Raw genomic sequence first — 115,343 nt, forward strand, 5'->3', positions numbered from 1 at the left:
CTTAAACCGTAGCTATCCCAAAGCTTAAATTGGTGTTTTCCATACTGGACATATCCATTGGCATATTTGATAGCCAACTTTTTAAAGGGAACCCATCCCAAAGAGCGCCTTGCTGATTTTTTATTGCTGACACGCCATTTCAGCTTTGCCTTTTTAAATTGCTTTCTTCGGGTGACTAATTCTTCAGTTACAGCCTGAATGGTTTGACTATGTAAATTACATTCTTTGGATGTGCCTTTCGTATATTTGGCAATATCAAAAGCAGAGAGAAATTCACCTTTCCGCTTCAAATGCCTAAACCCTAAATCATTGACATAATTCCAGACGAAGTTCACTTCTGATGCTAGTTGGTCTAACACCTTGCAATGTTTGTCTTTTATACGTAATTTAAGGGTTTTCATGTACTTATATTAACAATCAAAACTCAAGGAAAATAGTCCTTAGTTAAATCAAACGACACTTTATGTCGTGTCGCTTATATCTCTGACCTGAAGGACTGAGTTTTACGCTCCATTTGATAAATGATTACACATTGAATAATTCAACCCCACTCGCCACCATCCTCTGAGCAAAAATCCTTTTCCCTGTTTCTCTCTCACTTTCTAATACCAATTCAGGTAAATTCAATTCACGCTGAATCTTTAAAATCATTTCATGCAAAGGCTGAGCTTGGTTATTGCTGCAAATATATGATGGTTCTGGATGTTCCACGTGAAGTAAATGTGCCAAAAAACCTGCCAAATCATCAATATGAATCCGATTTGACCAATGTATATTCGGGTAACTTTGTGTGCTTTCCGCAAGTTTGAGCATGCGTGCAGTCGAAGTGCCATAAATACCCGAAGGACGTACGATCACACATTGTTCAGGATAAGCCTGTTGCCACAAGTGTTCCATCTGCAACAACAACTGCCCTTGTACATCATTCGGCTTAGGCACAGTATCATCATCAATACATTCACCTGCGTTTTCGCCATAAACCCGTGTAGATGACACCACAATAATTCGCTTTACAGGATGATCTTTTAATGCAGCGACAATCGGCTGCACAGAATCTACATAAGTCTGTTGATACGCTTCTACAGAACTCAAAACCGTATTCCGAGATGGTGCAAGTAATACATAAACGGCATCAACAGGTTGAGTCTGTGATAAATCGAGCTGTTGAATATCTTGAAGCAGATGCGTCATATCAGGATCTGTTTTCGGACTGCGGCTAATTGTGGTAATTTGATGACCGAGCGTAAATAGTTGTTTTGCAACACGCTGCGATGTTTTACCATAACCAATAAATAGAATATGCATTCAGCACCTAATCATAGCATTTGAAGTTGAGGGGACATGGCTGCAGTCCATCAGTTGCAAGGGGTAGGCTCTGCCTCTGCTGCATTACTCGAAAAACTAAATATTTTCACCACAGATGACTTGCTGTTTCATCTACCGCGTGACTATGAAGATCGTAGCACGATCATTCCCATGAACCAATTAAACGTGGGGCGCAGCTATTTACTCGAAGGTGTGGTTAAAGGGGTCGATTTTCCACCGGGTAAACGCAAGTCGATGGCGGTCAATTTAGAAGATGAATTTGGAAAAATCACCTTACGTTTTTATCATATTTATAAAGGTATTACAGATCGTGCCAAACTCGGCAATCGTTTAAGAGTATTTGGCGAAGTACGGGTTGGGGCGCGTGGTCTGGAAATGTATCACCCCGAATTACAACTGATTACTGAACATACCCCACTGCCTAAAACCCAACTGACTGCCATTTACCCAAGCACCGATGGGCTGACCCAAGCCAAATTACGTGAATACGTCAAACAGGCCTTGACACAGCATAGTGATGATTTGCCTGAACTCCTGCCTGAAAAAATGACCAATGGCTATGCACTCAAACAGGCGTTGGATTATATTCATCATCCACCTTTAAATGCCAATATGCTGCAATTGGCACAAGGCTCTCACCCTGCACAGCAACGCCTGATTTTTGAAGAATTGGTGGCGCATCAAGTCAGTTTACTGACCCGACGGGCTTATATTCAGCAAATTGCCTCACCTGCCTTTTCCCCAAGTCAAAAACTAGCGCCTGCGTTACTCGGCAACATGCCATTTCAAATGACAGGTGCACAGCAACGGGTTTCGCAAGAAATCATGCAGGATTTGCAGCGTAATAAACCCATGCTGCGCTTGGTACAAGGTGATGTAGGTGCAGGTAAAACGCTGGTCGCTGCAATCGCAGCGTGTCATGCGCTAGAAGAAGGTTGGCAAGTAGCGCTGATGGCACCCACTGAAATTTTGGCAGAACAACATTATCTGAACTTTCAAAAATGGTTTGAGCCGTTGGGCTTAACGGTGGCATGGTTGTCTGGCAAACAAAAAGGTAAAGCACGCGCAGCAGCCGAACTAAGTATTCAAGATGGCAGCGCCAATTTGGTGGTTGGGACACATGCGTTATTTCAGGACAATGTGCAATTTGCAAAATTGGGTTTGGTGATTATTGATGAACAACACCGTTTTGGGGTCGATCAACGTCTGGCTTTGCGCAATAAAGGTGCCAATCACACCACACCACATCAATTGGTGATGACTGCAACGCCTATTCCACGTACCTTAGCCATGTCCGCCTATGGCGATTTGGATACTTCGGTGATTGATGAACTACCGCCAGGACGTACGCCTATTCAAACGGTAACCATTCCGCTAGATCGGCGTGAAGAAGTATTACAACGCATTGCCAGCAATTGTGCCGAAGGCAAACAAGCCTATTGGGTCTGTACCTTGGTGGAACAATCGGAAACCTTAGATGCACAAGCTGCCGAAGCGACTTTTGCTGAAATTAAAGAACGCTTTCCTGAACTAAATATTGGGCTGGTACACGGCAAAATGAAAGCTGATGAAAAACAAGCCGTCATGCAGCAATTCAAAGACAATCAACTACAATTGCTGATTGCCACCACGGTCATTGAAGTTGGGGTCGATGTACCGAATGCTTCAATTATGGTGATCGAAAATGCCGAGCGTTTAGGACTTTCACAGCTGCATCAGTTACGTGGACGAGTCGGACGGGGTGCCAAAGCCAGTTTTTGTGCCTTGTTGTATAAAAATCCACTTTCGCAAAATGGACAAGAACGCTTGCGGATTATGCGCGAAACCAACGATGGTTTTGTGATTGCAGAAAAAGATTTAGAACTGCGTGGCCCTGGGGAACTTTTAGGAACCAAACAAACGGGAGATATGGGCTTTCGGGTGGCTAAATTAGAACGGGATGATCATTTGCTGGCACAGGCGCATCATGTGGCACAGCAAATTTTAAACGATTATCCTACACATGCCGAAGCTTTGCTAAAACGCTGGCTGCCTGAGGCACCACGTTATGCCTATGTTTAAACGGATTGCAGTCCTAAGATGACTCAGCCGATCAATCTACTACAATGCGGCATACAATGGCTGCGCCAACTGCAACCGTGTCAGCTCTGCCATAGCGACACGCAATGGCAACATTCGGTCTGTCAAACCTGTTGGCAACAATTGCCGTGGCGTAGCCAAGCGGTACAACGACAAGAAATGCAGATTCAAGTCACTTTTGATTATCACTATCCAATTAATCGCATCATTCAACAATTTAAATATGAACAGCAGTTACATTACCAACTGCTTTTAGTAGGCGCGCTAAAACAACTGTCTTATCCTAAAATCCAAGCCATTGTACCGATGCCAATTTCCACTGCCCGCTTGACTGAACGCGGCTACAATCAATCTTTATTGTTAGCAAAAGGACTAGCGCGGCATTTAAATGTCCCGATTTGGCAACCTGTGACCCGCTTACAACAGCACGCGCAAAAAGGCTTAAGTCGCTTAGAACGATTGGAAGACATCCAACAGCAATTTCAAATTCAGAATGCGCCTAAAATCCGTTTTCGTCGGGTTTTAATTGTGGATGATGTGGTCACGACGGGCAGTTCAATTCATGCACTCAAACAGCAGTTGCTCAAGCTCGGCTGTCAAAAAGTCGAGGCGGTTTGTCTGGCCAGTGCTGAATAAAAAAACTATTCGGTTGAATATGCTCAACGCATTAAACAGTTGAACTTAAAATATAGAAGAATGATCAACTGCTCTTAATTTTGTTGTAAATATTGTTTTAACCACGGCATCACCACTTCACGGGTCAGCGGTGCCAACAAAGTATCTTGATCATCCAAATCTACCCACTTCATTTCGGCAATTTCAGCAGCAATTTTTGGTGCCTGATCAAGCTGAACCCAATACACATAACTGACCAAACGGCAGTCGGGCTCATTGGCCGTTGCTGTTTCATAGCGTCCAATAAATTGTTGAATTTGCGCCTGACAGCCAATTTCTTCGGCAATTTCTCGCAACATGGTCGTTTCAGGCGCTTCATTGGGTTCTAATTTGCCACCGACCTGCATAAAACACGCGGTATGCTGTTTACGCACCACCAATAACTGCTGTTTGACATTTAAAATAATTGCAGCTGCAACGGTAATGATGTTGTTGATCTCAGCCATTTTATTTCGCCAGTTCCTGCTGCACCCACTCTAGCTCAGGCACTTCCCATTTCATTTCAGGAACACGGTATTGTTCAAATTGCTGCAAAATATTGTCAATACAATTCGATACAATCAATGCCTCACAAAAACGTGGCTGAGTAAAACCTTTTTCAGAGGTCTGTCTTAAAAACTTCAGCAAATCATCATAAAAGCCAGCTACATTAAAAAAGGCACAGGGTTTTGAGTGAATTCCTAATTGTGCCCACGTCCATTGCTCAAAAATTTCTTCTAAAGTTCCAGAACCACCCGGCAAAGCAATAAAGCCCTCGGCCAATTCTGACATTTTTATTTTGCGGGCATGCATGTTTTCTACGATGTGTAATTCGGTCAAATGCGGATGCGCCAATTCATGCTCTGCCAAACTTTCAGGCATGACACCAATTGCACGCCCACCTGCGGCCAAAGTACTATCTGCCACCACACCCATTAAGCCTGAGCGTCCACCGCCATAAATTAAAGTTTTGCCTTGTGCAGCCAATGTTTCACCCACTTTTCGTGCATTTTCAACAAAAACTGAATCTTTTCCTGGGGCAGAACCACAGAAAATAGCAATTGACGACATCATTTTTTCACCATGTTATCTGGCTGTCATGCCATAAAATTAAACTTCAGGGAGATTTTTAAATAAAATAGCATTCTGAGCAGTGTATTTAGTAAGATCCTTGTCTAAAATACACCCATCCACAAAACCCATACTGCGCAAGGAGAAAAGACGAATGCTTGAAGCCTTTTATGCCACAGAGCGCGGTAGTCTGGAAGATGCCACCATTAACGGTGGTTTTGATTTGCATCCAGATCTGGTCTGGATTGACCTAATTGCCCCTTCACAAGAAGAACAGCAATGGGTACTAGACGCATACTCACAAAATTTACCGACCTTAAAATCTTTGGAAGATATTTCATCTTCAGCGCGATTCTACCGCGATGATGACGGTATTTTACACATTAGTACCTATTTTTTAACTAAAAATAAAAACTATCAAGTCGATGGCGAAACTGAAGACAATTCCAGTATTTTAGCCACTGTGCAAACCGTCGCCTTTATTTTACATAAAGAACACTTGTTTACCCTACGTGGTGAAAAATTAGTGGCGTTTCGGGCATTTCGGGCGCGTGCACGACGTAACGACTACGAAATTGACTATAAAGACCCGACTTGGGTGCTTTTAGGCTTGCTTGAAGCCAAACTGGACGAACTTGCGGATATCTTAGAAGATATCCACAAGGACTTGGAAAAGTATTCCACAGAAGTTCTGAATAACCGTCATCGTGAGCAAATTTTAGACCTCGATGACATGATTACCCGACTGGCACAATTAGAAGACATGCTTGGAAAAGCGCAATTGTGTTTGATTGATTTACGTCGTGTCCTGACCTTTTTGGCACGTCCGCGTGCGTTGGGTAGTCATATTTACGATGCCGACATTCGAGAACTCAGTGAAGATGTACGCTCACTGGTCGAACACGATGCCTTCTTATTCCAAAAAGTGCGCTTCTTGCTCGATACCACTTCAGGCTTCATTAACACCGAACAGAACGACACGATTCGTCGATTCTCGATTTTGCCGAGTATGTTAGCGCCACCGATGTTAGTTGCCAGTGTTTATGGTATGAACACCGACGTGTTACCTTTTGCCAAAGGCACCACCAGTTTTATAGTGGTCAGTATTATTTTAATTGGCTTCTTTATTGGCCCATTAATTTACTTTAGATGGAAAAAATGGATTTGATGCCTTTTATTCCCTCTCTTTTTAGGCATAGGTATCTACACATCTTTAGGTACCTAGTGCAATGGTTGCGATTTCATTCCGTTCATCTATTGAATATTCTGAGAGCAGTTGAAGAGTATTTAGTAAAATCGAGAGTCCTGCCAATATGGCAGGCGCACTCTCTATCTTGCCTCTTTTCTGCTGTCTACCTGAAAGCCTAGTCAGAAATGCACGGACTTTCTGATTTTGTTCATCTGTACAACGCTGCACTCTCCACGTCAACACACAAGCCATGCAACTGATCAGCAAACGCCTTAAAATCGCTTCTGGCGTAGTCTGAAGCCATGACTCAATATCATGGCCTGCTTGCTTGAGAAGTTTGAAATAACATTCGATTGACCAACGCCAGTAATACCAAGTCGTCAATTCCACTGCGGTAATCTCGGTTGGTACATTGCTGATCAATGACCATCTTGCAACTGTCTTTTCATTAATATCTTTAACCACCGCAATAATCAGTCTAGCCTCAATTGCAGCACCTTAATCCAGTCAGCAAAACTGAATGGACTGGACCCTTATGCCTATTTAAGTGATGTGTTGAAAAGACTGCCGACACAGAAAATAATCCAGGTTGAAGAATTACTACCGCATAAGTGGAAGCCTGCCTGACTCAAATAAGCTTCACCGGATGCTTACGAATAAAGCGGGAAACTAAACGCAATAAAAAAGCACCTTACAAGAAGGTGCTTTTTTGATGGTTTTTTCAGTTTTAGACGATTAGCTGCAAATCATCTTGCAAATGACAGGCTTGAATGATCTTCATCATTTTTTCAGGAACCGCTTTAAACTGTAAGCCCTTGGCTTCAGGCGTCTGACGCAACCATTGCACCAAAACGGCCAAAGCCAAAGTGCTTCCGTGTTCCAGCTGCGCCAAATTGACCACCAGAGGCAACTGCTGCTGACGAATCAACTGCAGACCTTTTTGGTAATATTGCTCTGCATTACTGAAATCTATTTTTCCAGAAACACATAATTCCTGATTTGATAATTCAATCACGCCACACCTAACCTATTTTTTCTTTTCAACCGCAGCTTCTGCATCTGGCTTAAAGGTTGCAATGGCTTTATCAATATTGCCGCCATTACGCTTCACGTTCGCTGCAAACTGGTTACGGAATTGCAAACCTAAATCAATACCCGACACGTTAATGTTACGGATTTTCCATTGGCTGCCTTTGTCTGCCAACTGGAATGACACAGGAATTTTTTCACCATTATGCAAGAAGTCAATGGTCACCACTGGGTTCTTGCTGTTGGTCGCCTTATAAGGACGCATGGTGTAGCTTTGGTTGCTAAATTTCGCAAACGCTGTGCCATAATTCTCAATTAAGGTTTCACGGAAGTTTTTCTCAAACTGCGCGCGCTGTGCTGCTGAACTGTATTGGTTCGTCGCATAAGTACCCATCACAATACGGGTAAATGCTTGCGCATCTACATACGGATCAAGGTTTTGACGCACAATCGTTTTGACTAATGCTGGATTGTTCTGCAATTTAGCATGATCTGCTTTTAAACGTGCAATCAAGCTATCGGCAACTTTTTTCACAAAAGCTGGTGGCGCTTCTGCAGGTGCAGCAAATGCAGTTCCTGCCAACATGGTTGAAAGTACACTTACCGCCAGAGTTTGCTTTAAAAGTGTTTTCACGGACAATCTCCTTCATTACTCAACAAATGACACTTCTGCATCTGTTGTTTCAGCTGTCGCTGTGTCTTTATCTGCGTCTGACGCTGCGTTGGATGTTTTCGCTGCACCGCCAGTAATAAACTTACTGATTAAATCTTCTAAATCCATGGTGCCTTGCGTGTTGGCAATACTTTCGCCACGCTTCACAAAGTTCAAACCACCACCTGGAACCACTTTGAGATATTTCTCACCCAATAAACCATTGGTTGCTACCATTATGTAAGCATCTTCATCAATACTGGTGATGGATTTCATGTTACCCAACAGTTGTTGTTCCATTTCTTTTTGTTGCTGAGGATTTGCTTCTTGGTATTCTGCACTGTAGCGCAATTCTTCAAGCGCATAATTTTGCACTGTTTTTAGTTGTTCAGGATTAAAACTGGTCAACTTGCCATCTAGTTCAAATTCAACTGTAGCCAAACGCGATACAGGGTCTAAAGTAATATCATTGACACGACCAATGGTGACACCGCTCATAGTAACTTTGGCGCGTGGTTTTAAACCATTCACGTTGTCAAATGTTGCTGTCATATTGTAACTGTCGCGCAAATTGGTACCCACCAATCCACTGACTTTCATGGCCAAGAAAAACAATGCAATGCCTGTCAAAATGACAAATACACCTACGGCCAGCTCACTTGTACGTGATTTCATTAAACACCTCCGAACATGACCGCAGTCAACACAAAATCAAAACCTAAAACACATAATGAAGAATACACCACGGTTCGTGTGGTCGACGTCGCAATGCCTTCCGATGTTGGGACACAGGCATAGCCTTGATATACTGCAATCCAAGTACAAATTAATGCAAAAACAAAACTTTTAATAATTGTGCCGTTAAAAATATCTTTATAGAACTGCACGCTGCTTTGCATACCGCCCCAGAAAGAACCTTCATCGACCCCTAGAAAATCGACCCCAACCATTTTGCCGCCCATAATGCCAATTGCAGCAAAAATAATGGAGAGCATTGGCAGGCTGACTATTCCCGCCCATAAACGTGGTGACACAATACGCTTGAGTGGGTCTACCCCAATCATTTCCATGCTGGCCAATTGCTCTGTGGCTTTCATCAGACCAATTTCTGCAGTTAAGGCAGAACCTGCACGACCTGCAAATAACAGCGCAGCGACCACAGGTGCCAACTCACGTAATAAAGTCAAAGACACCATCGTGCCCAACATGGCTTCTGAACCAATATTGACCAAAATGGAGTAGCCTTGTAAGCCCAATACCAAACCAATAAATAAACCTGATACCGCAATAATCAATAATGACATCACGCCAACACGGTACATTTGGTACAGGAACAGCTTCACCCCAAGCAGGGTTGGCATGGAAAATAGAATTTGCAACAACATTTGGGTGGCGACACCAATGCCACGAACACGCTCAATGACGCGTTGACCTAATGCGGCAATAGCATTCATGAACGCACCTCATCACTTAAATAAGCCCGATGGCTAAATTGATAATCGACTGGCCCTTCGGCAGCGCCTGTTAAGAACTGACGCACAAATGCCGATTCATGCTGTTTTAATTCTGCAGGTGTACCTTCGCCCTGAATCACGCCTTCCGCGATAATATAAATGTAGTCGGCAATTGATAAAGTTTCACCAACATCATGCGAGACGATAATAGTGGTTAAATCCAACGCTTCACGCAACGAGCGGATTAAACGAGTCAACACACCTTTTACAATCGGGTCTTGCCCTGCAAATGGTTCATCATACATGATCAATTCAGGGTCTAACGCAATCGCACGCGCCAATGCCACACGACGGTTCATCCCGCCTGAGAGTTCTGCAGGCATAAGTTGTTCTGTACCACGCAAACCGACTGCTTCAAGTTTTAAAGCCACCAATTCTGCAATTAAATGTTCAGGCAACTGGGTATGTGCACGCAATGGAAACGCGACGTTTTCATATACGCTCATATCGGTAAATAACGCACCGCTTTGGAATAACATGCCCATACGTGCGCGCGCAGCAAATAACTCCTGACGCGACATTTGCGCAAGATTTTTTCCATCCAGAAAAATATCACCATGATCGGGAGTCAACTGACCACCAATCAAACGTAATAACGTGGTTTTACCAGTACCTGAAGGTCCCATAATGGCAGTAATTTGACCACGGCGAATCTTTAAACTGACATTTTCGAAAATGACACGTTTCCCTCGTTTAAAGCTCAGTTCATTGACTTCAATCAATGACGGCTCATGTTGAGGCATTGGATTATTCATAGCTGAGGGTCTTCCTGCATTTTTTCAGCACGCATACTATAAAGGATTGAAGCGCAAAATGTTATCTAGCAAATTTTTAAAAACTGTGCACGTATTGTTCAAGCAGTCTTATTATTGTTATTTAAATCACTTTTAGGACAGCAACAATTTAAAAGTAAGAAGAAATAATATAATACATTAAATTGCATAAGATGAGTGCTAAACCAATATACGGCATCATTCCCTCTCTCGTCTGCATGAGCAATCGTAAGCTATTGATGTTCATAATTAGCAAATAGAGTTAAAAACGTGACCTATTATACATTTTATTTATCTAAAGCAAAAATATTTAACATAAAAAAACCAGTGCTGAGCACTGGTTTTTCTTTATACAAATGACTATCGCGGTTTTAGTCGTTAAATTTACGACGTGGGCGATCAAAACCACCTTCACGGCGTGGACGATCTGAATTGAACTCGCGACGTGGACGATCTTCGCCACCAAAAGAACGCTTAGGACGATCATCAAACGAACGTGGTTGACGGTCACCAAAACCACCTTCACGACGTGCAGGACGATCACCAAAATCACGTTTTGGACGATCACCGAAGCTACCTTCACGACGTGGTTTGTAGTCTACGCGGTTGCCACGGTTGTCATCATTCGCATCAAAACGCGGCTTATCGTTGAAGCCACCTTCGCGACGCGGACGGTCTGAATTAAATTCACGACGTGGACGGTCATCAAATGAACGCTGTGGACGATCACCGAAACCACCTTCACGACGCGGACGGTCTGAGTTGAACTCGCGACGCGGACGATCTTCAAATGAACGTTGTGGACGGTCACCGAAACCACCTTCACGGCGTGGACGGTCTGAGTTGAACTCACGACGCGGACGATCTTCACCAAATGCAGGACGTTCACCACGTGGTTTGTCATCAAAGCTGCGACGTGGACGTTCATCACCGCCTTCACGACGTTTAAAGTTGCTTTCGCCTTCAAAACGACGACCGCCACCAAAACCGCCACGACCACCGCGACCGCCATCACGACGACCACGACCACCGTCACGACCAGAACGTGCTGGAGGTGGAGATGGCTCTAAGCCTTCAATTTCTGAAACGCTTAAACGAGCATCTAAGAAATCTTCCAACGCACGGATTTTGCCACGCTCACGGTAAGTTGCCAAAGTAATCGCGTTACCAGTACGGCCCGCACGACCTGTACGACCAATACGGTGTACATAGTCTTCATTTTTCATTGGTAAACCGAAGTTAATCACGTGAGAAATAGTTGGTACGTCTAAACCACGTGCTGCAACGTCTGTTGCAACCAAGATTTTTGCACGGCCTTCGCGAATGCTGCGTAAACGACGGTTACGAACGGTTTGTGGCATTGCACCGTGTAGTGCAACAACCGAGTGACCCGCTTCAGCCAATTCTTCAGCCAACATATCGGTATCTTCTTGAGTAGATGCGAATACAACCGCTTGATCTACACCTTCATCAGATAACCAGTGTGACAATAATTTTTTCTTGTGCTCGAAACCATCAGTCCAGTGTAAAGTCTGGGTGATGTCCATGTTCGTTGAGTGACCTGTTTCAATCGCAATACGTACAGGCTCATTCATCATGCGTTCTGCAAGTGTGATAATACGGCTGGCAAAAGTTGCAGAGAACATCAAGGTTTGCTTACGGTTAGCAGCTAAATCGCTAATCGCTTCTAGGTCTTCAGAGAAGCCTAAATCGAGCATACGGTCAGCTTCGTCTACAATTAAGGCATCAACTTTATCAAGTTTGATTTGACGACGGTTCACCAAGTCAAGTAAACGACCTGGAGTCGCTACAACCACTTGCGCACCTTTTAATTGTTGGATTTGCTTACCAAAAGGCATACCACCCATGATTGCTGCAATACGTACACCTTTCATGTGACGTACAAATGCAATCGCGTCTTGGCTAACTTGTTGAGCCAATTCACGTGTTGGGCAAAGCACTAAAATTGACGGCTGAGTAATAGCTTTCATACGCTCTTTAAATGGTACGAAAGTATCTTGATTAGCAAGCGCGTTTAAAGTTGGGAGTAAAAATGCAGCAGTTTTACCAGAACCTGTTTGGCTAGATACCAATAAGTCTTTACCTTCAAGTGCCGCTGGGATCGATTGTTCTTGAACAGGAGTCGGCGTAGTAAAGTTCAAGCCTTCTAAAGCTTGTTGTAAAGATTCATGTAAAGAAAAATCAGCAAAAGTTTTGCTCATAGAGATTTTCACCCTGAAAATGGGTGCTCCATTAAATAAAGTCAGATGGACATCGGCAAAAAGCGGTACAGCAATTATCGCTGACAATTTAAGATTCAGCGGCGATCCGAGTAACGACGATGTGATATAACGCACGCATGATTACGGCTTAACCTGAAGGAATCGCTTTAGCGATTGGGGCGCGAGATATCGTCCTCTCTTTGGACCGCACGCGCATACACAATGATTAGAAGAGAAATGTTCAGGTAATGAACAGAAATTAAGTGCGTGCGCGAATTATAGCAGGATTATTTTAAAAGTCACCTTATTTAATCGACTTTTGCAGTTTTTTGTGTAAACAGTGATAGATTCTGCTTTTATGGCTAGTATATGGACGATAACAACAGATTTAAAACCAGCAGTTTTAGACCGTTAGGTAAAAGAAAAGCCCTCAGGATGAGAGCTTTGCTAAGTGTCTTATTTAAGTATAAATATGATCAGCTGATTATTTCGCTGCTTCGCCCCAAGCAGGCACAACCGCTTTCATAAGTGGTTTTAACATTTTCATTGAACATGCCAAAACTTGCCCATTTTCCATAGAGTCGCTGCCACCACGTGCATCGACCACAGTACCGCCCGCTTCTTTCACAATTAACTCACCCGCAGCAATATCCCACGGTTTTAAGCCAAGTTCAAAATAACCATCTAAACGACCTGCAGCCACATAAGCCAAGTCTAATGCAGCAGAACCTGCACGGCGGTATTGAGCGCCTGCTTCTGTCACATTCAATAAACTTTCAAAATGGTTTTTGGCATAAGAAACAATTTCGCCATCGCGCTTAGCACGATAAGCATGACCCACTGCCAAGAAGGTGTTGTCTAAACTGTCTTTTACATTTACACGAATACGACGTTGATTCATCATCGCACCACGGCCACGGCTCGCAGAGAACAACTCATCTTTTACAGGATCGTAAATAACACCGTGCTGTGTCACACCTTTGTGTTGCACTGCAATCGAAATACAGAAATGAGGGAAACCGTGAACAAAGTTTAGCGTGCCATCTAAAGGATCAATCACCCAACACCAGTCGGCATCGTGACCTTTGCCTTCCTGCATGCCAAATTCTTCGCCCAGGAAGCTGTGATTTTTATAACTTTTGCGTAATGTATCAATGGTCAATTGCTCGAGGTAACGATCTACGCGCGTTACAGGACCATCAATGCCTTTTTCTTCGACTTGTAGATCGAGTTTATGACGATTCTGATGCGCTTTTAAAAGCTCTTGACCAACTGTTTGAGCCGCACGCGCAGCCATCACCACCATAGGTTCCATTGAACACCCACTACAAATTTGAAGAGTTTGATAAAGAATAATGCATGAAAGCCCCAATATTTTAGCAAATATTGAGGCTTTTGGGGAAGAAGTGTTGCTAAAAATTAATTCAATATAGATTGATGCAGTTTTTGCCAAGCATTTTGCATTGATTTTTCAATGCCTTGTGCATCTAAACCTGCCTGTTGCAGCATTTGACCATGTGTCGCTTGTTGCATAAAGCTATCTTCTAAACCTAAATGAATAATCGGTTTGACAATCTGGGCCTTCGCCAAGTATTCACTCACGGCACTGCCTGCACCACCCATAATCGCATGCTCTTCTACAGTGACGAATAATACAGTGCTGTCTGCAATCTCAGCTAACAGCTTTTCATCCAATGGCTTCACAAAACGCATATTCACCACACGTACTGCGACATCGTGCTGCTGAGCAAACGCTTCAGCCGCTTCAACTGCCGCTTGCACACGGCTACCAAAAGCCAGCACTGAAATATAGTCATCATATTGTGGATTGAACTGCGCCACAATTTCAGCTTGTCCTAATGGAATTGCAGTCATCTGCTGCTGAATTTCGACACCCAAACCATGCCCGCGTGGATAACGCACTGCTGCAGGGCCGTTATATAAATAAGCCGTGTGCAGCATTTGACGACATTCATTTTCGTCTTTTGGTGCCATAATGACGATATTCGGTACGGTACGCATATAGGCATAGTCGTAAGCACCTGCATGGGTCGGGCCATCTTCACCCACCAAACCTGCACGGTCGATACCAAAAGTAACATCCAGATTTTGCAAAGCGACATCATGAATCAGTTGGTCATAACCACGCTGCAAGAAGGTAGAGTAAATCGCCACCACAGGCTTCAAACCTTCACAGGCCATACCCGCAGCCAAAGTCACCGCATGCTGTTCGGCAATCGCGACATCAAAATAGCGTTCTGGGAATTGTTTGGCAAATTGCACCATGCCTGAACCTTCGCACATGGCTGGCGTAATTGCCAATAATCGTGAATCTTGTTCTGCCTGATCACATAACCACTGCCCAAATACATCAGAATATTTAGGTGCGCTAACTGGTGCAGCTTTGGCATGAATTTTACCAATGGCATGATATTTAATTTGATCAGCTTCTGCAGGCGCAAAGCCTTTGCCTTTTTTAGTGTAAACGTGAATTAAACGTGGGCCTTTACGTTTTTTCAGCGCATTAAACACGTGTGTGAGTTGTTCAACATCATGTCCATCGAAAGGGCCGAAATAATCAAACCCAATCGCTTTAAATAAGTTGTCTGCAGCTTCAGTGGCAGCACAGTGCAAACGTGAGTTGTATGTCCATTTTGGATGCGGCTGCACGTAAGCCTCACCTGTTTCACTGACATAAACCGATTCACCACGCTCCCAAATGGCAGCAAGATGTTTGGCAAAGCCGCCTGTGCTACATGAAATTGACATATCGTTGTCATTCAGCACCACCATCATATCGGCTTGATGGGCGACTGCATCATTCATGGCTTCAAAAGCCATACCTGCCGTCATGGCACCATCGCCAATAATGGCAACAACTTCACACGGGTTTTGTTGATAACGTCGTGCCAACGCCATCCCCAATCCTGCAGAAATTGCTGTTGAGGAGTGACCAACGCCAAAGGTATCAAAAATAGATTCTTCACGCGCAGGGAATGCAGCCAAACCATCTTTGGCGCGAATGGTGGTGAGTTGCTCGCGGCGTCCTGTTAGGGCTTTATGCGGATAAGCCTGATGACCGACATCCCAAATTAAGCGATCGTGTGGGGTATTAAAGCAATAATGCAGCGCAACGGTCAGTTCGATCACGCCTAAGTTTGCGCCAAAGTGTCCTCCACTTTGACCTGCGGCATACAAAATGAATTGACGTAACTCATCTGCCACCTGTGGAAGCTGGCTTTGCGCGAGTAAACGTAATTGCTGCGGATGGTCAATCTCATCGAGCAATGGTGTTACAGGGCGTTGAGTTGGAATTTCTGTATACAGCATATGTGGCAAAGCCTTCTAAAGCCTGGCAAATCCTAAGCGAGGTCAATGGGAATTACTCGATCATATAACCGAATGGTATTACCTTCAATCAGCCACATTTCTAGCGATGTAGTTTTGAGCAGTGATTTCAGTTGGGCACACGTTGGGTGGGTAGATTATCCTGAATAATCTAACTATTTATCAACCATTATCGTGCGCTTTATACAAAAAAGAAAATCTTCTATATAAATTCGTGTTCGCTATTCTACTAATGTCTGAGCATTACGCTATACTTTAAACAATTTATCGACTATTTCACGAGTTAAACAGTGCCGATTAAGTTTGTCGCAACCTCACGATTACCGACCGCATTTGGTGAATTCAACATTACGGTATTTCAAGATCCTGAAACTGGCGAAGAACACGTGGCATTATCCAAAGGTTTGGACACTGCGCCAGCCCAGCCCGTTCTGGTACGGATTCACTCAGAATGTTTAACTGGCGATGCTTTCGCGTCTTTAAAATGCGACTGTGGCCCACAGCTTCAAGCCACTCAACGTCTGATTAATGACGCAGGACAAGGTGTGATTTTATATTTACGCCAAGAAGGTCGCGGGATTGGCTTGACCAATAAAATTCGTGCTTATGCCCTGCAAGATCAAGGACATGACACGGTGGATGCCAATTTAATGCTAAATTTACCTGCCGATGCACGTCGCTATGATATGTGCAGCATTATGCTAGATCATTTGCAGGTTAAAGCTGTGCGCTTAATCACCAACAACCCTTTGAAAATTCAAGCATTACAGGAACAAGGGATTACGGTGGTAGACCGTGTGCCTTTAACTGTGGGTCTAAATCCATTCAATGAAGAATATTTGCAAACCAAACACGAACGCATGGCGCACATGTATGATAAAGGTGACTTCTGAGTCACCTTTTAATTTTTGAATTAAATAATTTCTACTCAACTTACTTAAATCGTCATCGAAAAAATACGATTATTCGGCATACGGCGTTTTAAACGCAAATCAAAGGCCATACAAATATTGCGCACAAAAGGTTTACCTTTTTCCAAAATCTGAATGTGCTGATCTTGAATGAGCAGTAATTCATCTTCCTGCATTTCCTGTAACTGTTGCAGCACTTGCTCAATTTCAGGAAATGCCAATTCTGGACTGGCCCACGACGTTTCAAAGCTGCACATTAAATTTAAAATATGCTGACGTATTACCAAATCTTCCCGATCCAGCACATGCCCTTTAAACACAGGAATTTCATTGCAGGCTAAACGGGCATAATAATCTTCAATGCTTTTTTCATTTTGCGCAAAGCTATACCAACTGTCGCTAATAGATGAAACACCCAAGCCAATCATAAGCTGCGTTTTAGATGCGGTATAGCCCATAAAATTACGGTGCAAGGTACCATTTTTAAACGACTGATACATACCATCACGTTCTAAGGCAAAGTGATCCATCCCAATTTCATGATAACCATAGGCCAAAAGACGCTGTTTGCCTTCTTCATAGCACTGACGTTTTAATTCATCTTTAGGTACATCTTCATCTTTAAAACCACGCTGCCCATTGCCTTTAATCCATGGCACATGCGCATAACTGTAAAATGCCAAACGGTCTGGCATTAAACGTTGGGTCTGCTCAATGGTATTCAGTACATCGTCTAGATTTTGAAAGGGCAAACCAAAAACCAAATCATGTGAAATAGAATCATAGCCAATTTCACGCGCCCACTCGGTCACACGTTGCACATGCTCAAAAGGCTGCATCCGATGAATGGCGCGCTGCACTTTTTCATTATAATCCTGCACGCCATAACTGACCCGACGAAAACCCAAGTCATATAAGGCCTGTAAATGTTCGCGGGTGGTGTTATTGGGATGACCTTCAAAACTAAATTCGTGCTGTTCTGCCACTTTGGCTTTTGCCAGAATGCCTTGAATGAGCTGCGTCAAATGTTCGACAGAAAAGAAAGTTGGTGTGCCACCGCCCAAGTGAATTTCTTTAATGATGGGAGTGCTTTCGAGCAATTGGCAATATAAGTCCCACTCTTTTAATAACGCCTGAATGTATGGCTGTTCAACTTCATGGCGTTTGGTGACACGTTTATGACAGCCACAAAAAGTGCATAGACTTTCACAAAATGGCAAATGAATATACAGACTAATGCCTTCGCTGGCATTAGATTCATCAAAAGAACGCTTCAGCGTCTGCTGCCATGCCTCGGCTGAAAAAGTAGCATCATCCCAATAAGGTACGGTTGGATAACTGGTATAACGTGGTCCAGGCACATTGTATTTTTGAATTAAAGAATTTGCCTGCTGTGTCATCCACTCTGCCCCATTCAGTTAATTGCTGCTGACTAAAATTTAGATTGTAAAAACTATTGTGCTGAGCTTAGGCATGGAAATCAACCTAGTCTTTTGCTCGGAATACATGCTGAAATACAAAGCACCTTGCGCAATTGCCTGAGCGATTTGCAGCAAACTGGATAAACCCCTTAATTTTTAGACAGTTTTATGTTTTGATGTAAGCCATTTTATTTTTATCCTGAGGTGGCCATGTCGCATCCTACTCACGCGGATATTCAACGTGTACGTGAATTTCTTCTCGATTTGCAGGCGCGAATTTGTGCGGCTTTAGAACAACAAGAACAGGCAGGTGGCGGAAGCGCACAGTTTGAAATTGATGACTGGCAACGTCCTGAAGGTGGCGGTGGTCGTTCCCGTGTCTTACAAAACGGTACAGTCATTGAAAAAGGCGGGGTGATGTTTTCGCATATCAATATTTCCAAACTGCCTGCTTCTGCAACTGAGCGTCATCCCAATATTGCAGGCGCACCTGCGCAAGCGATGGGTGTATCATTGGTAATTCACCCGAAAAACCCGCATGTACCCACCTCGCACGCCAATGTGCGTTTATTTGTCGCTGAACCTGAAGGACAACCGCCAATTTGGTGGTTTGGTGGTGGTTTTGACCTGACACCATTTTATCCAAATGATGAAGATGTGTTGGCATGGCACCAAACAGCACATGACTTATGTGCGCCTTTTGGCGATCAAGTCTATGCAGAACATAAACAATGGTGTGATGACTATTTTTATTTAAAGCACCGTGATGAACAGCGTGGCGTGGGTGGTTTATTTTTTGATGATCTGAATCAATGGGACTTTGACACCTGTTTCAACTATATTCAGGCGGTGGGTAACGGTTATTTGGCTGCAATTCTGCCTATTTTTGAGCGTAATCGTGACAAAGCCTATACCGAAGCACAACGTGAGTTCCAGCTTTACCGTCGTGGACGTTATGTGGAATACAATCTGGTCTATGACCGTGGCACTTTATTTGGCTTGCAGACAGGTGGACGGATTGAGTCCATTTTAGTCAGCTTACCGAACTTGGCGGGATGGTCGTACCGTCCTGAATGGGCAGAAGATTCCGCAGAGAAAAAACTCACTGACTATTATTTAAAACCACGCGATTGGTTAAATCTCAAGACGAGTTAAAGCTCGCGACTGGTGAAACCTTGCTACATCGCAGTGTAAAAAAGATCACATTCAAGGTTCAAAAAAGCGATTCTTCCACGAATCGCTTTTTTACTTACAAACTTTATTGCTTATTTTCAAATCAATAAATATGCACAGCATGAATTAACTGTCATGATAGTGCGGATGGATTTTAATAGATGATGTGACCGCGCACCCTATTCGACCATGCACAAATAGGATTTAACTATCCATACATCAAACCATGAGTCAAAGGCGAATTCATCAAACTGTCAAAGCCTTATGTCACACTGCGCCACATCTGTCAGGAGATCCGCATGTTTAGCCCGCTGTTCAAACACAAAATCTTTTTATTTTGGGCAACCTTTGCCATGTTACTTGGCTCAATTTGCATGACCTTTATTTTTGAAAGTCATCTTTCAGATGGCTTAGCCATTAGTAGCAGCATTTTAGCGGGCATTGCCATGTTCGTGATTGCCACTATTTTGGTATTAGAAACCGTTTTAGAGATTTGTAATCCTTAAGTCCAAAGACTCCCACCGTTTTATACCGCCATAGGCTTTAGTCCGCGCTGAATTTAACGTATATTGATGCACATTTCAGCACATGGATTTTGGCAAATGCGCAAACAATTTGCCGTGATTGGCAACCCAATTGAACAATCACGTTCTCCTGAACTGCATCATGCCTTTGCAGAAAAAACAGGCATTGACCTGCAATACAGCAAACGCCTTGCCCCTCTTGATGGTTTTAGAGACAGTGTTGCAGACTTTTTTAATCAGGGCGGTGTAGGCATGAATGTAACCGTGCCTTTTAAAGAGCAAGCATTTGCCCAATGTGGCGTATTAACCGAACGTGCCAAAATTGCCAAAGCAGTCAATACCTTGTGGATGCAAGATGGTGTTTTGCATGGCGACAATACCGATGGTCAGGGTTTGGTTGATGCCATTCGTGCTTTGGGCTGGAATTTAGAGCACAGTGATATTTTGATTATTGGCGCTGGTGGTGCAACCCGCGGGGTAATTTATCCGTTGGTACAAGCAGGCGCAAAAAAAATTGTGATTGCCAACCGCACCCTTGCCCGTGCTGAACAACTGGTTGCTGACCTACAAGCTGCCGTACCGCAAGCAGAATTACAAGCCATGGCACTTACCGATTTAACAGGTCAATTTGATTTAGCCATTAATGCGACGTCTGCCAGCTTAACGGGAGATGCCCTCACCTTGCCTGAGTGTTTGCAGTTTAATTTTGCTTATGAAATGGCTTATGGCAAACCTTCGAGCTTTTTAGAACAAGCCAAAGCGCGTGGCGTACCGACATCGGAAGGTTTTGGCATGCTGGTCGGACAGGCGATTGAATCTTTTTATATTTGGAATGGCGTGAAACCTGAATTAAAAGATTTCTTCTAAATCATCACCAAATAAAAATAGCCCTTGAGCAGCAAAGGGCTATTTTTTTATTTAAACTGGGCAATCTTGTTGAACGCTGATTGCCCATTTTCACCCACGGTTTATTTTACAAATTTCTGCATATCTTCATACACATCCATATATAACTCATAATCAATCTGTTCAGCCTGATCTTCAGTTAAAGTACGAATTGAATTTTGGCTCAATTTGCCCTGCTGACGATCAACATACGTCTGCCCTAAAATATCTGCCGTTTTCTTTAAATTTTCCAAGTCTGGCACATCCCAATCATAAGCTGCTTCATAGGCTTTTAAATATTGCTGAGCAAATATCTGTTGTGGTTGCTTGTATTGCTGTTTCAGCTTACGCCATTCAAGTGCGACTTTATTTTCATCGACTGCATCTTCAGTCAAATTATTGATACGACGACCAATTGCATTATTAAATTGCTCATCTTCTTCTAAATGATGCTTGGCTTGTAAGGCTTCAATCCGTTTTAGCGCGGCACCTTTCGGGTCATAGTAGCGCTCATCACTGAACCAATAGGCATACACTTCTGCCATTTCCTGCAAGGTTTGTGGACTAAGATTTTTTACCCACGTACTTTGCTCTGCTGCCATGTGCACTAAAAATAAAGTCTGATAAGTCTGACTAAAAGATTCTGTTTGTTGATAGGTTTTTTGTGCCAACTGCGCTAATTCTTCATCATAACTTAAGGCGGGTTTTGCAGTGGTCTTATCTTTATTTTCTGCAGTTTCCTGCTCCAAGGTACGCCCTAAATTTGTCACCCATTTTTCTAAAATTGAGTCTTTACTGACTTCTTGAATGGATTTGGCTTGACGCAGCGCACTACGGTCAATTTTGCTGGCTTGCCCATAATTCGCAATGCTGACATCGTTATACACATGAATTGTGCCGTAATTTTCGCGTTTAAATTGCAGTGCATAATCAATTTTTGCAGCACGCCCCTGATCATCTAAAGCCACATCAATTTGCATCGGTGTTTTTTTATCTTTAGGTGTAGCATTCATAATCTGTTGAATTTCAGCCTGATGTTTTTGCCACAAAGCTGCGAAAGCAGCGGCATCGACCAATTGTTCCGAACGGTATGGTTCAAAAACTTTAGCTAGCTTTTCTTGCGGTGAAGCAAAGTGCTCATCTAAAACCGATTGTGCCTGCTCAGCACGACTTGGGCTAAATGCTTCTAATTCATAGGCATAAGCACAGTAGGTTAAATCTCCAACTTTGGCTGTTTTTGCTGTTTCGATCAAACGCTGACAGTCTTGTTCGCTTAGCATACTTGCGGTGCTTGCTGAATCTTCTGCCTGCTCAGCAGCCGCTGCCTGAACGGCTTGTTCAGCTGCGATCATGGCATCTTCACTGGCATCTGCTGAATAATCTGCCACATTACTCACTGTCGTTTCAGTTGCATAAAATTTCTGACTGACCAAATCACGTAAAGCAAGGGTGGCTTGATACGCCACAAAAGCCTCTTGGCTCATGCCATAATCTTCAGCAGTTTCATTGTGTTTCAAGTAGTCTTCAACACTTTCTTTGGCCGATGTATCTTGCGTAATTTCAGCTTGTTCAGCAGCATCTTCGGTTGTGGTCGCCTGCCCCAATACAGTCTGTTGCAAATACGGTGCATTGACCTGATCAAACATGGCAAGCTGCAGCAACATATCTTCCAAACTACTGTTCAAACGAATTTTTTCACTAATTTTTTGCTGACGTTCTTGTGCAGTTAAAGATAACTTTTGAATATGTTTAGAATCTGCCAATACATACGGCACCGCATTCATGGCTTTTAAGTATTCGGCAAATTGTGCCACTTTAATCCGCTCAAAATCGGCTTTGTATTTAGAAAAGTCGATATAGGCAAAGTCATTTTGACTGTCTTTATTCACCAAATAAGGCAACAAAGAAAAATAGTTGGTATAGAACTTATATTCATTAAAATCGACCACCATCGGTACTTTCATTTGCACCAAAAGTGTCGGTTTTTCATAGCGTGCTGCCACATTCAAAGCAGCAATTTTTTGCCGATAATGCACCGAGCCATCGTAGCTAAACTCAGTATCATTCAATACATTCAACAGAAAATTAAAAGGACTCGATTTTTCGATTGCCCCTGCAGCATAGGAAGCAGAGTTTTGTTCCTTAGCCATTGCCGTATATAAGTTTTGTTTTTCTTGTGTACTTAAACGGACTTTTTGCTGTTTTAAATACTGATCTAATTGCTTTTTAAGTACAGGATCAAGTGTGGTAGGAGCAATATCCGTTACTTTTGGTGTTGCTTCAACTAAATTGCTCTGTACCCGTAATTTGCCCTGAAAATCATAACTAGGTGTTTCAAAGATGGCATTTAACCCCGTAATTGCCTTTTGTTCTATACTTACCGTCTGATTGGAATTGGTCTTAATGACATGCTGCGAACAACCTGTAGCAGCTAAACTAAAAAGACATAAAGATAAATATTTTAATTGTATCTTCATTGCTAAACACCTTATATTCATTATAGATTGGTCTGTTCAAACGTACAGATTATGATACATTGTAACATAACACTTCATTCGTTTTTGTAAGGTGAATAATTTTCAGTATTCGCATTTCTGACATTTTTATTCGCTATTCTTATCAATGTTTTTTGATCATGAGTGTGAATAATCAACATATCGATACAGATAATCCAAAACTATTTCTAAATTAGGATTAAGACTATGCCAGCATATAAAGCCCCATTACACGATATTCGTTTCTTAATGAACGAAGTGCTTGATTACCCGACCCATTACAAAAATCTTTCTAACGGTGAACTTGCGGACGCAGATACAGTCGATATGATTTTGGAAGGTGCAGCAGATTTCTGTGAAAATGTACTTTCTCCACTCAATCAATCAGGCGATGAAGAAGGCTGTCATTTTGAAAATGGCAATGTGACCACACCGAAAGGCTTTAAAGAAGCCTATGACCAATTTGTGCAAGGTGGCTGGCAAGGTCTGTCTTACCCTGAACAATACGGCGGTCAAAACCTGCCAATGTCGCTAAACCTCATCAAATCTGAAATGATGGGTACAGCAAACTGGTCATTCCAAATGTATCCAGGTTTAAGCGTGGGTTGTATCAACACCATTATGCAATTTGGTACAGACGCGCAAAAAGATACCTATTTACCGCACTTGGTTGCAGGTACTTGGTCAGGCACCATGTGTTTGACTGAACCACAATGTGGTACCGACTTAGGTCAGGTAAAAACCAAAGCAGAACCACAAGCCGATGGTACGTATGCGATTTCAGGTACCAAAATCTTTATTTCTGCAGGCGAACATGACCTGACTGAAAACATCATTCATATTGTGTTAGCACGCCTCCCAGATGCGCCTGCAGGCACAAAAGGTATTTCATTATTTATCGTACCGAAATTCTTGCCAACAGCAGAAGGTACGGTGGGTGAGCGTAATCCTGTCACTTGTGGCTCTATTGAACACAAAATGGGGATTCGCGCGTCTGCAACTGCAGTCCTGAACTTTGACAATGCCGTGGGTTATTTGATTGGTGAACCAAACAAAGGCTTACATGCCATGTTTACCTTTATGAATACTGCACGTATTGGTACAGCAATTCAGGGGATTTGCCATGCAGAATTGGCATTCCAAGGTGCATTGCCGTATGCCAAAGAACGTATGTCAATGCGTGCGCTGTCAGGTAAAAAAGACCCTGAAAAAGTAGCTGATGCAATCATTCACCACGCCGATGTACGTCGTATGCTCTTAACGCAAAAAGCCGTAGCAGAAGGTGGTCGTGCCATGATTTATCATGCTGCACAATTGGCAGATAAAATGAATGATGCCTTAATGCGTGGTGATACTGCAGCTTTTGAAGCGCATGATGACCATTTAGGTTTCTATACCCCAATCTTAAAAGGCTTCTTAACTGAAATGGGTTATGAAGCTGCCAACCACGGCATGCAAGTGTACGGCGGTCACGGCTATATTAAAGAATGGGGCATGGAGCAAATTGTACGTGATTCACGTATTTCTACCTTATATGAAGGTACAACTGGCGTTCAGGCGCTCGACTTGATTGGTCGTAAAGTGTTGTTAAGCTCTAAAGGTAAAGTGATTCGTGACTACACCGCTGAAATTTTGAAATTCTGTGGTCAGCATGCACGTAACAAATACATGCGTCGTTTTGCATGGGACTTAACCAAGCTATGTGCTCAATGGAACGCATTAACCGTGCGCATTATGTTGGCAGCACGTAAAGACCGTGACATCGTATCCAGTGCTTCAGTAGACTTCTTGATGTTCTCTGGTTATGTGATGATGGCTTATTTCTGGGCGCAACAAGCGGCTGTGGCTTCGACCAAATTGGCTGAAGGCAATGGTCAGGAAACACCTGAGTTCTATAAAGCCAAAATCAAAGTTGCAGATTTCTACTTTGAGCGTTTATTGCCACGTACCCAAGGTCATGCAGAAGCAATGGTCAATCCATCTAAAACCATGACTGCATTAGCACCAGAACATTTTAGTTTTGACTACTAAAATATTCTCAGCAGATGTAAATCAAAAGAGCGCGTAATGCGCTCTTTTGGTGTTTACTTCAGAAAGTCAGTACTCGAATCTACACATCAATTAAAATTACTTTTAATGTGCTGTTGGAAAACCATGAAATACCCACTGAATCAGATATAAAATCAGAAAAATTAAAATCACTAGACATAAAATTTCTAGTCGTTTCATTCAATTCGCTTCTTAGCCTTGTCTTCTAGCAACATATAAATTAAATCAAGCTCAGGACAGACATATCCCATTGCGGTTAAAGCCGCGGTAATTTGCCCACGATGATGAGTTGCATGATTGAACACATGCATTAGGGTTGCAGCATAGGGTAAGTGCATCTCCACGCCAGTTGATGTTTTATAGTGCAGCTCTTGATGAAAAACATTCTCATCCACCTGATTTAAAAAATAAATCCAGTTTTCAGCCTTCTTTTCAAGTTGCTCAACAAGCTGTGTTCTGTTGGTTTCCACAATACTATCTAATGGCAAAATTGGTGAGTGGTGCAAAGCAAAACGTGGAAACCACAAATGATGCTCACCGACCAACAAGTGATTCAGAGTGCCAAAAATACTTTTAAAATATAAGCCCTGATCCAAGAAAAAATCATCATCTGAAACCAATAGCAAAGTCTGATTTAGTTTTTGAGTTGCCCAAAGATTATAGCGGGCAAGTAACTCAAACGTTTTTAAATCCATTTAAAATTATCCTATTTGAGTTTTATTATGAAAATTGAATCAAAAGTTCAAACTATATTAAGATAAAAGATATATTTTTAATCATTTAAAGCGAATTTGTAGATTTAAAGACAGATACAATTTATTGTCCTTTAGAAATAATTGACCAAAATCATGCTTGGTTTTACTTGCCATCTCAAACTTTGTATTATTGTATAAATACTCTTCAAATTCATGGCGATGATACAGATGATAGCAAATGATCTCGCCATCTTCTTTAATTACTAAATATCCACCTGTAGAATCAATTTCGTTACCTGTCCAAACTGTACCAGGCATCATTCCAATTGCTATTTCACACAATAATTTTTTAATTTTAAACTGATAAAAAGGATGCTGATGTTCAAAAGAATATTTCATTGGATTTTCATAAGAAATTTCATTAAAAATATCTTTAACTGAATTAAGAGTTGATGTGTAATATTTAAATATAGCTTCTGCCATAATTTTTGGTAGTAAACTATCCAACAAAATTAAATTATTCTCAAATACAGCATTATTTAAATGGGAAAATTTAATATCGGCTCCCAACATTTTTAAATGTGCTATACGAGATTTAATAATTGGTTGTGGCAATGCAAGCTGATTAAAATCTTCAATCTCTTTTTCGGTTAGGCAAATATTTTTTATTTCAAAAATAAAATTTGTTGTCTTTCCTGCATTTAACAATGTGGATGGTTTACCTAATTTTGACTTTATGCTAAATCCCAATTCAGGCATTGTTCCAATTTTTGCATCATAAATTACGATTCTAATATCACTTTTCGCACTAGATTTTGCTTTAATCTTATTTGATTGGTATCTGGATATAAAGTTTTCCACATCTGGAATAGTAAATGATGCCGTTTGCTTTTTCTGTAATTCTGCCAGCAAAAACTGAGTAATATCTCTGAGTTCCTGTAATGGTATCTGAAAAACATCTTCGCCCCGCAAAATCTCTACTATACCCTCTGATTTATGCGGTACATAAGTGAATAAATGATGATGTTCTTGACGTAAAATTCTAATTACAGGATAAATTAAATTATTTATTTTATTTAAGTTTTCATCACCCGCACTTAACTCCCCATCACATAGTAATTAAAAAAGGGCATAGAGTTCACTCCATTCCCCCTTATTTGCTGTAATCATACTCACCAATCTTCAATGCTTTTAATATTTCTTTTGCAGTTGCCTGTATCGCTGGAATAGCAACAGAATTTCCAAATTGTTTATAGGCTGAGGCATCTGAAACCACGATTTTGAAATGATCTGGAAACCCCTGCAACCGTGCCCATTCTCTTGGCGTCATTTTCCGAATACCTTTCCGATTTACCTCTCCTTTAATTCTAGTAGTTGGAGTAAAGTCTGTAATTCTATGATCTATAACTAAATTACGCTCTCTCCCCATTCCACCTACAACTATGGCATTGGCAATTGCGTGATCTGGAATAATAGCGTAACCAAAACCATTTCCTTTATTTTCATGTCGAGCTTTATGCTTTTCCAAGGTATCTAAATACTGTGTAGATAAGTAATATTTAGTAGGTACAACCTGAGTTTCCTTTATATCGGCAAAACAGGTTTTTTTATTTAATGGTTGTGGATAAGAGAAATTTTGAATTCCAGTATCTTTATGGAAGCCTACAATAAAAATTCGCTCTCTATTTTGGGGAACACCAAAATCTTTAGCATTTATAATTTGAGGCTCAGCAACGTAGTAACCTAAATCATCTCTTAATGTTTTTAAAATAGTTTTAAGTGTATTTCCCTTATCATGACTAATTAAGCCTTTAACATTTTCTAAAAAGAAAGCTTTAGGTTGTTTCCGTTTTATAATATCCGCAACGTCAAAAAATAGCGTACCGCGTGTATCTTCAAATCCAGATCTTTTACCTGCAATTGAAAAAGCCTGACAAGGGAAGCCTCCACATAAAATATCGAAATGATCAGGTATCGCATTTTTAGTAGACTCTAAAGTGATATCACCATAAGGCGTTTCACCAAAATTGACGGAATATGTTTTTTGGGCATATAGGTCTATTTCTGATGAAAATACGCACTCGCCACCAAGATTTTGTAACGCTAGCCGAAATCCACCAATTCCTGCGAATAGGTCAATAAATTTAAATTTACTTGGGTATTCTGGATAAAAAGGGATTGATTCAAAGAGGGAAAGGTTTTCCTCTTTGTTTACCACTAATTCACCATGAGCCTTTAAAACTTTTGGACTAGTAGAGTTCATCTCAAACCTTCAAGGCGATACAATAACAAAGCCATTACAATAACAAAATTTACCTTAAATAGCATGCAGTGCAAGACACAAGCTGTCGCTCTAGCACAATATTCGATAAGCGTTAGGACAGATGCCTGAGCTGAACTCAAATCACAAAAACGCTTCCAACACCGAATTTAAAAACACATGCCCTTGCGCAGTACATGCCAATCGCTTCGGATCATCCTGCAACAATTGCCGCTGACGCAATGTATTTAAAATATCCTGCAAATCATCCAAGTTTAAACCTGTGCGGGCAGTATACAAGTTTGCCTCAACCCCATCATTCAGGCGCAGTGCATTCATCATAAATTCAAATGGCAACTCATCGGCTGCAATTGCTTTAAACTGCAAGTTTTCCGCAGGTACTTTGGCTAAGTAATCTTTCGGCAAACGGGTTTTTTGGAAGCGATACACACCATCATGCAAAGTCACTTTGCCATGCGCCCCCGCACCTATCGCCAAATAATCGCCAAACTGCCAATAATTTAAATTATGTGCAGACGGCAACTCTTTACGCCATGCAGACACTTCATAATTCACAAAACCTTGCGCAGTTAAATAGGCTTCACCCTGCACTTGAATTTCTTCCAAGACATCATCTACAGGTAAAATTGGCTGAGTGCGGAAAAAAACAGTATTAGGCTCAATAGTCAATTGATACCATGAAATATGCGTTGCACCATGTTCCACTGCCAGTTTTAAATCCTGCAGTGCTTGCTGCAAAGTCTGTTCAGGCAAGCCATGCATTAAATCGACATTAATTCGCTGAAAGCCCGCTTCACGCGCCAAGCCAATTGCGGCAATCGCATCATCATTAGAATGAATACGCCCTAATTTTTTTAAATGCTCAGTATTAAAACTCTGCACGCCAATCGACAAACGGTTAATGCCTGCAGCCAAATAATCTGCAAAGGGATCATGCTCCACTGTTCCCGGATTAGCTTCCAACGTAATTTCGCAGTCATCTTCAAAAGCTAGCACGGCTTTCAGCTGTGTAAATAACCATTGATACCCCTGTGCTGAAATTAGCGAAGGTGTGCCACCGCCAATAAAAACACTGTGAATTTTCCGCCCCTGCGCAAACTGAGTCTGGGTTTTAAAATCTTCCAGCAAAGCCTGTAGATATTCCTGTTCTAAATCTAAACTCAACTTACCGTCAGGCACAGCATGTGAATTAAAATCACAATACGGACACTTACGCACGCACCACGGCATGTGAATATATAAAGATAAAGGAATATCAATGGGTTGAAGTGGATTCAAAGACAGACTCAATGCAAAATCAAAACAGTGATACAGATTTTAACATGACTACAGCAGGACACTGATGTATTCCCTAGAATTTACTTTAGACTAGAATCTGTTTAATAAGAAAAAATGTGAAAATGATGAAGATATCCAGCCAATTACTCTTAATTTTGCCACTGGCGATGGGCATCGGGATTGCAATGGCCTTTCAAACTGCAATCAACAGCCAATTGCGTGAATATTTATATTCTCCGTTACAAGCTGCCCTTTTCTCTTTTTTGGTTGGTACAATAGTTTTAGCCATACTGGTATTTTTTCAGCAAGTCGAAAAACCCAACCTCAGCACCTTGCTCAACATCCCATGGTATTTATGGATTGGCGGATGTCTAGGGGTTTATGCCATCAGCATGAGTATTTATAGTGCTCCAAAACTAAGTTTACTCACTTTATCTGGGGTGATTATTTTTGGACAAATGGTCACATCAATGCTGATTGATCATTTTGGGTTCTTGGGCACTGAAAAAGTCAGTATCAATTGGCAACGTCTTTTAGGTAGCGTGGTGATTTTTATTGGTGTGCTTCTCACTTTACAACGCTAATACCCAAACGCTAAGCACCTCATGCATTGAGATTTTTTGTGTCAAATATACATTCTGTGACCACGACCCGTTTTGAATTAAAACAGCTTTTTCAACTGATGATTCCAATTTTGGTCACACAATTTGCGCAAGCAGGTTTAGGTCTGATTGATACCATTATGGCAGGTCACATGTCTGCCACCGACTTAGCTGCTATTGCTGTTGGGGTCGGTTTGTGGATGCCCATTATGCTGCTGTTCAGTGGCATTATGATTGCTACCACACCCTTAGTCGCCGAGGCTAAAGGCGCGCGTACCCCAGAAAAAATTGCAACCATCGCCCGTCAGTCTTTATGGATTGCGTTTATTTTAGGTGTGATTGCAGCGCTGATTTTACAGCTCATGCCTGCACTATTGCCATTATTTGGTGTGCCTGAAAATTTACAGCCCAAAGCAGGCTTATTTTTACATGCCATTGGTTTTGGGATGCCTGCCGTGACCATGTATGCTGCCTTGCGCGGTTATTCAGAAGCACTGGGCTATCCACGCCCTGTGACTGTAATTAGTCTGTTGGCATTGGTTTTATTGGTTCCGCTGAACTTTATGTTTATGTATGGCTGGGGGCCTCTGCCTGAACTGGGCAGTGCGGGTTGCGGTTTTGCCACCGCCATTTTGCAATGGTTAATGTTTATAACTTTGGCATTTTATATTTTTAAAAGTCGCGCCTATCAAAGCACGCAGGTATTTAGCCAATGGGAAGCGATTGATGCGGTCTGGATTAAACGTATTTTGCTGTTAGGACTGCCCATTGGTTTAGCCATTTTCTTTGAAGTGAGTATTTTTAGTACTGCCGCCATTGTAATTAGTCCTTTGGGTGAAACGACATTGGCTGCACATCAAATTGCCATGTCCGTGACCTCACAACTGTTTATGATTCCTATGTCGTTGGCAATTGCCCTGACCATTCGTATTGGTACCTATTATGGTGAACAGAACATTCATGCCATGCGTAAAGTACAGGTATTGGGTTTTGCCACCGCCACCCTGTTTGCGTTTTCCACCATGGCACTGATGTGGTTTTTCCGCCCTGAAATTATTTCTATTTACAGCAATGACCCGCAAGTAGCGCAAGTCACTTTATATTTATTGTTGTTTGCCATTGCTTATCAGCTCATGGATGCTTGGCAAATCAGTGCGGCAGGTTGCTTACGTGGCATGCAAGATACGCAAGGCCCAATGTGGATTACCATGCTTGCCTATTGGGTCATCGCCTTCCCAATTGGCGTGTATTTAACCCGTTACAGCAGCATGGGTGCAGCAGGCGTTTGGGTTGGGCTGATTGTTGGTTTAAGTATTGCCTGCGTGTTACTCTTAACCCGTTTATATTTCAACAATCAACGACTGGAACGCCAATTTACAGCATAAACCTCAGCCTACTCACCTACATGCCAAAATACGTTTTGGCACGTGGGTCTTGTGATCAAAAAATACTTTAACAATTAAAAGTAGGCATTTTGCTCACGAACACTTATGATCAAAAGATAGTAAAGATGATCTTGAGGAACATCGCATGGCAAAAACGGCGCGTACACCTGGTCGTCGCTTTATGAAACTTGCGAGCATGACAGCAAGTATTGCAACCAAAACGGTATCGAACTCGATTAAAAACCTCACCGCAGATGAAGAACAAAAAAATGCGGCACGCAGCCAATTGTTTCAGGATATTGGTATCCAAATTGCTGATACCTTAGGCGAAATGAAAGGTGCGGTGATGAAAGTCGGGCAAATTGCCTCGCAATATAAAGATATTTTTCCGCCTGAAGTTGCCAAAGCCATCAGTAAATTACAGCGCCAAGCACCTGCCATGCCTTTTGCTGAAATTAAGGCACAAGTTGAAAAAGAACTTGGTAAACCGCTCGACAAAATTTTTAAACACTTTGATGAAACTCCGTTTGCAGCCGCATCTATTGGGCAAGTGCATAAAGCCATTTTACCCAATGGCGAGCAAGTGGTGGTCAAAGTGCAATATCCTGGGGTCGATGAAGCCTGCGAAAGTGACCTGAAACAAGTCCGTTTGGCACTGCGTTTAATGGGTGTACTTAAAATAGACCGTAAATTACAAGACCGTCTATTTCAGGAAATTCAGGAAAGTTTAGACAATGAGCTGAACTACCAGATTGAGGCACAAAACCTAGAAGTAGCGCGTACCTTTCACGCGGCTTTGGATGATAAAATTATTATCCCACAAGTGTTTAAAGACTATTCTTCGCGGCATATTCTCACCTTAAGTTTGGAACAAGGTGAAAATATAGAAACGGCAAGCACATGGTCACAGCGTACCCGCAACACTTTGGGACGACGTTTATTGCGTGCCATGGGTCAAGAAATCTTTTATTTAAAACGCTTTCATTGCGACCCGCATCCGGGCAACTTTGCGTTCCGCCAAGATGGTTCTGTGGTGATTTATGATTATGGCGGCGTCAAAACTCTATCGAATGATGTAGTGCATCATTTTCGACAACTGATTCATGCTGCGCGTGCGCAAGATATTGCCGAAATTGAACAGCATCTAGATGCACTGCAGGCAATTTCTGCATTGGGTAAATTCCCTGAAGATTTATATTTGCAATGGTTAGAAGTGCTGATGCGTCCGCTAACCACACATTATGATTTTGCTGAAAATTCTGCCCATCATGATGGCGTTGAGTTGGTCAAAAGTTCATTGAAATATTGGGATGTGTTTAAGCCTTCTCCCGATACCTTAATGGTGAATCGAACTGTTTCAGGGCATTATTGGAATTTAATTCATTTAAAAGTACATGATAATTTAAATGATATTTTTGAGGAGTTGGTTCCACCGCGAGCTTAGACTCAACTTTGGACTCAGCAAAGGATGCTGAAAATAAAGCCCAATCTGTTTTATGCTCCGTAACTAAAATTATAATCCAGACAAAAAATCCTCCCAAATGTAGGAGGATTTTTTGTTATCTAAACCGATTCATTCAAGTTGAAACGATGAAATTCAAATTATTGAATTTCAAGGTGTTTGATTAAGCATTCCAGATCATCGGCAGACAGTTGTCCAATATAAGTGAGTTGTGTTTTTTGGATAGGCAGCTGATATGTTTGTACTGTATCAATCCACGATGGCTTTTTTAAACCAGCCTGTTGCCAGTTTTTAATTTCCACATATTTGCTTTTAATAAAAGCAGACTTATTTTCGTACTGACTACTTAAACGAAATACAACATAGTCGGTGTCCGTTTGGCGAATATACAACACAGGTCTGGTCTTACCCTCGGCAATATCTGTAAAGCCAACATAAGCCCAATAGAGTTGTTGGGTCATTAGTAGCCGCCATCATCTTCTAAAAAAGCAGCAGCATCCGCAGCGTTAGACACTTTTACACTAGGAACATTATGGCTCATCGCGATTAATCTTGCTGTATTCAAATCCTCGTCACTCACCTGAGTCGTGACAGGTATTTTGCCAGTTCGTGCAATTTCAGCATAAACCATGCTCATTACAGTGGCAGGCGTCAGACCAACTTTTGTCATAATGTATTCTGCTGATTCCATAATTGCCTGATCAACCGTGTATTGAACCCGTTTTTTTACCAATGTTGTCATCATATGCTCCATTTACACCACTAAATGCCATTTTATGCCTTAAAATGGCACGTGTCAAACTTGTTCTTACGATGCCTTTTCACTTCTAATAGAAAAAATTATTTAATCTGTGCAGACACTATTCCCTCAATGACAGCCCTTATACAACAGGTTTAAAAAGGGATTGGATAATTTTTGATGTAAAACTCACTAGAAAGAATGCATGTGGGTTTTATTTGCCAAATTAATTGTTATGTTATAACATTTCACAAATTACACACTTAGTTTGGAGAAATCTCATGCGTCCGAATATCCACCCAGAATATCGTGAAGTTTTATTCCACGACACCAACGCCAATGCCTATTTTGTGATTGGCAGCACCTTGCAAAGCAGCCAAAGTAAAGAATATGAAGGCAAGGTATATCCTTATGTGACTTTGGATATTTCAAGCGCATCGCATCCGTTCTACACAGGTGAACAACGTCAAACCAGTAATGAAGGACGTGTCGCGAGCTTCAACAAACGCTTTGCACGTTTCAAACGCTAAGCTTGAGTTTTATTGCAAAATCTCACAATCACTTCATATTCAGTTAAGTTTTCTGTTTTATATTTTAAACATAGCAAGATTGCTCATCGAAACGATGGGATATCCTCTATCTTCAAAGCCCAAGCACTCTCCTCCAGCTTGGGCTTCTTTTTATTTATAATTTTTATCTAATGGATTTTTCTACTCAACGATTGATTTGGTACAGACCCTAATCTAATGTTTTAAAAACTGTTGAATCACATAAAAACCCAATCCCAGCAACATCACTCCCAAAACCACACTTGAAAGCGCATAACTAAACGCCATACCTTGCTGTCCATGTCTTAAGAGTTGCCAAGTTTCCAAACTAAAACTGGAAAAAGTGGTAAAGCCACCTAAAATACCTACCATCAGTAATAAGCGGGCTTCCTGCTGCAACACAGGATATTTCTGACTCAATGCAAAAAATACACCTGCCAAAAAGCAGCCAAACAGATTGACCGACCACGTTGCCCATGGAAAATGCTGTGCCGATTTAAATAAATACAGGCTTGCGGCATAACGTAAACTTGCGCCAATTGCACCGCCCATTGCTACCAAAAGCCAATTCATTGTGTTTTGAATCCTAATGAAAAAAAGTGAGATGAATGAACCATCACCGCACAATTAAAACCTGATCACACTATACAAGAATCATGATTTTAAATGCGAATGTACACTCAAAAAACACATAGACTTTGCCATAAAAATTGCGCTAGTCTGCATGTTATTTTTAGGCGCAATGGAGGACAGGATGGCTCAGGAATTATTGGCGCAACTTGAAGCAGGCACTGCAATATTTACCGATGTGCTCTCATTTATTGAAGCACGTTACACCTACACGCCAACTGCTTTCAAAAATGGGCAACAGCTCAACGCCGCCAATGAAAATCAGGGCAGTGCCAAAATATTTTCATTTGCGAAACTCAATGGCTTAGATCAGGCGCAAACCCTCAGCCTATTTGCAGAACATTATGCTTCAGTACTTGCAACACCTGATGGAACTGATCATCAAAATATCCGCCAGTTTATGCAGCACGGTTGGGATGGCGTTCAGTTTGAAACGCTAGCCCTCAGCGCCAAATAAAAACAACTTTAACCAAGCAAAAACCGCATGAAAGTTAAACCCATCATGCGGTTTTTTCTTATGGATGTGTATGTTTCACGTGGAGCAATACTCAAGCTGTTTACCGTGTATGAGATACAGTTTCGGCAAGTATCTACAATTCAAACTCTAAACTAAACATCACACTCAGCTTTTGACTTTTTCAATCCACTGAATCGAACTAACGCGAAATACTTCACAAGCACCATCCCCCGTATCGGTTGGTGTGAGAGATGATGTCCAAACCAAGTCCTGATCTTTCACCTCAACCAACTCACCTTTTAAACGCACCAAATCACCACGTTTTACTTTTTGAATGTCTTTGGCAATTTTTGGGTTGGCAGGAATGATATGCATATTAGACACCATTTGCATGGCTTGTTCTGCAGGCACAGGTAAACGGTCTATTTTCCAGTTTAAATAGCGGTCATATTGATTGACGGTAATATGACGGGCAATTTCAGGCTCAGCAAATAAACCCCAACTCACCGCATAATCAATCGGAGAAAATTTGGCTTGGGCATCATCCTGATAGGTTTTTGAACCCAAAATTCGAAAATCACCCTTAAAAGGTTGCAACACTTCAATCGACTGACCTTTCACGACAGGAGGCAAGCCTTTGGCAATATTACGCTCGACCGCAGCATAGACGGAACATGGCAAAGCCAGAGTCAGTAACAATGCCGTGAGTTTTAGCGAAATATGCGTGTTCATCTTAAAATCTGCCTATTAAATTCATCTATCTATATTTATCTTAATCACAGATCATGAATACAATAGTTGAAATTGGTAACAAAATGCAGTCATTGGCTCATTCTGACATGGCAAAAACCCTGTAATTTCAGCTAAGCTTATCGGCATAAAAATCAATAATTAGATCTGCACATGCTCTATAAATTTTATCAAAAACATATTTTCCCGCACTTGCTGAATCAGGTCATGCAAACTCCATCCTTAATGGATTTACGACGTGAGCTTTTATTTGGCGTATCGGGCGAAGTTTTGGAAATTGGCTTTGGCACAGGTTTAAATTTACCTTTTTATCAAAGTGTAGATACCGTGTATGCCTTAGAACCCAATGCAGCAGTTTTCAAATTGGCGCAGCAACGAATTGATGCAGCACCGTTCGTGGTTGAGCAGATTACCGCAAGTGCAGAACAACTGCCTTTTGTAAATGATCAATTGCAGCATGTGGTGTCCACGTGGACCTTGTGCAGTATTCCAGACCTAGAACAAAGCCTGCGAGAGATTTATCGCGTCTTGCAACCAGGCGGTACTTTGCACCTCGTAGAACACGTTTTAAATCGACAAAATTTGAATGTTCAGCGTTTACAACATCTGCTCACACCAATTCAAAAGAAAGTTGCAGATGGCTGTCACTTAAACCGTGACATTGAAATTGCCCTACTGGAAACTGGTTTTGAGTTGGGTGAAATCCAATATGTTGATGCTGCAGATATCCCTAGTCTTGCACAGCGCATGTTATTGGCGCGAGTACATAAACCTCTTTAATCACAATCCTCAAAATCAATCCGAATGGTTTCAAAACGCAGTCTGCCCTGCTGAATGGCCTGCGCAATTGCTTGCTGACCTTTGGTCAAACGTGCGCCACCACTTTTAATATCAATTAGGACGATTGCAATATCTTCGGCATGCCCATTGCCATCCCGATAATCGGTATAGCCATCAAACACGATATAATCAACAGGATCACCTAAAAATTTGGCATCGCTCGGTAAATACTGAAATTCGGGCATAATCGGTGCTAATTGCTCTGCCATTTTGCCTTTCAGTACCGCACGACTGGTATTTACACTGCGCTTTTGTGCCTGCAATAATGCCTGCTGATGTGACAGTTCAATTTCTGCAATATATTGTTCATACTCGGCTTTAATCCGTCCATTGCGGCTATTGCTTAAAATTAAGGTGGTCAGCACCACGCCTATACAGGCACCAATCAGCATCGCCATCCAGATTGACATAAAACCTTCCTAAACCTTTTTTGCAGAACTCGATACGACTTTTGTCAACTGTCATATTCCGAGCACAAAACAATGATATGCTAGGGATGAGCAGATTAAAATCGATTCGAGGGTCATGAAAACTATATTAATTGCCAACCAAAAAGGTGGCTGTGGAAAAACCATTACGGCTATTAGTTTAGCATCTGCGCTTGCACAAAAAGGCTATAAAGTTGCTTTGGCGGATGCCGACAATCAAAAATCTGCGCTGCAATGGTTAAAACAACGACCAGAAACAGCCGCTCCAATTCAAAGTTTAGATTGGCGTCATGAAAAGTCGATTGGCGATGCACCCAAAAACATTGAATATTTAATTATTGATGCACCTGGTGCGTTATCGGGTGAGCATGCCGAGCAGCTGATTAGCGAAGCACATGCCATTATCACACCTCTACAGCCTTCATTTTTTGACATTGACTCCACCCGTCGCTTCTTAAAACACTTACAAGACATTAAGCGGATTCGTAAAGGCAAAGTCCAAATTTTGCTGTTGGCCAATCGGGTCAAACCCAACTCTGCCAGCTCTAAAGATATTCAGGATTTTTTCCAGAAAATCGAGCAACAGCCTGTGGCATGGATTTCAGAACGTGCAGCCTATGGACAATTGGCAATGCAAGGTTTAAGTATTTTTGATAAAACCCAAAAAACTTATCTGCAAATGCAAGATCAATGGCAGCCTGTACTGAATGCCATTGTAGATGACCCTGCTCAATGGTTTTAAAGCCTAGAATCGCCACCGTTTAGAACTTATTCACCAGAACTTACCAAGCTCTCGTTTTCGGGAGCTTTTTTTTCAGTTAATATGGCACATGACCTTAGGAATGTTTCAGTGAATTCAGTGCAACAGTACGCGCCAACATTACAAAAAATTTTATTGTTTGGACTGTTTTTTGTCCTGATTTTTTTGGGTTTTCACATACTCAAATATTTTATTGTTCCTGTTGTTTGGGCAGCAATCATTGCCTATATGAGCTGGCCACTATATCAGTCGGTGCTACGTTTATGCGGTCATCGTCCTACGCTTAGCGCAGCCTTAATGATGCTGATGGTCACGTTGGTGGTCGGCATTCCACTCACTTTTGCCATTTTTATCCTGCAACATGAAGGTCGCAACTTATATTACGAATTACAAAAACAGGTCTTTTCCGGACACTTAAATGTCCCTGATTTCATTCGCAATTTACCTATTATTGGTAAAGAAGTCACCCGCACCCTTAAAGAAATTAATCACGATCCGAACAGCATTGTGCAATCCATTTCCTTATGGATTCAAGGGCATTTAAATTACGGCAAAGTGGTGATTAATGAAGTCAGCAAAAACCTAATCAAACTTGGTTTTGCCCTGCTATCGTTATTCTTTTTCTACCGCGATGGTCACACCATTTTGCATCAAGTCAGCAAAGCTTTGGAAATGGTGATTGGGCCACGTATTCATCACTATTTAGATACTATTTCTGAAACCACACGTGCTGTGGTCTATGGCGTTGGACTCACCGCAATTGCGCAAGCCTTACTCGCAGGCGTGAGCTATTTTGTCGCTGGGGTACCTAATCCGATGGTACTGACCATTGTGACTTTCTTATTTGCCTTAATTCCGTTTGGCCCACCGTTAGCTTATGGTTCGGTGTCGCTGTGGTTATTTAGCCAAGGGCATACGATGGAAGCCATTGGTGTGATGGCGTGGGGCGTGTGTGTGGTCAGCACTGCTGATAACGTGATTCGTCCTTTGGTGATTTCGGGTGCCACTCAAATTCCATTCCTGTTGATCATGTTTGGAGTTTTAGGTGGAATTGCCAGTTTTGGTCTGATTGGTCTATTTATTGGCCCTGTGATTTTGGCAGTCTTACTCGCTATTTGGCGTGAGTGGTTGCATGAAAACAACAATGAAGGATTAATGATGCCCAAAGCTACCCTTGCGCATGATCTCCCTGAAGACGATTCATCATCCAATTCAAAGCTTGATTAAGCTGTTTTACTGATCATATTGCTCACATGGCTGTGTTGATCTGAATAAATCAGCTCAACACAGTACATACATACTACTACGCAAACGTTGTATTGTAACGGAGCTAACTTTGCTTCAATCAAGACATCCCTAAATATTATGCACAACAAATAGGATGTCTTTTATGCGCTCAATACTCAAATTTGCCAGTCTTGCTGCTTTTAGTGGCCTAGTACTCATGGGTTGCAGCACCACCGCGACCACACAACAAAAATCTAAAATCTTAAAAATGCATGCTGTTTCAGCACAAGGGATTGGCAAGGAATTAGGTACGGTTGAACTGCGTGACAGTGCAGCAGGCTTAGTCATTCACACCCAACTCCAACAACTCCCTGCAGGGGAACGAGGTTTTCATATCCATGAAAAAGGTTCATGTGCAGCAGCAGAAAAAGATGGAAAAATGGTTGCTGCTTTGGCAGCGGGCGGACATTTTAATCCCAAAAATATCCCGAATCATGGTACACCGCTGACAGGACATTTAGGGGACTTACCGGCTTTAAGTGTTGCAAACGACGGAACAGCCAAAGTGACCGTGATTGCACCCCGTTTAACATTGGCACAAGTTGAAGGATTGGCCTTGATGATTCATGCAGGCGGTGATAACTATGCCGACCATCCAAAACCATTGGGCGGCGGCGGTGAGCGAATTGCCTGTGGGATTATTTAAGCTAGCATGATGCATTTTCAATAAAACATTTATTACCAATTGTGGATAAGTTAAGGGTTATACACATGCCTTTCGACTTATCCGCAAAAAGTAAAATTTATCTTTTTGAGGATTATTCTCAAACGACGCTCAATGCAGGTCTTCTTGCTTTATATCGGTCGTCTTTCATAACCACACTTACTCGTTTTTGAATAACTTGCTACTATTTTGCACAAAATTAGCTCAATTTTGCAGCCATCGTATCTAGCTCATCAATGTGCAGAGCTCCCAACAGCTCGTCTTTGCGATTGTCACTATTTGCGCTACACTGCTGTTTTATCGACATGAAAAAGATTTGGGCATGAACATTAAAACATTACGTTGGGTTGGGTTCCTAGAAGGTATTTCATTCTTATTGTTGTTATTTATTGCTATGCCCATGAAATATATGTTCGATAACCCAATTTTAGTGAAATATGTAGGTATGGGACACGGCGTATTGTTTATCGCATTTTTAGTGGTGCTTTTTGTGGTTTGTGAAAAACAAAAATGGTCTCTTAAAATGTTTATTTTGGGCTTAATTGCTTCAATTTTACCTTTTGGCCCATTTGTTTTTGATGCTAAATTGAAAAAGATGGAACAACCAGTACAAGCTTAATCTGCAAGTCCTTTTCAGCTTTCATCATATTACACATTTTCTCAACTTTAATTTATAAATCAAATGTTTGCAAGGTGATGCCACATCACCTTGTTTTATGATGCAGCTGAAAAATTTAACCCCTTAAAACTGCCCTGCAGCAACTCGCTCCTGCATCACCTGTTTAAGCATCATGCGTGGCAAACTAAACCAGAGCGTTATCAGCACCAAACAAGCCAAACTATACGCCCAAATATCAAACCGCATATATAAAACACGCACCAGTTCAATCACAATAAAAAAGCACAGCATCAATATCATTGAAACACTAGCAGCAACAGTACCTTTAGACACTTCCGATGACATTAAGGCGAAACGGTATAAGACTGAGAAGCTCATTCCCTCACCAAAACTAATCAAGCTCATACCAATCACCAAACACCAAACAAAATAGCTTTGCCAAATTGCCCCAAATACGATCAGCACACTACCCAACAACATTAAAGGTAAACCAATCAAGACTGTTTTTCCTAAAGGTAAACGGTCAATGACTTTCATCAGTACCAGATTGCCTAAAATCAAACCACCCAAAACAGGAAACTGCGCCAAACCGTATTGCAGACTACTAAAGCCTAACTCTTCCACCAACATCACAGGAGATAACGCAATCCACAACATTAAAGGCATGCTCAATAAGGGCAGCGCCAATGTCAAACCTAAGAATCTGGTATTTTGAAAAACTTCCTTAAAATCATCCCATACATCTCGAAATGGAGGTTTAGGAATACGCTGCTGATTTTCAGGCATTTTGGCTTTCAGTCCAAACCAACTCAAAAATGCCAACAGTGCTATGCCGATAAAACCCCAATGCCAAGAAACATGCTCAATCATAAATGCGCCTAAGACTGGGCCGAGCAAGGGAGCAAGTAAAGAGACGTTCGCCATGAGCGCCATGACTTTAATTGCATCACGTTCTGCAAAGTTTTCCTGAATAGCCGCATAACCGACTGCACTAATGACTGACAAACCAAAACCTTGAAAAAAACGAAGAACAAGGAAGCTTTCAATGTTCTGAGTCAATAAAATCAATAAACAGGTTAGGGTAAAAAATGCCACGCCGCCCAATAATACTTTTTTGCGTCCCAAACGGTCAGAGAGTGGCCCCAATAACCACGCCACACAAGCCCCCCCCAGCAAATAAAATGACATGGACGAAGCTGCCCATGCACTACTGACACCAAAATCTTGTGTGACGGCCAACATCGCGGGTTGAACCAAGTCATTGCCAATATAAACCGCGAACTCAAACAAGACCAAAGCCAAGGGAAACATGAGTGTGGCACGTTGAATGGTATTTTTTTGCTGCTGTGGCATGAGTTATAAAGGACAAAACGATGCAAGTCAGCCACGTTTAGCCCATAAAAATAGAAAATTGAGCTGCAGTTTAACAGAGTTGAATGGCAAATTTATGGCGCATTTTTTAAGTCCGTTAAATAAATTGCGGCACTTGATGTGACATCAGACCAAGTTAGGCATCACCTCCTTCAGCGGGTTAAGGCGATACAGTATTGCCCAATTCATAATGTGAAAATACCGAAAGCACAGGATAAAAATCACCCACGGCAAAACGGCTATCATTGCGGTGTAGAAATGCTAGCGTTTTGATGGACATGCTGCGCTCACACGTTTTTGAATAGGATGAAGTCATCCTAAATAAAAGCTGTGGATAACACGAGTATTATCCACAGACGCTTTGTTGCATTTTTAGAACATCATGCAAGATTTATCTAAGCCCTACAGCAATTTAAGGACATTTTTTGCTTTGGAAAGTCTTGGTATTTTTACCACGTGCGCATAAATAAGCGGTTTGCACATCGCCCTGCTGCCATTGTCCATTAATATTTTTAAAGTGATAAATACTACGAATTGAGCGCACCGAATCATCCATTAAGCCTGTTTCGGTAATTTTCACTTCTGCCGCAGTCGGTGCTTCAACACGGTTAAAGTATTGACGAATTTCAACGGTAGCCAATTCTTTACGCAAATCTGGACGTTGTTTGAGTACCTGCGCCAAAGGTGTTTCTGCAGGCGTAACTTGTGAAATAATATTCTGTGTAGTCGCACAGCCTGACAATAACGCAACACCCAATGCGGAAACCGTGATTAAACGCAACATAACTCCTCCAAAATGTTGATTATTATTTATGCTTCTATGATGCCTTGTTCGAACAGAAACGCTAGAGCAGAAATGTAAAATTAAAACGGCGGCATAAAAAAACGCATCACGAGGATGCGTTTTTCAATTCACTTAAATAAATGAAAGGCGAAAGGAATTACAAATCAAATAATTTGCCTGGGTTCATAATGCCTTGAGGGTCAAAAACCTTTTTCAACGCTTTCATATATTCAATTTCTTCAGCTGAACGTGAATATTCCAAATATGGTTTTTTGGTCATGCCTACACCGTGTTCTGCAGAAATAGAACCATCATATTTCTTCACAGTATCAAATACATACTTATTTACCACCTGACATTTGGCAAAGAATTCGTCTTTGCTTAAATCTGCAGGTTTAAGAATGTTCAGGTGCAAGTTACCATCACCAATATGGCCGAACCAGCAAATTTCAAAGTCAGGATAGTTTTCTGCCACAATTGCATCAATTTCCTGAATAAATGCAGGAACATGAGTAATCAATACTGAAATATCGTTTTTATATGGAATAAACGGTGCAATCGACTCAGAAATGTCTTCACGCAAACGCCATAAACTTTCAACTTGGTCTAGGCTTTGGCTCAATACGCCATCCATCACCCAGCCTTGTTCCATACAGTGTTCAAAAATTTCCATCGCCTTGTCCATAATTGGCTCAAATGGCGCTTCAAATTCAAGTAACACGTAGAATGGACATTGGGTTTCAAATGGACGTTGCACATGACCATGATCCAAGACTTTTTGCATCGCCAATTCACCAAAGAATTCAAATGCAGTCAGATCAATTTTAGCTTGGAAAGCATGTAATACAGGCATCACCGAATTAAAATCAGGTACGCCCAACACCATCACTTGCAAATCTTGCGGTTGGCGTTCTAGCTTAATTTCAGCTTCGGTCACTAAGCCAAGTGTGCCTTCACCGCCAATAAATAAATGTTGCAGCGCATAACCTGTTGCGTTTTTGATCATGCCTTTGTTCAGACGCAGGATATCTCCTTTGCCTGTTACCACAGTCAGACCCAACACCCAGTTACGGGTCATGCCGTATTTAATGACTTTAATACCGCCCGCATTGGTACCAATATTACCGCCAATTTGTGAAGAACCTGAAGATGCAAAATCGACTGGATAATACATGCCTTGTTCTTCGGCATAGTTTTGTAGTTGCTCAGTCACCACACCCGCTTGCACACGTACCATACGGTCTGCAGGGAAAAATTCCAAGATTTGGTTCATCTTGTCCATGCTGACGACAATTTCACCATTGGCTGCCACCGCACCCGCAGATAAACCTGTACGTCCGCCCGATGGAGTAATGGCCACATTAAACTGATTCGCCAGTTTTACAATGGCTTGTACTTGCTCTGTGCTTGATGGGAAAACGATGACCGATGGGTTCGGATCAAAATGCTTTGTATGGTCACGACCCCAGTTTTGGAGGCTATCGGCATCCGTTTTAATACGGTTTTCACCGACTATTGCCGTTAATTGGGTCAATAACTCAGGGGTTAAAGCGACTGGAGCATTCATCGTTTGCAGACCTAGCAAGAATTAAACAGGAAGAAAAGCGACTGTCTGCATATCTTGATCAATTTGAAGATACTGCAGACTAAATATGTGCATCAAAGCAACAGCGTGGGTTGGCTTTCATGTGTGCCGCTTATTATAAGCGATTTTTTTGAAAAACCTGTGAATATTGGCAATTCCGATAATATAACGTGGTAAGAACAGGGTAATTTTGGGCAATATTTCTGAAAGAGATTATATCTGACAAAAAATACCTGCACTCTTGGTCATAAAGGAAATGTATATCGACCCGTCTCCTATGTTATCATACCGCCACTAAATTTGGCCTTTGTAGCGGAGCCGTAATGAGCCAACATCTTTCACTACCTAAAGATAAAATTCGTTTCTTGTTGTTAGAAGGCGTACACCAGAACGCAATCGACGTGTTAAATGCAGCGGGTTATACCAACATCGATTATCGTAAAACAGCGCTTGAGGGCGATGCGTTAAAAGAAGCGATTAAAGATGCGCATTTCATCGGAATTCGTTCACGTACACAGCTAACTGAAGAAGTTTTTGAAGCTGCGAACAAACTAATTGCGGTAGGTTGTTTCTGTATTGGTACAAACCAAGTGAACTTAACTGCAGCAATGGAACGTGGTATTCCAGTTTTCAATGCCCCTTATTCAAACACCCGTTCGGTTGCAGAATTGGTATTGGCTGAAGCAATTTTATTGCTACGTCGCGTACCTGAAAAATCAACCGATACACATGCAGGTGGCTGGAACAAGTCTGCTGTAGGTTCATTTGAAACACGTGGTAAAACTTTAGGTATCGTGGGTTACGGTTCAATCGGTTCTCAACTTTCAGTATTGGCTGAAAGCTTGGGTATGCAGGTCATTTATTATGATGCTGTGACCAAGTTACCGTTAGGTAATGCACGTCAAGTTGGCTCTATGGGCGAATTATTGGCAAATGCTGACGTGGTTTCTTTACACGTTCCAGATGTACCCTCTACCCGCAATTTCATGGCAAAAGAACAATTTGCACAAATGAAAGAAGGCGCAATTTTCATTAACGCGGCACGTGGTACTTGTGTGGTGATTGAAGATTTGGCAGATGCCATCAAGTCTGGTCATATTGCAGGTGCTGCAGTTGACGTATTCCCGAAAGAACCAAAAGCCAATGGTGAAGAATTTGTTTCCCCACTACGTAACCTACCAAACGTGATTTTAACACCGCACGTGGGTGGTTCGACCATGGAAGCGCAAGCGAACATTGGTTTAGAAGTGGCAGAGAAATTTGTTGCATATTCAGATAAAGGTATGACTTTGTCTGCAGTGAACTTCCCTGAAATTGCACTGCCATTGACTGAAGGCAAGCACCGTTTATTGCATATTCACCAAAACATTCCAGGTGTATTGTCTAAAATCAACAACTTGTTTGCTGAACACGGCATCAACATCTCTGGTCAGTCACTTATGACCAAAGGTGATGTCGGTTATTTAGTGATGGATGTTGATGCGACTGCATCTAAAGAAGCACTAGATACTTTACACGAAGTTGAAGGCACAATTCGCGTACGTGTCTTGTTCTAAGACCACACGCTGATGCTACAAAAACCACAGTCTTAGCACTGTGGTTTTTTATGCCTGATCTATGAGTAACCTTGAGTTGCCACAGCCCTGTATTTTTAAACTTGCTATAATCTGCCTGACCTTCCCATTTCCACACTGTTGAGTATTTTTCTGCCCCATGCCAAACGCCCAACTCACTGCGGTGTTGTTCATGGTTTTATCCATGATCTCCTATCAAATCAGTGCTTCTTTTGCCAAACAATTGTTTCAGGTGCTTGACCCGCTTACTGTGACGATTTTGCGACTGTGCTTTGCCAGTGTAATTGTGGCAATCATGTTTCGCTCATGGCAAATTCTGTCACGGCTCGCACATTTAAAATGGCGTGATTTATTGTGCTATAGCGCAGCCTTGGGCTTAATGAATATTCTGTTTTATCTATCTTTAGGTAAATTGCCACAAGGTATTGCGGTGGGTTTAGAGTTTGTCGGGCCTTTGGGCTTGGCTTTATTGTCCATTCAAAACCGTAAAGATTATGTCTGGGTATTGTTGGCAATTTTAGGCATTATTCTTATGGTGCCTTGGGGACAAGCGCAGGGTGATCATTTTAGTCTGTTTGGTGCAGCGTGTGCCCTAGGTGCAGGATTGTGCTGGGCTTTTTATATTTATTTTGGACAAAAAGTGGTGCAACAAAATATTGGCATGCACGCACTGACCATCGCTATCAGTATTTCGGCTTTGGCTTTGATTCCCTTCGGACTGTATAACAATGCCCCCGCACTGTTTGAAACCCAGTATTGGGGTAAGGCGCTTGCCATTGCAGTGCTTGCCACGGCCATTCCTTATGCGCTGGATTTACAAGCCTTAAAACAACTCAGCAAAATGAGTTATGGCACACTGTCCAGTTTGTCGCCTGCTTTGGCTGCACTGACAGGCTTGGTATTGTTGGGTGAGAAAATTACTTCACTGCAATGGCTCGCCTTATGCTGCATTATGTTAGCTTCGGTCGGTGTTACTTTTAGAGCAGTAAAAAAATCCAAACAGCCGCAGAATGTTTAAACCAAACTGTTTTTAGACATCTGTTGGTATTTTTCATACTCTGCCAAATATTGCTTGGCTAGACTTTGTTTTTGCTGTTCAGACAAAATTTTGCCTGCCTGCTGAAAAAAGCCATGTTCTTCTTCTTTTAAATGATGATGCACTTTATCTGACAGTTGCTTTGCAATGGCCAACCAACCTGTGTTGCTCATTTCAGTTTCGGTTAATTGTTCGAGTAATTCATCCATTTGATGATGCTCTGCCAAAGCATGGCGAGTGATATTTAAACCCGCATCAGTCATCATTAAGGGAATATAAAAATAGCGATCTTCTGCCACTGCATGCGCAAATAATTCATTTTTAAGTTGTTCAAATATCGCTCTACGTTCAGGGCTATCACCTGAAGTTTGCGTCAGTTGGTGGGCTAAATTTCGTTGAATGTCGTGACTTTGGCGCAAAGCTTCAAAAATATTCATATGCAGACCTCTTGTTTTAAACCGATGCTGGCTGGCAAGCAAATGTCACTGGCTAACGCAACGCTCGGTTTTATTGTCGGTTTTTAATTTCAGTTTTTAGCTCTAATTACTGTATAGGGCATGAAGCTGAAATCCTGCAAAGATTTGTATGAGAAACTTTACGTCTTCATAGCACAAGTTTAAATAAGCTATCTCACTGCATTTTAAAGATTTAACACTCGTTTAGGCACCAAGCGTTTTTTGTCGGTAATTTCTGCCAAGCCTAAACAACGCTCACCATCAAACACCAATACTTGTGCAACAGCAGGATGCTCGATATTACTTTCCATGCCTCGGCTAAAATATTCAGCCCGACCTTCAGGCACCTGAACCTGTGGAAAATGCTGTACAGGCGCATAAGCAGGCAGCAATAAAGCCTCGCGTTCTGCTTCACTTAAACTTTCTAAATATTCAATGCTATAGCTCGGAATCAGGTCAAAATGCCCCGTTTTAATCCGATGCAAATAGGTCAAATGTCCATAAGTACCCAAGGCTTTGGCAATGTCTTCACCCAACACACGGATATACGTGCCTTTGGAACAGGTAACATCCAGCGTGATACTGTTTTCGGTAAAGGACAGTAACTCAATCGCATAAATGGTAACTGGGCGCGCTTCACGTTCAATTTCTATGCCTTGACGAGCTAACTCATATAACGGACGACCTTCTTTTTTTAAGGCAGAATACATGGGCGGAACTTGCATAATATCGCCCTGAAATTGTGCCAATACCTGTTCAATGCTTTCTTGGCTCAATGCAGGTACAGCCTGCTGCAACAACACTTCACCCTCGACATCTCCCGTGGTGGTGCTGTGTCCCAATTGAATGGTGGTTTGGTAGCGTTTTACAGAATCGAGTAAATAATGTGAAAACTTGGTGGCCTCACCTAAACAAATAGGCAACAAACCTGAAGCCAATGGGTCTAATGCCCCCGTATGCCCTGCTTTTTGCGCCCGATACAACCAGCGTACTTTTTGCAAAGCCGCATTGGAACTAATCCCCAAAGGTTTATTTAATAAAAACACACCACTAATGGCACGACGCTGAATTTTAGCCGCAGATGATTTCATAGCAAAAAGTAAGTCAAAGCAAAACTGCGTCATGGTAACAATCTGCCGAGATAAATGACAACTTTTCTAGAACAGCTACCAACTTTTATGGCATATTGAAACCCGATTAAAAAAATAAAACGGATGAAACAGGTGCATCGGAATGCAGAAAAATAAAATATGGATTGTTTTAGCTGTTGTGATTCTAGCCATCGCCGCTTTGGTGTATTGGCTGATGCCGCAGTCAAGCACATCTGAATCTACTTCTCATGAACAGACTGCAGATACACAAAGTGCTGAACAGATACGCATGCAGCAGGCCATGCACAATAACGCTGCTGCGTCATTTTTAAGTCCAAGCCAGCAAGATACCGAAATCAATTGTCAGCTCCGACTAGATTCAAGCAACCGCCTGATCGTTAATGAACAAACCCGTAACTGTTTTGAATATTTTATTACCCAATATGGCGAAAAAAGCATTGAACAGATTCGTGGTGATTTTAAAAGCTATATTCAACAAGGGCATAAAGAGCCTGCCTTATCGCAAATTTTAGATTTATGGCAGCGTTATTTGGACTATCGCAATGCGCTTGGACAACTGCAAGCACCGAATTTAAATCAGGAAGATCCGCAATATTACCGCAGCATTTTTAGCAGCATGCAAAATCTGCGTAAACAATATTTTTCTGATTATGAAATTGAAGGTTTATTTGGTACGGAAGATGCCTATCACGAATATACCCTAAAGCGCATGGCAGTCATGGATGATAAAAAATTATCTGAAGCTGAAAAAGCACGACAATTGCAGGAATTATTTAAACAATTACCTCAAGATTGGCAAGAAAATTTAGAACAGCTGAACACCTTGCAAGATTTACGCAGCTTGACTGCGGCAATTAAAGCACGTGGTGGTTCTGCTGCTGAAATCCGCCAAATGCGTTTAAATCTGGTTGGTCCTGAAGCAACTCAGCGTTTAGAACAATTAGATGGGCAACGCAGTCAGTGGAAATCACGAGTAGAGGATTATTTAAGTACGCGTGATCAAATCATGCAAAGTGGAATGAATGATCAAGCCAAGCAACAAGCCGTGAAACAATTACGCGGACAGCATTTTCAAAATCCACAAGAGCAATTGCGTTTAGAAACCTTTGAACAGGTACATGATCAAGGTGGAAAATTACCCTTTGCTGACTAACATATTGCATAGAACAACTGGGGCATGCAACATGCCCCATTTTTATGCCTGAAAAGCTGTTTTAGTACAAACCCACCACAACGATTTAATATACAAATGTCTATAAATATTAAATAGATATCAAGATGCATGTAGATTTACAAATCTCTTGGGCAATGCGCAATAACTGTCCCCAAATGATATGTTTTTTCTAAATTACGCATGAAAAAATACCTGAGCGTACAAAAAATAGTCGAGGATGACTCACAACACCGTGCCGCAAGCAACGGCAATTTGCATATCTGAGCTTTCAGGAGGGAAGCGAAGCCACCACTTCACTTGTAATAAAAATAAAGAACACAGGATTGTTTTATGACCATCATCTCTAACATACGGGCAATTACATTGGCTGTCACTGGCTGCTTGCTCGGTTCAATGGGTGTCGCTCAAGCTGCTCCAAGCGTGTTGCCTATTCAGGAACAGGTCAAATCTGACTATGCCAAAACCAAATATCCATTACTTATGGTACACGGCTGGCTCGGATGGTCACGCATTGGCAATGAAACCTTTAATATGGATTATTGGTATCAAATTTTGCCAGATATGGCACGTAATGGCGCAACCGTATTTGCCGCACAACTCTCCCCTGCACATCGTACTGAATTTCGAGGTGAGCAACTAATTGCCCAAGTCGAAGAAGTCATAGCAATCACGGGCAAATCCAAAGTCAATTTAATTGGTCACTCGCATGGTGGTCCAACAGTACGTTATGTGGCTGCCACCAAACCTGAATATGTGGCATCAATTACCGGTGTTGCAGGAACATTCCGTGGCTCCAAAGTTGCCGATGATATTCAAAATAATCGTTTATCACGCACCGCGTTTAATATTTTAGGCGTCTACATGGTGGCTCCACTCATTACTTGGGCGCAGCAACAGCCAGACATGCCTGTCGATTTTGATGCATCGATGGCTTCTTTAACCGAAACAGCGTCTGCAGATTTTAACCGTCGTTTTCCAACCACAGCCTTGGCCGCAAATTGCAGCAGCAGCGGTGCCAAAGTAGATCGCGGAATTCATTACTATTCATGGACAGGTGTCGCTCAAGCCACCAATTTACTGGATATTGACACTGTTTTAATGCAACTCGGCCCACTGTCTTATGGCAATTTAGACAACGATGGCATGGTCGCACGTTGTAGTACCCACATTGGACACGTCATTCGTGACAACTACCGACTAAATCATACCGACCTTGCCAACATGATGTTTGGCTTAACGGGCTTGTTTGCACCTGACCCAGTTGCACTGTATCGACAACATGCCAACCGATTGAAATTACAAGGTTTGTAATAGTAAAGCTCATTTCAATCTTGGCAAAACCATGTAAAACCATCTTCCTGTGCTTGAAACTCAAGTGCAAGAAGTTCAATAACCATGAATCATTCAGAACTTGCAATCTAGCAAATTTCCTGAATAATGATATTTGACAATAGATATTGTCATGCTAGGAAAGCACAATAAAATAGAGGATGTTATATGAAATATGGATTATTCATTGCAGGCTTAATCGCAGCCAGTACCCTCAGTACTGCGCACGCATCCAATGCAGAACAGGTCAAATCTAACTTCGTAATCTCCAGTTATGCCAAAACCAAATACCCAATTGTGTTTACTCACGGTATGGCAGGTTTTATCAATATTGGTGGAGATCAGTTAGGTGTCGATTATTGGTACCAAATTTTACCCAATTTAGCACGTAACGGTGCTAACGCTTGGGCAACCCGCGTATCTCCATTTAACTCATCAGAAGTTCGTGGCGAACAATTGGCACAACAAGTCGATGAAATTCTTGCGATTACAGGCGCAAGCAAGGTCAACTTAATTGGTCACTCACATGGTGGACCAACCATTCGTTATGTTGCAGGCGTCATGCCTGCTCAAGTCGCCTCTTTAACTGCTGTAGGTTCACCAAATAAAGGCTCACCTGTGGCCGACTTTATTCTAAAAGTCCAAGGTTCGGCCTTAGAAAAACCATTAATCGATATGGTTAATTTGGTTTCTAAAACCATTACTTGGGCGCAAGGTTTAGACCCCAATAGCTATCCGCATGACTCACTGGCAGGCGCAAATAGTTTAAGTTTGGCGGGTTCTGCACAATTTAACCGCAAATTCCCGATGGGTATGCCAACGACAAGTTGTGGTGAGGGAGCTTATCAAGAAAAAGGCATTCAGTTCTATTCATTTACGGGCAATACGGCTGTCACTAATTTACTTGATCCAGACTCAGCCATGTTGGCGACCAGTTTGTTGATTGATAATGGTCGTGATAATGATGGTTTGGTATCACGCTGCAGCGCCAAATTTGGTAAAACCATTCGTGATAACTACTATTGGAACCACTTGGACGAAGTCAATCAACTCTTGGGCATGAAAGATATTTTTGCACCAGATCCTGTTGATGTGTATCGTCAACATGCCAATCGCTTAAAACTACAAGGTTTATAAACTCAAATAGCAGACATAAAAAATGCGCCTAAACGGCGCATTTTTTAGCTGTAAAGCAAAGTTAAAATTAACCTTGTTTACGTGCTGGTAATTTCTCACGAATACGTGCAGCTTTACCAGACAATTCGCGTAGGTAGTAAAGTTTAGCACGACGAACGTCACCACGACGTTTCACTTCGATTTTCGCAACGATTGGAGAGTGAGTTTGGAAAACACGCTCAACACCAACACCGCTAGAAATTTTACGTACTGTGAACGCAGAGTTCAAACCACGGTTTTTCTTCGCAATTACAACACCTTCAAATGCTTGAAGACGTTCACGATCACCTTCTTTTACTTTTACTTGAACGATAACTGTATCGCCTGGTGCAAAAGCTGGGATGTCTTGCTTAAGCTGTGCATTCTCAACAGCTTGTACTAAAGGATGCTTACCACTCATGGGGTATCTCCAATATGTGTGGGTCAGAAGAGGTCTGATTTCCACTGGGTATAGAGGCTAAAACGCATAGACCCGATTGACTTTCCCTTTATGCCTGACCGCTTCAATGCATAAAGAGCCTATTTAAAAACTACAAACACACTGTCTGTAGCAATTTTGCTTAGACAAACCGATTACTTGGTCTGTCCTTGCGAATCTTTTAGCCATTTTTTTTGCTGCTTGCTCAACTCAACTTTTTCAATCAACTCAGGTCGACGCTCTAAAGTCCGTTGATAACGCTGCAAAAACCGCCATTTTTCAATATTGGCATGGTGTCCCGACTTTAGTACTTCGGGGACATCCAAACCTTCAAAATGGTCTGGCTTGGTATATTGTGGGCAATCTAAAAGACCATCCACAAATGAGTCTTGCACATGAGATTGCTCATCAGACATAGCACCTGGAAGTCTCCGAATAATACTGTCCAACAACACCATTGCAGGTAGCTCCCCACCTGATAAAACGTAATCTCCAATTGACCATTCCTGATCAACATAGTTTTGGATTAAACGCTCATCGACCCCTTCATAACGACCACACAATACAATTAATCCATCATATTCAACGAATTGTTGTACTGCAGTTTCGTTTAAGGTTTTACCTTGTGGCGACATATACACCACAGGTACATGAACTGCTCCTGCTTGCTGTGCAAGCTGTTTGGCATGCTGGATTGCTTGCGCCAAAGGCTCTGCCATCATCACCATACCTGGACCACCACCAAATGGACGTTCATCCACCCGTTTGTAGTTGCCCTGTGCATAATCACGTGGATTAATACAAGTAATTTGCATTAAATCGCGTTTTGCTGCGCGTCCGCTAATACCGTAAGCTGTAATCGCTTCAAACATTTCAGGAAAAAGCGTAATGACTGCAAAAAACACCGCAGACTCCTCTATTTTCCTGCTCTGCGAATCCTAAAAGGATTAATAATCTACGCCCCAATTGACATAGATGCGACTCGCTTCGAGATCAACGTGTTGTACCACATCTTTATGCCATGGAATCATACGCTCTTCGCCATCGACGCTATCGGCAGTTGCGCGAACCACCATCACGTCATTGGCACCTGTTTCAAACAGTTCATGGATTTGACCGAGGTTCACTTCTTGTTCGTCATCGTCCAGACCTAACACTGTTAGACCTTTTAAATCAGACCAATAATACTCGTCCACGCCCGGTTGAGGCAGTTGCGCTTTTGAAATCCAGATATTTGCGCCAACCAAGTTGTCTGCTGCGGTACGATCACTCACACCTTTTAAGCTGACCACCAAGCCTTTGCCATGTGGTTTCCAACGTTTTACATCGACCATTTGCCAACCTGCTTTGGTTTCAATGTACCAAGGCAGGTAGTCAAATATGTTGCTCATGGGTTCTGTATTGGAATAGACCCAGAGCCACCCATTTAATCCATATGCTGAACGTAGCTGTCCAATCTGAATACGATCTTCGGGCACATTCTGTGTTGGTGTCATGGGCTACCTACGACTTAATTTGTAAAAATTATGCAGCAGCTGCAGCTTTCTTCGCTTGAGCAGCTAAAGAAGCAACACGTTCAGAAGGTTGAGCACCTTGTGCAACCCAGTGAGCAAAACGGTCAGCATCTAAACGAAGTTTTTCTGCTTTACCTTGAGCTGTTGGGTTAAAGAAACCGATACGTTCGATGAAACGACCGTCACGCGCATTGCGGCTGTCAGTTACAACGATTTGATAGAATGGACGCTTTTTAGCACCACCACGAGTAAGACGAATAACTACCATGATACAACCTTATAGTTTTTACGGATTATCCCTGTATCGACCATCGATACATTTCAAACCCCTTTCATAGAGGGCAGTATTTTACGTGAATTTTGCCCTGAATGAAAGATCAAAACGTATTTATCCGCAGTTTTGAATTTATTTGCCGTCCCAGTTGGAGCTTGGCGATAATGCACAACTGGTTGCTCCTTTCTCCCAAAATTTTTCAGATTTATTGTTCAAACACAACCACCCATCGCCCGCTTGCAAGGTTCCTGTGATTGGCTTTGCAATTAAAGTCCAACTTGTTGCATTCGTCAAAGCCGCGTCAAAACTTAAACTATACAAAGCAGTACCTTGTTTAGGAGTAACCGTTGATCCATATATTTTAGAAATTGTTGCCCCCGAAAAAGAACCATTCATCCCTTTATATGCATTCATTCTTTCTGCAATAAACATCATTTCTGATTGAGCTTCTGCTCGATTTACCTTGATTTTATATTGTTGATAAGAGGGATAAGCGATGGCTGCCAATATTGCAATAACTGCAACAACAATCATCAACTCAATAAGGGTAAACCCTTGTTTTACCATGATTCAGCTCCATCTTCCTCATTACCACATGAGGTATAACTTACTTTCATGTAATCTTTTTTATTCATACACTTAGTACCCAAGCTATTTAATAAAAGAGCGTAGTTCTTTTGATCCAAACTCTCTGCTTTTATTGCCCAGCTACTTCCTATTGCAAACATGTCAGCCTGTGTTGATTTATTAAAATCTATCTTTTTATTCAATAAATCCGTTTTAATTTCAGGATCCTTGATGATAGTAATGTCTACATTCCCTTCTTTATCTTTGCCAAACTCGCTAACTGTATAAAAACCAATAATACTTAATTTATAGCTGGGATTAGTCGAATGAATAGGGAGTGAAATTTGCTGTTTTACCGTATCAAAGTTTGAACTCAAAACACCATCTTTATCTCTGTATAAATAACTTGCTTCAAAACCTTTATAACTAAAGTTTTTAGCTTTATGCCGCTCCAATTGCTCAGCAAGCTTTTGCATTTCCTGTTGTGCTTGAGCCAAATGTGAACGTTGTATATAAAGCTGATAACTCGGCAAAGCGATTGCAGCAAGTAACGCCACAATCACCACCACCACCATCAACTCAATTAAGGTAAAACCCAACTGCGACTTATTCTGTGAAAAAGGAGATTTCATTCTTTTCTCTCCTTCGTTGAATAACGTTCATACCAACGGTGAGGAATAAACCTTAAAACACCGCCGGCAGGTATAAACCGATTTCCTGCTGTAGGACAATCAGCACCCTCGCACTTTATATTTTCTGTACGTGTTGGATCAGGAATAATAATCCCTCTATTCCCTTGATTACTTGTCATTGGACCCACATTCAAGCTCACAATGCCAGAACCTAAATTGTATTTAAAGTTAGCATCTTCCTGACAAACACCAGAAGGCAGGCATATTCTCTGAGTGAAACTATTCCCTTTTACCCCAGCACCACAAGTTTCTGTTGAACCATCTTCTGATGCATCATAAAGTGTTGTATATAAATTACCTTCCATCGCTATTAATGGAGTAAGGCCTTTAATAGCTCCAGCAGACTCGTCCTCATTATCTAGATTTTTAGACAATGAATAGTACCACCCCCCCCAACCATCAACTTTATCAATTTTTGCACCTACTAACGTCTTAGAGTCTTTCGAACTCACGAGTGTACTTAATGGCATTAGTTGATTTAAATTAGGTGTATCTGCACTTGTAGCAAGTATTTTATCCTTACCTTTTTCACTAATAGTTGGATAATATTGGCCGGTTGGATGAATGTCATATTCGTAGATTGCATAAACTGCATCCATTTGAAGACCATCAGAATCAGTTTTTTGTGGAGATCCATTCACCCCAAGAAGAGGAGAACTTTTATTACCAGAAATAAATGTTGCCATCACAATATTTCCACCTTCAGTATAAGCATTTGCACTATGGTGGGCTGTAAAAACAGGTGGAAGATAGAACCTTGGACTCATTCCATCATTTGAATGTAAATTCAAGATACGTGTCACTCGAGGACTAAAAGTATATTTACCATTTTCTGGTTTATTTAAATCGACACGAAATGCCTGGCCCGCTAAATCACCAAAATATAAATGATCAACGATACCATCATTATTTCTATCAATAGTTTTAATGTCGCTGACTACACTAAACTTAAGGTCTTCATGGCTAGTATGAGCATCAGGTTGTAGATAACTCGTCTCATCTCCTTCTTCTTTAGTAATAGAATGTTTAGTTTTGCTTGCATACCAAAGTAGGTCTCCATTATCAGCATCAAACATGTAGACACCAGAGCCAATTTCACGATCACTATCTACATCTTGTCTATAATTATATTTTTCATAACCCTCATATCCTGTACGAACACCGTCAGCATCATATAAGCCATCGCCATTTGGACCACCAGCATCGTAGCCTCCACCCACAAACATCACCAGTTTACGTTTACCATTCCAGTTCACATAATCTAGTTTAGGCTTAGACCAGCTTTGTCCCATCTTTGCAATTGCAGGATAGTGCTTAATTACTAACTCTATTTTCCCATCTTTGGTTTTTTTGGGTCTACGTACCGTTCCAGTTGAAGGATCAATATGAAACTTAACTTTTGGTTTATACGAATCTCCCTCCGACATATCTGTTAAATCCAGTGCATAATAGCTTCTTCCTCCCATGCGAAGACCACCATACACCCATTGTTTGCCAGTTAGATTTTCTTTTTCGCCTTCCAAACCACCTGCAACATTTCGAATAACACCATCTACAGTTAATGTGCCATCATCTTTCGAAACATATACGGTATGGTCAGTCCACTCTCCATCTACTCCATAGTAAAGTGCATTCTTACCATTATCCCAAACACCTGCATTATATTTAAATAGCTCATACTGCTTTTCAGCCATTTCCTTAGGCAAAAATGCAAATTTTTCAACCCCAGTTTCAGCATCTACTACATGTAACAAACCTTGTGTCGTTCCAAAAAGTACAAAATCTTTACGACCTTCGGTATCAATTACAACCTTCTTATCTGCATTTAGTTTCGCTACAGCTTCACCTTCTTGTGTAAGTAGAACAGGTAAAGAATGCAGTAGACTTCCCATCTGACGCATATTTGCAGTTTCATCTGCTAAATCTTGATTGGCATCAGAAATATTATATCCCAGCAGCCCCATGAGACCTTTAATACGATTGGCATCATCAGTCTTGGTTTTTGCATCAGTTGTATATTGATGTGTAATTCGTACTAACCCTAAATTCTGCTTAATTTGATTACCTGCACTTTCTGCACTATCAAATTCATAATCTGTAAGTAAATTACGCCCTGTAATCTTGGAATCCGTTGCAATTGATGTACCTAACGGCAGTTTTGCTAATGCTCCATATTTTGCAAAAATTGAAAGTCCTTCGGGAGCTGGAGGCATGCCTTTTGCCCAAATATCTCTAACATCTTGCAGCCGACTTTTTTGATTAACTTCTACGACAACTTTCTTCTCGCCGTCTTCATCTGCAAATACACCATTATTAACGACATAGAATTTTTTTAAGTTACCAAACCATAATTGTTGTTTTGCATCATCGTCTACTTTTGGCTCAAATTGCGGGAAGTATGAATAGGGTTGAATAATTTCAGGGTTAAGTGCGTCTAAAGGAATTGTCGATGACCCGGTACTAATACTCGGGATAGCTCCGCCTACCTTACCAATAAAGTCATTTAAACTACGCACTACCTCTTCCGACTCTCTAGCGGCAATAAACCCGCCCTCACCATACTCCCCCCCTTCTTCTGCTGCTAAGCCCCAGTCGTATGCATTTTGAGCATCTTTATTCATTGATGAATATGTACCATCAAACACACTCCCAAAACCAACAACTGCCGTTAATACTTCACGCTTTGCTTCACTTACATTTAAGGCGTGTTGGATTACATTCGGATCATTTAATGATTTCGCAAAGGAGCCTATAGCTTTCCAATCAGACTTTTTAAGTCCAGAAGAAGTTACAACTCCTTCATTTTTCGCATTAACTCCAGACAACCCACTCGAAAAAGAATAACTACTAGACATTCTTAGAGCTTTTTGCATTAAAAACGATGTATTGGTAGGATCAGGAGATTGAGGTTCACCATCTGTTAAGAAATATATTCCTTGTCCACTACATTCCGCACTTCCGGAAGTTTTATCCAATGGGCTTACATAATTATTATCCTTTACAAGTTCCGTGTTTTTCAAAGCTGAAACATTAATACCACTATACGTCCCTCCACCTGTTGTTGTACCCAACAAATAAGCAGCCGCCTCCGCATAAGCAGCTGATGTAGGAGTTCCTCCTCTACCTTTGAAATTAGTATCCCTGATTAATTCTAAAACAGCTTGCCGTTGATTAGATCCAATATCATCCCATTTTTTTGCGGGTATAGTCATATACCCCCTAGCATTAGTATCACTTCCACTACCATAATATGGAAATAAACCAATACCAATTTTAACATCTTTTTTAATGCCCTTTTTTCCGATCTCCGTTGTATCATTATAAACAGGCATCATTGCTAAAGTGTATAATGCATCTTTTAATCGACTCAATCGATCATATATTTTTTTATCATTCTCTTTGATGTAATAATAATTATTACTATCTTTACTCATACCTGAAGGTATCGTAGGTCTAGAAATCTCAGTAGTACATAATGATTTTTTGAATGCACCATTTTCACCACATGAATACCATTTTTCTTCTACAGGAGTACAGCCCCATTCATATCTTCTACAATCGCGTTGTGGAATCTGCTGATAATAATACGTGGTTACATCTGCCGTACAAAATCGTCTTAAATAACTAGCAGGTGATGGTAATGTTTCTCTATATGAAGATGTATTCGAATATTTTTTATCGGTTGCTCCTTCTGGATAATCGCAGGCACTTTCACCGGCTTCAGAAACATCCATACTCCCTGATGTATCTAACATCATCACGACCACACCAGAACTCGCAGATGCAGAAGGTTTAGTATAAATTTCAATATCACTTGCATACGTATTTGTACTTTGCGCAATCAATAATGTAATTGATGCTGCTAATACAGAAACTTTAAGCTTTTGTACCACTTTAGCTTCACCCTGTAGAGGATGGTTTTGAACAATTAATTTTTTCATCTTTTCATCTCCTACGAGCTAGCTTTCAGCGAGCGCAGACTATATTCCATTTCTTGAGTGCTATATGGGACATTTAATTGGGATAGACAGTCGGTAACTGTTTCATTTTTAACAAGAGGATCTACAAAGCTCGTGTAATTTGATAAACATCCGCTCACCTGTTTAAGACTTGCATTTCCTAAATTTGGCAATATGGATGTCGCTGTAATTGCGACTTTTTGAATACCAGTACTTTTTGAACTTTCTTTATCATCACCTTCCATCATGTGTTCCCAATCACGAGAGGCATCTGCTGCACGAATAGAAACCTGTGTCATCACAGCTTGACGACCACTAATAAAATCACCACGTTCAACCTTACAAAAACCATTAACACCCAACTCAGTATTCATAATTGAATTACCTACCCAATAAACTGAGCTCGCAATACGACTACCCGAAAAATTATCAGTCACAGCCCCACGAATACAGAAGACTAACTCTTTACCTTTGTTTTCAGGTCTCAGTACATAAGCTAACATGCCATCACCAATCCGCATTTGAGCAAATGTCAAATCATCACTCGTTTTATTTTCTAGGGTGTAAAACACTGAGTCACTGTTTTGCATAAGCAATGATTGAGCTTGAGCATTGGTAGAAATATTGAGTGAAGTAATACTTGAGCGAATAGCCCAGGTTCCCGCAATAGCAATAATAACTAGCATGATCAGTACGACAATTAAAACTGCACCAGACTGACTTTTCATATTTTTAATGTTTATCATAGCGCCAATCCTATTCCTGCTTCTCTATGCCAAAACCATTTCTTAGAGCAATAGTCTGAGTCACAATGCTGCGCATATATTGATCATTTTTAGTATTAGGTTTCAATTTAGAATTTACATTTAATATTTCATACAATTTATCTTCATTAAATAAATCATTACTACCTGTAGAATTCGTTGAACGTACTAACATTCCCACTTTTAACATTACAATTTGCGGCTTCGTTGTTAATGCCATATAGTCATTTATTGAGATATAACCAAAACAGCTCATCAAGGCATCTGCGGTTTCTGTATCAACACATTTATCCTTAGCAACGCCTAACATAACCCCAAAATAATCCACTCGAGGAATGATAACTTCGCCATTTCCACTTAAATCGATTTTTGCTGGCTCATCACCTGTATAAGTAAATGCTTTACATGCCAAAGAAAAAGGTTCATTAGGTTCATTTTTAGCAGTGTCTTTACGAATAAAATACTTTTGAACCACAAAGGTATTTACTGGGATTTTTGCACCCTCGCAATCAAACTGATCTTCCATCATATTTTTATATTGAATGACTAATTGATCACTTTTCACACCCGATAAATTAGATGTATTTTCTATATTACCAAGCGACAAAGCATCTACAAGCTCGACATCACCTAGTCCTGCACCCGTTCTTTTTGAAGTATAATTTTTCGCATCAAGCACAATACCACCATGCAGAACACTGTCATTTATAACGACATCTGAAGCATTTAAATTTGCGAGGCGAATATCTCTAACAACCGCTTCTAATCCAAACAAAGCATCATTTTGTAAATTAGACATAGCTTGCTGACTTGAAACACCTTTTTGCGCTGTTAATGTCAATTGAATAGCTATTGCACTGACAATTAGGCCAAGTGTTAAGGCAATCATTAATTCAAGTAAAGTAAAGCCTTTATTAGCGTTTTGAAGACCTCTATTCATTAGTAAGACTCCATAACTAAACATTGAGCATTAGCAACATAACTTCCACTTGTAGAAACACATTGATCAATAGATGTTTTTATATCTGTATCGCCCCACGCTACATAAACACAACTTAATGTAGAACCACGACAAGCATCTATTCTTACGACATGTCCATTGGCAGTAGCCTTCTTATTTATTTCAGAAGCATCAAAGTCAGCCATTTTTTCAGCATTACAACTTGGAGTATATGCACTTGCACTACCCACACAGCCTGTCTCATTGACTTTATTAGCATTAATAGAAGTTTTATATTGATCAAAACCAGATTTATTTGCTCTCATTCGCTCAGATAAATCACGTGCAATATTAATAGCGAAGGTTCTATCCGCTGCTTCATTTGCTGCATCCATTGCTCTTAATTGCAAGGCAGAAAAACCTAAAATTCCAATCGCAATCAAAAGCAAAGCAACAAGTACTTCAATCAGTCCCACGCCATGTTGTGATTTTATATGTTTTGAACTCATTAGCATTGCCCCGACTCTATACTTGTCACAGTGCCATTCATCGATACCGAAATCGTTCTACTTTGTTTTATTTCAGGATTACATAATGAAAATTTCAATGGAATTCTCACGACCTTAGTAGATGAATCTGCTGGATCAATAATAGTTTTTGTCCGCTGTAACGGTTGTCCAATAGGTGTAAATACGACATCTGAAAAATCAACATCATTTGCAGTATTATCTAATATGATATTTTCTGATTTTGGAGCCCAATACTTTAGAATTGAAGTATTTTGGCCATGTTGAAATTTAAGGGTGACATTGGACCTCAATGTTGTTGCTTGAGCACGAGCTTCACTTAACACAAAAGATAACTCTCTTGTTTCAGCATCTAATTTTCTTTTTTCAATTAAATTCCCAAACGAAGGAGCAGCCAAAGTCGCAATAATTGCTATCACAGCAATTGTCACAATCAGCTCTATTAACGTAAATCCATTATTTTTCTGCATACTCCACCCAAGACACAGACTTTGCCCTATTAAAATAGTAACCAACAACTTTACAAAACCCTCACACTTCAGGATAAAAGGCATAAAAAAGCAGATAACCGTCATATAACGGTTATCTGCCTATTTTTGATCATTTTTTTAAAGTGTTTTGTACTTTGCAGTTTAAGCCTGTGTTACAGGAATACGTAACTCTTTGGGCAAACTAAAGGTAATGTTTTCTTCACGGCCTGCCAGCTCTTCAGGGGCGGTTGCACCCCAGTCCTGCAAACGCTGAATCACTTGTTTGATTAAAATTTCTGGTGCAGATGCGCCTGCAGTTACACCAATTTTTGTATTCGGTTGAAACCATGCTTGTTCCAACTCGTCTGCATTATCCACCAAATAGGCGCGTTTCCCCATACGTTCAGCCAACTCACGTAAACGGTTAGAGTTAGATGAATTTGGCGAACCCACCACCAACACCACATCACATTGATTGGCCAAGTCACGTACAGCATCTTGACGATTTTGGGTGGCATAACAAATATCGTCTTTACGTGGCCCTTGAATATTCGGATATTTTTGGCGCAAGGCATCAATCACTTTGGCTGTATCATCAATCGACAAAGTAGTTTGCGTTACAAAAGCCACTTTATCTGGATGCTGAACCGCAAGTGCAGCCACATCATCTTCATCTTCTACCAAATAAATTTCGCCGCCATTTTTCTTGTCGTACTGACCCATCGTCCCTTCAACTTCGGGGTGTCCTTCGTGACCAATTAAAATCGCCTCTGTGCCTTCACGCGCATATTTGGTGACTTCAATATGTACTTTGGTGACCAACGGACAAGTCGCATCAAATACTTTTAAGCCACGACGCTCCGCTTCTTGCTGCACTGCTTTAGATACGCCATGTGCACTAAAAATTACGATGTTGTCATCGGGCACTTCATCTAGCTCATCGACAAAAATCGCGCCGCGTTGGCGTAAGTCATCTACCACAAATTTATTGTGTACCACTTCGTGACGTACATATATAGGGGGGTTAAAACACTCAAGGGCACGATTTACAATCGCAATTGCTCGGTCTACACCTGCACAAAAACCACGTGGATTCGCCAATACAATTTCCATAGAACCCTCTATGTTAAAGTTAAATAGGTCGGATGTTTAAAAAATTATGCCAACAAAAGCCATCTTGGCTATTTTGTTTAAGGGGCGTCTACTCTAAAATAGAGAAGATATTTTATCATATCAGGAAAAATATCATGTCGGGTCTATTGTTTGTCGTTTCTGCCGCTTCAGGAACAGGCAAAACATCCCTCGTTAAAGCCCTGCTTGAGCGTGTGAATAATTTACACGTTTCAGTTTCTCACACAACACGCGGTCAACGTCCCGGCGAACTCGATGGTGTGCATTATCACTTCACGCAAAAACAAGATTTTATCGACTTGGTAGAGCAAGGCGGTTTTATTGAGTATGCAGAAGTGTTTGGCAACTATTATGGTACCGCGCAAGCCACGGTTAAAGAGCAGTTAGCCAAAGGTCACGATGTGTTACTGGAAATTGACTGGCAAGGCGCTCAGCAAGTACGCAATCTTTTTCCTGAATCGAAGCAAATTTTTATTCTTCCACCAAGTCAGTTTGATTTACGCGAGCGTTTGTCTAACCGTGGCACCGATGCAGTCGATGTAATTGAACATCGTCTAGGCTGCGCAGTTGAAGACATGCAACAATATGTCAATTTTGACTATGTGATTATTAATGATGACTTTAATAAGGCTCTGCACGATTTAGAATCGGTGATTACGGCTAATCGTTTGGTGATGGCGCAGCAGGCACATCGTCATCAAGCCTTGATTCAAAAGTTAATTAGCCCGCCAAGCGCGTGATTAAAACTTGAGTCTATAAGCAAAGCACCTTATACTGCACAGTCTGTTTAAATTTATTATTCGAACGAGAATTCTTATGGCACGCGTTACCGTTGAAGATTGTTTAGACCATGTAGACAACCGCTTTGAGCTTGTACTAGTGGCAAGCAAGCGCGCGCGTCAATTGGCACGTCAAGGCATAGAACCTACCGTTGAGTGGGACAACGATAAACCTACCGTTGTTGCTTTACGTGAAATTGCAGAAGGTCACGTTTCTAAAGACATTTTGAAACAACGTGATCAAGATTATCAAACTTCGAGTCTTGACCTTGCACTTTCTGCAAATAATTTGAATTTAGATGGTTTTTCTTTCCAATAAGAACAACTTTCTAAAAAAGCCTAGTTTTTTACTAGGCTTTTTTGTTGTCTGAACTTTAATCTTGCGCTAAAAACCGTTATAACATAAGGATTAAGACCACAGGGTCTGTTGACATTTCATAAATGGTTTGCGCTGTAGGCTAAAACTGAGCAGATCAGGCATGAAACGAAGGGAATAGCGAGACTATTGCCAAGTTTCATAACGCAATCTGAGAAAGTTTTAGCCACAGTCCTTCGGAACGAGCATATTTTTTGCTGCTATTGCGTTATGAGTCAGTCATTTAGAATGACTAAATTTCCTGTCTCATGCCTTATATCAGCTAAAAAACCTTGCGAGATATATCTCTCACGTCGCAAACATAGACGAAGTGTCAACAGACCCTAATTTAGTGCCAAATTTATCACTATTTTGGCATGAAAAAAATTGACAAGTCATGCAATATGCTTTTCATTATAAGGTCTAACTGTAGATTCGTTATCACTTGTATTTTAAAGGGTGTTATATGCCAGGCACGATGGTCAGCCAAGCCAAACAACAGCTTCAAGCCATGATCGAACCTTACCTTAGCGTAAGTGAAGTCGAACAGGTGCTTACGGCTTGCGATTATGCCGAGCATGCGCATGATGGCGTTACCCGTAAAAGTGGTGAACCGTATGTGTTACACCCGATTGCGGTCAGTTGTATTTTGGCGCACATGCGTTTGGATGCCGACACGCTCATTGCTGCCCTATTGCATGACGTCATTGAAGATACTGACTACAGCAAAGATGACATCACAGAGAAATTTGGACGTACCGTTGCCGAGCTGGTCGATGGTGTAACCAAACTCAGCCATTCCAGCGACAAGGAATACAACAAAGCCGCATCGTTCCGTAAAATTCTGCAAGCGACCTTACAGGATCCACGTGTCATTATTGTGAAACTAGCAGACCGCTATCACAACATGACCACATTAGATGCGCTGCGACCAGATAAACGCGCACGCATCGCTCAAGAAACCTTTGATGTATTTGTACCCATGGCACGTATCGTGGGTATGAATGAAATGGCAGATAACCTTGAACATCTGTGTTATCAAAACCTAGATTTAGATATGTATAACGATGTGCAAGCTGCCCTTTTGCACACCAAGCCAAAACGCTGTGAATACCAGTCCAAATGGGAACAAAATCTTGCCGACCTACTCCAAGACAATCAAATTGCAGGCCGTATTAAAAAGAAAAATAACAATATAGAATTACTGCGCCACTTTGTTAAAAACGATATTGATCTACAAGAACTGACCCACAGCCACGCCTTCGAAATTATTTTACAAAGCATTGCCGACTGTGACCGTTTGGCCGATATTTTACGTGACAACTTTCAGGTCTTGCATTATGAAGATCATATTCGTCGCCCCCTACCAGGCGGTAACCAATCACTCATGATGCGTCTAAAAGGTGAACAAACCACCTTATCACTCACCATTCAAACTGAATTGATGCGTAAAGCGGCACGTTTTGGCGTAGTCTTGGGTGAAAACGCACCACAAGCCTGCCGTTCTGCCATTCAAGCCTCTATGAAAAGCTTAAACGTGTTGGTTGATGGTGAATGCGCTAAAACCACATTTAGCGATTTACTGGATTATCTACACCAAGAGAAAATTCATGTTTATACCCCGCATGGACATTTACATGAATTGCCGCAAGGCGCCACCGCGGTTGATTTTGCCTATGCAGCCAGTTTATTCTTAGGTAACCACGCCGTCGGTACAAAAATTAATGGTGAAAGCAAACCGCTGTCAACACCACTCATCAGCGGGCAAGTGGTCGAAATCATCACCGATGTGTTAGCCACACCAAACCCAGACTGGCTAAGTTTTATTAATACCCAAAAGGCCCGTCGTGCCTTACAAAACATTCTGCGTGATCAGGATATTGAAGAACAGCGTTTGGTAGGTCAGCAAGCCCTGAACCGTGCGCTGAAATTGTTTAATCACTCGATTCAAGACTTGACCGAAGCAGATTGGTTAAATGTGTTGCAATGGCGTCATATCGACTCCAAAGACCGTTTATTTGAGCAAATTGCAGTCGGTGATTTATTGCCGCAGTTGGTGGCAAACCACATTTACGCACTTGATCAGGATAGCAACGAACATTCTGACCGTCTGATTCAAGGTACAGAAGGTATTGACGTCAAATATGCACACTGTTGCAACCCGGTGCTGGGCGATCCAATTCAGGGCAACTTGTCACGTCGTGGTTTGATTGTGCATCGTGCGCGCTGCAACAACTTACTGCATGAGCAGCATCAACATCCTGAAAATATCATGCCGCTACAATGGACTTCAGAAGATGTCGATGACGTGAGTTTTACCGCTTACCTCAGCATTGATATGGATATGAATGACGAACAAATTTCCGATTTGATCTATCAATGCCGTAAAGCGAAAACTGGGGTAGAGATGGTACGCAGCCACGATGGCAAAACGCATGTGAATATTGTGGTCAATAACCGTAAGCAAATTGCCAAAATTATTCGTGATTTGCGTATGCACTTCGGTTTTCCACGAATTAGCCGCTTAGCGCGTCCCATCAGCATCGCAGAAGAAGCCAAAGCTTGTTAATTCAATGCGCTGCATGGTGATATTGCCACACATTCAAGCGATTTTGCATAACTGACTCATCAGGCTACTGAAATGCAGTCGGATGGTCTATGATGTTTATAAATTATTTTAGGAGAAATCAATGTCTCGCCAAGTCATCCATACTGAAAATGCACCTGCAGCAATTGGTACTTACTCTCAAGCCATTTTAGTGGGGAATACCGTTTATTTATCAGGTCAAATTGGTTTAGACCCATACAGCATGGAATTGGTAGAAGGCATTGAAGCGCAAATTCGCCGCGTGTTTGATAACTTAAAAGCAGTCTGTGAAGCTGCGGGTGGTTCTTTGGCCGATATCGCCAAGCTCAATATTTTTCTGACTGATTTATCTCACTTCCAATTGGTCAATCAGATTATGGGGGAATACTTTGCACAACCTTACCCTGCACGTGCAGCCTTAGGTGTGGCCAGCTTACCTAAAGGTGCTTTGGTTGAAATGGATGGCGTGGTGATTATCAACTCATAAGTCATTATCATTCAAATACTTAAAAACAAATAAACGATGCCACCTATTAAGTGGCATTTTTTAATTCAAAAACCCAATTACATTAAATGGCTTTTCAAATGATTTTTATTGACAAACGATAATAATTATCAATAATAACTCTTATCTTATTTCATTATTGTGGTTGCATTCATGTACGTTTGCTTATGCCGTGGTATTACAGATCAAGACATTAAAGAAGCCGTTGCCAATGGTGCAGACAGCTATCGTGAAATTCGCGATATGTTTGACTTAGGCACTTGCTGTGGTCGCTGTGCGCCTGAAACTCGCGCCATCATCAGTGATGAAATTGCTCAAATTGCGTCTCGTCTCGCCATTGCTGCATAAATCTCATATTTTCTAATACATTTCCCCACATTTAGTTATTTAAATTTTTACCGTGTTTTTCCTCCCCCGCTTCCGACTACAGCGGGTTTTTCTTGGCTTACATTTTTCCACATTGCCTAGCCAATTGTTTTTGATTGCGATTTTCATTTGCGGTCTGGGGTCTATTTATACTTCATCTACGTTTGCGACGACGCATATTTTTTAGCTGATATAAGGCATGGGACAGGAAATTTAGTCATTCTAAATGACTGGCACATAACGCAATAGCAGCAAAAAATATGCTTGTCCTGAAAGGCTGTGGCTAAAACTTTCTCAGATTGCGTTATGAAACTTGGCAATAGTCTCGCTATTCCCTTCGTTTCATGCCTTATCTGCTCAGTTTTAGCCTACAGCGCAAACCATTTATGAAGTATAAATAGCCCCTAAATCACTCGCCATTTTGCCCAGTCTTGTTTAAGATAGAAGCATAGATTGCCTTAAGCGGTTTAAGGCAGAAATTGTTGATGGAGTGCTGCAATGAAAGGCAATCGCGATGTGATTAATCAGTTAAACCAAGTGCTATATCATCACCTGACTGCAATTAACCAATATTTTTTACATTCACGTATGTTTAATGATTGGGGCATTGAACAACTCGGCTCGGCTGAATATAAAGAGTCGATTCGTCAAATGAAACATGCTGACAAAATTATTGAACGTATTTTATTTTTAGAAGGGCTGCCAAACTTACAGCACTTGGGCAAATTATATATCGGTCAGCATACAGTTGAAGTTTTGAACTGCGATGTGCGTAAAGTCCAAGAAAATATTGAAGCGATTCAAAAAGCGGTGGTTTTAGCAGAGCAACAATTGGACTATGTAACCCGTGATTTGGTTCAGGAAATTCTGGAGAAAGAAGAAGAGTACTTAGACTGGGCAACGACACAACTTGATTTGGTTGAAACGGTAGGCATTGAAAACTATATTCAAAGCCAACTCTAAAATTCATCTGGTTTAGATAACTCAAAAGACTGGTTTTCCAGTCTTTTGTTTTTTGGGGCACTTTACCTAAAATTCAGTATCTTGCCTATCTCTAATGAAGAAGCTCTCAATATCAATATATTTTACTTATGCGCATTTTAAATTCTTGGATTTATAAAAAAGTATTTATAACGCAAAAAAATGTTTCATGGGTTGCATCTGTTGATGCAATATCCGAATAATAAAAATTCCATAATCCTGTTTTTTATAAAAAATAGCATGTTGATGATGATCGTGACGGCGTATTCCCTCGCCAATATCTACACATGCATAACCAATCAGCGGTGAACTCACTAACAAATGAAAGGTATTTTCCAAATGTTGCGTGTATTGGTCAGCTTGAGCTACACCAAAATTAAGTAAGGTGTATTCATAAATAGCAGTGAAGTCGTCGACAGCTAAATTTGATAGCTTATACACGATGCTTCTGCTTCACTTGAGCCGCAATATCTTTTAGGCTAAGTGTACTTTCTCCACTGTTCTCACCTGCTTCAATCGCTTGCTTTAAAGCTGCAGTTTGATTTTCTTGCTGCTCCAATAATCTTAGTGCAGATCGCATCACTTCACTGGTTGAACCATAACGTCCAGATTCAATCAGTTTGCTCACAAAGTTATCGAGTTGTGGGCCAATTGTTACACTTGTAGTTCTCGCCATCAGCATGCCTTATTGTTTGAATAGATCATACAATTCTAACACAACTCCCTTTATCTGAACAAAAGTTCAGCATCTCTTTAAATTTTCGCACATGAAATCAATTTTATAATGAATACCCCCTCTCTTTTTAAAGAGAAGTTGGGAGAGATTTTCAACATTGAAAATTTTCACCATATTTGGCTCACTATTTTCAAATCCCCCTCCTTGCGCTACACAAATCAGCGCGGCTCCGCTTCATCCAATAAAGTCGCATAATCTACATTGACCTGCCACAAAGTGCTTAATAACCATAATTGCTTTTTGGCTTCTGCTTCATAACCGTTAAATGCTAATACGCGTGCATATTTCAATAAATCGTAGCGGGTTGGATAATTCAACACAATTTCATGAATATCCTGCAATTGTTCAGGCGTTTGTAGGCTATACGGATTTAATCGAATCCACGCAATGCGGCGGTTAAATTCTTCGAGTACCAAAATACGCTCATGATGGGTGATTTTTTCAGGTGTGTGTTCGTAGCGTACCGACTGATTTAGTTTGGGCACCATTACTTCATAATCACTATAAATCAGCATCAGCAACAATGCGCCAAGTACAAAAGTAATGCGTAAATAAATTGCAGATAAAGTGAAGCTTTTGAACACACGTTGTGACTGAACCATGCCGATAATAAAACCTACAGGTAGCAAGAAGTAGGCATAGTTTTGTGGAAATTCCAGCATGGCATGTACGCTAAATGCACCGAGCATTAAAATACCCACAACCGATTCCACCGACTGGGTATATTTATGCAACTGGTAACCCCAATAGCCCAAATATGCCAAAAACGGCACGCCCAATATCACACCATTCCAAAGTAAAAAATCCAAAATAAAATTGTGTGCGCTACGAATCCACACAGGGCCTTGCACAAATTCACTAATCGTGACATACGCCACGCTGGTTTGATGCCAACCATAGCCCCACCACGGTTGATGTTCAATCGCAGCGAGCATTTGCTGCCAAATTGCCAAGCGTGACATATCACCTGTAGCGCGTTGTACTACATCACGAGATTGCACCGAAAGGTCTGCACTTTGTGAGAGCAATTGACTAAAAGCAGGTGCGATAAAAATTAACCCGATAAATGCGACAAACCACAGCAAGCTATAGCGCCATTTAATCCGCATCACGCCACGGTATTGTTGATAGCTCAAATAGGTCAAGAGACACAGCGATGCCAACCATGAAGTCCGTGATTGACTCAGTACCACACCCACTAAAATCATGGCAGCAGCAATCACAATCCACACGGTTTTAAGTTTTTGTTTTTCGTATAAATATAGGCATGCCATAAGCGACGTGACTAAAAAGGTCGCCATATTATTCGGTTGGGCGAAGTTAGCATAAGGACGTTGTCCAATTCTTATATCCACCATAATAGGTAGATATTGATCGAGTGTGAGCCACTGGCAAATCGCCATGAGTGCGGTGATGCTACCCGCGCCCAACAACACATAACTAAAGCCTGTAAAGATGCGTTCACGTTCGATGCTGTTTTGAGTGAGGTTATAGCCAAAAATGATTGCTAACCAAAAACTGAAGATGTACACGCTGCTGAGCAGAGCTTTGTCAAAGAAGTAGACCAAGCCAAAGCCCCACTGAATAAGTGGAACACTACACAGTGCTAGTAATGGCAGGCTGATTTCAGGTATCTGTAATTTTTCTTTTAAAAGGCAGGCTGCAAGGGCAAACAGGGCAAAAAATGCGTAGAGTTCACCTGTATAGGTGACCCATGGGCGGTAGTGAATGGGCAAAAGCCATGCAAGGGAGATGAGGATGGCAGCCAAAAATAGCAATGCAGATTTCATAAGAAAAATAGACCAAAAAACTGGCTCTATCTTATATTTTTTTAGGCAAGATGATAGTGCTTTGTGTGGCAAGTTTGATTGGAATTCTGCCAGTCTTAAAATGGGATGATCGCATGGGGAATACTTAAATTCCCCATTTTTAACTTAAGAAATTATTTCCACGGTCTTAGGTCTACTATTTTGATGATAGATGCAGATTCTTTATTGACTAAAACCACCATATCTACCACATTAGCTTTTAAAGGTAGCCACGCGTCAGCCTTTGGATATTTTGCTAAAGCTTTTTCAACGTCTGCTTTTGAGTTGTACTGTTCTAATTCCTTCAGTGGTAATGCGCGTTGTTGGATTTGGGTTTTGGCTTGCGTGAGTTCTATATAACGCTCAGGCTGCTGAGCAAGAGAGATTCCACCTAATACTTCAGTAAACATATCATCTTGACGTTGTTGTGCACTAACTGCCAATTTTACTGCAGCAAATTTTGGACCAACCGATGACACCTGTTGAAATCGAGGCTGGGCTTGATCAATATTTACTAAAATAATGTCATTCTTTCGTACTAATTCAAAACGATCCACATTATAGACTAGCCATGCAGGACGACCTTGCTCCAAACTATAAACACCATACATCAAAGCCGAGATTTGAATCAAAATAATGACCGACAAATCAAATTTTAAGGTTTTTTTATGTTCTTTATAGACAAGCAACCCAAGTAATGGACCAATAATAATATCAATAGCAAATAACATTAAAATGATATGAGTTACACCAACAGTTTTTGCAAGTGGTGTAGGATACCAACAATAAAAAATGAGTCCAAGCAACACCAGAGCAACGATAAAGGACAACGTTAGATGCTTGATAAAAAAATGTATACGCTTTGTCATAACCAATTACTTCACATTTGGGGCTGATAGATCATCATGATTTTTTAAAAATAGTGATGCAATATCATTGCTATTTTTTGTAGGAATTTTAGATAAATCTTCAAATAAAGCATTTTTATTATACAAGGCATTTGACACCTCAAAATAATGATTTGCCTTCTCAAAATTCTCATTAAAGTAGAATATTTGTGCCATTTTATACAAATTATATTCAGTTGGCTGGCTTTTCACATAATGCTCAAACAATTCCAAATTTGAATCAGGGTAATTATGATCTATTTTTGCAACAATAAAATCTGCTCGATCTGAAAACTGGGAAAATAACAGAGAATATTTATGCTGTAATTTTCCAGTATTTTCCATGCCAGATGCATAACCAAAATCACTCAGCCACTGATCATACTGTTTAAATATTAAAGCATAGAAACAAATTGAAATAAGAAAAATACATTGCTTTAATTTCTCATTAACTAAAAAATTTTTACAATTACAATCGATCAGTAATAAACCAATAAAGAAACCTAATGGAAATAAAAAATAGCTATAATACAAAGGAAACTCAAGCTGAGCATGCACCAATATACATAACATCATCATAAACACATATAGTTGTGGCAAACTATGAATACTTAAAAAAATTCGTTTTATAAGATACAAGCTATATCCAACAATTAAGAGGGCCAATGGAATGCCCACCCACAAAACTAAATCAATCATAATATTATGTGCGCTTGATAAATTCCCTTCATTTTTAAATAGAAGCACCCCTTCTAGCTGTGCGATTGTTGTTTGAAACCAACCATACCCTAACCATGGTTGTTGCATCGCGGCATAGTACATATGCTTCCACATTTCAATACGACCTAACCCACCATTTAGTCGTTCTTGCACTGGAATTGGCTTGACTAGATTTAGATATTCAGAAATTTCAGCATTGAATATAAAGACAAATAAATAGGTAAATAGAGCAGTTAAAGCAATGTAAGGCGTTGATTTTTTTTTAAAATTATTTTTATTAACTATGCAAATAATAAAAAATACACATAAAATAATCCATGTCGTTCTCGATTGAGTTAATGCAAGTGCCCAAACCTCAAAAGGGAGGAGCAGAATTAAAAATATGTTTTTAGACTTCATATGCTCATATAAAAATAGAAGACTACAAATACCGAGCATAAGCAATGTTGCTAAATGATTCGGCTGACCTAAATTTGCATAAGGTCGATTGTGACTTAAATTTAAGATATAAGGATGAGAGATTTGAAGCCATTGTGCTATGGCAAATAAGCTACTAATAAATCCAACTACAGCAAAAAAGTAGGCAATATACTTAATTATATTTTCTTTTTCTGCTAGCTGAATACTGTTATATCCATAGACAATTGAAGCTAAAAATCCAAATAGAAAACAGAAGCTGAAAAAAGCGGTCGAAAAATAATAAACTTGACCAAATAAAAATTGTGTAAATGGCACTAAGCAAATAATAAATACTGGAATTAGTAAGATTGGGAAATTAACATTTTTTTTATAAAAATAGATTAGAAATAATATAAGCCCTAAAAACCATAAAAAATCCTGTGAAGAAGATATAAATGGAAATACAGATATTCCTATAAAATAGGATAGTACAAAGCAAAGTAAAATAGTAAAAATTATAATTTTCATATTAATTATTAATAAAAAAAAGCTGACCGAAGTCAGCTTTTTTATGAAATATTATGATTGTGCTGTACGACATGAAGCTGGTAAATATTTAGCCATCTTAGCTGCAGCTGTCGCATCTACTGGCCCACATGACCACTCTTTGATTAATGCACCATCTACCGTATTTGAAGGACCTGATACAACTGCTGTTGTTAATTTATCACCACCACTCACTAATGGGGTCATTACAATTAGTTCTCCCGCTGCACCCTTAAGTTCAGACTTATCTACCAATTCAACAGTAATTTGTCCAATAGCTGGATTCGCACTAGCAACTGTAATCTGTTGTACATATTTAGTTGCAGCAGTATCATCATCACCCTGCTCACATCCCCATTGACCTACTGCTGGAACAACACCTGTATCTATTGCTTCCGTTACTGCTGTACGGCAAGAAGAAGCAGCTAGGATACCTTCTGAAACTTTAGAACGTACTGTATAGTCTTGGTAAGCAGGAAGTGCAACTGCCGCCAAAATACCGATAATCGCAACAACGATCATTAATTCGATCCATTCCATAAGTCACTTTATATGGACATACATCAAACCATTGAATTATATTATTTTACTTATTAATTCATCTTGTCCATATGGACATGCTTTTTGATAGACAAAATTTTGAGTTTTGTCCATATCAAAAAATAGCTATTGTTGAGTGCGATAGGATTAATTTTATAAAAGCAGACTGGTCGGGAGATATTTTAAAATTTTGATAAGCTAAAAACGAAATAAAAAAATCCAGACTCATTTATAAGCCAACTTCTGTATTTCTTCTTTATGCTGAAGAATTACACGTCTTGCATGATGCAGAACAATGCATCTAGTTGCTTCGTCATCACCAAATTGCATGGAAAAAAATTTTACAGCTGGAAGAGGTATTCATTCGGTTACTTTGAAGTCTTTAAGCCGTTTCATTCTATTACTCCCTCATATATGAAACATTCCGCATAGAACAGCACTTTCAATTTTAAATTACTTTCGTACCCACACGAGCAACCACTACCAAACCAATATAGTTTTCCGCTCGCTTAGCTGCTAATAATTTAACTTTTCCCAGTACAAGCAATTTTCATATTTACATTTCTCAAAACCAACAAAACTGACATTTTTTGTCACTTAGTTACATAAATTTACTTATATGTATACTAAGATTTTTAATCTATTGAACAATGTATTGATTTAACAAGAAATAATTGAGTAATATACTTTGGCACACTTTGTGCAATGTATAAATTAGCTTACAAAGCTTATAATTAAATTAACAAAACATTTGTGGAGAATGTTATGAATGCTCAAAAAGGCTTTACATTGATCGAGCTGATGATTGTTGTCGCTATTATCGGTATTCTTGCAGCAATTGCGATTCCTGCATATCAAAACTATATTGCTCGTTCACAAGCAACCGAAGCAATTAACTTGTTAGGTGGTTTAAAAACACGTGTAATTGATATTGCTGGAACTGCTGGTATTGCAACTGCTTGTAGTACTGACGAGACTAAAACAAAGAAAGGAACAGATAAGGATGGCAATGAGATTGATATCATTATTCCTGCTGGTGCCTTAGCAGCTGAAAATGGTTTTACTCTATCTGGTAAATACGTAGAAGGCATTACAGCCGAACTTGATGGAACAGATGCATGTGATTTCACAGCTACTTTCCGTGCAGCAGGTCAAGGTCTAAATGATAAAATTGCTGGTAAAACAATAACTTTTAACTATAATGCAAATACAGGTGCTTGGAATTGTAAATCTAACCTAGTGGACTCTGTACGTCCAAATACATGTTCTAAAGAGTAATTGCAATAAGAGTAAAAAACGCATCAAATTTGATGCGTTTTTTGTTTTAACTCAAAATTTTCTAACAACAGTGAATTGCACTTTTCTAGCAATTTTTCATAATCCTCCTTTAACTGCTCATAATCAGTTTTAACTGCTTTTGTCCTATTGTTGGCTTGTTCAACCTGCTGAGCAGGCGAAAGAACATTTTGCCCTGCATCAATTGCAGTCAGCTCAATCGCCTTCACCAATGCCGCATAACGACTCTTCTTAATCGAACCACGTTTACGTCCAGCTTCAAGTGCCACCGTGTCATTATTAATCGCAGAACCTTTAGGTAGAACATTTGGTTTATTGGCTTTTAGACGCTCTAAAGCAGCATAATAATCATTAAGAGCACTCATCTTTTAATCCTCAATATTTAGCATTTTAATTTTTTGAATAGTCTTATTTAGAGCCATAATATCGCTGTCCATTTGCCCGTATAGTAAACTGCCTTGCACTTGTGAATCACGCTCTCGTTGTATACGCTGAACCGCTTTTTGCATTTTCTCAGCACTGCCAGTATCAAAAACTGCATGGGCACAACTCAGACAGCTCGTAATGGCAGTAAATGAAATTTTTTCGCAAGAATCAGGATTAGTACAAGCACCAAAAAGACTAGGCTTATACGCAATTTCCCCCTTCTTCATGCGCTTAATCGTTTCATCACGGTTTGGAAATACTGTGAGTAGTTGCTCACGGTCTTTTTGCAATTGCAAATAGGTTCCTGCACCGCCTAGCAAACGACTAGAACTGTTAATTACACCGTCCTCAAATTGTGTATAAGAATGAACGAGACGTTGATATTCCAGCTCTTGAATAAATTCCTTTTGGCTATCACTGGCTAGAATATTCGGCGTAAATACAGCATTATCTCGATAAAATAAAGTCATTGCTTCGGTTAAATGCTTATATTGAACGGATAAAGCTCCTAATCCAATAATGCCTGAACGTGCACCATATACTGCGAGTGAACGCCTGAACTGATGGGTACAAATATTCCAGTATTCACCAATTTGACAGTCTTTCTCTTCACGCCAGTTACGAAAACCATCGAATGCTTCTAGCTCTGCTATATCAGCTTCACAGATGCGTAACTCATCGCCAAGTAATGCCGAAATATGGTTCAAATACTCGTTAAAATTGGACTGTGTTCGGGTCGGTGCGCCTGAAAAATTGGAAATAAAATCGGTTTCATTTTCAATATTTCGGTTCTTTTTATGTCGATGTTTCTGCGAGTATAGGGTTGGAAATAATGGGTATTCAGCAGGATTAGACATATCATAATGTGGGTTGAGCAGGGCGTAGATTTCACCAATGCTTTGTGCTGCACGCACCCCAAACTGGATATCTTCAAAAGTGATCCAATACGTGGACTTGTTTCCACCACCATGTAATTTAGAGGTATAGCCCATAATGACGTGCACAAGATGCTCATTACTTTGAATAGTTCGATAGCAGCCATAAGACAGCTGACTCACCTCTTCATCTCTCATACCAGAGAACAAATGAATCCAAAGTTTTGCCATACCTTGAATGGCTGTCATATAGAGAGTAAGGTTTGCATGTTTTTGAATATTATTACGTTCAAAAAGTGCTGTTAGACCAAACAAATCACGAGCATCAACAAAACTGATCGGATGTAGAGTACGCTTTCGCTTGAATTCAGTCGGCATCAGTGCAAAAGTTGGATCCTGCTGCTTGCGCTGAAACCATTTCAGAAGTGCAGGGGCATACTGATTAAATTCTTTCAGTTTTTCTGCCAAGCTATTGATTAAGTTTATGTAAATACGTGAAGGAATGAGCTTGGTTTGTGGACCAACTTTGTTGGATTGTAAGTGTAATTGAGCAGCGAACTTTGCCAAATGCTCAATCGGTTTATATGTACTAAATGCTGGTATGAGTGATGGATATTGCTGTTGCAATGCAACACAATCAGTTAAAAATGCTTTAATATGGATTGCTTTTTGATAACCCACATTAACATAAGCATCTTGGACTTTTTGTCTGTAAGCAGCATCACTAAATAATTGCTGCAAGGTGCAACCATTTCGGTATGCAATTGCAGCAAACTGGCGCAAAACAGTATGCCGCTGTTCAATACTTTTAATAATCGACTTGCCAGATTTTATATAAAGTAAAGCAAAGATAATTTTTTTCATTTCTATGCGAATTTGACAAAATAGAAAATCATCTTCACGCGCATTTTCAAGCCACGTATTAAAATTCAAACGGCAAATACAATTCGGTAAATACGGTGACAGGTCCCAAACCTTATCTGAGTAAATGGACAGAATTCCACCATTTTTCATTCGAGACAATACAAAAGATGCTGGAACAGTCAGCTGATTATTCTGTAAGTTGTACTCATCAGGTAAAAAGCGTTCAGAAATACCCAGTGAATACAAATATGAATTAAATGAACTCATGATATCCACCCCAAATCAATTAAAAGCTCAAAATGATTCAGCCAATACGCGTCTAAATCGCCACTTTCAACTTCTTCCTGAATCGACAAAATACGATCTCTTAAAGTTTCATAAGGGTTTGACAACTCAGTCAGTACTTCATCAATACGATGTAGAACAACACCGAACTGCGACTCCCATTTGATCAAATCCGTTGCTTTTTGTTTGACATAGCCGAGTAAACTTTTTAGTGACAAAAGCTTACGTATATCTTCTTCATCAGCGTGGACTGCATAGTGTTGACAGAACAGGCAATTCTCAAATTGTTGGCAGTTTGGGGTTGGAGCTTGTGCGGTAAAACCAATAGCTTTTTCAGGCTGTGGAGCTGCTGTAATACATGCACCTACAGGTAAGATCTGAGCATCAACAGTTTCATCTAAAGTTCGCACAGCAATACGTTCAACAGTTCGAGTTTTTTCTACGGCAACGTCCCGCAACTCATGAAAGAATTGCGAAATTTGCTGACTCGCATCTTTAAATGAAGTTCGACTGTAGTTTTTCTTCGCAGTATCGAGTGAGTGTCCCATTTTTTCAGCTTCGAGCAATAAATCTCCATCGCTGAGCTGTACATATTGACTACTGACATGCTTACGCCACTGTTGCGGTGTAATCCAAACCATTTTGGGGAAAATGCGCTGAAAAAACTTTTTTATTAATTGTAATCTGCCGTAGCTAACAGGTCCCAACTGTTGAATTTCGTTACGTAACGGAAAGATGAAATCACATGGTTCATCTTGGATATACCAAGCCCGAAGTTCTAAAATTTTTCTAAAAATTGGCTCAAATTTCACCCCAAATTCAGGGTGTACCGTCTTTCCACCTGCGCGGCTTTTTGTACCTGAAAAACGACGTCCTTGTGTTGATGGCAAGATTTCCATTGTATCGAATTGCAACTGCTGTGCTGTATCTAGATTGGCTCCAGTTTTTGCGATAAATAACAGCATGCCGATGCAAAGACCATAGGAAGCAAGTCGCTCTCGCTCCATGTGTCGTTTGTCTTTATTACGTTCCTCAAGGTTACGAATGGCTTGATTGCGATTCTCACGTAAACGCTTTCGATATTCACTATCTTCTTCTAATTCAAAATCAGCCAACATCTTTGACAATGTCGGAATCGAGCTATATTTGGCTAAATAACTCTGTATATCAAACTGGATATGCTGTTTTTCAGTTTGATGATGAAAGCCCGAGTAAAAATAGAAGTCTTCTTCATTCACAGATTGAAAATGTGCGGGAAAGTTTCCTTCTTGAACAACGATACGGTGGATTTCAAGAAATACATTAAGCAAAGTAGCATAAGTCTTCTGATGATCTTCCTCCGCAATCGGTAATATAGGAACATCATAACGCTGAGACTGTACTTGCATCGCTTGACTAACAATATCAATTTCGTGACAGTCAAATACATATGCTATTAATTTGGCTACATTACGCTGATACTGCTTTGCTGTATGTGCAGCCAAACTTTCCTCTTCTGTATCCGTAAGCAAAGTGCGATCAACTAAATATTTGCTATAACGACGATACGCATCGATCACACTGTCTTTATTCGATAAGTCAAAATTTTTGTTTTGACTATCAATCCAGTCTAAAAAAGTTTTGCTTGTATAATAAAACAATCCTTTTGATAGATCGGATCCGCTCATTTGCAGTAAATAGTCAGTTAAACACTGCAAAAAATAACGTCTTTTTTCATCAAACGATGCAGAAATTTCATTTTCAGATACAGTTTCATACAATTCTCTTTTACGAAAAAAGAGAGTTCCGATATCTAAAGTTTTAAAACTAAATGCAGCGGTTTTATCTTTACAAGCAAGAACAAGTCGTTCATGTTCTATAATCTGTCTATTGCTATCTGCAATATGCAAAAAAAGCTGAGAGCGTCTAAAATTCATGACAATTCTCCTGCTGAATTGACAGAAGACATCACATACTGCATCAAGTTTGACTCATACTCATGCTGAATTTTACTACGCCATTGCAATCGTGATTTATAGTTCAAGTACTGTAAAGTGGTTCTGATGTTGCAATGGCCCATGCGTGCTTGCACATATTCGACAGCTATCATAGCCGAATGTCCTTCGGGCAGATGCTGTAACTTGCTTTCCAGTAAATTCATACCAAAGCTGGCACGTAAATCATGAAATTTAAAGCTTTGAAATTGTGGATCAATCAAGCGGATTTCTGGTAATAGCACGACTTTTAAGTAACTGCGCACCGCTTCGCCTTCATAGAGTTTAAGTTTAGTTCCAAATGAGTCAGAGGCTTTAATCTTCTCTGTTAGTTCTTGCTGTTCTGCTTTGCTTGTGTAGAAAGGCGTACCAAGCTTGGTGAGAAATACATAATTTTTATCTGAATCCCCATAATTGGACTTCTGTCTACGCTGACGTGCTTGCTCACTATTAATATAGATTTTAAGATCTTGTACTAACCAACCTGGAATTAATAAAGTCATCGGCTTTTGAAATTTAGTATCAATACCTGTACCCGATCCAACTGACAGATGGATAAAGCTATGACTATCAACTTTCTTATCCGGCAAATGACAGATTCTTAAAGTACAAATAGTTTGCAAACGTGCGCCAGTGAATAATGCAAGATAGAACATCAACTGATATTCACGTGATGACTTCAGCAATGCTTTTAATATGATTATTTGTTCTTCAACGGTCAGTGGACTTAACTCTCCACCATCTACAATCACTTCAGAATTATGAGCTTTAGCAGGCACATGAATCGCAAGATCATGCGACTTGATTGCCATTTTTCTACGTGCACCAAATTCATTATCGACGGCAATATATTTGTAAACATCTTGGAAAGGAAGCCCGTAACGTTGGTGATCGATCAAATCTTCTGTAACAAGAAATCGATAAAAATTCACAACAGCATTAATTCGATTACGTGCTGAGCTAGCCGAAATTAGACCTGCATTCGCTTGCTCAATCAGACGAGTACGATATTTAAAAATCGCATTCAACTGTTTCAGTTTATGGAATTTCAAACAATCTAGCTGTTCATCTTCCAAAAAGCGCTGAAAATCAACAAGCTGATTCGCAATAGATGCAAAAGTTTTAAAATCGTACTGTATTGTTTGCTCAAGTTTTTTCAGCAAATACAGATTAAAAACTTCTGATGGACTTCCATCTCCCTGAATAATCACGGGAAATTCGAGGTAAGCATTACCATATTCTTTGAACTCTGTATCACTTAAACAACGAGTTGCCTTAACCAACGTCAATAACTGAAATTTTTTGATGCTCACAACTTTTGCTTTTGATTGGTAGCGTGACTGACCATTTTTAAATTTAGTGCTCATGTGAGCCTCCTATTTATTAAAAACAGGCAAAAAGCGACCTTGAGGTAGGATTGACAAAAATGCCCCTATCCATCAAAATTGAAGTGTCTAGATGCCAATCAAGACATTCATAAAAGCTCATGTCGTAACCATGGGCTTTTATACTTTTTGCCGAATGAAAATATTTACTTTTTAAATTTAGCCCACAGCATCTATCTATTTTGTAGCATTTTTTGATCTATACTTGATAAATCATTCAAATAGCCTTGGGTTTTAAGTTCTCTCATAATCAGTACTGATGACTGCGCATCAAGACTTCTTAAATGATCTGAACAATATCGTTTATAAGCCTCACGAATTTCAGGATTCGGTAGCCGTACCAAGAATGGCTTTCCTTTCATATCGTTTATCCTTGCGTATTAGTTCATGACAATCTCGAGCGTGTTACACTATGTAAGTATCGCTAACAAATTAATATTAATCGTTTGATTAACTTAAATCAATAGGATTTATTCGAATGAATAAGATTTTTTTAACAGAAGAACGTAATAGATTGAATTTAAAAGCAAAAGATGTAGCAGAATTTGTTGGTGTAGCAATTCCCACCCAGTCTAATTATGAAACTGGCAAACGTTCCCCAGATGCAGAGTATCTTGCTAAACTTACGGATTTAGGCTTTGATATTAATTACGTTTTAACTGGAAAAAGAGAGTCTTTAAGTCTGACAACACAAGAAAAAATGCTGATTGAATTATTTCGACAAGCATCAGAAACTGTACAAAGGCATATCTTGGCAGGGTTATTAACTCAAAATACAGCAGAATCACTTAGGGGTAATGTTGTAACGGTTGGTAATGACAATGATGGGAATATTGCAGGAAAAAATATTAATTTAAAGTAAATAATTAGGATTTTTATGGCAAATAATTTTGTTTCTGTCGGTCATTCAAATACAGGCAATGTGTGTGGCGGTGATCTAACAATTAATCACTCATTGCCATGTAAAAATGGTGATGGAATGCTTTCTTATGAAGACTATCAGAGATTTCCTTATTGTAATCAATGTATCTCATCGTTTCGTAATGAGACATATTTTCGCTATCAAAAACATGCTATCGCAATTTGCTTGATAATCTGTGTCTTAATAATCAGTGGATTCTATTTCTTTACGGGAAGATTACCAAATTTTATGGGACTCATATTTCAAGAAAATCCTTTTATTACCTCGCTTATTCCCTTTCTATCAACATTAACGTTATGCTGCTTAATTTTGTTAGTAGGCAGAATCTATGCTCATGTTTTAGCAAAAAAATATATTAATCAAAATTTAAGCTATCACTAGCATAAAACTTTGCCCACTCTAATTTATTTCTAAATTTATCAATAAATTATGGACTACTTAGTTCCCTGATTTACGAATCTTCGCTGTATTCAAATAAATCCTGCATATTACAATTAAAATATTTACACAAGGTATTAGCAACCGAAAGCTCAATTCGTATTGCACGATCATAGTAAAGACTCGTTAGCGTATTGCGATTAATACCAGTTGCTTGAGCTACCTCACTTAGCTTTAAAATTTTTCGCTCACCCATCAAAGTTGACAGCCTACATCTAATCATAACAACCTTTAAAATAAAAATTTAACCTACTACAGGTTAAATTAACTTGATAATTGTGTTTTACAGTGATATTTTAACCTACAGAAGGTTATATTGTTCTATTAAAAACAAATTAACCTTTCTAAATTTCATTATATAGTTTTTTAAGGAAGTTCAGCTATGAATAACTACTTTTCCCCAAAATTCTCTGTTTCAGAAGAAGCCCGCTCGACTGCTGTTGCACTAATCAAAGAGTTTAATATTGACCGTACATTTGATTTAGCTTTATTTCTGAATGTTAACCCCAACTTAAATGACCAAGATGCAACTTTAGCCTGGGTTAATTATTTTGAAAAAAATCAACATGATCTCAGTGACTTCAATCATGTTAGACGCCACTTCATGAAAAATTTTCCTAAAATTATGTTTGCAAACTTTGCGGAATAAAACAAACAAAGGGGAGATAGCTAGTATCTCCCCCAATAAAAATTGAAATTAAGCAATATATAGTTTTTGGATAGATATCAACATTATAAGTCCAATGGTTAAAAAATTATGACTTTTTAACTTTTGATGCGTTGTAATATGGCATAACTTGTGGAATCGTCTTTTGAATACTTTCAATTCCCTTATGGGCAGCTTTATACAACAAAGCCATCTGCATCACAGCTTCGCTCTCATCGCTTCAACAAAATTAAGAACAGAAATCAAGCCACTCATCGTTTCAATTTGATGAACTGGGATACCGCTAGTGACTCGATTTTCAGAAGTTAAAAAAATCTTCATCACCGCCTGATCACCACCTGTCAAAGCATGCAAAGCCTGATATAGACGAATCAGCAACAGTGCTAATTTACCCTGTTTAGAATTTGGATCTAATTCAGGTTGGTTTTGTAATTGAGTGATTGCCTCGTCATCCATATCAACACTATTGCGAGCTGAAACTGACTAAGACAGAGCTGTTTAGCAGCCCTAAGTACTGATTTTCCCAACACAACTTCTGGTAAAGCTTGCTGTTCCAATAACGTCATAGCATCACCTCAAGCTCTATATTTTTATCGATCAAGCCCTAAATCTAACAATATCATACAAGCTTAATGCTTAAAGCCCTTCAATACCGTAGCGTAACACCAACAATCTCAATGAGATTCAAAGTAAATTATAAATACCCTAAACTTGATTATTTTCTTGAACTTCGCTTGTTTATCTTTTCTATGTAAGTCTCACATTGAGAAAGCAAACCAAGATTATATTTTAAAGCTGTATCCTCTCTAGCTGTTACATACTCAATACTTTGAATTTCACGCTGCTGAGCAAAAACCTGAATCGCAGGATGTAACTGTTCTGAGCAACTCGCATCGTTGCTAAAGTATTTTAACGTCTTGGTTTTGGCAAAATATATTGCAGCAAACAATCGCCCATCTTTAAAAACAATCGCTGATGAAGCATCTAAACTGGTTCTAGACCTACCTTCATAATACAGAGCCTCATCTGTTTTCAGTAAATACGGGGCTGAATAATGCTCAAAATGAGATTGAAATTTTAGATAATCATACTTTAACAATGTTTGAAGTTCTGTTTGGATTTTTGGATTCAAAGCAATTTGAGGAATTGATGAAATATCTGAATATTGAATTAGGTCTAGTTTTTGAGCATGAGTAAAAACGGAGAGTGAAAAAAGTAGAAAAAGATGATATTTATTCTTCATATCAAATTTATTATTTTTATGTCCATATTGACTTACTTATGGATTGTTCATTTTATATGGACACTTATGGAGTATCGATAAGGGTGAAACCCTTTTGAACTGATTTCATAACATTCTCCACAAATGTTTTATGTTTATTTATAAGCTTAATTGTTAAAGCTATTTATATTTAGCATCTAACGTGCCAACTTTTATTATAGATAATTTTCATAAAAAAACAGCATCTTACACATAAAAAATTTAGAACTTTTAATTCGACTGTGTATTTTTGTTAAAAAGTGACAAATATTGTCAGGTGGAAATTGTAAATTTAACAAATTTTGTCAATTTTAGAGCTATGAGTCACGTTTTATAATTTTAAAATAAACCTATCACACATCTATTTGTATTTTTGATCTAAATTTCAGCAAATTTAGCTTGTGTGCGGTGATTATCTTTTGTGCTGATGTGGTTTCCCTTTTTGAAAAAGTAAGTCAAATGTAGTGAAAACCACCCATGTTTAAAAAATCTCTCCTAGCCTCTCTTTAGAAAAGAGAGGAACCCTCGTTGCATTCTCTTTCTTGCGCACAAACTTAAAGCCGTGCTTAAATTTGTGCTCAAGAAAAGGATTAAAAAAAGAGAAAAACACCAACAACCCTCATCCCAAAATAATCGGCGCATTGCTCAATTCATTTTGCTGATCGAGCAACTGGCGGTCATAAAATACATCCAAAATTTCACCAATTTCTTGCACACCTGTGATTACAGCTTGCCGATATTGTTGCTGTGCCAAACCCTGCACTATATGCGCACAGACTTCATCCCACACCTGTTGCATGGTCGCGCTTTTAATGCCACGGTCTATGACAACTTCCACTTTACGCTCACACAAATTCAGGTACAGCAAAATCCCGCTGTTCAGTTCAGTATCCCAAACACCCAATTCTGCAAATAATTGGCGCGCGCGGGTATGCGTATCTACCGCATACGCCAAACGCGAGGGTAAACAGCCTTCAATCACCACCTGAATTTCACCCACATGCCCATGCTCGGCGGCAGTCACTGCTTCTGCAATGGCATGTTGATCCTGCGCATTAAAAAAACGTTTGGTGGCAGGTAAATAAAAGAAATGCTTCAGCCAACGCTTTACACTCGGACGCGCTTCAATGTCAATTTTCGGTTGAGTAATAATTTCTGTTGTATCTGTTTTGGTTACCATGATCCTGATGCTCCTCCCCCACCAAAGCCACCACCGCCGCCGCTATAGCCACCGCCACCAAAACCGCCGCCAAAACCACCACCACGTCCGCCTCCACGCCCTGCAGAGGACAAGAAAATTTGGAAAATGGTCTGTGCAATGGCAGTGATGAGTAAAAAGAAAATTCCCGCGCCAATCATTAAACTGGTGATTAAGCCTGCACCATTGACCAAACCTGCCACTGTACCTGCCACGGCAGCGGTTGAAGCACTTAAGCGTTTTCCGACAATCAGTGAGCCAATTACCCCTGCAATTAAAATAAATAAAGCAGTGCTCAAGGTTTTTTCACGCGCGTGTTGTTCTTGTAAGGCTTGTTCCTGACGTTGTTTCAACTCTTGTGCAGCCTGTGCAGCAACTTCGGGGTCTAAGTTTAAAATCCGTTCAATTTCTGCCAAGCCTGCATCTATGCCTTGAGCATATTGCGCTTGTTTAAAATACGGGGTAATGCGCTGGTTAATAATACGGCTCACTACAATATCAGGCAGTACACCCTCTAAACCATAACCTGTTAAAATTTGAATACGGCGGTCATTGACTGCAATTGCCATCAACACACCATTATCTTGCTTGGCAGAACCGAGCTGCCATTGTTCTGCGACCCGCATGGCAAAATCAAAAATATCTTCCTGCCCTGTGGTCGGTACAATCACCACCCCAATTTGTGCTTTGGCTTGTTGATGTAAATTTAAAATCCGCTGGCTGATTTGCTGTTTTTCTGCAGCAGTGAGCAAATTGGCTTGATCGACCACGGGCTGATTCAAAGTCGGCAAAGCACGGATAGACTCACCCTCTGCCATATCATTGGCAATTTTCGGTTGCTGAACGGGTGTTTCTATAGGTGCTTGCTGAGTGCTCGATGTAGAGTGGCGTGAGTTTGCAAGATCTGGGATAGGGTTGGCATTTTGAGGATGCTGTTGCTGCACAATTTTACCCAGCACCACAGCTTCGGCAGTTTCATCAGTTGCAGTGGCAACTTCACTATATGCCAAGCAGCTGAAACACATAACTGCCATGAGCAGCAGCATCTGCACTAGATTTATACAGGTCTTGCTGTGCGATTGCAGCATCCAGGCATCCTCCTAGGCGTTATTCAAACGAAACTTTCGGTGCTGTTTGTGCGCTTTGTTCAGCACTGAAGTTTGGTTTGGTGTCCATACCAATGACTTTTGCGGTCATCACTTGCGGGAACTGACGTGCATAGCTGTTAAAGTCTTGCACTGTGCTGATGTAACGGTTACGCGCCACGGCAATACGGTTTTCTGTGCCTTCTAGTTGTACTTGTAAATCACGGAATTGCTCATTGGCTTTTAAGTCTGGATAATTTTCAGACACCGCAATTAAACGTGATAAGGCACTGGTCATTTGCGCCTGTGCTTCCTGATATTTCTGGAATAACGCAGGGTCTTCCAATACCGACTTATCCACTTTTAAGCCTGCGACATTGGCACGTGCCTGAGTGACTTCAGTCAAGACTTGTTCTTCGTGTTTGGCATAGCCTTTGACCACATTCACCAAGTTTGGCACTAAGTCAGCACGGCGTTGATATTGGTTTTGGACTTCTGACCAAGAAGCAGTCACAGCTTCGTCTTTCACTTGTAAGGTGTTATAGCCACAGCCGCTTAATGTCAAAGTACTGGTTAAAGCCACTGCAAGCATGGTTTTTTTTGTGAAATTCATACATTAACCTCTAAATTTTCTTTGTATTTGTTTGAAATGATTTCATTCTAACGTGAAATTCTGACCTGTTTGTGTATTTTGTTTAATCGAGCGAATCACCAAACTGTTTACATCCAACAATAACCTTGCACAGCAGATAGAATTGATATTGAAGTTTCAGCTCTTAAACCTTATATGAATCAGAAATGGCAATACATTCCACATGAAGATGAGCTGGATAAAATATCCATTAAAAAAGGACTGAATTCCTTAAAACTCAGCCCTTTCTAGATCTAAGCAAAGCAAACTCGTTTAGAGCTCTAAATAATCTAAAATACCTTCTGCTGCCTGACGACCTTCCCAAATTGCAGTCACCACCAAATCAGAACCACGTACCATATCGCCCCCTGCAAAAATTTTCGGGTTAGACGTTTGGAATTTGAATGTTTGCTGTTCTGCTGCAACCACACGACCTGAACCATCTACCCCAATATTGGCAGTGCTAAACCAGTCCGCAGGGCTAGCACGGAAACCAAAAGCAAGTAATACGGCATCGGCAGCTAAAACTTCTTCTGAACCTGGTACAGGCTCTGGACTACGACGACCACGGCTGTCTGGCTCACCCAATTGAGTCGTCACCACTTTTACACCGGTGACTTTGCCATTTTCTCCGACAATTTCAATCGGCTGACGATTAAATAAGAAGTTCACGCCTTCTTCACGTGCATTGGTCACTTCACGGCGTGAACCTGGCATATTGGCTTCATCACGACGGTAGGCACAAGTAACTTCCTGTGCACCTTGACGAATAGAAGTCCGGTTACAGTCCATGGCAGTATCTCCACCACCCAGTACAATCACTTTTTTGCCTTCAACACTGATGTATTCTGCAGGGTCTTTTTCCCAGCCTTGGCAACGGTTGACATTGGCAATCAAGAAATCCAGCGCATCATAAACACCATCTAAATCTTCACCAGCAAATCCACCTTTCATATAGGTATAAGTGCCCATGCCCATGAACACGGCATCGTAATCTGCAAGCAATTGTTCAATCGTGATATCTTTACCAATTTCGGTATTTAAACGGAATTCAACCCCCATGCCCGAAAAAATTTCTCGGCGGCGTTTCATCACGTCTTTTTCCATTTTAAATTCTGGAATACCAAAGGTGAGCAAGCCACCAATTTCAGGCCGTTTGTCAAAAACTACTGGTTTGACGCCATTACGCACCAAGATATCGGCACAGCCTAAACCTGCAGGGCCCGCACCAATAATCGCCACTTTTTTATCGGTCCATTTCACATGCGACATGTCTGGACGCCAGCCCAAGGCAAAAGCTGTATCGTTGATGTACTTTTCGGCATTGCCAATGGTGACTGCACCAAAACCATCATTTAAGGTACATGCGCCTTCACACAAACGATCTTGTGGACAAACCCGTCCACAAACTTCAGGCAAAGTATTGGTTTGATGACACAATTCTGCTGCCTGAAAAATACGACCTTCCGAAATTAGTTTGAGCCAATTCGGAATGTAGTTATGCACAGGGCATTTCCATTCACAGTACGGGTTACCACAGCCCAAACAACGATGGGTCTGATTGGCCGCCACTTCTGCAGTAAACGGTTTATAAATTTCCACAAACTCATTTTTGCGGACATCGAGATCTTTTTTCTCTGGATCTTGGCGTGCTACATCCAGAAATTGAAAGTCATTATGTAGGCGTTCTGCCATGTCTTTCTCCGTAGGTGGATGTGGATAACGCGACATTTACACTGGGTATAAGTCGAAAGTTATCCACATCTGCCGAATGCTGAGTCGTGGATTATTGTGGATCTGCTTGGGTGGTTTTCAACAAAGTCTGCAAGTTCGCAGCTTTTGGTTTTACCAACCAGAATTTACGGCTATAGAAATCAAACTCATGACGGATCTTATACGCCCACGCACTGCCTGTTTCGGCAATATGTTCATCTAAAATACGTCCTAAGAATGCTTTATGTTCTTCCATCGCTTCAGTCGAAATACGATTCAGCTCAATCAATTCGTGGTTGTAACGATCTACAAAGTCATTATCCAAATCCAGTACATAGGCAAAACCACCTGTCATGCCCGCACCAAAGTTGTGTCCTACTTTGCCCAATACCGTGACAATCCCGCCAGTCATATATTCACAGCAGTGGTCGCCTGCACCTTCAATCACAGCGAAGGCACCTGAGTTACGCACCGCAAAGCGCTCACCTGCCGTACCTGCAGCAAATAATTTACCACCGGTTGCACCATAGAGACAGGTATTACCAATAATGGCTGTGTTTTGAGTTTGGAAAGGCGAACCTTTTGGTGGGAAGATGGAAATTCGTCCCCCCGCCATGCCTTTACCCACATAGTCATTGGCATCACCTTCAAGTTTGATATGCAAACCACCTGCATTCCAAACACCTAAAGATTGTCCCGCAGTACCCGTAAGGTTCAATTTGACAGGATGATGTTCCATGCTCAAGTTACCATAACGACGCGCAATTTCACCTGAAATACGCGCACCAATTGAACGGTCACAGTTGCTCACATTAAAGTAATATTCGCCACCTGTACCTGCTTCAATTGCAGGCAACATCTCTGCAATCATTTTTTCAGCCAAGACGCCTTTGTCAAACGGTGCATTGCCTTCAACCTGACAATATTGTGCTTTGCCTTCTGCCGCAGGGTGCGATTCCAACAAGGCGCTTAAATCCAAGTGCGCATGTTTTTCGGTTTCACCCGGTAAAATTTCTAGCAAGTCGGTACGACCAATCAAGTCTTTCAAGCTAGCAACACCCAGTGCAGCTAACCATTCACGGGTTTCTTCCGCAATGAAAGTGAAGAAGTTGATCAGCATTTGTGGTTCACCAATATAGTGTTCCTCACGCAAATGATCTTGTTGAGTCGCTACCCCAGTTGCACAGTTATTTAAGTGGCAAATACGTAAGTATTTACAACCTAAGGCAATCATTGGGGTTGAACCAAAACCGAAGCTTTCCGCACCTAAAATTGCCGCTTTCACCACATCTAAACCAGTTTTTAAGCCACCATCGGTTTGCACACGAACTTTGCCACGCAAGTCATTCACACGTAATGCCTGATGCGCCTCACTTAAACCCAACTCCCACGGCGAACCTGCATGGTGAATAGATGACAGTGGCGATGCTGCTGTACCGCCATCATAGCCCGAGATGGTAATGAAGTCGGCATAGGCTTTGGCTACACCTGCTGCAATGGTCCCCACGCCTGGTTCAGATACCAACTTGACCGATACCATGGCTTGTGGATTGACTTGTTTTAAATCAAAAATCAATTGTGACAAGTCTTCAATCGAATAAATATCGTGATGTGGTGGTGGTGAAATCAAAGTTACACCTGGCACAGAGTAACGCAAACGTGCAATCAAACCATTCACTTTACCGCCCGGTAACTGACCACCCTCGCCCGGTTTTGCACCCTGCGCCACTTTAATCTGCAACACTTCTGCAGAGGTTAAGTAAGCAGGTGTTACCCCAAAACGTCCCGAAGCAATCTGTTTGATTTTCGAGTTACGAATCGTGCCATAACGTGCAGGATCTTCACCGCCCTCACCTGAGTTTGAACGCCCACCAATGGTGTTCATGGCTATCGCAATGGCTTCATGTGCTTCTGGTGACAACGCACCTAAAGACATCCCCGCAGAGTCAAAACGTGGCAGGATTTGCTCAACCGATTCCACTTGATCTAAGGCAATTGAATTGTCTGTTTTCAATTTAAAGAGATCACGAATAGTCGCAATAGGGCGATTGTTCACGATTTCTGCATATTCTTTAAAATCTGCATAATTGCCTGAACGCACTGCTTTGTGTAACGCATTGATCACATCTGGGTTAAAAGCGTGGTATTCCTTGCCAAAGACAAATTTCAGCAAACCACCCTGATCAATTGGCTTACGTGATTTCCACGCAGTGTCTGCCAGTTTTTTCTGATCATTTTCAAGGTCGGCAAAAGTAGCACCCTGAATACGGCTCGGTACACCAATAAAGCAGGTATTCACCACTTCAGCAGACAAACCAACCGCTTCAAATAATTGTCCACCACGGTAAGAGGCTACAGTTGAAATACCCATTTTTGATAAGACTTTGAGCAAGCCTTTTTCAATACCTTTGCGGAAATTGCTTTGTGCATAGACTGGGTCGCCCAATAATTCACCTTTGGCAATCAAGTCATTGATCACATCATAAGCCAAATATGGATATACCGCTGTTGCACCAAAACCGAGCAATACTGCAAATTGATGTGGGTCACGAGCAAAGCCAGTTTCAACAATAATGTTGGCATCGGTACGTAAACCAACTTGAATTAAGTAGTGATGTACCGCACCTGTGGCCATGACTGCATTGGCAGGCAAATAACCTTCACGGATTTTTTTATCAGTAAGCACCAATAAAGTTTTTCCATCACGCACTGCTTGCGCAGCTGCTTCACAAATACGCTGAATAGCAGCTTGCAAACCTTCACTTTCTGCATAGTTCAAGTCGATATCGGCAATTTCATAGCCTTTACGTCCCAAAGTGCGAATCTGATGCATTTTAGAATTGGTCAGCACAGGACTTGAAATAATCAAGCGGTCTGCATGTTCTGGGCCTTGCTCAAACACGTTTTGTTCACGACCTAAACAGGTTTCCAACGACATCACGATAGATTCACGCAATGGGTCAATTGGAGGATTGGTTACCTGTGCGAACTGCTGACGGAAATAATCTGACACATGGCGCACCTGACGTGACAATACCGCCATTGGGGTGTCATCCCCCATTGAACCGACAGCTTCCTGACCACTTTCTGCAATTGGACGCAATAACTGGTCACGTTCTTCAAAGGTCACCATAAACATTTTTTGTGCAGCTTTTAAGGCATCGCCTTTTAAGCCGTGGTCACATAAATATTCTTCAAGCTCTGGGCTACCTTGTAAACGGATTGAATTTTCACGTAACCATTCACGGTAAGGACGCATTCTTTTCAGATGGTTATTCACATCCTGCGTATCGAGCACTTTGCCAGTAAAGGTATCGACTACCAAAATTTGACCTGGACCAACACGTCCTTTAGAGATCACATCTTCAGGCTCATAACCCCATACCCCAATTTCAGAGGCCAAAGTGATGTAGCCGTTTTTGGTAATCACCCAACGTGCAGGACGTAAGCCATTACGGTCCAGCATACAGATTGCATGACGGCCATCCTGAATTACTAAACCTGCAGGGCCATCCCACGCTTCCATGTGCTTAGAGTTGAACTCATAGAAAGCACGTAAATCGGCATCAATGGTTTCTACGTTCTGCCATGCAGGCGGAACCAGCATACGCAAGGCACGGAATAAATCCATTCCCCCACCCACCAGAATTTCCAGCATGTTGTCCAAGCTAGAGGAGTCTGACCCTGTACGGTTCACAATAGGTTTCAGCTCAGTTAAACCTGGCAAAAGTGGGTTTTCAAATTTAGGCGTACGTGCCATCGCCCAGTTACGGTTTGCGGTAATGGTGTTGATTTCACCATTGTGCGCCAAGTAACGGAACGGTTGTGCCAATGGCCAACGTGGTAAGGTGTTGGTCGAAAAACGCTGGTGAAATACCACGATATGTGATGCCAAACGTTCATCAGCAAGATCCGTATAGAAGTCTGCAATCGCAGCAGGCATCATCAAACCTTTATAACTGATCACAGTTGAACATAAGGTGGTCACATAAAAATATGGATCAGCAGTTAATTGTTGCTCTGCACGACGACGTGCTAAGAATAACTTGCGATTAAACTCAACTTCTGTCACACCAATTGGACAGTTGACAATAATTTGCTCAAAGGCAGGCAAAGATTGCATCGCAATTTCGCCCAATGCCTCATTATTGGTTGGCACCACACGCCAAGCCAGAACTTTACAGCCTTCAGCTTCAATTTCTTTAGTCAGAATATTTTTAGCATGAGTCGCCAAGGCAGGGTCTAGGTTTAAAAACACTGTACCTACGGCAAAGATTTCGCTTAGGGTAATGTCACTTAAGCGTTTTGCCTCTTCACGGAAAAATTGCTTTGGCATTGCCAACAGCAAACCACAGCCATCCCCTGTTTTACCATCTGCGGCAATCCCGCCACGGTGGGTCATACAACTTAAACTATGAATAGCCGTTTTGACGAGATCATGGCTTGCATCACCCTGCATATGGGCAATTAAACCGAAACCACAGTTATCTTTAAACTCATCCGGTTGGTATAAACCTTGAGCGGGAGCTACAGTATTAGGCGATGGCATGTGCATAGCGTACCCTTCTTTTACTTGCCCAATTGGGCCAATTAAACAATCTAGTTTTGCGATTTAACTCAATTTACTTCTCTAAACATCAATCTTGTGTAAATGAAGTTTTACGCATTTATTTAAGTCTGATTTGGCTTAAACCTCAAACGTGTCATTCATCATTTACGCAACTTTTACACTTTAATGTAGCAGGCAAATTTGACAGTTTCGCACAATCATTGAATCTTTTTTGCGCCAAAATAGGGACAACAACTCAATTCACGCACCAATAAAAGCAAAAACAATGCCAACTTTAATTTTTAGTTATACACGCGCTAAACATCAGCCTCATTCAAGAAAAATCGTCGTTAGTTCACATTTTTACTATAAATTCGCACTATTTTTGTGCACTTCATTATTTTTATACACCATGCTGCGCCATTTTAGAACGTATTTTTAATTCAGGATGATCACTTTTTTAGATCAAATTGGTGCAATGGAGCCAAAATAGCTCAACTTAAAAATAAATGAAAAAGATGAGTAAAAGTGAAGCTTAAGCAGTCGCTTAATTACAATATTGGTGCGAGATGCTGAGTGGAATTTAAATTATTAATTAAAAGGGTCGTGCACTTCTTCAGATTCTGGTGCATCAGGCTGAACCTGAGCAGGGACAGTACCGCTCTGAGATTGCTGCACATCCACCACATTACCTGCCTGATCACGACGTGTAATTGTGGTACTGGTGGTGCTATTTTGCGGTGAAGTAGGCTGGGTACTTGGTGCTGTATTTGGTGTCGCTTGCGGACGTGTTAAGACACTTTCATCTATTTTTGGCACAGCAGCAGGCCGTAAATTTACCGCATGCAATTTGGTATTTAGCCCCATCTCATCTGCCCCTAAGTCATTGACATAAGGACGATAGTCAGCAAATTGCACCACAACAGGCTGAATCGTTTCAGGAAATTTGAATGGCAGTGCGGTCAATGTCTGTGCAGCGTCACGTTTATTGCCAAAACTGCCATATAACATCACATATTGTTCTGCCTGCCCCTCACCGCTTAAACGAATATAAAACAGCTTGCTCCGATCTGTTTGCTTTTTAATAAAACTTTTAATGATATTTTCATCATTAACTCGAAACAGTTCAATCGTGCTGTTATTTTTTTGTTCCTGAATAAATTTAGTACCGCGAAACTCAGCCTCATGCAAACCAGAAGCCGTTAAACGCGTGGTGAGTTCCAAAGGGCGGACTTCTTCTTGCAAGCCACCCAAATAGGTGGTTGCAGCAACCTTTTCGGGTTGAATTTGTAATTCAATTTCAGACTCTGGTTGTTTTTCAATTTCAACCAGTTCTTCACGGTCAGTCACCGCCCAAAAAATCAGTGCCGCCAATAAACACAGCACCGCGCCCAGCAACCAAATTGACTGTTGAATTTTTTGCCAGTGTGTACGCAGTGCTGTCATATGCTGCCTTTTATGCTTGATTGGCTAAAATCGCCTGTTTCATCAATTCTAAGTCAAACTCTTTGGTGATGATGGCTTGACCCAATTGCTTCATGAGCACCAAACGTAATTGACCATTCAGCACTTTTTTATCGTGTGCCATATAAGCCAAAAACTGATCCAGTGGAATTTGCGGACATACTATCGGTAAATTGGCGCGAGAAATGATATTTTTTGTACGCTCTACATCTTCGGCAGAAATCCAGCCCATACGCTGTGATAAATCGGCTGCCATTACCATCCCTGTCGCAACAGCTTCACCGTGTAACCATTCACCATAACCCAAATAAGATTCAATTGCGTGCCCAAAAGTATGCCCAAGATTCAATAAAGCGCGTTCACCTTGCTCTTTTTCATCATTGGCAACAATACGCGCTTTATGTGCACATGAACGATATACCGCTTCTGCCAGTACAGCAGGATCACGCGCCACTAATGCTTCCATGTGCGTTTCAAGCCATTCTAGAAACTCGACATCACCCAAAAGCGCATATTTAATGACTTCGGCTAGGCCTGCAGATAACTCACGCTCAGGTAAAGTATTCAGTTGCGACATATCTGCCAACACCACTTGGGGCTGCTGAAATGCACCAATCATGTTTTTACCCAGCGGATGATTAATCCCTGTTTTGCCACCGACACTGGAATCAACTTGTGACAGTAAAGTAGTTGGTACTTGAACGAAGTACACCCCACGCTGAAAGCTTGCCGAAGCAAAACCTGCCATATCTCCAATCACGCCACCGCCCAAAGCCAGCACCGTACAATCACGGTTAAAACCAGCTTCCAGCAAGGCATCAAAAATAAGGGTGAGATGCTGAATATCTTTGTATTTTTCTCCATCAGGCAAAATACAGGTTGCCACTTTCTTGCCCAGTGCTTCAACAGCCGTCACATAGTGATTTAAATACAAAGGTGCAACCGTGGTATTGGTCACAATCATGACTTGCTGACCTTTAATATAAGGTGCAAGTAATTCTTGGGGCTGAAGATCACTGCCAATAAAAATTGGGTAACGGCGATCGCCAAGTTCAACGTGTAAAGTCTGCATGAAAAAGTCGCTTTCTACCTAAGATATTTGCTCTGAAACAATCGTATTTAAGATTTTTTGCGCCAAATCACGCGCAGCACCCTGATTGGTTTCAATAATATAATGTGCCACCTCACGATACAACGGATCACGCACTGCAAGCAAATCACGTAATCTTTGTTCGGGGTTTTCGACTTGAAGTAAAGGACGGTTTTTATCGCGATAGGTTCGCTGAAGTTGAATTTCGACAGGGGTATATAGATAAACAACAATACCACGTTGTTTTAAGAAGTCTCGATTCGGGGCTTGAGTCACCGCACCGCCACCTGTAGCAAGTACAAGTTTATGCCGTGTGGTTAACTCATCAATAACCGCTGTTTCACGACTACGAAACCCTTGTTCACCTTCTTTTTCAAAGATCCAAGGGATCGTAGCGCCAGTTTTGCGTTCAATTTCATGATCACTATCTAGAAATTCACGCCCTAACAATTCCGCCAAATGGCGTCCTACAGTGGTCTTGCCTGCCCCCATCGGCCCTACCAAATAGATATTTGGTAGGGTATCAAACTCTTTGCTTAGCAAGGAGTCACCTATAAATTTTGTTTAAATTGAAAATATATTAATGATTTCTTGAAACACTGTCATTAACAATTCGTGGTGTAACAAAAATCAGCAACTCACGTTTGTTTTCCGACTTAACATCTTTACGGAATAAACGTCCGATATAAGGAATATCGCCCAAGAATGGAACCTTGGTTTGAGAGTTAGCCGTTTGTTGCTCAAAAATACCCCCCAAGACTACAGTTTCACCATTGTCCACCAAAACGTTGGTATTCACGGCGTTCTTGTTAATGGTGAGCTGACCTGTAGGTGTTGCTGCACCTGGTGAGTCACTGGTGATATTTAATTGCATTTGAACTTTACCATCAGGTGTGATACTTGGAGTCACATCCAGACTTAAAGTCGCATCAATAAATTCGGTGGTCGATACCGCATTGACACCTCCACCCTCAGAAGATTGATACGGAATTTGAGTACCCGATGCAACTTTGGCATTTTGCTTATCTGCAGTCAGGATTTTTGGTGTCGAAATCACTTCACCGTAACCATCGGCTTGTAATGCAGACAATTCCAAATCTAGCATAAAGTCAGACAAACTGATTAAACCAAAGGCAATGCGGCTAGCACCTGCACTGGTCACTCCTAAATCGACATTCAGGTTTTGCGGACGCTCAATATCATAAGTATAGCCGCCTAACTCGCTATTCTCTTCTGGCTCACGCAAGTTCCACAAAGTGGTATCACTACCACCCACCAACAAGTGATTATTGTTGGTGATCCCTTGTGACAAGATACCCCACTTCACACCCATCTCTTTGGTGAAATCTGTGGTTGCACGTACGATACGTGCTTCAATCATCACTTGTTTCACAGACACATCAAGCAAATCAATCATCTGACGGATTTGATCAATTTTTGCCGATGTATCGTTGATGATTAAGGTATTGGTACGTGGATCTACCGACACTGTACCGCGTGGACTCAACAAGCTACCAACGCTATCGCCTAATGGATCAGTACCTGTATTGGTATTTGAACCACCACGTGATGCATTCTTGCCTTGCGTAATTAGTTTTTCAATATCTGCCGCTTTGGCATAGTTCAATTGAATATATTCAGTTTGTAGTGGCGCCAGTTTCACACTTTGCGCAATCGCTTTGGCTTCTTCTTCTTCGGCTTTAATCAATTCAGAAACAGGTGCAATCCAAATCACGTTGCCATTACGACGCTTATCCAAATTTTTGGTTTTCAGGATAATATCTAAAGCCTGATCCCAAGGTACATCTTTTAAACGTAAGGTAATGTTGCCTTGCACAGTGTCTGCTGCCACCATGTTAATGCCTGTGAAATCAGCCAATAACTGCAATACACGACGCACTTCGATGTCTTGGAAATCCAGTGAAATCTTTTTGCCTGTATAGCTTTGCGCTGCACGCGGTTTAAACGGGTTTTTATCGACAGGGCGTTTTAAGCTGATGGTTAGCTTGTCTTCTGCCTGATATGCCATATATTCATAGCTGCCTGCAGCTTGAATAGTAATCACGCCATTGCTGCCATCATTGTGTGCATCAATGGTCGATACAGGTGTTGCAAAGTCATTTACATTTAAACGACGTGCTAAATGTGCAGGTACTTTATTGCCTAAAGTACGTACCACAATTTTGCTGCCTTGCTGCTGCACATCTACAGGAGTATTGCTACCCAGTAGATCAATCACCACCTGACCTTCACCTTCACCGCCACGCTGGAAACCAATATTGGATACACCTTGCGCACTACGTTGGGCAGTCACGGCAGCCACAGGGGTTGCCGTTGTTGAGTTGATTTTTAAAATAAAGGTGTTGCCTTCAACACGCGTGGTAAATGCGCCCGCATCGGCCAAGTTCACAGTTAAACGTGAACGCTGTGCATCTGAGCTTACCTCTACAGAGCTGGCTTCTTTGGTCGCGACTGCAACGCTGTTTTGCTTCAGCGTTTGTTGCGCTTTATCAAAATCTAAAATCAAGCGGGAAGGTTGTTCCAGCTGATATGCTGCAGGTTGAGGTGGCAAACCATTAAACATGACACGAATTTCGGTGCCCTGTCCCGGAATTTGCATGGGTACGATGTTGGTAATGCTGACTTGGGCATTGGCAACTTGCATCACTGCCATTGCGACTGCGCCTATTGAAAACTGACGGAACAAATTGTTCATTGTATTACCATCCCCAAAAATAAAATCTTTCACACTGTTATTCATTTTTATTCCTTTAATTTATGGCGCAGGCCCAATTAAAACTAAACTTCTTGGACGTTCTACATAACCTTCACGACCATCTGGAATAATTTCGATTAAATCAATTTGTGTAGGTGTAATATTCACCACACGACCATGATTTACCCCCATATAGCTACCACGCTGGATACGCTCAATTTCACCATCAGGTGTTTGAATCAATGCCAAAATTTGACCATTTTGACGCATACTGCCTTTCATGGTCAGTGACTCAAGTGCGTAATTTTCCAGTGGTTGTAACTGGCGAGCAAGGTTCGGATAAACGCGCTTCCCTGCCATAATTTTAAGCTCTGCCGCCAATGAACTTGGCATAAATGGGCTTTTGAGCTGGTGTGCTGCATAGTTAAAGGTTGGTGCAGGCTCAAACACAGGTGCAGGTTCAATGGGTAGTGGTGGCTGATTACGAATTTCAGCCATTTGTGCATTGACTGCATCAATCCGTGAATCACATCCCACCATCAACAAAGTTACCATCAGAGCCAACGAAAGCTTTTCAATTTTCATTATTTCGCTCCTCCAGCATTACCCGCGGTTTGTGCATCTGCACTACCCACATAACGATAAGTTTTTGCTCGTGCTTTATAGGTCACTTGCGGAATATCGGTTTTCTTGTCTTTATTTTCAGTCGCCACAATTTCAAAGTCGTGCATGGTCACAATACGTGGCAATGCTGCTGTACCGCTTACGAATGAACCAAAGGCATGATAATCGCCTGTCGCTTCAATTGAAATTGGCTGTTCAATAAAGAACTCTTGTTTAATTTCGTTCTCTAAACGAATGTTTTTAAACTTCAAACCTGAATTCACGCCTGTGACGTTAATATCTTCAACCAAGCCTGGAATTTCAGTTTCTTTTGGCAATTGTTCAAGTTGTTGGTTAAAGTTCGCTTCCATTTCTTGTAATTGCGCTTGGTATTGCTGCAAATTACGCAATTTAGAATCTTTTTCACGGAACTCATTTAACAAGTTTTGTTCTTGTGTATGTGCTGCTGCAATGGCATCTAACTTTGGCTTGATTACGACAAAGTAACCTAAAGCTAGAATCAGGAAAATAATAAAAATCCAGCAAGTAATTTTGACCGAAAGTGGCCAAGCACCATAATTGTTAGGATCTAGGGTATTGAACTGTTGAAAAAACTTTTCAACTGTCATTTTCTTTTTCGGAGCAACAGCAGCATCCTGATTTACTTCATCAAATTCATCGAGACTCATTGTGCTGCCCCCGCTGCTGATGTTGAATTAGATTCTGTTGGTGTTACTGGAATTGCAATTTCTTCTAAATCTGAAGTTACTACAAAAGTACCGTAACTTTCCTCTACACGAGGAACCACAGAGCTTGGTGCTTTATCTTTATTTTCTTCTTTGGCTAAGAATGAATTCATAAATGCATTGCGATACCACGGCGATGCTTCCAAATTACGCAAGAATTCAGCCACAGTATTTGGACTTTCAGCCTTGCCTTCAAAAGTGAATTTATTGCCTGTACGGCTCACTTTGGTTAAGTACATATTGCTTGGTGTCACACGCACCAATTCATCCACCAAACGCACGGCAATTGGACGCTGACTTTGTAAGCCCTGAATAAGCTTCATGCGCTCAACAATGGCATTACGCTGTTCTTGCAAGCCTTCTAAAGATTTTAATTGTACATCTAGGTTTTGGTTGGTACTAATCACCAATTGATTGGCTTGTTCTTGATCTTGTAACTTCGCGTTGTAGAAGAACCACGCCAAAGCCACCAATAACACCCCAACAGCAGCCGCTGCAATACAAAATACAATAAATTCTTTTTTACGTTTTTCTCTTAGCTCATCGCGCCAAGGGAGTAAGTTAATCTTTGCCATTAATCAAAACTCCTCATTGCTAAACCACATGCCACCATCAATGACGGCGCATCACTTTCAATTCTTTTAATGTCGATTTGTGGAGAGAAGCCCATTTGTAAGAATGGATTGGCAATGGTCACACGGTAGCCCAGTTTTTGCTGCAACAACTTCGCAAGACCTGGAATATTGGCATTCCCCCCTGCCAATAAAATGTGATCAATTTCGTTAAATTGTGAAGATGAGAAAAAGAACTGCAATGAACGTGCCGCTTGTTGCACCACCGCTTCTAAGAACGGTTCGAGCACCTCTACATCGTAGTCATCTGGCAAGGTACGGCTCTTTTTGGCACGACCCGCTTCTTCATACGATAAACCATAACGGTTTTGAATTTCTTGAGTCAGCTGTTTACCGCCGAAGGTTTGCTCACGCGTGTAAATAATTTTGTTATTTTGCAGAACCGACAATGTGGTCATGGTGTGACCAATGTCTAAAATACCAATTGTGTTCACACCCATAGGCAGGGTGTCAGAAAACACTTTAAAGGCATTTTCAATTGCAAAACTTTCAACGTCAGCAATTTTGGCAGTCAATCCACCTAAATCCAATGCTTCAACTCGTGCTTCCACGTTTTCTAAACGGGTGGCCACCAGTAACACATTGACTCGGTTTGGATTGGCTAAACGGTCTGGTTGGACTTCAAAGTCTAGGCTGACTTCATCTAATGGGAATGGAATATATTGCTCGGCGTCCATACGAATTTGAACTTCACGCTCATCGCTAGTCATATCTGCATCCATTTCAATGATTTTGGTAATCACCATTGAGGTTGGAATTGCTAATGCTGCAGATGTAGATTGCGTGTTTGCTAAGTTCAATGCACGTTCAAGCGCATCCCCGACTGCTTCTGGATTGAGAATGTTTTTTTCAACCACACTGCCTTCTGGAAGTGGGACCAGCGCATAGCTCTCGACCCAGTATCTACCATTCTTAACAGAGAGTTCTAATAACTTAACAGAAGTAGAACTAATATCTACACCTATTAACCCCTTACTTGGCTTACGATATAACCTACGCACAATAGTACCATTCCTATTATTTTTTTATCCCCAAAAAAATTTAACCTACTAATCCGCGCTGGTCTATAATTTTTTACGGATACAATAATTCATCTAACAATCCGTAAATCTACTCGCTATACTGACCAGCAATTAGTTTGCTATTAGCGCTTATTAAAACGCACTTGTTATGAAAAAGCTATCTTGTTCGGGTCGTGTTCATCCATTTTTTTTGATCATAATTATAATTTTGGTCGCAATACCGATGGGTTTCTATGGCATGTATCTCTATATTGCCCCATCTTTGCCAGAAATGACCACCTTAAAAAAAGCGCCATTATTAAAACCATTACAGGTTTATAGTGCCGATAATGAGCTAATTGCCGAGTATGGCGGCAAGCTTTCTGTGCCTGTCGATTATGAACATATTCCTGAAAAATTCATTTTTGCATTCTTAGCTGCAGAAGATTCTGCCTTTTTTGAACACAGTGGGATTAGCTTCAAAGGCTTAGGGCGCGCGTTGAGCGAGGCGGTAACAGGCTCCAATGTGCAAACTGGCGGCTCAACCATTACCATGCAAGTGGCAAAAAACTATTATCTCAGCCCTGATCGTACTTTAAAGCGTAAACTCACCGAAATCTTTTTAGCGCGTAAAATTGAACAGAACCTGAGCAAAGAAGAAATTTTGACTTTATACGTCAATAAAATCTTTTTGGGTAAAAATGCCTATGGCATCGCGGCAGCTGCCAAAATTTATTACAACAAAAGCTTAGAAGAGCTGACAATTGCACAAATGGCGATGATTGCAGGCTTACCTAAAGCACCTTCACGCTACAATCCAGTGGTGAATCCTGAGCGTGCTTTGGAGCGTCGCAACTGGATTTTGGGACGTATGCTGCAACTGGGCTATATCAACCAAAATGAATACCAAAAAGCCATTGCTGAACCGATTAATTTAGATATGCCAGACCGCAGCATCAGCAATAAACATCCGTATATTGGGGAAATGGTACGTGCTGAACTGGTCAGTAAATTTGGCGAACAAGCTGTTGATTCAGGCTATAAAGTTTATACGACGGTAGACAGCAAACGTCAGATGTATGCAGAACAGGCGGTTCAAGAAGGCTTAGAAGCCTATGACCGTCGCCACGGTTGGCGTGGCGCAGAGGCACACGACAAACCGCTGAACGAGTTTCGTGCTTATGCCAACACCTACCCTGCGCAAGTCAGCAAAGTGCTGAATAATTCTTTTGAAGCGTTAATGCAAGATGGCACAACGGTTACTGTACCGTGGTCAGGTATGTCTTGGGCACGCCCCTATCGCAATGCCAACAGTGTAGGCAATGCGCCAAGTCGCGCGGCACAGATTGTAAAAGTCAAAGATATTGTCCGTTTACGTCCAAATGAAAATAAAACCGCTTGGTCATTGGTACAAGTACCGAAAGTGCAAGGTCAATTGGTCGCAATTAACCCAAATAATGGTGCCATTGAAGCGTTGGTCGGTGGATATAATTTCTATCAATCTAAGTTCAACCGTACTTTACAAGGTTGGCGTCAACCTGGTTCTACCATTAAACCTTTTGTGTATGCTCTGGCTTTAGAGCGTGGTATGACGCCACACACCATGGTCAATGACAGTCCAATCACCATTGGTAAATGGTCACCACGTAACTCCGATGGTCGCCATTTAGGCATGATTCCGTTACGTCGTGCTCTCTATTTATCTCGTAACACGGTTTCGGTACGCTTATTACAAGAAGTCGGTATTGAGCGTACCCGCCAACTATTCATGGATTTTGGATTGCAGGAAGATCAGATTCCGCGTAACTACACCATTGCATTGGGTACACCACAAGTTTTGCCTATTCAAATGGCAACGGGCTATGCCACTTTTGCCAATGGGGGTTACCGTATTCAACCGCACTTCATTAACCGTATTGAAGATGCTTATGGCAAGGTGATTTATCAAGCCAATCCTGAATATGCGTGTATTGCTTGTATTAATTCCAAAGAACAAACGACTGAAAGCGCCGAAGCCACCACACCAGATGATGAAGTGATTGAAGTGACCAATAAAAAACTGGCACAAGCTGAACAAGACTCGAACTTATTGGCAGAGCGTAGTCAGTACAAACAGGCACAACGTATTTTAAAATCTAGCTCGGCGTATGATATGTCCAATATTTTACGTGACGTAATTCAACATGGTACTGGACGTGCTGCGCTCAGAATTGGTCGTGGTGATATTGGCGGTAAAACAGGAACCACCAACGATGCAAAAGACGCTTGGTTCGCAGGTTTCAACGGCAAACTGGTGACTGTGGCTTGGGTGGGCTTTGACCAACCAACAACTTTAGGACGTCGTGAATATGGGGGGGTTGCAGCGCTGCCAATTTGGACAGACTTTATGGGCAATGCACTTAAAGGCACACCTGAAGCATGGGTCAGTTTAGACAGCAAAGCCAAAGCGCCACAACATGAACTCAATCAAATGAATGCAGAACAGAAGCAGGATTATCGTGCTTCACCGCCATTGGCACGTCCACTGTATCGACCTGCACCTGTTGCGCCAGCACGTGCGCCTGAGCGTGATTTTGACGACTTACCAGGCGAGGAAGTGTTAATTCCTGACAATGCTGCACCGCCTGCCATGCAAGCGCCAAGCAACAACCCTGCTAAACCCAATGCAGCCAAACCTGCTCCCGATGCTTTAGAAAACTTAATTGACGAAGTCTTATAACCACAGACAAGCAGTCAGAAAAAAGCCCTCTTATGCAAAGATGAGGGCTTTTTTATGGGCTATTCAAACTTATTTTTTCTGAAACAGATAAATTTGATGCTGTGCTGTCACGTCAAACTGGGTTCGCTGTTCCAATGCCTGACGGCGCTCTGCTTTGGCTTTATAGGCATAAGGTGTCATAGCAATTAAATGAATTAAATCGCTTTGATTGAGCTGTAATGGTGTTTCCACCACGCTGGCATCAATCAAATCAAAAGTAGTTTGTAATTGGGTGATAAATTTTTCGGGTTCATGTGGCTTTACCTCTTCGAACAACGCTTGACGCATCGCCAATAAATGCTCAGGCGCAGGCGTTACTACCAACAAATAGCCTTGTGGTTTTAAAACCCGTAAAATTTCCTGTTGCGGAATTGGGCTAAACAAGCTGGCACATAAATCAATACAATGTTCTAAAACAGGCAAAGTTGCCCCTGTCCCCACCACCCAAGTCACTGCGGGATTCAGTTTCGCCGCCACTTGTACGGCATTCTTGGCAATATCCACCCCGACACACTGCAACACTTCGCCTTGCATGGCAGCGGTGTAATAGCCTTCACCACAGCCAATATCCAACAAATTTTCGATGCGTAAGGTGCGAATTTTTTGCACCACTGCCTGTTGCAAGGGCGCATAATGCCCTGCACTTAAAAATGCGCGACGTGCCTGCACCGAAGCAGGTGTATCCCCCGGATTTTTACTGTGCTTATGCTGCACCACATGCAAATTGACGTAGCCTTGTTTCGCAACATCATAGCTGTGATTGTTGGCACAACGCCACGTTCGATCATGCAGTTGCAATACCTGACGACACACAGGACACATCAGCAAATTCATCATTTTCTCCAGAGTGAACCACATAAAAAAGTCGGCGAGTGCCGACTTTTAAAATTTTCGGTTGGATAGGCTTAACGTAATTTTAAAGTCATTAAACCTAAAACCACCAGCATAATTGTGATAATCCAGAAGCGAATCACCACTTGAGTTTCACGCCAGCCTTTCTTTTCATAGTGGTGATGCAACGGCGCCATTAAGAATACCCGTTTATTGCGCATACGTAGTGAACCAATTTGCAGGAATACCGAAATCGCTTCAACTACAAACACCCCACCCATAATCGCAAACACGATTTCCTGACGTACCATGACGGCAATCGTACCCAGCATTGCCCCTAAAGACAGTGCACCGACATCGCCCATAAAGACTTGTGCTGGATGCGCGTTATACCACAGGAAGGCCAAGCCTGCTCCAATCATCGCGGCACAAATCACCACCAACTCAGACGCATATTTCACATAAGGGATATGCAGATAATCGGCAAAACGAACATCCCCCGCCAAGTAGGCAAATACGCCCAAACCTGCTGCAACTAATACGATTGGCATAATTGCCAAGCCATCTAAACCATCAGTCAGGTTCACCGCATTTGAGGCACCGTTAATTACCAAATAGGTAAAGATAATGAAGCCAATACCGAGTGGAATCAAAGACAATGGAATGCTGAAATCTTTAAAGAATGGAATCAACACATCCAACATATCTGCGGTTTGTGCAGGATTTGGCTGTTGGGTTGCAATCACATACAACGCAATACCCGCACCCAATGATGCTACCGAAGTCCAGAAGAATTTTTTACGCGCAGGCAAACCCGCATTGTCTTTGTAGCGAATTTTAATCCAGTCATCTGCCCAGCCTACAGCGCCAAAAATGACCATGACCGCCAGTACAATCCAGACGTAAGGGTTAGATAAATCTGCCCATAATAGGGTCGAAATACCAATGGAAAGCAGGATTAATACCCCGCCCATGGTTGGCGTACCCATTTTTTTGGCATGCCCTTCAGGTGCATAAGAGCTGACTGCCTGACCGTATTTTAATGCTTGCAGTTTACGAATCATCACAGGGCCTAGCACCAAACCGATGCCAAGCGCAGTCAATACACTCAGTAATGAACGTAATGTTAAATAACGAACCACCTGAAACGAGCTGTTATAGCCCGCCAGCTGTTCAAATAACCATAACAGCATTTAAATTTTCTCCATCAATGCAGCCATCAACGTTTCCATATGGGTATAACGAGAACCTTTAAATAGGAAACTCATGGACTGAGGTTGATGTGTTTTTACCAAATCAATTAAAAACGGCAAGGCTTGTTCTTGAGTGACAAAAGCCTGTAATTTTTTTCCATATTGGGTACTACGTGCACCTTCTTGGGTCGCTGGTGCAAATTCACCAACTGCCACCACAAAGTTGATGCCACGAATAGACACCAAATCACGCCCCAACATATAGTGCTGTTGTGCTGCGCTATTGCCCAGTTCGCCAATATCACCGATCACCATAACCCGCACACCTGTTTGCTGTGCAAGGACTTCGCCTGCAGCACGCATAGAGGTTGGATTGGCATTATAGGTGTCATCAATAAATAAATGGGTGCCTTGCTGAATAAAGTTCAAACGACCTTTTGCCCCCTGCGCCTGTTCTAAGCCTGCGACAATATCATCTAAACTTACGCCAATTGCCAGTGCAAAAGCGGCAGCAGCCGTAGCATTCTGAACATTGTGTTCACCTGCAAATGGCAAATGAACCTGACGCACACCTTGGGCAGTATTTAAACAAAAACTTGCCGATTGTGGCTGCAACTGAATGTCTGTCGCAAACACATCACCACCTTCACCAAAACTTAGACGCTGTTCCGACTGAACCGCTTGCTGAATCTGTTCGGCAAAATCATCGCCAGCAGGGACAATGGCCGTGCCTTGTAGGGCAATGTGTGCATAAATTTCAGACTTAGCCCGACAAATGCCCTCACGTCCACCAAACTCACCCAAATGCGCAGTACCAATATTGATAATGCCTGCCACCTGCGGCTGCACCAAGTTTGAGGTGTAATCGATTTCACCTTGATGACTGGCGCCTAATTCCATCACTGCATATTGATGGCTAGCATTCAACTCCAATAACATCATCGGCACACCCAAGTCATTATTCAGGTTGCCACGGGTAATTAAAGTCGGTGCCAAACGTGACAAAATACTACCGAGCATTTCTTTAGTGGTGGTTTTACCGCTACTGCCTGTTAACGCAATCACTTTTAATTGAGGATGCTGCTGACGACGAAATGCGCCCAAGTGTCCTAAAGCTAAACGGGTATCAGGCACGACCAATTGGCAAATATCTGCGTCTACAGGCTGGCTGACAATTGCCATAGAACAGCCCTGAGTCGCTACTTGTGCTACAAAATCATGCGCATCAAAACGCTCACCTTTTAAAGCCAAAAAGGCATCGCCTGCTTCAGCATGGCGTGAATCGGTTAAAATACGTTTAATCTCGCCTTGCGGTGCTTGCCCATTGAACCAATAACCCTGTGTTGCCTGTTTGAGTTGTTCGGCAGTCCAAGGTTCTAAAATTGCGGTACTGGTGGTGGAAGTGTGCATACAAATTCCTTATTGGGCAGGATAAGCAGAAGGTGAACAATGCTGTGCATCTATCGCAGATTGCACTTCAACCACATCGTCAAACCAGTGTCTTACCCCATCTATTTCTTGATAGTTTTCATGACCTTTGCCTGCAATCAAGACAATATCGCCTGACTGTGCATGTTTGACTGCATATTTAATCGCTTCACGACGATCATGAATTTCATGGCTCTGTGCCACCGACAAATCGACACCTGTCTGCATATCGGCAAAAATTTGTAAAGGATCTTCCGTACGCGGGTTATCAGAAGTCAAAAGCACAACATTGGCATAGTCCAATGCCGCTTGGGTCATCAGTGGGCGTTTACCACGATCCCGATCTCCACCGCAGCCAAACACCGCCCAAAGCTGTGCACTGACATGGCGTTTTAAGGTTTGCAACACTTGAATTAGGGCATCTGGCGTGTGGGCATAATCCACCACAAATAAACGCTCTGCATCACGCAACACTTGCATACGCCCCGGTGCGCCTTTAAGTTGTGCAGTCGTGTGTATTAAATCCTGTAATGCAAAACCTGCTTGCTCTGCTGCGATTAAACTCGCGACCAAGTTTTCAACATTAAAATGTCCGAGCAACGGACTTTGCACCACATATTCTGCCGTAGCAGTTTGTAGATGGAAACGTACACCATTCAGACTGTATTCAATCTGCTGTACTTGATAGTCTGCCGCTTGCTGCGTGGAATAAGTCAAAATTTTCGGTTGCGCAGGGTTCTGTTGCGCCGCTTGCAACATGATCCCAGCATATTCATCATCTAAATTGACAATTGCAACTTTTAAACTGGCAAACTGAAACAGCATGGCTTTGGCTGCAGCATACGCCTCTAAAGTACCGTGATAATCCAAATGATCACGGCTCAGGTTGCTATATACCGCAATTTCAATATCGCAGCCATTTAAGCGCCCTTGCTCCAAACCATGTGAACTGGCTTCAATTGCGGCAAATTTTGCCCCCTGTTGTGCATAGCTGTATAAAGCATTTTGCAGTTGCAAGGCATCTAAAGTGGTATGTGTTGAAGCTTCCAAATTAGGCAAAATTCCGTTGCCTGTGGTGCCCATTACCGCACAGCGTTGGGCTTGTAACATTAACAACTCAGCAATTAAGCGGGAAATCGTGGTTTTACCATTGGTGCCCGTGACTGCAAGCATACGCGCTAAAGGTACAGGCTGTCGTGCTTGTAAATATTGTTTTTGCCACTGTCCCATGCGCTGACGCACATCTGGCACCACCAAATTATTGGCAACTGCCAGTTCAGTTTCCGAAATCACCGCCAAAGCACCTTGATCTAAAGCTGCTTGTGCAAATTGTGCGGTTTTTTCAGGCTGCGACAAACTGGTCAGGGCAATAAAAATTTGCCCTGCTGTCACATGGCGGCTGTCGAGTTGAAAGCCCTGAAAGTCTTGTATCATCCAATCTGCAACGCGGGAACTGCGATAAATATTTTGAAAGCTGATAGACATGCGTCACCTGTTATTGGATGTTGGGAGTTTCTAAAGGTTTATCTAAAGGTACGTTCATTAAACGTAAAGATTCTTGCATCACACGAGCAAATACAGGCGCTGCCACCAAACCACCATAATACTGTCCTGTTGGATTTTCCACCACGACAACCATGGCTAAACGCGGATCACTGACTGGCGCAACCCCAGCAAACAAGGCACGATATTCAGTCTGTGAATAGCCTTTGCGGTCTGCACGAAGTTTATGCGCTGTTCCCGTTTTACCTGCAACCCGATAGCCTGGAATATTGGCTTGACGTGCCGTACCACCGGGTAACGTTACGGCTTCCATCATCAGTAGAACTTGATCGGCAATTTTAGCATCAACAATTTGTTCGCCTTTAGGCTGTTCTTCTAATTTGTATAAACTCAGCGGCATTTTTACGCCTTTATTGGCAAGCATGGCATAGGCATCTGCCAATTGCAGCACAGTGGCGTTCAAACCATAACCATAAGACATGGTCGCCACTTCCGACACATTCCACTTGCTTGGCGGCAAAATTAAACCTGCACTTTCACCCGGAAATTTCACTGCAGAACGCGCACCAAACCCTAAACGCTTATAAAAAGTCGGTAAGGTTGCATACGGTAAAGATAAAGCAATTTTCGCCACACCCACGTTTGACGATTTTTGGATAATTCCCGCCAAAGTCAGTGAGCCATAATTGTGGGTATCACGAATGGTGTGATTACCCACCCGCATTGAACCACCACTTAAATTGACCACGGTATTCGGTGAATATTTGCCACTTTCCAGTGCCATTGCCACCGTCATAGGCTTCATGGTCGAACCCGGTTCAAAAGAATCCACCGCACCACGGTTACGCATGGCATCTTTATTGGACAAACTTTTTTTGTCATTCGGGTTATACGACGGCCAACTGGTCATCGCCAAAATTTCACCCGTTTTCACATCTACCGCAATTGCTGTGGCTGAACGGGCATTATTTGCCACCCCTGCTGCAGTCAATTCACGATACATAATGTATTGCAAACGTGAGTCGATACTCAGGGTAATATTTTCGCCCGGTTCAACCTCTCTCACCACTTCTGGGTCTTTGACACGGTTACCCTTTTTATCGCGCACGATTTGCTGTTCGCCATCCACGCCTGCCAAGCGGGTATTTAGCTGCATTTCCAAGCCTTCAATGCCTGTGCCTTCACTATTGGTCAAACCAATAATTTGTGCATTCGGCTGTGGCTGCGGGTAATAACGCTTATAGTTTTTCTCGGTATATACCCCTTGGAAATTACGTTTTAGAATCAGCTCTGCCTGTTGCGGCGGCACTTCTTTTTGTAAAACCAAATAACGTGAACGCGGACGCTCGTTCATTTTATTTTTCAGTTCTTGGCGATCCATCCCAACTGCATCGGCAAGTTCATCTAAATTCAAGTTTTTATCTGGCAATTGACGCTGCAATTTACGACTGGTCGGATTTTTTTCCAACTCGGCTGTAATTTCTTCAAACAGTTTTTTATTGTCAAAATAATCACGTGGATCAATCACCACTTTCATTACAGGGGTACTAATTGCCAAAGGCACACCGTGGCGATCATAAATCACCCCGCGCATAGCTTTGAGCTTTTCTGTTCTTAAAATATTGGCATTGGCTTTGTTTTGTAAGAAGTCATGGTTCACAATTTGCACATAAAAAGCACGTCCCACCAGTGCCACGAACACCAGCAGTACCACAGCCCACATTAAGTAAAAACGCCACATTTCTACATGAATGGCATTTTTTCCAGTTACCGATTGCTGTTTCTTTCGGGTTTGCTTTTTACGCGTATCGACCATGTGCAACTCGCCTTATTGTTGTTCTGAGGTTGTCGGCAAAGAAATCACCACAGTTTGCGGTGCGGGCGGTGAATACATACGCAGTTGCGTCACCGCACGGGTGCCAATTTGTGCAGTTGCACCAAAGGTCTGCTGTTCAATTAACAAACGCCCCCATTCGGCATTTAAGTCATCTCGCTCGCGCATATAAGAACTCAGCTCACGATAATCATGGCGATATTCAAACACTTGAAACACCACCATAATCGCGCTGATAAACACCAGCGCCAATAAAATAAAATAGGCGACCATTTTTTTCAGTCGCACTTGAGATTGATTTTTTTTAACGGTTTCAGTTTTCATTATTGGCCTTTTCAAGCTAATCGTTCTGCAACACGTAGCCATGCGCTGCGTGAGCGTGGATTGGCTTTGACTTCTTCATCACTGGCACGCACACGTGATATTTTTTTCAATCGACGTGTATCTTGTTGCTGTTGTGGCAAGCCCCAACCCGAATCTTCAGGCAGGCTCGATTCTTTTTGAATAAACTGTTTAATTAAACGATCTTCCAAAGAATGGAAGCTAATTACCGCCAAACGACCTTCGGGTTTTAACACCTCAACGGCTTGCGGCAAGAAGTTTTCAATATCTTCTAATTCTTTATTAATCGCAATACGAATTGCCTGAAAAGTACGTGTTGCAGCGTGTTTGTTTTTTTCCCACTTCGGATGGGCAACTTTTACAATTTCAGCCAATTGTGCGGTAGTTTCAATATAACCCGCCTGTTTAATGGCTTTGGCAATACGGCGGCTATAACGCTCTTCACCATATTGAAAAATCACATTGGCTAAGGCTTCTTCTTCAATATCCACCAGCCATTCTGCCGCAGTCGGGCCTTGTGAGTTGTCCATACGCATATCAAGCGGGCCATCTTTCATAAAGCTAAAACCGCGTTCTGCCTGATCTAGCTGTGGTGACGACACGCCTAAATCGGCCATCACACCATCGACCTGAGTGACGCCCAAATCATTCAACGCTTGCTGCATATCGGCAAAACTGGCATGAATAATCTGAAAGCGCGAATCTTGCTGCGCCAATTCTGCTGCCACGGCCAAAGCTTGTGGATCTTTATCAAAGGCATAGACTCGTGCCTGCGCATCCAATTTGGATAACAACAAACGCGTGTGTCCACCTCGTCCAAAGGTGGCATCGACATAAATTCCTGTATTGCGATCTGCCAACACGGCATCAACAGTTTCATGAAGTAATACAGAAATATGCGACATAAGGTTCAATCAATACAGCTAAAATGTAACTGCACATTATTACCTTGTTTTGGCAAAGCTCCAAACGTCTTTTTGTAGATAAATATTACTTTCCATAGGGAAAACCGTTTTTGACTTTTTTAAAGCACAAAAAAATCTCCGTAGAGATTTTTTTGTGTGCCAATCCAATAAAAGATTAGCCGAAAATGGATATCTGTTTAACGCTTAGTATTATAAATTTGGTCGAAAATCGCACCATTCACAAAATGTGTTTTTTGTGCATTTTCCCAGCCACCGAACACTTCATCAATCGTGAAGGTTTTTAATTTCGGGAATTGTGCTGCATATTTTGCAAGGACTTTTTCATTACGTGGACGGTAGAAATGCTTAGCCGCCATTTCCTGACCTAAAGGTGAATATAAATAGTTGATATAGCCTGTCGCTAACCATTTATTGCCATTTTTTTCTACTGTGCGGTCTACGATTGCCACCGAAGGTTCAGTCAAAATAGAAATAGATGGATAAACAATATCAAACTTGTCTTTGCCTAAGGTTTTTAAAGTTACAAGGGCTTCATTTTCCCAAGTCAACAACACATCACCAATGCCACGTTCAGCAAATGTAGTCATCGACGCACGTGCTGCCGAATCCATCACTTTTACATTGTGGTACATCTTGCCCACAAATTCTTGCGCTTTGGCCTTAGAGCCGCCCGGCTGCTTTTCTGCATAACCCCAAGCCGATAAATACACCCAACGTGGCAAACCACCTGTTTTCGGGTTAGGGGTAATAATTTGTACGCCTGGTTTGGTTAAGTCATTCCAGTCTTTAATGTTTTTCGGATTGCCTTTACGCACCATAAAGACGATGGTCGAGGTATAAGGCGCAGAGTTATGAGGAAATTCTTTTTGCCAACCTGCTTGGATTTGACCTGACTTTACAATTTCTTCAATGTCATTCGCCAATGCCAAAGTTACGACATCGCCCTTTAAACCATCGACCACAGAACGCGCTTGCTTGCCTGAACCACCATGTGATTGTTTAAAGTTGACGTCTAAACCTGTACGTTTTTTCCAGTACTGACCAAACGACTTGTTAAATTCATCATAAAATTCGCGGGTCGCATCATACGATACATTTAAAAACTGACGATCTGCAGCCTGAGCAGTCGTTGCAGCAAAACCTGTTGCCAATAGCGCAGCAGCCAATAAAGCTTTCAATTGAGTTTTCATTACAGCACACATCACCTTTAATCTGTCGCTCAATATATGCAATGCTCAGGCGCTGCGCAATTTGTAAAAAACATGCAAAAAATGATTAAATTCAAATAATTTAGCTTTAATTAATTGTTTTTAATCAATTTAATTCAAGATGCGGCGTTTATTCCAAATTTATACCTTTTTATGGATTAGATATATAAAAAGTGAATAAAACTTTGATCCGTTTTTAGACTCAACGGTAAAATAAGCGACATCACAGCAATCAAACCCGCTTCAAAACTATTTTATTGTGACTTTTGTAACAATCTTCACGATATCTCCACAGTTGTTTGTTACAACATGTTCTAAATCAAAGATCATCTGAAAAATCGGTATATAGTGAGTAAATGATGATAAAGATCTTATTAAGAGTGTGACGCAAATCTACTTTTGTTATGATTTTTGTGATTAAATATTAAAGTGATTAAAACAATTTATAAATTGTGAGTTCACTCATAAAGGAAAGGGGGAATCAAAATGAAATCTAAACTCATGTTCGCAGTATTACTCAGCTTAAGTACAGTCGGTCACAGTGCAGTGATCAAATCTGCTGAAAGTAAAACCCATTTAACTGCGGAAAAGGGGTCTTTAATTGAAAAAGCCCTTACCCAACAAAAACAGGCAGACAAGCAAAAGTTTGAATCAAATAATGATTTAAAAGTGCTGACTTCCATTCATGTCGCTCCAACT

At 41.2% G+C, this 115,343-nt stretch carries 107 protein-coding genes and 6 pseudogenes (1 of these 113 running past the window's edge); 36 read left to right on the plus strand and 77 right to left on the minus strand.

Annotated elements, in window-relative coordinates; all coding sequences use genetic code 11:
* Positions 1 to 401: pseudogene (locus FTU70_RS04260) on the minus strand (RNA-guided endonuclease TnpB family protein); the annotation flags it as partial.
* 124 nt (positions 402 to 525) lie between these two features.
* A complete protein-coding gene (locus FTU70_RS04265) occupies positions 526 to 1,305 on the minus strand; it encodes an NAD-dependent epimerase/dehydratase family protein (RefSeq protein ID WP_179994108.1) in 780 nt (259 codons plus the stop codon).
* A 36-nt stretch (positions 1,306 to 1,341) separates the two neighbouring features.
* Between FTU70_RS04265 and recG the strand changes: the two genes are divergently transcribed.
* Both recG and FTU70_RS04275 read left to right on the plus strand, forming a co-directional pair.
* Positions 1,342 to 3,387, plus strand: coding sequence for an ATP-dependent DNA helicase RecG (gene recG, locus FTU70_RS04270; protein WP_180060096.1), 2,046 nt, complete (start codon positions 1,342 to 1,344; stop codon positions 3,385 to 3,387).
* An 18-nt stretch (positions 3,388 to 3,405) separates the two neighbouring features.
* Complete coding sequence (locus FTU70_RS04275) at positions 3,406 to 4,041, plus strand: ComF family protein (RefSeq protein WP_136144659.1); 636 nt, start codon at positions 3,406 to 3,408, stop codon at positions 4,039 to 4,041.
* Positions 4,042 to 4,115: 74 nt separating this feature from the next.
* Here FTU70_RS04275 and FTU70_RS04280 read toward each other — a convergent pair whose 3' ends face one another.
* Positions 4,116 to 4,526 (minus strand): NUDIX domain-containing protein, encoded by a 411-nt coding sequence (locus tag FTU70_RS04280; protein ID WP_004974664.1) that lies wholly within the window; start codon positions 4,524 to 4,526, stop codon positions 4,116 to 4,118.
* A gap of 1 nt (position 4,527) precedes the next feature.
* Positions 4,528 to 5,130 carry a TIGR00730 family Rossman fold protein gene (locus FTU70_RS04285; protein ID WP_026438479.1) on the minus strand — a complete coding sequence of 201 codons (603 nt, stop codon included), beginning with the start codon at positions 5,128 to 5,130 and terminating at the stop codon, positions 4,528 to 4,530.
* A gap of 154 nt (positions 5,131 to 5,284) precedes the next feature.
* On the opposite strand from FTU70_RS04285, the gene FTU70_RS04290 reads away from it, so the two are divergent.
* Complete coding sequence (locus FTU70_RS04290) at positions 5,285 to 6,298, plus strand: CorA family divalent cation transporter (protein ID WP_096901036.1); 1,014 nt, start codon at positions 5,285 to 5,287, stop codon at positions 6,296 to 6,298.
* A gap of 45 nt (positions 6,299 to 6,343) precedes the next feature.
* Here the strand turns inward: FTU70_RS04290 and FTU70_RS04295 are convergent.
* Positions 6,344 to 6,817, minus strand: a pseudogene (locus tag FTU70_RS04295) (transposase); the annotation flags it as partial.
* On the opposite strand from FTU70_RS04295, the pseudogene FTU70_RS04300 reads away from it, so the two are divergent.
* Positions 6,806 to 6,946 (plus strand): annotated as a pseudogene (locus FTU70_RS04300) (transposase domain-containing protein); the annotation flags it as partial. The pseudogenes FTU70_RS04295 and FTU70_RS04300 overlap by 12 nt on opposite strands.
* Positions 6,947 to 7,046: 100 nt before the next feature.
* On the opposite strand, the gene FTU70_RS04305 reads toward FTU70_RS04300, so the two are convergent.
* The 8 genes from FTU70_RS04305 to dxs form a co-directional block, all read right to left on the minus strand.
* A complete protein-coding gene (locus tag FTU70_RS04305; protein WP_004974653.1) occupies positions 7,047 to 7,334 on the minus strand; it encodes a lipid asymmetry maintenance protein MlaB in 288 nt (95 codons plus the stop codon).
* 12 nt (positions 7,335 to 7,346) lie between these two features.
* Entirely contained in the window at positions 7,347 to 7,982 is a 636-nt protein-coding gene (locus tag FTU70_RS04310) for a phospholipid-binding protein MlaC (RefSeq protein ID WP_004974651.1), read from the minus strand.
* A gap of 15 nt (positions 7,983 to 7,997) precedes the next feature.
* A complete protein-coding gene (locus tag FTU70_RS04315) occupies positions 7,998 to 8,675 on the minus strand; it encodes an outer membrane lipid asymmetry maintenance protein MlaD (RefSeq protein ID WP_096901228.1) in 678 nt (225 codons plus the stop codon).
* Positions 8,675 to 9,454 carry a lipid asymmetry maintenance ABC transporter permease subunit MlaE gene (mlaE, locus tag FTU70_RS04320; protein WP_004974646.1) on the minus strand — a complete coding sequence of 260 codons (780 nt, stop codon included), beginning with the start codon at positions 9,452 to 9,454 and terminating at the stop codon, positions 8,675 to 8,677. Before mlaE ends, FTU70_RS04315 begins: the two co-directional genes overlap by 1 nt.
* On the minus strand, positions 9,451 to 10,269 hold the full coding sequence (locus FTU70_RS04325) for an ABC transporter ATP-binding protein (protein WP_004974642.1): 819 nt from the start codon (positions 10,267 to 10,269) through the stop codon (positions 9,451 to 9,453). The genes mlaE and FTU70_RS04325 overlap by 4 nt, the downstream gene beginning before the upstream one ends.
* Positions 10,270 to 10,658: 389 nt before the next feature.
* Positions 10,659 to 12,509: a DEAD/DEAH box helicase gene (locus tag FTU70_RS04330; protein WP_180060098.1), complete on the minus strand. Its 1,851-nt coding sequence runs from the start codon at positions 12,507 to 12,509 to the stop codon at positions 10,659 to 10,661.
* A 484-nt stretch (positions 12,510 to 12,993) separates the two neighbouring features.
* A complete protein-coding gene (locus FTU70_RS04335) occupies positions 12,994 to 13,824 on the minus strand; it encodes an inositol monophosphatase family protein (RefSeq protein ID WP_019836885.1) in 831 nt (276 codons plus the stop codon).
* 104 nt (positions 13,825 to 13,928) lie between these two features.
* Positions 13,929 to 15,839: a 1-deoxy-D-xylulose-5-phosphate synthase gene (gene dxs / locus FTU70_RS04340; protein WP_154320293.1), complete on the minus strand. Its 1,911-nt coding sequence runs from the start codon at positions 15,837 to 15,839 to the stop codon at positions 13,929 to 13,931.
* Positions 15,840 to 16,147: 308 nt separating this feature from the next.
* Here dxs and ribA point away from each other — a divergent pair, with 308 nt between their 5' ends.
* Positions 16,148 to 16,750, plus strand: a complete 603-nt coding sequence (gene ribA, locus FTU70_RS04345) for a GTP cyclohydrolase II (RefSeq protein WP_180060100.1) — start codon at positions 16,148 to 16,150, stop codon at positions 16,748 to 16,750.
* A gap of 44 nt (positions 16,751 to 16,794) precedes the next feature.
* Here the strand turns inward: ribA and hemN are convergent, their stop codons facing one another.
* A complete protein-coding gene (hemN, locus tag FTU70_RS04350; protein WP_096901232.1) occupies positions 16,795 to 18,168 on the minus strand; it encodes an oxygen-independent coproporphyrinogen III oxidase in 1,374 nt (457 codons plus the stop codon).
* Positions 18,169 to 18,399: 231 nt separating this feature from the next.
* On the opposite strand from hemN, the gene hemF reads away from it, so the two are divergent.
* The 3 genes from hemF to aroE all read left to right on the plus strand — a co-directional run bounded on the left by hemF (position 18,400) and on the right by aroE (position 20,753).
* Entirely contained in the window at positions 18,400 to 19,344 is a 945-nt protein-coding gene (hemF, locus tag FTU70_RS04355; RefSeq protein WP_131260599.1) for an oxygen-dependent coproporphyrinogen oxidase, read from the plus strand.
* Between the two features lie 317 nt (positions 19,345 to 19,661).
* A complete protein-coding gene (locus tag FTU70_RS04360; protein WP_004974627.1) occupies positions 19,662 to 19,868 on the plus strand; it encodes a hypothetical protein in 207 nt (68 codons plus the stop codon).
* A gap of 96 nt (positions 19,869 to 19,964) precedes the next feature.
* A complete protein-coding gene (gene aroE, locus FTU70_RS04365) occupies positions 19,965 to 20,753 on the plus strand; it encodes a shikimate dehydrogenase (RefSeq protein ID WP_180060103.1) in 789 nt (262 codons plus the stop codon).
* A gap of 101 nt (positions 20,754 to 20,854) precedes the next feature.
* Here aroE and FTU70_RS04370 read toward each other — a convergent pair whose 3' ends face one another.
* Positions 20,855 to 23,248 carry a hypothetical protein gene (locus tag FTU70_RS04370; protein WP_180060105.1) on the minus strand — a complete coding sequence of 798 codons (2,394 nt, stop codon included), beginning with the start codon at positions 23,246 to 23,248 and terminating at the stop codon, positions 20,855 to 20,857.
* Positions 23,249 to 23,473: 225 nt separating this feature from the next.
* Here FTU70_RS04370 and FTU70_RS04375 point away from each other — a divergent pair, with 225 nt between their 5' ends.
* Entirely contained in the window at positions 23,474 to 25,297 is a 1,824-nt protein-coding gene (locus tag FTU70_RS04375) for an acyl-CoA dehydrogenase C-terminal domain-containing protein (RefSeq protein WP_004974621.1), read from the plus strand.
* A gap of 194 nt (positions 25,298 to 25,491) precedes the next feature.
* Here the strand turns inward: FTU70_RS04375 and FTU70_RS04380 are convergent, their stop codons facing one another.
* From FTU70_RS04380 to hemW, 4 genes and pseudogenes are all read right to left on the minus strand, one after another.
* Positions 25,492 to 26,010: a DinB family protein gene (locus FTU70_RS04380; RefSeq protein WP_004974616.1), complete on the minus strand. Its 519-nt coding sequence runs from the start codon at positions 26,008 to 26,010 to the stop codon at positions 25,492 to 25,494.
* An 81-nt stretch (positions 26,011 to 26,091) separates the two neighbouring features.
* Positions 26,092 to 27,117, minus strand: a pseudogene (locus FTU70_RS04385) (HpaII family restriction endonuclease); the annotation flags it as partial.
* Between the two features lie 46 nt (positions 27,118 to 27,163).
* Positions 27,164 to 28,273 carry a DNA cytosine methyltransferase gene (locus FTU70_RS04390; protein WP_004974609.1) on the minus strand — a complete coding sequence of 370 codons (1,110 nt, stop codon included), beginning with the start codon at positions 28,271 to 28,273 and terminating at the stop codon, positions 27,164 to 27,166.
* A 141-nt stretch (positions 28,274 to 28,414) separates the two neighbouring features.
* Entirely contained in the window at positions 28,415 to 29,569 is a 1,155-nt protein-coding gene (gene hemW, locus FTU70_RS04395; protein ID WP_180060106.1) for a radical SAM family heme chaperone HemW, read from the minus strand.
* A gap of 122 nt (positions 29,570 to 29,691) precedes the next feature.
* Between hemW and FTU70_RS04400 the strand changes: the two genes are divergently transcribed.
* From FTU70_RS04400 to FTU70_RS04410, 3 genes are all read left to right on the plus strand, one after another.
* The gene (locus tag FTU70_RS04400; RefSeq protein ID WP_131260603.1) at positions 29,692 to 30,153 is read left to right on the plus strand and encodes a DMT family transporter; all 462 of its coding nucleotides are present in this window, start codon (positions 29,692 to 29,694) and stop codon (positions 30,151 to 30,153) included.
* Between the two features lie 38 nt (positions 30,154 to 30,191).
* Positions 30,192 to 31,556: an MATE family efflux transporter gene (locus FTU70_RS04405; RefSeq protein ID WP_373685309.1), complete on the plus strand. Its 1,365-nt coding sequence runs from the start codon at positions 30,192 to 30,194 to the stop codon at positions 31,554 to 31,556.
* A 145-nt stretch (positions 31,557 to 31,701) separates the two neighbouring features.
* Positions 31,702 to 33,000, plus strand: a complete 1,299-nt coding sequence (locus FTU70_RS04410) for an AarF/ABC1/UbiB kinase family protein (RefSeq protein WP_004974602.1) — start codon at positions 31,702 to 31,704, stop codon at positions 32,998 to 33,000.
* Positions 33,001 to 33,158: 158 nt separating this feature from the next.
* Here the strand turns inward: FTU70_RS04410 and FTU70_RS04415 are convergent, their stop codons facing one another.
* Complete coding sequence (locus FTU70_RS04415; RefSeq protein ID WP_131260605.1) at positions 33,159 to 33,479, minus strand: type II toxin-antitoxin system PemK/MazF family toxin; 321 nt, start codon at positions 33,477 to 33,479, stop codon at positions 33,159 to 33,161.
* Complete coding sequence (locus tag FTU70_RS04420) at positions 33,479 to 33,760, minus strand: type II toxin-antitoxin system RelB/DinJ family antitoxin (RefSeq protein ID WP_180060108.1); 282 nt, start codon at positions 33,758 to 33,760, stop codon at positions 33,479 to 33,481. Before FTU70_RS04420 ends, FTU70_RS04415 begins: the two co-directional genes overlap by 1 nt.
* 278 nt (positions 33,761 to 34,038) lie before the next feature.
* Here FTU70_RS04420 and FTU70_RS04425 point away from each other — a divergent pair, with 278 nt between their 5' ends.
* Positions 34,039 to 34,287, plus strand: coding sequence for a type B 50S ribosomal protein L31 (locus tag FTU70_RS04425; RefSeq protein ID WP_004974599.1), 249 nt, complete (start codon positions 34,039 to 34,041; stop codon positions 34,285 to 34,287).
* A 213-nt stretch (positions 34,288 to 34,500) separates the two neighbouring features.
* Here the strand turns inward: FTU70_RS04425 and crcB are convergent, their stop codons facing one another.
* The gene (gene crcB / locus FTU70_RS04430) at positions 34,501 to 34,878 is read right to left on the minus strand and encodes a fluoride efflux transporter CrcB (protein ID WP_131260607.1); all 378 of its coding nucleotides are present in this window, start codon (positions 34,876 to 34,878) and stop codon (positions 34,501 to 34,503) included.
* 181 nt (positions 34,879 to 35,059) lie between these two features.
* On the opposite strand from crcB, the gene FTU70_RS04435 reads away from it, so the two are divergent.
* The gene (locus FTU70_RS04435) at positions 35,060 to 35,392 is read left to right on the plus strand and encodes a HopJ type III effector protein (RefSeq protein ID WP_179989056.1); all 333 of its coding nucleotides are present in this window, start codon (positions 35,060 to 35,062) and stop codon (positions 35,390 to 35,392) included.
* Positions 35,393 to 35,557: 165 nt separating this feature from the next.
* On the opposite strand, the gene FTU70_RS04440 is transcribed toward FTU70_RS04435, so the two are convergent.
* Positions 35,558 to 36,124: a hypothetical protein gene (locus FTU70_RS04440; protein ID WP_179991508.1), complete on the minus strand. Its 567-nt coding sequence runs from the start codon at positions 36,122 to 36,124 to the stop codon at positions 35,558 to 35,560.
* 171 nt (positions 36,125 to 36,295) lie between these two features.
* Between FTU70_RS04440 and FTU70_RS04445 the strand changes: the two genes are divergently transcribed.
* Positions 36,296 to 36,922, plus strand: a complete 627-nt coding sequence (locus FTU70_RS04445) for a class I SAM-dependent methyltransferase (protein WP_131260610.1) — start codon at positions 36,296 to 36,298, stop codon at positions 36,920 to 36,922.
* On the opposite strand, the gene FTU70_RS04450 is transcribed toward FTU70_RS04445, so the two are convergent.
* A complete protein-coding gene (locus FTU70_RS04450; protein WP_004974557.1) occupies positions 36,919 to 37,392 on the minus strand; it encodes a Holliday junction resolvase-like protein in 474 nt (157 codons plus the stop codon). The two genes, FTU70_RS04445 and FTU70_RS04450, sit on opposite strands and share 4 nt — an antisense overlap.
* A gap of 115 nt (positions 37,393 to 37,507) precedes the next feature.
* On the opposite strand from FTU70_RS04450, the gene FTU70_RS04455 reads away from it, so the two are divergent.
* The 4 genes from FTU70_RS04455 to FTU70_RS04470 all read left to right on the plus strand — a co-directional run bounded on the left by FTU70_RS04455 (position 37,508) and on the right by FTU70_RS04470 (position 40,740).
* Entirely contained in the window at positions 37,508 to 38,152 is a 645-nt protein-coding gene (locus FTU70_RS04455; RefSeq protein ID WP_004974554.1) for a ParA family protein, read from the plus strand.
* Positions 38,153 to 38,260: 108 nt separating this feature from the next.
* A complete protein-coding gene (locus FTU70_RS04460) occupies positions 38,261 to 39,397 on the plus strand; it encodes an AI-2E family transporter (RefSeq protein ID WP_004974553.1) in 1,137 nt (378 codons plus the stop codon).
* A gap of 217 nt (positions 39,398 to 39,614) precedes the next feature.
* Entirely contained in the window at positions 39,615 to 40,103 is a 489-nt protein-coding gene (sodC, locus tag FTU70_RS04465; protein ID WP_249399394.1) for a superoxide dismutase [Cu-Zn] SodC, read from the plus strand.
* Between the two features lie 340 nt (positions 40,104 to 40,443).
* On the plus strand, positions 40,444 to 40,740 hold the full coding sequence (locus FTU70_RS04470) for a DUF3817 domain-containing protein (protein ID WP_004974548.1): 297 nt from the start codon (positions 40,444 to 40,446) through the stop codon (positions 40,738 to 40,740).
* A 123-nt stretch (positions 40,741 to 40,863) separates the two neighbouring features.
* Here FTU70_RS04470 and FTU70_RS04475 read toward each other — a convergent pair whose 3' ends face one another.
* The 4 genes and pseudogenes from FTU70_RS04475 to FTU70_RS04490 form a co-directional block, all read right to left on the minus strand.
* On the minus strand, positions 40,864 to 42,093 hold the full coding sequence (locus tag FTU70_RS04475) for an MFS transporter (RefSeq protein ID WP_180060110.1): 1,230 nt from the start codon (positions 42,091 to 42,093) through the stop codon (positions 40,864 to 40,866).
* Between the two features lie 181 nt (positions 42,094 to 42,274).
* A pseudogene (locus tag FTU70_RS04480) lies at positions 42,275 to 42,385 on the minus strand (pirin family protein); the annotation flags it as partial.
* Positions 42,386 to 42,523: 138 nt separating this feature from the next.
* A complete protein-coding gene (locus FTU70_RS04485) occupies positions 42,524 to 42,895 on the minus strand; it encodes a hypothetical protein (protein ID WP_004974545.1) in 372 nt (123 codons plus the stop codon).
* 157 nt (positions 42,896 to 43,052) lie between these two features.
* The gene (locus FTU70_RS04490) at positions 43,053 to 44,462 is read right to left on the minus strand and encodes an FAD-binding oxidoreductase (protein WP_004974544.1); all 1,410 of its coding nucleotides are present in this window, start codon (positions 44,460 to 44,462) and stop codon (positions 43,053 to 43,055) included.
* Positions 44,463 to 44,803: 341 nt separating this feature from the next.
* On the opposite strand from FTU70_RS04490, the gene serA reads away from it, so the two are divergent.
* On the plus strand, positions 44,804 to 46,036 hold the full coding sequence (gene serA / locus FTU70_RS04495) for a phosphoglycerate dehydrogenase (RefSeq protein WP_104852617.1): 1,233 nt from the start codon (positions 44,804 to 44,806) through the stop codon (positions 46,034 to 46,036).
* A gap of 157 nt (positions 46,037 to 46,193) precedes the next feature.
* The gene (locus tag FTU70_RS04500; RefSeq protein ID WP_004974539.1) at positions 46,194 to 47,072 is read left to right on the plus strand and encodes a DMT family transporter; all 879 of its coding nucleotides are present in this window, start codon (positions 46,194 to 46,196) and stop codon (positions 47,070 to 47,072) included.
* Here FTU70_RS04500 and FTU70_RS04505 read toward each other — a convergent pair.
* The gene (locus FTU70_RS04505) at positions 47,069 to 47,527 is read right to left on the minus strand and encodes a hemerythrin domain-containing protein (protein ID WP_004974536.1); all 459 of its coding nucleotides are present in this window, start codon (positions 47,525 to 47,527) and stop codon (positions 47,069 to 47,071) included. The genes FTU70_RS04500 and FTU70_RS04505 overlap by 4 nt on opposite strands.
* A gap of 203 nt (positions 47,528 to 47,730) precedes the next feature.
* Positions 47,731 to 48,636 carry a tRNA pseudouridine(55) synthase TruB gene (gene truB / locus FTU70_RS04510; protein WP_180060176.1) on the minus strand — a complete coding sequence of 302 codons (906 nt, stop codon included), beginning with the start codon at positions 48,634 to 48,636 and terminating at the stop codon, positions 47,731 to 47,733.
* Positions 48,637 to 48,778: 142 nt separating this feature from the next.
* Between truB and FTU70_RS04515 the strand changes: the two genes are divergently transcribed.
* The 3 genes from FTU70_RS04515 (at position 48,779) to FTU70_RS04525 (ending at position 52,297) form a co-directional block, all read left to right on the plus strand.
* A complete protein-coding gene (locus FTU70_RS04515; protein WP_180060112.1) occupies positions 48,779 to 49,810 on the plus strand; it encodes a lipase secretion chaperone in 1,032 nt (343 codons plus the stop codon).
* A 414-nt stretch (positions 49,811 to 50,224) separates the two neighbouring features.
* On the plus strand, positions 50,225 to 51,142 hold the full coding sequence (locus FTU70_RS04520; protein ID WP_257222538.1) for a triacylglycerol lipase: 918 nt from the start codon (positions 50,225 to 50,227) through the stop codon (positions 51,140 to 51,142).
* Between the two features lie 186 nt (positions 51,143 to 51,328).
* Positions 51,329 to 52,297, plus strand: a complete 969-nt coding sequence (locus FTU70_RS04525) for a triacylglycerol lipase (RefSeq protein ID WP_180060117.1) — start codon at positions 51,329 to 51,331, stop codon at positions 52,295 to 52,297.
* A gap of 67 nt (positions 52,298 to 52,364) precedes the next feature.
* On the opposite strand, the gene rplS is transcribed toward FTU70_RS04525, so the two are convergent.
* The 12 genes from rplS to ispH form a co-directional block, all read right to left on the minus strand.
* Positions 52,365 to 52,736: a 50S ribosomal protein L19 gene (gene rplS, locus FTU70_RS04530; RefSeq protein WP_004974529.1), complete on the minus strand. Its 372-nt coding sequence runs from the start codon at positions 52,734 to 52,736 to the stop codon at positions 52,365 to 52,367.
* A gap of 173 nt (positions 52,737 to 52,909) precedes the next feature.
* Positions 52,910 to 53,659, minus strand: a complete 750-nt coding sequence (trmD, locus tag FTU70_RS04535; protein WP_179997169.1) for a tRNA (guanosine(37)-N1)-methyltransferase TrmD — start codon at positions 53,657 to 53,659, stop codon at positions 52,910 to 52,912.
* A gap of 42 nt (positions 53,660 to 53,701) precedes the next feature.
* Positions 53,702 to 54,250 carry a ribosome maturation factor RimM gene (gene rimM / locus FTU70_RS04540; protein ID WP_180060119.1) on the minus strand — a complete coding sequence of 183 codons (549 nt, stop codon included), beginning with the start codon at positions 54,248 to 54,250 and terminating at the stop codon, positions 53,702 to 53,704.
* 28 nt (positions 54,251 to 54,278) lie between these two features.
* A complete protein-coding gene (gene rpsP, locus FTU70_RS04545) occupies positions 54,279 to 54,536 on the minus strand; it encodes a 30S ribosomal protein S16 (RefSeq protein ID WP_004974526.1) in 258 nt (85 codons plus the stop codon).
* 138 nt (positions 54,537 to 54,674) lie between these two features.
* The gene (locus tag FTU70_RS04550; protein ID WP_180060121.1) at positions 54,675 to 55,109 is read right to left on the minus strand and encodes a type IV pilin protein; all 435 of its coding nucleotides are present in this window, start codon (positions 55,107 to 55,109) and stop codon (positions 54,675 to 54,677) included.
* The gene (locus FTU70_RS14425) at positions 55,103 to 55,741 is read right to left on the minus strand and encodes a type IV pilin protein (RefSeq protein WP_180060123.1); all 639 of its coding nucleotides are present in this window, start codon (positions 55,739 to 55,741) and stop codon (positions 55,103 to 55,105) included. Before FTU70_RS14425 ends, FTU70_RS04550 begins: the two co-directional genes overlap by 7 nt.
* Positions 55,738 to 59,742, minus strand: coding sequence for a hypothetical protein (locus FTU70_RS04560; RefSeq protein WP_180060125.1), 4,005 nt, complete (start codon positions 59,740 to 59,742; stop codon positions 55,738 to 55,740). Before FTU70_RS04560 ends, FTU70_RS14425 begins: the two co-directional genes overlap by 4 nt.
* 11 nt (positions 59,743 to 59,753) lie before the next feature.
* A complete protein-coding gene (locus tag FTU70_RS04565) occupies positions 59,754 to 60,506 on the minus strand; it encodes a hypothetical protein (RefSeq protein ID WP_180060127.1) in 753 nt (250 codons plus the stop codon).
* Between the two features lie 10 nt (positions 60,507 to 60,516).
* Positions 60,517 to 61,464, minus strand: coding sequence for a PilW family protein (locus FTU70_RS04570; RefSeq protein ID WP_180060129.1), 948 nt, complete (start codon positions 61,462 to 61,464; stop codon positions 60,517 to 60,519).
* Positions 61,464 to 61,979, minus strand: a complete 516-nt coding sequence (pilV, locus tag FTU70_RS04575) for a type IV pilus modification protein PilV (protein ID WP_180060131.1) — start codon at positions 61,977 to 61,979, stop codon at positions 61,464 to 61,466. The genes FTU70_RS04570 and pilV overlap by 1 nt, the downstream gene beginning before the upstream one ends.
* Positions 61,973 to 62,461 (minus strand): Tfp pilus assembly protein FimT/FimU, encoded by a 489-nt coding sequence (locus FTU70_RS04580; protein WP_180060134.1) that lies wholly within the window; start codon positions 62,459 to 62,461, stop codon positions 61,973 to 61,975. Before FTU70_RS04580 ends, pilV begins: the two co-directional genes overlap by 7 nt.
* Positions 62,462 to 62,623: 162 nt before the next feature.
* Positions 62,624 to 63,574 (minus strand): 4-hydroxy-3-methylbut-2-enyl diphosphate reductase, encoded by a 951-nt coding sequence (gene ispH / locus FTU70_RS04585; protein ID WP_180037797.1) that lies wholly within the window; start codon positions 63,572 to 63,574, stop codon positions 62,624 to 62,626.
* A gap of 134 nt (positions 63,575 to 63,708) precedes the next feature.
* Between ispH and gmk the strand changes: the two genes are divergently transcribed.
* From gmk to bfr, 6 genes are all read left to right on the plus strand, one after another.
* Positions 63,709 to 64,332 carry a guanylate kinase gene (gmk, locus tag FTU70_RS04590; protein WP_004974513.1) on the plus strand — a complete coding sequence of 208 codons (624 nt, stop codon included), beginning with the start codon at positions 63,709 to 63,711 and terminating at the stop codon, positions 64,330 to 64,332.
* A 76-nt stretch (positions 64,333 to 64,408) separates the two neighbouring features.
* Positions 64,409 to 64,690, plus strand: a complete 282-nt coding sequence (gene rpoZ / locus FTU70_RS04595) for a DNA-directed RNA polymerase subunit omega (RefSeq protein WP_004809957.1) — start codon at positions 64,409 to 64,411, stop codon at positions 64,688 to 64,690.
* A gap of 502 nt (positions 64,691 to 65,192) precedes the next feature.
* Complete coding sequence (locus tag FTU70_RS04600; protein ID WP_180060135.1) at positions 65,193 to 67,295, plus strand: bifunctional (p)ppGpp synthetase/guanosine-3',5'-bis(diphosphate) 3'-pyrophosphohydrolase; 2,103 nt, start codon at positions 65,193 to 65,195, stop codon at positions 67,293 to 67,295.
* 121 nt (positions 67,296 to 67,416) lie between these two features.
* Complete coding sequence (locus FTU70_RS04605; protein ID WP_004809961.1) at positions 67,417 to 67,800, plus strand: RidA family protein; 384 nt, start codon at positions 67,417 to 67,419, stop codon at positions 67,798 to 67,800.
* A 171-nt stretch (positions 67,801 to 67,971) separates the two neighbouring features.
* On the plus strand, positions 67,972 to 68,166 hold the full coding sequence (locus FTU70_RS04610) for a bacterioferritin-associated ferredoxin (RefSeq protein WP_131260630.1): 195 nt from the start codon (positions 67,972 to 67,974) through the stop codon (positions 68,164 to 68,166).
* Between the two features lie 516 nt (positions 68,167 to 68,682).
* Positions 68,683 to 69,147: a bacterioferritin gene (bfr, locus tag FTU70_RS04615; protein ID WP_131260631.1), complete on the plus strand. Its 465-nt coding sequence runs from the start codon at positions 68,683 to 68,685 to the stop codon at positions 69,145 to 69,147.
* Positions 69,148 to 69,312: 165 nt separating this feature from the next.
* Here bfr and FTU70_RS04620 read toward each other — a convergent pair whose 3' ends face one another.
* The 6 genes from FTU70_RS04620 to FTU70_RS04645 all read right to left on the minus strand — a co-directional run bounded on the left by FTU70_RS04620 (position 69,313) and on the right by FTU70_RS04645 (position 74,801).
* A complete protein-coding gene (locus FTU70_RS04620; protein WP_070153485.1) occupies positions 69,313 to 69,606 on the minus strand; it encodes a type II toxin-antitoxin system RelE/ParE family toxin in 294 nt (97 codons plus the stop codon).
* Positions 69,599 to 69,841 carry a type II toxin-antitoxin system ParD family antitoxin gene (locus FTU70_RS04625; RefSeq protein ID WP_004974509.1) on the minus strand — a complete coding sequence of 81 codons (243 nt, stop codon included), beginning with the start codon at positions 69,839 to 69,841 and terminating at the stop codon, positions 69,599 to 69,601. The genes FTU70_RS04620 and FTU70_RS04625 overlap by 8 nt, the downstream gene beginning before the upstream one ends.
* Positions 69,842 to 70,059: 218 nt before the next feature.
* The gene (locus FTU70_RS04630) at positions 70,060 to 71,691 is read right to left on the minus strand and encodes a PglL family O-oligosaccharyltransferase (RefSeq protein WP_180060137.1); all 1,632 of its coding nucleotides are present in this window, start codon (positions 71,689 to 71,691) and stop codon (positions 70,060 to 70,062) included.
* Between the two features lie 152 nt (positions 71,692 to 71,843).
* Positions 71,844 to 72,578, minus strand: coding sequence for a TfpX/TfpZ family type IV pilin accessory protein (gene tfpZ, locus FTU70_RS04635; protein WP_168542254.1), 735 nt, complete (start codon positions 72,576 to 72,578; stop codon positions 71,844 to 71,846).
* Positions 72,579 to 72,584: 6 nt separating this feature from the next.
* Positions 72,585 to 74,243 (minus strand): O-antigen ligase, encoded by a 1,659-nt coding sequence (locus FTU70_RS04640; RefSeq protein ID WP_180060139.1) that lies wholly within the window; start codon positions 74,241 to 74,243, stop codon positions 72,585 to 72,587.
* A 51-nt stretch (positions 74,244 to 74,294) separates the two neighbouring features.
* Entirely contained in the window at positions 74,295 to 74,801 is a 507-nt protein-coding gene (locus tag FTU70_RS04645; protein ID WP_180060141.1) for a pilin, read from the minus strand.
* 765 nt (positions 74,802 to 75,566) lie between these two features.
* On the opposite strand from FTU70_RS04645, the gene FTU70_RS04650 reads away from it, so the two are divergent.
* Positions 75,567 to 76,079, plus strand: coding sequence for a pilin (locus FTU70_RS04650; protein ID WP_180060143.1), 513 nt, complete (start codon positions 75,567 to 75,569; stop codon positions 76,077 to 76,079).
* A 23-nt stretch (positions 76,080 to 76,102) separates the two neighbouring features.
* Here the strand turns inward: FTU70_RS04650 and FTU70_RS04655 are convergent, their stop codons facing one another.
* The 5 genes from FTU70_RS04655 to FTU70_RS04675 all read right to left on the minus strand — a co-directional run bounded on the left by FTU70_RS04655 (position 76,103) and on the right by FTU70_RS04675 (position 82,267).
* Entirely contained in the window at positions 76,103 to 76,462 is a 360-nt protein-coding gene (locus tag FTU70_RS04655) for a hypothetical protein (RefSeq protein WP_180060145.1), read from the minus strand.
* Positions 76,463 to 76,465: 3 nt separating this feature from the next.
* The gene (locus tag FTU70_RS04660) at positions 76,466 to 78,529 is read right to left on the minus strand and encodes a hypothetical protein (RefSeq protein WP_180060147.1); all 2,064 of its coding nucleotides are present in this window, start codon (positions 78,527 to 78,529) and stop codon (positions 76,466 to 76,468) included.
* The gene (locus tag FTU70_RS04665) at positions 78,526 to 80,463 is read right to left on the minus strand and encodes a hypothetical protein (protein ID WP_136143658.1); all 1,938 of its coding nucleotides are present in this window, start codon (positions 80,461 to 80,463) and stop codon (positions 78,526 to 78,528) included. The genes FTU70_RS04660 and FTU70_RS04665 overlap by 4 nt, the downstream gene beginning before the upstream one ends.
* Complete coding sequence (locus FTU70_RS04670; RefSeq protein ID WP_005328310.1) at positions 80,460 to 81,887, minus strand: site-specific integrase; 1,428 nt, start codon at positions 81,885 to 81,887, stop codon at positions 80,460 to 80,462. The genes FTU70_RS04665 and FTU70_RS04670 overlap by 4 nt, the downstream gene beginning before the upstream one ends.
* Positions 81,888 to 82,078: 191 nt before the next feature.
* Complete coding sequence (locus FTU70_RS04675; protein ID WP_005328311.1) at positions 82,079 to 82,267, minus strand: hypothetical protein; 189 nt, start codon at positions 82,265 to 82,267, stop codon at positions 82,079 to 82,081.
* Between the two features lie 116 nt (positions 82,268 to 82,383).
* On the opposite strand from FTU70_RS04675, the gene FTU70_RS04680 reads away from it, so the two are divergent.
* Positions 82,384 to 82,767, plus strand: a complete 384-nt coding sequence (locus FTU70_RS04680) for a helix-turn-helix domain-containing protein (protein WP_005328312.1) — start codon at positions 82,384 to 82,386, stop codon at positions 82,765 to 82,767.
* A gap of 15 nt (positions 82,768 to 82,782) precedes the next feature.
* A complete protein-coding gene (locus tag FTU70_RS04685; protein ID WP_005328313.1) occupies positions 82,783 to 83,208 on the plus strand; it encodes a hypothetical protein in 426 nt (141 codons plus the stop codon).
* Positions 83,209 to 83,278: 70 nt separating this feature from the next.
* Here the strand turns inward: FTU70_RS04685 and FTU70_RS04690 are convergent, their stop codons facing one another.
* Entirely contained in the window at positions 83,279 to 83,488 is a 210-nt protein-coding gene (locus tag FTU70_RS04690; RefSeq protein WP_180060149.1) for a helix-turn-helix transcriptional regulator, read from the minus strand.
* A gap of 159 nt (positions 83,489 to 83,647) precedes the next feature.
* Between FTU70_RS04690 and FTU70_RS04695 the strand changes: the two genes are divergently transcribed.
* Positions 83,648 to 83,914, plus strand: a complete 267-nt coding sequence (locus FTU70_RS04695) for a hypothetical protein (RefSeq protein WP_005328315.1) — start codon at positions 83,648 to 83,650, stop codon at positions 83,912 to 83,914.
* A gap of 216 nt (positions 83,915 to 84,130) precedes the next feature.
* On the opposite strand, the pseudogene FTU70_RS04700 reads toward FTU70_RS04695, so the two are convergent.
* From FTU70_RS04700 to FTU70_RS04770, 15 genes and pseudogenes are all read right to left on the minus strand, one after another.
* A pseudogene (locus FTU70_RS04700) lies at positions 84,131 to 84,498 on the minus strand (antitoxin Xre/MbcA/ParS toxin-binding domain-containing protein).
* Between the two features lie 149 nt (positions 84,499 to 84,647).
* Positions 84,648 to 85,175, minus strand: a complete 528-nt coding sequence (locus tag FTU70_RS04705; protein WP_180060151.1) for a hypothetical protein — start codon at positions 85,173 to 85,175, stop codon at positions 84,648 to 84,650.
* Between the two features lie 637 nt (positions 85,176 to 85,812).
* Complete coding sequence (locus FTU70_RS04710) at positions 85,813 to 86,373, minus strand: TPM domain-containing protein (RefSeq protein ID WP_180060153.1); 561 nt, start codon at positions 86,371 to 86,373, stop codon at positions 85,813 to 85,815.
* A complete protein-coding gene (locus FTU70_RS04715) occupies positions 86,367 to 87,479 on the minus strand; it encodes a YgcG family protein (protein ID WP_180060155.1) in 1,113 nt (370 codons plus the stop codon). The genes FTU70_RS04710 and FTU70_RS04715 overlap by 7 nt, the downstream gene beginning before the upstream one ends.
* A 19-nt stretch (positions 87,480 to 87,498) precedes the next feature.
* The gene (locus tag FTU70_RS04720) at positions 87,499 to 88,089 is read right to left on the minus strand and encodes a LemA family protein (protein ID WP_019836149.1); all 591 of its coding nucleotides are present in this window, start codon (positions 88,087 to 88,089) and stop codon (positions 87,499 to 87,501) included.
* 291 nt (positions 88,090 to 88,380) lie between these two features.
* Complete coding sequence (locus tag FTU70_RS04725) at positions 88,381 to 89,802, minus strand: FAD-dependent oxidoreductase (RefSeq protein WP_180060157.1); 1,422 nt, start codon at positions 89,800 to 89,802, stop codon at positions 88,381 to 88,383.
* 91 nt (positions 89,803 to 89,893) lie between these two features.
* A complete protein-coding gene (gene gltB / locus FTU70_RS04730) occupies positions 89,894 to 94,369 on the minus strand; it encodes a glutamate synthase large subunit (RefSeq protein ID WP_180060158.1) in 4,476 nt (1,491 codons plus the stop codon).
* Positions 94,370 to 94,960: 591 nt separating this feature from the next.
* On the minus strand, positions 94,961 to 95,815 hold the full coding sequence (locus tag FTU70_RS04735; RefSeq protein ID WP_180060160.1) for a hypothetical protein: 855 nt from the start codon (positions 95,813 to 95,815) through the stop codon (positions 94,961 to 94,963).
* Positions 95,816 to 95,825: 10 nt separating this feature from the next.
* Entirely contained in the window at positions 95,826 to 96,905 is a 1,080-nt protein-coding gene (gene aroB / locus FTU70_RS04740; protein ID WP_104852647.1) for a 3-dehydroquinate synthase, read from the minus strand.
* 18 nt (positions 96,906 to 96,923) lie between these two features.
* Positions 96,924 to 97,466 carry a shikimate kinase AroK gene (aroK, locus tag FTU70_RS14340; protein ID WP_004974468.1) on the minus strand — a complete coding sequence of 181 codons (543 nt, stop codon included), beginning with the start codon at positions 97,464 to 97,466 and terminating at the stop codon, positions 96,924 to 96,926.
* A 37-nt stretch (positions 97,467 to 97,503) separates the two neighbouring features.
* Complete coding sequence (locus tag FTU70_RS04750) at positions 97,504 to 99,639, minus strand: type IV pilus secretin PilQ (protein ID WP_180060178.1); 2,136 nt, start codon at positions 99,637 to 99,639, stop codon at positions 97,504 to 97,506.
* Between the two features lie 60 nt (positions 99,640 to 99,699).
* On the minus strand, positions 99,700 to 100,224 hold the full coding sequence (locus FTU70_RS04755; RefSeq protein ID WP_004974465.1) for a pilus assembly protein PilP: 525 nt from the start codon (positions 100,222 to 100,224) through the stop codon (positions 99,700 to 99,702).
* Positions 100,224 to 100,931, minus strand: a complete 708-nt coding sequence (locus FTU70_RS04760) for a type 4a pilus biogenesis protein PilO (RefSeq protein WP_180060162.1) — start codon at positions 100,929 to 100,931, stop codon at positions 100,224 to 100,226. The genes FTU70_RS04755 and FTU70_RS04760 overlap by 1 nt, the downstream gene beginning before the upstream one ends.
* On the minus strand, positions 100,928 to 101,563 hold the full coding sequence (locus FTU70_RS04765) for a PilN domain-containing protein (protein ID WP_004974461.1): 636 nt from the start codon (positions 101,561 to 101,563) through the stop codon (positions 100,928 to 100,930). Before FTU70_RS04765 ends, FTU70_RS04760 begins: the two co-directional genes overlap by 4 nt.
* A complete protein-coding gene (locus FTU70_RS04770; RefSeq protein WP_179991402.1) occupies positions 101,563 to 102,621 on the minus strand; it encodes a pilus assembly protein PilM in 1,059 nt (352 codons plus the stop codon). Before FTU70_RS04770 ends, FTU70_RS04765 begins: the two co-directional genes overlap by 1 nt.
* A gap of 169 nt (positions 102,622 to 102,790) precedes the next feature.
* On the opposite strand from FTU70_RS04770, the gene ponA reads away from it, so the two are divergent.
* Positions 102,791 to 105,340 carry a penicillin-binding protein PBP1a gene (gene ponA / locus FTU70_RS04775; RefSeq protein WP_180060164.1) on the plus strand — a complete coding sequence of 850 codons (2,550 nt, stop codon included), beginning with the start codon at positions 102,791 to 102,793 and terminating at the stop codon, positions 105,338 to 105,340.
* Positions 105,341 to 105,409: 69 nt separating this feature from the next.
* Here ponA and FTU70_RS04780 read toward each other — a convergent pair whose 3' ends face one another.
* The 8 genes from FTU70_RS04780 to FTU70_RS04815 form a co-directional block, all read right to left on the minus strand.
* Positions 105,410 to 106,213 (minus strand): putative RNA methyltransferase, encoded by an 804-nt coding sequence (locus tag FTU70_RS04780; RefSeq protein WP_180060166.1) that lies wholly within the window; start codon positions 106,211 to 106,213, stop codon positions 105,410 to 105,412.
* A gap of 71 nt (positions 106,214 to 106,284) precedes the next feature.
* Positions 106,285 to 107,403: a phospho-N-acetylmuramoyl-pentapeptide-transferase gene (gene mraY / locus FTU70_RS04785; protein WP_019836136.1), complete on the minus strand. Its 1,119-nt coding sequence runs from the start codon at positions 107,401 to 107,403 to the stop codon at positions 106,285 to 106,287.
* Positions 107,404 to 108,813 (minus strand): UDP-N-acetylmuramoyl-tripeptide--D-alanyl-D-alanine ligase, encoded by a 1,410-nt coding sequence (murF, locus tag FTU70_RS04790; protein ID WP_180060168.1) that lies wholly within the window; start codon positions 108,811 to 108,813, stop codon positions 107,404 to 107,406. It abuts the gene before it with no gap.
* A gap of 9 nt (positions 108,814 to 108,822) precedes the next feature.
* Positions 108,823 to 110,316, minus strand: a complete 1,494-nt coding sequence (locus tag FTU70_RS04795; RefSeq protein WP_004974444.1) for a UDP-N-acetylmuramoyl-L-alanyl-D-glutamate--2,6-diaminopimelate ligase — start codon at positions 110,314 to 110,316, stop codon at positions 108,823 to 108,825.
* A 10-nt stretch (positions 110,317 to 110,326) separates the two neighbouring features.
* Positions 110,327 to 112,150, minus strand: a complete 1,824-nt coding sequence (gene ftsI, locus FTU70_RS04800) for a penicillin-binding protein PBP3 (protein WP_131260649.1) — start codon at positions 112,148 to 112,150, stop codon at positions 110,327 to 110,329.
* Between the two features lie 12 nt (positions 112,151 to 112,162).
* Positions 112,163 to 112,492, minus strand: coding sequence for a cell division protein FtsL (ftsL, locus tag FTU70_RS04805; RefSeq protein ID WP_136144459.1), 330 nt, complete (start codon positions 112,490 to 112,492; stop codon positions 112,163 to 112,165).
* Positions 112,493 to 112,503: 11 nt separating this feature from the next.
* Positions 112,504 to 113,415, minus strand: coding sequence for a 16S rRNA (cytosine(1402)-N(4))-methyltransferase RsmH (rsmH, locus tag FTU70_RS04810; protein WP_004974437.1), 912 nt, complete (start codon positions 113,413 to 113,415; stop codon positions 112,504 to 112,506).
* 197 nt (positions 113,416 to 113,612) lie between these two features.
* The gene (locus tag FTU70_RS04815; RefSeq protein WP_096901291.1) at positions 113,613 to 114,626 is read right to left on the minus strand and encodes a sulfate ABC transporter substrate-binding protein; all 1,014 of its coding nucleotides are present in this window, start codon (positions 114,624 to 114,626) and stop codon (positions 113,613 to 113,615) included.
* A gap of 504 nt (positions 114,627 to 115,130) precedes the next feature.
* On the opposite strand from FTU70_RS04815, the gene FTU70_RS04820 reads away from it, so the two are divergent.
* Positions 115,131 to 115,343: the 5' portion of a hypothetical protein gene (locus FTU70_RS04820; RefSeq protein WP_154320244.1), read on the plus strand. 75 nt of this gene lie beyond the right edge of the window; the window shows 213 of its 288 coding nt (coding positions 1–213); the start codon lies at positions 115,131 to 115,133; its stop codon lies off the right edge, out of view.

Source organism: Acinetobacter sp. YH12135, assembly GCF_013418565.1.
GTDB classification, from domain to species: domain Bacteria; phylum Pseudomonadota; class Gammaproteobacteria; order Pseudomonadales; family Moraxellaceae; genus Acinetobacter; species Acinetobacter towneri.

What these genes read in the sequence shown, in the direction of transcription:
- FTU70_RS04265 (WP_179994108.1), bottom strand. Translation starts at nt 1,305, where the DNA reads ATGCATATTCTATTTATTGGTTATGGTAAAACATCGCAGCGTGTTGCA.
- recG (WP_180060096.1), top strand. Translation starts at nt 1,342, where the DNA reads ATGGCTGCAGTCCATCAGTTGCAAGGGGTAGGCTCTGCCTCTGCTGCA.
- FTU70_RS04275 (WP_136144659.1), top strand. Translation starts at nt 3,406, where the DNA reads ATGACTCAGCCGATCAATCTACTACAATGCGGCATACAATGGCTGCGC.
- FTU70_RS04280 (WP_004974664.1), bottom strand. Translation starts at nt 4,526, where the DNA reads ATGGCTGAGATCAACAACATCATTACCGTTGCAGCTGCAATTATTTTA.
- FTU70_RS04285 (WP_026438479.1), bottom strand. Translation starts at nt 5,130, where the DNA reads ATGTCGTCAATTGCTATTTTCTGTGGTTCTGCCCCAGGAAAAGATTCA.
- FTU70_RS04290 (WP_096901036.1), top strand. Translation starts at nt 5,285, where the DNA reads ATGCTTGAAGCCTTTTATGCCACAGAGCGCGGTAGTCTGGAAGATGCC.
- FTU70_RS04315 (WP_096901228.1), bottom strand. Translation starts at nt 8,675, where the DNA reads ATGAAATCACGTACAAGTGAGCTGGCCGTAGGTGTATTTGTCATTTTG.
- mlaE (WP_004974646.1), bottom strand. Translation starts at nt 9,454, where the DNA reads ATGAATGCTATTGCCGCATTAGGTCAACGCGTCATTGAGCGTGTTCGT.
- FTU70_RS04325 (WP_004974642.1), bottom strand. Translation starts at nt 10,269, where the DNA reads ATGAATAATCCAATGCCTCAACATGAGCCGTCATTGATTGAAGTCAAT.
- FTU70_RS04330 (WP_180060098.1), bottom strand. Translation starts at nt 12,509, where the DNA reads ATGAGCAAAACTTTTGCTGATTTTTCTTTACATGAATCTTTACAACAA.
- FTU70_RS04335 (WP_019836885.1), bottom strand. Translation starts at nt 13,824, where the DNA reads ATGGAACCTATGGTGGTGATGGCTGCGCGTGCGGCTCAAACAGTTGGT.
- dxs (WP_154320293.1), bottom strand. Translation starts at nt 15,839, where the DNA reads ATGCTGTATACAGAAATTCCAACTCAACGCCCTGTAACACCATTGCTC.
- hemN (WP_096901232.1), bottom strand. Translation starts at nt 18,168, where the DNA reads ATGACACAGCAGGCAAATTCTTTAATTCAAAAATACAATGTGCCTGGA.
- hemF (WP_131260599.1), top strand. Translation starts at nt 18,400, where the DNA reads ATGTCGCATCCTACTCACGCGGATATTCAACGTGTACGTGAATTTCTT.
- FTU70_RS04360 (WP_004974627.1), top strand. Translation starts at nt 19,662, where the DNA reads ATGTTTAGCCCGCTGTTCAAACACAAAATCTTTTTATTTTGGGCAACC.
- aroE (WP_180060103.1), top strand. Translation starts at nt 19,965, where the DNA reads ATGCGCAAACAATTTGCCGTGATTGGCAACCCAATTGAACAATCACGT.
- FTU70_RS04370 (WP_180060105.1), bottom strand. Translation starts at nt 23,248, where the DNA reads ATGAAGATACAATTAAAATATTTATCTTTATGTCTTTTTAGTTTAGCT.
- FTU70_RS04375 (WP_004974621.1), top strand. Translation starts at nt 23,474, where the DNA reads ATGCCAGCATATAAAGCCCCATTACACGATATTCGTTTCTTAATGAAC.
- FTU70_RS04380 (WP_004974616.1), bottom strand. Translation starts at nt 26,010, where the DNA reads ATGGATTTAAAAACGTTTGAGTTACTTGCCCGCTATAATCTTTGGGCA.
- FTU70_RS04390 (WP_004974609.1), bottom strand. Translation starts at nt 28,273, where the DNA reads ATGAACTCTACTAGTCCAAAAGTTTTAAAGGCTCATGGTGAATTAGTG.
- FTU70_RS04400 (WP_131260603.1), top strand. Translation starts at nt 29,692, where the DNA reads ATGATGAAGATATCCAGCCAATTACTCTTAATTTTGCCACTGGCGATG.
- FTU70_RS04410 (WP_004974602.1), top strand. Translation starts at nt 31,702, where the DNA reads ATGGCAAAAACGGCGCGTACACCTGGTCGTCGCTTTATGAAACTTGCG.
- FTU70_RS04415 (WP_131260605.1), bottom strand. Translation starts at nt 33,479, where the DNA reads ATGACCCAACAACTCTATTGGGCTTATGTTGGCTTTACAGATATTGCC.
- FTU70_RS04420 (WP_180060108.1), bottom strand. Translation starts at nt 33,760, where the DNA reads ATGACAACATTGGTAAAAAAACGGGTTCAATACACGGTTGATCAGGCA.
- FTU70_RS04425 (WP_004974599.1), top strand. Translation starts at nt 34,039, where the DNA reads ATGCGTCCGAATATCCACCCAGAATATCGTGAAGTTTTATTCCACGAC.
- crcB (WP_131260607.1), bottom strand. Translation starts at nt 34,878, where the DNA reads ATGAATTGGCTTTTGGTAGCAATGGGCGGTGCAATTGGCGCAAGTTTA.
- FTU70_RS04435 (WP_179989056.1), top strand. Translation starts at nt 35,060, where the DNA reads ATGGCTCAGGAATTATTGGCGCAACTTGAAGCAGGCACTGCAATATTT.
- FTU70_RS04440 (WP_179991508.1), bottom strand. Translation starts at nt 36,124, where the DNA reads ATGAACACGCATATTTCGCTAAAACTCACGGCATTGTTACTGACTCTG.
- FTU70_RS04445 (WP_131260610.1), top strand. Translation starts at nt 36,296, where the DNA reads ATGCTCTATAAATTTTATCAAAAACATATTTTCCCGCACTTGCTGAAT.
- FTU70_RS04450 (WP_004974557.1), bottom strand. Translation starts at nt 37,392, where the DNA reads ATGTCAATCTGGATGGCGATGCTGATTGGTGCCTGTATAGGCGTGGTG.
- FTU70_RS04455 (WP_004974554.1), top strand. Translation starts at nt 37,508, where the DNA reads ATGAAAACTATATTAATTGCCAACCAAAAAGGTGGCTGTGGAAAAACC.
- sodC (WP_249399394.1), top strand. Translation starts at nt 39,615, where the DNA reads ATGGGTTGCAGCACCACCGCGACCACACAACAAAAATCTAAAATCTTA.
- FTU70_RS04470 (WP_004974548.1), top strand. Translation starts at nt 40,444, where the DNA reads ATGAACATTAAAACATTACGTTGGGTTGGGTTCCTAGAAGGTATTTCA.
- FTU70_RS04475 (WP_180060110.1), bottom strand. Translation starts at nt 42,093, where the DNA reads ATGCCACAGCAGCAAAAAAATACCATTCAACGTGCCACACTCATGTTT.
- FTU70_RS04485 (WP_004974545.1), bottom strand. Translation starts at nt 42,895, where the DNA reads ATGTTGCGTTTAATCACGGTTTCCGCATTGGGTGTTGCGTTATTGTCA.
- FTU70_RS04490 (WP_004974544.1), bottom strand. Translation starts at nt 44,462, where the DNA reads ATGAATGCTCCAGTCGCTTTAACCCCTGAGTTATTGACCCAATTAACG.
- serA (WP_104852617.1), top strand. Translation starts at nt 44,804, where the DNA reads ATGAGCCAACATCTTTCACTACCTAAAGATAAAATTCGTTTCTTGTTG.
- FTU70_RS04500 (WP_004974539.1), top strand. Translation starts at nt 46,194, where the DNA reads ATGCCAAACGCCCAACTCACTGCGGTGTTGTTCATGGTTTTATCCATG.
- FTU70_RS04505 (WP_004974536.1), bottom strand. Translation starts at nt 47,527, where the DNA reads ATGAATATTTTTGAAGCTTTGCGCCAAAGTCACGACATTCAACGAAAT.
- truB (WP_180060176.1), bottom strand. Translation starts at nt 48,636, where the DNA reads ATGAAATCATCTGCGGCTAAAATTCAGCGTCGTGCCATTAGTGGTGTG.
- FTU70_RS04515 (WP_180060112.1), top strand. Translation starts at nt 48,779, where the DNA reads ATGCAGAAAAATAAAATATGGATTGTTTTAGCTGTTGTGATTCTAGCC.
- FTU70_RS04520 (WP_257222538.1), top strand. Translation starts at nt 50,225, where the DNA reads ATGGGTGTCGCTCAAGCTGCTCCAAGCGTGTTGCCTATTCAGGAACAG.
- FTU70_RS04525 (WP_180060117.1), top strand. Translation starts at nt 51,329, where the DNA reads ATGAAATATGGATTATTCATTGCAGGCTTAATCGCAGCCAGTACCCTC.
- rplS (WP_004974529.1), bottom strand. Translation starts at nt 52,736, where the DNA reads ATGAGTGGTAAGCATCCTTTAGTACAAGCTGTTGAGAATGCACAGCTT.
- rimM (WP_180060119.1), bottom strand. Translation starts at nt 54,250, where the DNA reads ATGACACCAACACAGAATGTGCCCGAAGATCGTATTCAGATTGGACAG.
- rpsP (WP_004974526.1), bottom strand. Translation starts at nt 54,536, where the DNA reads ATGGTAGTTATTCGTCTTACTCGTGGTGGTGCTAAAAAGCGTCCATTC.
- FTU70_RS04550 (WP_180060121.1), bottom strand. Translation starts at nt 55,109, where the DNA reads ATGGTAAAACAAGGGTTTACCCTTATTGAGTTGATGATTGTTGTTGCA.
- FTU70_RS14425 (WP_180060123.1), bottom strand. Translation starts at nt 55,741, where the DNA reads ATGAAATCTCCTTTTTCACAGAATAAGTCGCAGTTGGGTTTTACCTTA.
- FTU70_RS04560 (WP_180060125.1), bottom strand. Translation starts at nt 59,742, where the DNA reads ATGAAAAAATTAATTGTTCAAAACCATCCTCTACAGGGTGAAGCTAAA.
- FTU70_RS04565 (WP_180060127.1), bottom strand. Translation starts at nt 60,506, where the DNA reads ATGATAAACATTAAAAATATGAAAAGTCAGTCTGGTGCAGTTTTAATT.
- FTU70_RS04570 (WP_180060129.1), bottom strand. Translation starts at nt 61,464, where the DNA reads ATGAATAGAGGTCTTCAAAACGCTAATAAAGGCTTTACTTTACTTGAA.
- pilV (WP_180060131.1), bottom strand. Translation starts at nt 61,979, where the DNA reads ATGCTAATGAGTTCAAAACATATAAAATCACAACATGGCGTGGGACTG.
- FTU70_RS04580 (WP_180060134.1), bottom strand. Translation starts at nt 62,461, where the DNA reads ATGCAGAAAAATAATGGATTTACGTTAATAGAGCTGATTGTGACAATT.
- ispH (WP_180037797.1), bottom strand. Translation starts at nt 63,574, where the DNA reads ATGGAAATTGTATTGGCGAATCCACGTGGTTTTTGTGCAGGTGTAGAC.
- gmk (WP_004974513.1), top strand. Translation starts at nt 63,709, where the DNA reads ATGTCGGGTCTATTGTTTGTCGTTTCTGCCGCTTCAGGAACAGGCAAA.
- rpoZ (WP_004809957.1), top strand. Translation starts at nt 64,409, where the DNA reads ATGGCACGCGTTACCGTTGAAGATTGTTTAGACCATGTAGACAACCGC.
- FTU70_RS04600 (WP_180060135.1), top strand. Translation starts at nt 65,193, where the DNA reads ATGCCAGGCACGATGGTCAGCCAAGCCAAACAACAGCTTCAAGCCATG.
- FTU70_RS04605 (WP_004809961.1), top strand. Translation starts at nt 67,417, where the DNA reads ATGTCTCGCCAAGTCATCCATACTGAAAATGCACCTGCAGCAATTGGT.
- FTU70_RS04610 (WP_131260630.1), top strand. Translation starts at nt 67,972, where the DNA reads ATGTACGTTTGCTTATGCCGTGGTATTACAGATCAAGACATTAAAGAA.
- bfr (WP_131260631.1), top strand. Translation starts at nt 68,683, where the DNA reads ATGAAAGGCAATCGCGATGTGATTAATCAGTTAAACCAAGTGCTATAT.
- FTU70_RS04625 (WP_004974509.1), bottom strand. Translation starts at nt 69,841, where the DNA reads ATGGCGAGAACTACAAGTGTAACAATTGGCCCACAACTCGATAACTTT.
- FTU70_RS04630 (WP_180060137.1), bottom strand. Translation starts at nt 71,691, where the DNA reads ATGAAATCTGCATTGCTATTTTTGGCTGCCATCCTCATCTCCCTTGCA.
- tfpZ (WP_168542254.1), bottom strand. Translation starts at nt 72,578, where the DNA reads ATGACAAAGCGTATACATTTTTTTATCAAGCATCTAACGTTGTCCTTT.
- FTU70_RS04640 (WP_180060139.1), bottom strand. Translation starts at nt 74,243, where the DNA reads ATGAAAATTATAATTTTTACTATTTTACTTTGCTTTGTACTATCCTAT.
- FTU70_RS04645 (WP_180060141.1), bottom strand. Translation starts at nt 74,801, where the DNA reads ATGGAATGGATCGAATTAATGATCGTTGTTGCGATTATCGGTATTTTG.
- FTU70_RS04650 (WP_180060143.1), top strand. Translation starts at nt 75,567, where the DNA reads ATGAATGCTCAAAAAGGCTTTACATTGATCGAGCTGATGATTGTTGTC.
- FTU70_RS04655 (WP_180060145.1), bottom strand. Translation starts at nt 76,462, where the DNA reads ATGAGTGCTCTTAATGATTATTATGCTGCTTTAGAGCGTCTAAAAGCC.
- FTU70_RS04660 (WP_180060147.1), bottom strand. Translation starts at nt 78,529, where the DNA reads ATGAGTTCATTTAATTCATATTTGTATTCACTGGGTATTTCTGAACGC.
- FTU70_RS04665 (WP_136143658.1), bottom strand. Translation starts at nt 80,463, where the DNA reads ATGAATTTTAGACGCTCTCAGCTTTTTTTGCATATTGCAGATAGCAAT.
- FTU70_RS04670 (WP_005328310.1), bottom strand. Translation starts at nt 81,887, where the DNA reads ATGAGCACTAAATTTAAAAATGGTCAGTCACGCTACCAATCAAAAGCA.
- FTU70_RS04675 (WP_005328311.1), bottom strand. Translation starts at nt 82,267, where the DNA reads ATGAAAGGAAAGCCATTCTTGGTACGGCTACCGAATCCTGAAATTCGT.
- FTU70_RS04680 (WP_005328312.1), top strand. Translation starts at nt 82,384, where the DNA reads ATGAATAAGATTTTTTTAACAGAAGAACGTAATAGATTGAATTTAAAA.
- FTU70_RS04685 (WP_005328313.1), top strand. Translation starts at nt 82,783, where the DNA reads ATGGCAAATAATTTTGTTTCTGTCGGTCATTCAAATACAGGCAATGTG.
- FTU70_RS04690 (WP_180060149.1), bottom strand. Translation starts at nt 83,488, where the DNA reads ATGATTAGATGTAGGCTGTCAACTTTGATGGGTGAGCGAAAAATTTTA.
- FTU70_RS04695 (WP_005328315.1), top strand. Translation starts at nt 83,648, where the DNA reads ATGAATAACTACTTTTCCCCAAAATTCTCTGTTTCAGAAGAAGCCCGC.
- FTU70_RS04705 (WP_180060151.1), bottom strand. Translation starts at nt 85,175, where the DNA reads ATGAAGAATAAATATCATCTTTTTCTACTTTTTTCACTCTCCGTTTTT.
- FTU70_RS04710 (WP_180060153.1), bottom strand. Translation starts at nt 86,373, where the DNA reads ATGGTAACCAAAACAGATACAACAGAAATTATTACTCAACCGAAAATT.
- FTU70_RS04715 (WP_180060155.1), bottom strand. Translation starts at nt 87,479, where the DNA reads ATGCTGCAATCGCACAGCAAGACCTGTATAAATCTAGTGCAGATGCTG.
- FTU70_RS04720 (WP_019836149.1), bottom strand. Translation starts at nt 88,089, where the DNA reads ATGAATTTCACAAAAAAAACCATGCTTGCAGTGGCTTTAACCAGTACT.
- FTU70_RS04725 (WP_180060157.1), bottom strand. Translation starts at nt 89,802, where the DNA reads ATGGCAGAACGCCTACATAATGACTTTCAATTTCTGGATGTAGCACGC.
- gltB (WP_180060158.1), bottom strand. Translation starts at nt 94,369, where the DNA reads ATGCCATCGCCTAATACTGTAGCTCCCGCTCAAGGTTTATACCAACCG.
- FTU70_RS04735 (WP_180060160.1), bottom strand. Translation starts at nt 95,815, where the DNA reads ATGACAGCACTGCGTACACACTGGCAAAAAATTCAACAGTCAATTTGG.
- aroB (WP_104852647.1), bottom strand. Translation starts at nt 96,905, where the DNA reads ATGCAGACTTTACACGTTGAACTTGGCGATCGCCGTTACCCAATTTTT.
- FTU70_RS04750 (WP_180060178.1), bottom strand. Translation starts at nt 99,639, where the DNA reads ATGAACAATTTGTTCCGTCAGTTTTCAATAGGCGCAGTCGCAATGGCA.
- FTU70_RS04755 (WP_004974465.1), bottom strand. Translation starts at nt 100,224, where the DNA reads ATGAAAATTGAAAAGCTTTCGTTGGCTCTGATGGTAACTTTGTTGATG.
- FTU70_RS04760 (WP_180060162.1), bottom strand. Translation starts at nt 100,931, where the DNA reads ATGAGTCTCGATGAATTTGATGAAGTAAATCAGGATGCTGCTGTTGCT.
- FTU70_RS04765 (WP_004974461.1), bottom strand. Translation starts at nt 101,563, where the DNA reads ATGGCAAAGATTAACTTACTCCCTTGGCGCGATGAGCTAAGAGAAAAA.
- ponA (WP_180060164.1), top strand. Translation starts at nt 102,791, where the DNA reads ATGAAAAAGCTATCTTGTTCGGGTCGTGTTCATCCATTTTTTTTGATC.
- FTU70_RS04780 (WP_180060166.1), bottom strand. Translation starts at nt 106,213, where the DNA reads ATGAATTTGCTGATGTGTCCTGTGTGTCGTCAGGTATTGCAACTGCAT.
- mraY (WP_019836136.1), bottom strand. Translation starts at nt 107,403, where the DNA reads ATGCTGTTATGGTTATTTGAACAGCTGGCGGGCTATAACAGCTCGTTT.
- murF (WP_180060168.1), bottom strand. Translation starts at nt 108,813, where the DNA reads ATGCACACTTCCACCACCAGTACCGCAATTTTAGAACCTTGGACTGCC.
- FTU70_RS04795 (WP_004974444.1), bottom strand. Translation starts at nt 110,316, where the DNA reads ATGTCTATCAGCTTTCAAAATATTTATCGCAGTTCCCGCGTTGCAGAT.
- ftsI (WP_131260649.1), bottom strand. Translation starts at nt 112,150, where the DNA reads ATGGTCGATACGCGTAAAAAGCAAACCCGAAAGAAACAGCAATCGGTA.
- ftsL (WP_136144459.1), bottom strand. Translation starts at nt 112,492, where the DNA reads ATGAAAACTGAAACCGTTAAAAAAAATCAATCTCAAGTGCGACTGAAA.
- rsmH (WP_004974437.1), bottom strand. Translation starts at nt 113,415, where the DNA reads ATGTCGCATATTTCTGTATTACTTCATGAAACTGTTGATGCCGTGTTG.
- FTU70_RS04815 (WP_096901291.1), bottom strand. Translation starts at nt 114,626, where the DNA reads ATGAAAACTCAATTGAAAGCTTTATTGGCTGCTGCGCTATTGGCAACA.